Annotated in this window: 100 protein-coding genes, 3 tRNA genes, 1 pseudogene and 2 riboswitches (2 of these 106 running past the window's edge); of the genes and pseudogenes, 58 read left to right on the plus strand and 46 right to left on the minus strand. The window is 60.3% G+C overall.

All coding sequences use genetic code 11. The annotated features are described in order from the left end of the window. The 8 genes from pnuC to HDC30_RS01015 form a co-directional block, all read left to right on the plus strand. Nucleotides 1-44: the 3' portion of a nicotinamide riboside transporter PnuC gene (gene pnuC / locus HDC30_RS00980; RefSeq protein WP_027612705.1), read on the plus strand. The gene continues 520 nt to the left of window position 1, outside the view; only the last 44 of its 564 coding nucleotides appear in the window; its start codon lies off the left edge, out of view; it ends in the stop codon at nt 42-44. Then, the gene (locus tag HDC30_RS00985) at nt 41-565 is read left to right on the plus strand and encodes an AAA family ATPase (RefSeq protein WP_183780040.1); all 525 of its coding nucleotides are present in this window, start codon (nt 41-43) and stop codon (nt 563-565) included. Before pnuC ends, HDC30_RS00985 begins: the two co-directional genes overlap by 4 nt. A 335-nt stretch (nt 566-900) precedes the next feature. After that, nucleotides 901-1,350 carry a hypothetical protein gene (locus HDC30_RS00990; RefSeq protein ID WP_027612703.1) on the plus strand — a complete coding sequence of 150 codons (450 nt, stop codon included), beginning with the start codon at nt 901-903 and terminating at the stop codon, nt 1,348-1,350. Nucleotide 1,351: 1 nt separating this feature from the next. Next, nucleotides 1,352-1,924, plus strand: a complete 573-nt coding sequence (locus HDC30_RS00995; protein WP_183780043.1) for an adhesin — start codon at nt 1,352-1,354, stop codon at nt 1,922-1,924. Nucleotides 1,925-1,997: 73 nt separating this feature from the next. Further along, entirely contained in the window at nt 1,998-2,999 is a 1,002-nt protein-coding gene (locus HDC30_RS01000; protein ID WP_007964628.1) for a hypothetical protein, read from the plus strand. Nucleotides 3,000-3,062: 63 nt separating this feature from the next. Continuing rightward, nucleotides 3,063-3,743, plus strand: a complete 681-nt coding sequence (locus HDC30_RS01005; RefSeq protein ID WP_007964629.1) for a C39 family peptidase — start codon at nt 3,063-3,065, stop codon at nt 3,741-3,743. Nucleotides 3,744-3,787: 44 nt separating this feature from the next. Further along, nucleotides 3,788-4,534, plus strand: a complete 747-nt coding sequence (locus tag HDC30_RS01010; RefSeq protein ID WP_096796584.1) for a hypothetical protein — start codon at nt 3,788-3,790, stop codon at nt 4,532-4,534. Between the two features lie 45 nt (nt 4,535-4,579). Then, nucleotides 4,580-5,902, plus strand: a complete 1,323-nt coding sequence (locus tag HDC30_RS01015) for a hypothetical protein (protein WP_183780046.1) — start codon at nt 4,580-4,582, stop codon at nt 5,900-5,902. 86 nt (nt 5,903-5,988) lie between these two features. Here HDC30_RS01015 and HDC30_RS01020 read toward each other — a convergent pair whose 3' ends face one another. Then, nucleotides 5,989-7,314: a sigma-54 dependent transcriptional regulator gene (locus tag HDC30_RS01020; RefSeq protein ID WP_027612698.1), complete on the minus strand. Its 1,326-nt coding sequence runs from the start codon at nt 7,312-7,314 to the stop codon at nt 5,989-5,991. 346 nt (nt 7,315-7,660) lie between these two features. Between HDC30_RS01020 and HDC30_RS01025 the strand changes: the two genes are divergently transcribed. The 3 genes from HDC30_RS01025 (at nt 7,661) to nhaB (ending at nt 11,065) form a co-directional block, all read left to right on the plus strand. Next, a complete protein-coding gene (locus tag HDC30_RS01025; RefSeq protein WP_003225374.1) occupies nt 7,661-7,927 on the plus strand; it encodes a hypothetical protein in 267 nt (88 codons plus the stop codon). Nucleotides 7,928-8,205: 278 nt separating this feature from the next. Next, a complete protein-coding gene (locus HDC30_RS01030) occupies nt 8,206-9,495 on the plus strand; it encodes a hypothetical protein (protein WP_027612697.1) in 1,290 nt (429 codons plus the stop codon). A gap of 67 nt (nt 9,496-9,562) precedes the next feature. Further along, the gene (gene nhaB, locus HDC30_RS01035) at nt 9,563-11,065 is read left to right on the plus strand and encodes a sodium/proton antiporter NhaB (RefSeq protein WP_027612696.1); all 1,503 of its coding nucleotides are present in this window, start codon (nt 9,563-9,565) and stop codon (nt 11,063-11,065) included. Nucleotides 11,066-11,385: 320 nt separating this feature from the next. Here nhaB and HDC30_RS01040 read toward each other — a convergent pair whose 3' ends face one another. The 3 genes from HDC30_RS01040 to gnd are packed head-to-tail and all read right to left on the minus strand — an operon-like array spanning nt 11,386 to nt 14,692. Beyond that, the gene (locus tag HDC30_RS01040; protein WP_027612695.1) at nt 11,386-12,195 is read right to left on the minus strand and encodes a Cof-type HAD-IIB family hydrolase; all 810 of its coding nucleotides are present in this window, start codon (nt 12,193-12,195) and stop codon (nt 11,386-11,388) included. Then, a complete protein-coding gene (gene zwf, locus HDC30_RS01045; protein ID WP_047598529.1) occupies nt 12,192-13,715 on the minus strand; it encodes a glucose-6-phosphate dehydrogenase in 1,524 nt (507 codons plus the stop codon). The genes HDC30_RS01040 and zwf overlap by 4 nt, the downstream gene beginning before the upstream one ends. Further along, complete coding sequence (gene gnd, locus HDC30_RS01050; RefSeq protein ID WP_007964647.1) at nt 13,712-14,692, minus strand: phosphogluconate dehydrogenase (NAD(+)-dependent, decarboxylating); 981 nt, start codon at nt 14,690-14,692, stop codon at nt 13,712-13,714. Before gnd ends, zwf begins: the two co-directional genes overlap by 4 nt. A 274-nt stretch (nt 14,693-14,966) precedes the next feature. On the opposite strand from gnd, the gene HDC30_RS01055 reads away from it, so the two are divergent. Together HDC30_RS01055 and HDC30_RS01060 are read left to right on the plus strand one after the other, a co-directional pair. Further along, entirely contained in the window at nt 14,967-15,149 is a 183-nt protein-coding gene (locus HDC30_RS01055) for a DUF6026 family protein (protein ID WP_007964649.1), read from the plus strand. Between the two features lie 199 nt (nt 15,150-15,348). After that, nucleotides 15,349-17,097 carry a phosphoethanolamine transferase CptA gene (locus tag HDC30_RS01060; RefSeq protein WP_183780049.1) on the plus strand — a complete coding sequence of 583 codons (1,749 nt, stop codon included), beginning with the start codon at nt 15,349-15,351 and terminating at the stop codon, nt 17,095-17,097. A gap of 342 nt (nt 17,098-17,439) precedes the next feature. Here the strand turns inward: HDC30_RS01060 and galU are convergent, their stop codons facing one another. Beyond that, nucleotides 17,440-18,279 (minus strand): UTP--glucose-1-phosphate uridylyltransferase GalU, encoded by an 840-nt coding sequence (gene galU / locus HDC30_RS01065; RefSeq protein ID WP_007912230.1) that lies wholly within the window; start codon nt 18,277-18,279, stop codon nt 17,440-17,442. Between the two features lie 258 nt (nt 18,280-18,537). Here galU and HDC30_RS01070 point away from each other — a divergent pair, with 258 nt between their 5' ends. Beyond that, complete coding sequence (locus HDC30_RS01070) at nt 18,538-18,723, plus strand: hypothetical protein (RefSeq protein ID WP_007964653.1); 186 nt, start codon at nt 18,538-18,540, stop codon at nt 18,721-18,723. Nucleotides 18,724-18,874: 151 nt separating this feature from the next. Next, the gene (locus HDC30_RS01075) at nt 18,875-19,162 is read left to right on the plus strand and encodes a hypothetical protein (protein ID WP_115989694.1); all 288 of its coding nucleotides are present in this window, start codon (nt 18,875-18,877) and stop codon (nt 19,160-19,162) included. Nucleotides 19,163-19,165: 3 nt separating this feature from the next. On the opposite strand, the gene HDC30_RS01080 is transcribed toward HDC30_RS01075, so the two are convergent. Together HDC30_RS01080 and HDC30_RS01085 are read right to left on the minus strand one after the other, a co-directional pair. After that, on the minus strand, nt 19,166-19,396 hold the full coding sequence (locus HDC30_RS01080; RefSeq protein WP_027612691.1) for a hypothetical protein: 231 nt from the start codon (nt 19,394-19,396) through the stop codon (nt 19,166-19,168). A gap of 72 nt (nt 19,397-19,468) precedes the next feature. Continuing rightward, nucleotides 19,469-19,825: a hypothetical protein gene (locus HDC30_RS01085; protein ID WP_027612690.1), complete on the minus strand. Its 357-nt coding sequence runs from the start codon at nt 19,823-19,825 to the stop codon at nt 19,469-19,471. 212 nt (nt 19,826-20,037) lie between these two features. Between HDC30_RS01085 and HDC30_RS01090 the strand changes: the two genes are divergently transcribed. From HDC30_RS01090 to ada, 5 genes are all read left to right on the plus strand, one after another. Beyond that, the gene (locus HDC30_RS01090; protein WP_024164475.1) at nt 20,038-20,340 is read left to right on the plus strand and encodes a DUF1883 domain-containing protein; all 303 of its coding nucleotides are present in this window, start codon (nt 20,038-20,040) and stop codon (nt 20,338-20,340) included. A gap of 30 nt (nt 20,341-20,370) precedes the next feature. Then, a complete protein-coding gene (locus tag HDC30_RS01095) occupies nt 20,371-20,541 on the plus strand; it encodes a hypothetical protein (RefSeq protein WP_096796544.1) in 171 nt (56 codons plus the stop codon). Nucleotides 20,542-20,635: 94 nt separating this feature from the next. Further along, a complete protein-coding gene (locus HDC30_RS01100) occupies nt 20,636-21,346 on the plus strand; it encodes a 2OG-Fe(II) oxygenase (protein WP_103366994.1) in 711 nt (236 codons plus the stop codon). A gap of 5 nt (nt 21,347-21,351) precedes the next feature. After that, complete coding sequence (gene alkB, locus HDC30_RS01105) at nt 21,352-22,017, plus strand: DNA oxidative demethylase AlkB (protein WP_103367204.1); 666 nt, start codon at nt 21,352-21,354, stop codon at nt 22,015-22,017. Nucleotides 22,018-22,103: 86 nt separating this feature from the next. Continuing rightward, on the plus strand, nt 22,104-23,171 hold the full coding sequence (gene ada / locus HDC30_RS01110; RefSeq protein WP_183780052.1) for a bifunctional DNA-binding transcriptional regulator/O6-methylguanine-DNA methyltransferase Ada: 1,068 nt from the start codon (nt 22,104-22,106) through the stop codon (nt 23,169-23,171). On the opposite strand, the gene HDC30_RS01115 is transcribed toward ada, so the two are convergent. Both HDC30_RS01115 and HDC30_RS01120 read right to left on the minus strand, forming a co-directional pair. Beyond that, the gene (locus tag HDC30_RS01115) at nt 23,168-23,626 is read right to left on the minus strand and encodes a GyrI-like domain-containing protein (protein ID WP_183780055.1); all 459 of its coding nucleotides are present in this window, start codon (nt 23,624-23,626) and stop codon (nt 23,168-23,170) included. The genes ada and HDC30_RS01115 overlap by 4 nt on opposite strands. A 61-nt stretch (nt 23,627-23,687) precedes the next feature. Beyond that, a complete protein-coding gene (locus HDC30_RS01120; RefSeq protein WP_183780057.1) occupies nt 23,688-24,671 on the minus strand; it encodes an MDR family oxidoreductase in 984 nt (327 codons plus the stop codon). 188 nt (nt 24,672-24,859) lie between these two features. Here HDC30_RS01120 and HDC30_RS01125 point away from each other — a divergent pair, with 188 nt between their 5' ends. The 13 genes and pseudogenes from HDC30_RS01125 (at nt 24,860) to HDC30_RS01180 (ending at nt 36,179) form a co-directional block, all read left to right on the plus strand. Further along, nucleotides 24,860-27,322, plus strand: coding sequence for an autotransporter (locus HDC30_RS01125; RefSeq protein ID WP_183780060.1), 2,463 nt, complete (start codon nt 24,860-24,862; stop codon nt 27,320-27,322). A gap of 101 nt (nt 27,323-27,423) precedes the next feature. Next, the gene (locus tag HDC30_RS01130; RefSeq protein ID WP_183780063.1) at nt 27,424-28,488 is read left to right on the plus strand and encodes a nitronate monooxygenase family protein; all 1,065 of its coding nucleotides are present in this window, start codon (nt 27,424-27,426) and stop codon (nt 28,486-28,488) included. 168 nt (nt 28,489-28,656) lie between these two features. Further along, complete coding sequence (gene modA / locus HDC30_RS01135; RefSeq protein WP_183780066.1) at nt 28,657-29,424, plus strand: molybdate ABC transporter substrate-binding protein; 768 nt, start codon at nt 28,657-28,659, stop codon at nt 29,422-29,424. After that, entirely contained in the window at nt 29,425-30,105 is a 681-nt protein-coding gene (gene modB, locus HDC30_RS01140) for a molybdate ABC transporter permease subunit (RefSeq protein ID WP_003225407.1), read from the plus strand. Between the two features lie 3 nt (nt 30,106-30,108). Beyond that, nucleotides 30,109-31,188: a molybdenum ABC transporter ATP-binding protein gene (modC, locus tag HDC30_RS01145; protein ID WP_183780069.1), complete on the plus strand. Its 1,080-nt coding sequence runs from the start codon at nt 30,109-30,111 to the stop codon at nt 31,186-31,188. Between the two features lie 69 nt (nt 31,189-31,257). Further along, a complete protein-coding gene (locus tag HDC30_RS01150; RefSeq protein ID WP_096796534.1) occupies nt 31,258-32,286 on the plus strand; it encodes a DNA topoisomerase IB in 1,029 nt (342 codons plus the stop codon). 252 nt (nt 32,287-32,538) lie between these two features. Beyond that, nucleotides 32,539-32,898 (plus strand): annotated as a pseudogene (locus HDC30_RS29405) (ATP-binding cassette domain-containing protein); the annotation flags it as partial. 90 nt (nt 32,899-32,988) lie between these two features. Continuing rightward, on the plus strand, nt 32,989-34,056 hold the full coding sequence (locus tag HDC30_RS01155) for an ATP-binding cassette domain-containing protein (protein ID WP_409347899.1): 1,068 nt from the start codon (nt 32,989-32,991) through the stop codon (nt 34,054-34,056). Between the two features lie 70 nt (nt 34,057-34,126). Next, on the plus strand, nt 34,127-34,357 hold the full coding sequence (locus HDC30_RS01160) for a hypothetical protein (RefSeq protein WP_007964938.1): 231 nt from the start codon (nt 34,127-34,129) through the stop codon (nt 34,355-34,357). Between the two features lie 122 nt (nt 34,358-34,479). Next, nucleotides 34,480-34,710 (plus strand): hypothetical protein, encoded by a 231-nt coding sequence (locus tag HDC30_RS01165; RefSeq protein WP_007964939.1) that lies wholly within the window; start codon nt 34,480-34,482, stop codon nt 34,708-34,710. Nucleotides 34,711-34,817: 107 nt separating this feature from the next. Beyond that, entirely contained in the window at nt 34,818-35,102 is a 285-nt protein-coding gene (locus HDC30_RS01170) for a hypothetical protein (protein WP_027612677.1), read from the plus strand. Nucleotides 35,103-35,309: 207 nt separating this feature from the next. Then, nucleotides 35,310-35,816 carry a peptide-methionine (S)-S-oxide reductase MsrA gene (gene msrA, locus HDC30_RS01175; RefSeq protein WP_115989685.1) on the plus strand — a complete coding sequence of 169 codons (507 nt, stop codon included), beginning with the start codon at nt 35,310-35,312 and terminating at the stop codon, nt 35,814-35,816. A gap of 201 nt (nt 35,817-36,017) precedes the next feature. Continuing rightward, nucleotides 36,018-36,179, plus strand: coding sequence for a hypothetical protein (locus HDC30_RS01180; RefSeq protein WP_166495875.1), 162 nt, complete (start codon nt 36,018-36,020; stop codon nt 36,177-36,179). Nucleotides 36,180-36,332: 153 nt separating this feature from the next. Here HDC30_RS01180 and HDC30_RS01185 read toward each other — a convergent pair whose 3' ends face one another. The 9 genes from HDC30_RS01185 to HDC30_RS01225 all read right to left on the minus strand — a co-directional run bounded on the left by HDC30_RS01185 (nt 36,333) and on the right by HDC30_RS01225 (nt 42,031). Continuing rightward, on the minus strand, nt 36,333-36,773 hold the full coding sequence (locus HDC30_RS01185; protein ID WP_183780075.1) for a hypothetical protein: 441 nt from the start codon (nt 36,771-36,773) through the stop codon (nt 36,333-36,335). A 331-nt stretch (nt 36,774-37,104) separates the two neighbouring features. Next, nucleotides 37,105-37,191, minus strand: a tRNA-Leu gene (locus tag HDC30_RS01190). Nucleotides 37,192-37,385: 194 nt separating this feature from the next. Then, nucleotides 37,386-37,459: transfer RNA gene (locus HDC30_RS01195), tRNA-Cys, on the minus strand. A 46-nt stretch (nt 37,460-37,505) separates the two neighbouring features. After that, nucleotides 37,506-37,581, minus strand: a tRNA-Gly gene (locus tag HDC30_RS01200). Nucleotides 37,582-37,641: 60 nt separating this feature from the next. Next, a complete protein-coding gene (gene pgsA, locus HDC30_RS01205) occupies nt 37,642-38,202 on the minus strand; it encodes a CDP-diacylglycerol--glycerol-3-phosphate 3-phosphatidyltransferase (RefSeq protein ID WP_003225417.1) in 561 nt (186 codons plus the stop codon). A 32-nt stretch (nt 38,203-38,234) separates the two neighbouring features. Then, nucleotides 38,235-40,058 (minus strand): excinuclease ABC subunit UvrC, encoded by a 1,824-nt coding sequence (gene uvrC / locus HDC30_RS01210; RefSeq protein WP_027612674.1) that lies wholly within the window; start codon nt 40,056-40,058, stop codon nt 38,235-38,237. Between the two features lie 2 nt (nt 40,059-40,060). Then, entirely contained in the window at nt 40,061-40,702 is a 642-nt protein-coding gene (uvrY, locus tag HDC30_RS01215; RefSeq protein WP_024012761.1) for a UvrY/SirA/GacA family response regulator transcription factor, read from the minus strand. 127 nt (nt 40,703-40,829) lie between these two features. Next, nucleotides 40,830-41,273, minus strand: a complete 444-nt coding sequence (locus HDC30_RS01220) for a GNAT family N-acetyltransferase (RefSeq protein WP_183780078.1) — start codon at nt 41,271-41,273, stop codon at nt 40,830-40,832. Then, nucleotides 41,270-42,031, minus strand: a complete 762-nt coding sequence (locus HDC30_RS01225; RefSeq protein ID WP_183780080.1) for a carbon-nitrogen hydrolase family protein — start codon at nt 42,029-42,031, stop codon at nt 41,270-41,272. The genes HDC30_RS01220 and HDC30_RS01225 overlap by 4 nt, the downstream gene beginning before the upstream one ends. A gap of 615 nt (nt 42,032-42,646) precedes the next feature. Between HDC30_RS01225 and HDC30_RS01230 the strand changes: the two genes are divergently transcribed. Next, complete coding sequence (locus tag HDC30_RS01230) at nt 42,647-43,711, plus strand: 3-deoxy-7-phosphoheptulonate synthase (RefSeq protein ID WP_183780083.1); 1,065 nt, start codon at nt 42,647-42,649, stop codon at nt 43,709-43,711. 73 nt (nt 43,712-43,784) lie between these two features. Here HDC30_RS01230 and HDC30_RS01235 read toward each other — a convergent pair whose 3' ends face one another. Continuing rightward, on the minus strand, nt 43,785-44,963 hold the full coding sequence (locus HDC30_RS01235) for a hypothetical protein (RefSeq protein WP_183781298.1): 1,179 nt from the start codon (nt 44,961-44,963) through the stop codon (nt 43,785-43,787). Nucleotides 44,964-45,300: 337 nt separating this feature from the next. Between HDC30_RS01235 and HDC30_RS01240 the strand changes: the two genes are divergently transcribed. The 10 genes from HDC30_RS01240 to HDC30_RS01285 all read left to right on the plus strand — a co-directional run bounded on the left by HDC30_RS01240 (nt 45,301) and on the right by HDC30_RS01285 (nt 58,324). After that, nucleotides 45,301-46,170 (plus strand): triacylglycerol lipase, encoded by an 870-nt coding sequence (locus HDC30_RS01240; RefSeq protein ID WP_027612669.1) that lies wholly within the window; start codon nt 45,301-45,303, stop codon nt 46,168-46,170. A gap of 96 nt (nt 46,171-46,266) precedes the next feature. Further along, nucleotides 46,267-46,548, plus strand: coding sequence for a peptidylprolyl isomerase (locus tag HDC30_RS01245; RefSeq protein ID WP_007912303.1), 282 nt, complete (start codon nt 46,267-46,269; stop codon nt 46,546-46,548). A 135-nt stretch (nt 46,549-46,683) separates the two neighbouring features. Further along, nucleotides 46,684-48,552, plus strand: a complete 1,869-nt coding sequence (locus HDC30_RS01250) for an extracellular solute-binding protein (RefSeq protein ID WP_183780087.1) — start codon at nt 46,684-46,686, stop codon at nt 48,550-48,552. Next, entirely contained in the window at nt 48,552-49,613 is a 1,062-nt protein-coding gene (locus HDC30_RS01255) for a microcin C ABC transporter permease YejB (RefSeq protein ID WP_027612667.1), read from the plus strand. The genes HDC30_RS01250 and HDC30_RS01255 overlap by 1 nt, the downstream gene beginning before the upstream one ends. Beyond that, nucleotides 49,613-50,635: an ABC transporter permease gene (locus HDC30_RS01260; protein ID WP_115989681.1), complete on the plus strand. Its 1,023-nt coding sequence runs from the start codon at nt 49,613-49,615 to the stop codon at nt 50,633-50,635. Before HDC30_RS01255 ends, HDC30_RS01260 begins: the two co-directional genes overlap by 1 nt. A gap of 9 nt (nt 50,636-50,644) precedes the next feature. Then, a complete protein-coding gene (locus HDC30_RS01265) occupies nt 50,645-52,219 on the plus strand; it encodes an ABC transporter ATP-binding protein (RefSeq protein ID WP_183780090.1) in 1,575 nt (524 codons plus the stop codon). Between the two features lie 144 nt (nt 52,220-52,363). Next, the gene (locus HDC30_RS01270) at nt 52,364-53,779 is read left to right on the plus strand and encodes a sigma-54-dependent Fis family transcriptional regulator (protein WP_183780092.1); all 1,416 of its coding nucleotides are present in this window, start codon (nt 52,364-52,366) and stop codon (nt 53,777-53,779) included. Between the two features lie 277 nt (nt 53,780-54,056). Then, nucleotides 54,057-55,448, plus strand: a complete 1,392-nt coding sequence (locus tag HDC30_RS01275; RefSeq protein WP_095136155.1) for a GntP family permease — start codon at nt 54,057-54,059, stop codon at nt 55,446-55,448. Between the two features lie 7 nt (nt 55,449-55,455). Further along, nucleotides 55,456-56,229, plus strand: a complete 774-nt coding sequence (gene hbdH / locus HDC30_RS01280; RefSeq protein WP_027612662.1) for a 3-hydroxybutyrate dehydrogenase — start codon at nt 55,456-55,458, stop codon at nt 56,227-56,229. A gap of 139 nt (nt 56,230-56,368) precedes the next feature. Then, a complete protein-coding gene (locus tag HDC30_RS01285; RefSeq protein ID WP_183780096.1) occupies nt 56,369-58,324 on the plus strand; it encodes an acetoacetate--CoA ligase in 1,956 nt (651 codons plus the stop codon). A 108-nt stretch (nt 58,325-58,432) separates the two neighbouring features. On the opposite strand, the gene HDC30_RS01290 is transcribed toward HDC30_RS01285, so the two are convergent. Then, entirely contained in the window at nt 58,433-59,545 is a 1,113-nt protein-coding gene (locus HDC30_RS01290; protein WP_183780099.1) for a PilT/PilU family type 4a pilus ATPase, read from the minus strand. A gap of 133 nt (nt 59,546-59,678) precedes the next feature. On the opposite strand from HDC30_RS01290, the gene HDC30_RS01295 reads away from it, so the two are divergent. Then, the gene (locus HDC30_RS01295) at nt 59,679-62,228 is read left to right on the plus strand and encodes a PAS domain-containing sensor histidine kinase (RefSeq protein ID WP_183780103.1); all 2,550 of its coding nucleotides are present in this window, start codon (nt 59,679-59,681) and stop codon (nt 62,226-62,228) included. 39 nt (nt 62,229-62,267) lie between these two features. After that, entirely contained in the window at nt 62,268-62,543 is a 276-nt protein-coding gene (locus HDC30_RS01300; RefSeq protein ID WP_003225447.1) for a peptidylprolyl isomerase, read from the plus strand. Between the two features lie 116 nt (nt 62,544-62,659). Here the strand turns inward: HDC30_RS01300 and HDC30_RS01305 are convergent, their stop codons facing one another. From HDC30_RS01305 to HDC30_RS01350, 10 genes are all read right to left on the minus strand, one after another. Continuing rightward, on the minus strand, nt 62,660-63,592 hold the full coding sequence (locus HDC30_RS01305) for a sugar kinase (RefSeq protein WP_135295909.1): 933 nt from the start codon (nt 63,590-63,592) through the stop codon (nt 62,660-62,662). A 130-nt stretch (nt 63,593-63,722) separates the two neighbouring features. Beyond that, nucleotides 63,723-64,937, minus strand: coding sequence for an amino acid deaminase (locus tag HDC30_RS01310; protein WP_183780106.1), 1,215 nt, complete (start codon nt 64,935-64,937; stop codon nt 63,723-63,725). Nucleotides 64,938-64,976: 39 nt separating this feature from the next. Further along, the gene (locus HDC30_RS01315; RefSeq protein WP_096797668.1) at nt 64,977-65,741 is read right to left on the minus strand and encodes an IclR family transcriptional regulator; all 765 of its coding nucleotides are present in this window, start codon (nt 65,739-65,741) and stop codon (nt 64,977-64,979) included. A gap of 146 nt (nt 65,742-65,887) precedes the next feature. Continuing rightward, the gene (locus HDC30_RS01320) at nt 65,888-66,277 is read right to left on the minus strand and encodes a RidA family protein (protein ID WP_003225452.1); all 390 of its coding nucleotides are present in this window, start codon (nt 66,275-66,277) and stop codon (nt 65,888-65,890) included. Nucleotides 66,278-66,306: 29 nt separating this feature from the next. Continuing rightward, nucleotides 66,307-67,104 carry an amino acid ABC transporter ATP-binding protein gene (locus HDC30_RS01325; protein ID WP_007965123.1) on the minus strand — a complete coding sequence of 266 codons (798 nt, stop codon included), beginning with the start codon at nt 67,102-67,104 and terminating at the stop codon, nt 66,307-66,309. Beyond that, on the minus strand, nt 67,101-67,763 hold the full coding sequence (locus tag HDC30_RS01330; RefSeq protein WP_183780109.1) for an amino acid ABC transporter permease: 663 nt from the start codon (nt 67,761-67,763) through the stop codon (nt 67,101-67,103). The genes HDC30_RS01325 and HDC30_RS01330 overlap by 4 nt, the downstream gene beginning before the upstream one ends. 9 nt (nt 67,764-67,772) lie before the next feature. Beyond that, nucleotides 67,773-68,435, minus strand: coding sequence for an amino acid ABC transporter permease (locus tag HDC30_RS01335; RefSeq protein WP_003225455.1), 663 nt, complete (start codon nt 68,433-68,435; stop codon nt 67,773-67,775). Nucleotides 68,436-68,486: 51 nt separating this feature from the next. Further along, entirely contained in the window at nt 68,487-69,335 is an 849-nt protein-coding gene (locus HDC30_RS01340; protein ID WP_183780113.1) for a transporter substrate-binding domain-containing protein, read from the minus strand. Nucleotides 69,336-69,621: 286 nt separating this feature from the next. Beyond that, entirely contained in the window at nt 69,622-69,903 is a 282-nt protein-coding gene (locus HDC30_RS01345; RefSeq protein ID WP_183780116.1) for a type II toxin-antitoxin system RelE/ParE family toxin, read from the minus strand. Beyond that, entirely contained in the window at nt 69,893-70,141 is a 249-nt protein-coding gene (locus tag HDC30_RS01350) for a type II toxin-antitoxin system Phd/YefM family antitoxin (RefSeq protein ID WP_003225462.1), read from the minus strand. Before HDC30_RS01350 ends, HDC30_RS01345 begins: the two co-directional genes overlap by 11 nt. A gap of 276 nt (nt 70,142-70,417) precedes the next feature. On the opposite strand from HDC30_RS01350, the gene HDC30_RS01355 reads away from it, so the two are divergent. Next, entirely contained in the window at nt 70,418-70,846 is a 429-nt protein-coding gene (locus HDC30_RS01355) for a thioredoxin domain-containing protein (RefSeq protein ID WP_183780119.1), read from the plus strand. Between the two features lie 166 nt (nt 70,847-71,012). On the opposite strand, the gene HDC30_RS01360 is transcribed toward HDC30_RS01355, so the two are convergent. The 6 genes from HDC30_RS01360 to cobW all read right to left on the minus strand — a co-directional run bounded on the left by HDC30_RS01360 (nt 71,013) and on the right by cobW (nt 81,537). Beyond that, complete coding sequence (locus HDC30_RS01360) at nt 71,013-72,572, minus strand: TerC family protein (RefSeq protein WP_103366945.1); 1,560 nt, start codon at nt 72,570-72,572, stop codon at nt 71,013-71,015. Nucleotides 72,573-72,986: 414 nt separating this feature from the next. Continuing rightward, nucleotides 72,987-74,633: a phospholipase D-like domain-containing protein gene (locus tag HDC30_RS01365; RefSeq protein ID WP_183780122.1), complete on the minus strand. Its 1,647-nt coding sequence runs from the start codon at nt 74,631-74,633 to the stop codon at nt 72,987-72,989. A gap of 171 nt (nt 74,634-74,804) precedes the next feature. After that, nucleotides 74,805-75,536, minus strand: a complete 732-nt coding sequence (locus HDC30_RS01370; protein ID WP_183780125.1) for a VWA domain-containing protein — start codon at nt 75,534-75,536, stop codon at nt 74,805-74,807. Continuing rightward, on the minus strand, nt 75,464-76,462 hold the full coding sequence (locus tag HDC30_RS01375; protein ID WP_183780128.1) for an ATP-binding protein: 999 nt from the start codon (nt 76,460-76,462) through the stop codon (nt 75,464-75,466). The genes HDC30_RS01370 and HDC30_RS01375 overlap by 73 nt, the downstream gene beginning before the upstream one ends. A gap of 143 nt (nt 76,463-76,605) precedes the next feature. Then, the gene (cobN, locus tag HDC30_RS01380) at nt 76,606-80,454 is read right to left on the minus strand and encodes a cobaltochelatase subunit CobN (protein ID WP_183780131.1); all 3,849 of its coding nucleotides are present in this window, start codon (nt 80,452-80,454) and stop codon (nt 76,606-76,608) included. A gap of 3 nt (nt 80,455-80,457) precedes the next feature. Beyond that, nucleotides 80,458-81,537 carry a cobalamin biosynthesis protein CobW gene (gene cobW, locus HDC30_RS01385; protein ID WP_183780133.1) on the minus strand — a complete coding sequence of 360 codons (1,080 nt, stop codon included), beginning with the start codon at nt 81,535-81,537 and terminating at the stop codon, nt 80,458-80,460. A 97-nt stretch (nt 81,538-81,634) separates the two neighbouring features. Continuing rightward, nucleotides 81,635-81,848: riboswitch (cobalamin riboswitch) on the minus strand. A gap of 1,029 nt (nt 81,849-82,877) precedes the next feature. After that, nucleotides 82,878-83,100: riboswitch (cobalamin riboswitch) on the plus strand. Nucleotides 83,101-83,222: 122 nt separating this feature from the next. On the opposite strand from cobW, the gene HDC30_RS01390 reads away from it, so the two are divergent. The 4 genes from HDC30_RS01390 (at nt 83,223) to cobM (ending at nt 85,368) form a co-directional block, all read left to right on the plus strand. Next, nucleotides 83,223-83,420 carry a CbtB domain-containing protein gene (locus HDC30_RS01390; protein ID WP_183780136.1) on the plus strand — a complete coding sequence of 66 codons (198 nt, stop codon included), beginning with the start codon at nt 83,223-83,225 and terminating at the stop codon, nt 83,418-83,420. 11 nt (nt 83,421-83,431) lie between these two features. Next, nucleotides 83,432-84,130: a CbtA family protein gene (locus HDC30_RS01395; protein WP_027613714.1), complete on the plus strand. Its 699-nt coding sequence runs from the start codon at nt 83,432-83,434 to the stop codon at nt 84,128-84,130. Continuing rightward, nucleotides 84,127-84,540, plus strand: coding sequence for a cobalamin biosynthesis protein (locus HDC30_RS01400; protein ID WP_098964192.1), 414 nt, complete (start codon nt 84,127-84,129; stop codon nt 84,538-84,540). Before HDC30_RS01395 ends, HDC30_RS01400 begins: the two co-directional genes overlap by 4 nt. An 81-nt stretch (nt 84,541-84,621) precedes the next feature. Then, complete coding sequence (gene cobM, locus HDC30_RS01405) at nt 84,622-85,368, plus strand: precorrin-4 C(11)-methyltransferase (RefSeq protein ID WP_183780139.1); 747 nt, start codon at nt 84,622-84,624, stop codon at nt 85,366-85,368. A 201-nt stretch (nt 85,369-85,569) separates the two neighbouring features. On the opposite strand, the gene nfuA is transcribed toward cobM, so the two are convergent. The 3 genes from nfuA to HDC30_RS01420 all read right to left on the minus strand — a co-directional run bounded on the left by nfuA (nt 85,570) and on the right by HDC30_RS01420 (nt 89,716). Beyond that, nucleotides 85,570-86,154, minus strand: a complete 585-nt coding sequence (gene nfuA, locus HDC30_RS01410) for a Fe-S biogenesis protein NfuA (protein ID WP_003225494.1) — start codon at nt 86,152-86,154, stop codon at nt 85,570-85,572. A 57-nt stretch (nt 86,155-86,211) separates the two neighbouring features. Continuing rightward, nucleotides 86,212-87,237 carry an acyltransferase gene (locus tag HDC30_RS01415; protein WP_183780142.1) on the minus strand — a complete coding sequence of 342 codons (1,026 nt, stop codon included), beginning with the start codon at nt 87,235-87,237 and terminating at the stop codon, nt 86,212-86,214. A gap of 184 nt (nt 87,238-87,421) precedes the next feature. Beyond that, nucleotides 87,422-89,716, minus strand: a complete 2,295-nt coding sequence (locus HDC30_RS01420) for a fatty acid cis/trans isomerase (protein ID WP_183780145.1) — start codon at nt 89,714-89,716, stop codon at nt 87,422-87,424. Here HDC30_RS01420 and HDC30_RS01425 point away from each other — a divergent pair. Beyond that, a complete protein-coding gene (locus tag HDC30_RS01425) occupies nt 89,616-89,867 on the plus strand; it encodes a hypothetical protein (protein WP_177325655.1) in 252 nt (83 codons plus the stop codon). The genes HDC30_RS01420 and HDC30_RS01425 overlap by 101 nt on opposite strands. Nucleotides 89,868-89,872: 5 nt before the next feature. Then, entirely contained in the window at nt 89,873-93,583 is a 3,711-nt protein-coding gene (metH, locus tag HDC30_RS01430) for a methionine synthase (RefSeq protein WP_183780162.1), read from the plus strand. Between the two features lie 50 nt (nt 93,584-93,633). Here the strand turns inward: metH and HDC30_RS01435 are convergent, their stop codons facing one another. Beyond that, nucleotides 93,634-100,650 carry an NEL-type E3 ubiquitin ligase domain-containing protein gene (locus tag HDC30_RS01435; RefSeq protein ID WP_183780165.1) on the minus strand — a complete coding sequence of 2,339 codons (7,017 nt, stop codon included), beginning with the start codon at nt 100,648-100,650 and terminating at the stop codon, nt 93,634-93,636. A 177-nt stretch (nt 100,651-100,827) separates the two neighbouring features. Here HDC30_RS01435 and HDC30_RS01440 point away from each other — a divergent pair, with 177 nt between their 5' ends. After that, nucleotides 100,828-101,046 carry a DUF2970 domain-containing protein gene (locus HDC30_RS01440; protein WP_025112547.1) on the plus strand — a complete coding sequence of 73 codons (219 nt, stop codon included), beginning with the start codon at nt 100,828-100,830 and terminating at the stop codon, nt 101,044-101,046. 6 nt (nt 101,047-101,052) lie between these two features. Here the strand turns inward: HDC30_RS01440 and HDC30_RS01445 are convergent, their stop codons facing one another. Continuing rightward, complete coding sequence (locus tag HDC30_RS01445; RefSeq protein ID WP_183780168.1) at nt 101,053-102,126, minus strand: ABC transporter substrate-binding protein; 1,074 nt, start codon at nt 102,124-102,126, stop codon at nt 101,053-101,055. 524 nt (nt 102,127-102,650) lie between these two features. Between HDC30_RS01445 and HDC30_RS01450 the strand changes: the two genes are divergently transcribed. Beyond that, entirely contained in the window at nt 102,651-104,309 is a 1,659-nt protein-coding gene (locus HDC30_RS01450; RefSeq protein WP_183780171.1) for a nitrite/sulfite reductase, read from the plus strand. Further along, complete coding sequence (locus HDC30_RS01455; RefSeq protein WP_098964198.1) at nt 104,293-104,787, plus strand: DUF934 domain-containing protein; 495 nt, start codon at nt 104,293-104,295, stop codon at nt 104,785-104,787. Before HDC30_RS01450 ends, HDC30_RS01455 begins: the two co-directional genes overlap by 17 nt. 24 nt (nt 104,788-104,811) lie before the next feature. Here the strand turns inward: HDC30_RS01455 and HDC30_RS01460 are convergent, their stop codons facing one another. Together HDC30_RS01460 and sohB are read right to left on the minus strand one after the other, a co-directional pair. Further along, a complete protein-coding gene (locus HDC30_RS01460; protein WP_183780174.1) occupies nt 104,812-109,542 on the minus strand; it encodes a dermonecrotic toxin domain-containing protein in 4,731 nt (1,576 codons plus the stop codon). Between the two features lie 187 nt (nt 109,543-109,729). Beyond that, a complete protein-coding gene (gene sohB, locus HDC30_RS01465; RefSeq protein WP_027613703.1) occupies nt 109,730-110,761 on the minus strand; it encodes a protease SohB in 1,032 nt (343 codons plus the stop codon). 204 nt (nt 110,762-110,965) lie between these two features. Here sohB and HDC30_RS01470 point away from each other — a divergent pair, with 204 nt between their 5' ends. Together HDC30_RS01470 and HDC30_RS01475 are read left to right on the plus strand one after the other, a co-directional pair. Continuing rightward, the gene (locus HDC30_RS01470) at nt 110,966-111,676 is read left to right on the plus strand and encodes a histidine phosphatase family protein (protein ID WP_183780177.1); all 711 of its coding nucleotides are present in this window, start codon (nt 110,966-110,968) and stop codon (nt 111,674-111,676) included. 62 nt (nt 111,677-111,738) lie between these two features. Next, nucleotides 111,739-112,056 (plus strand): SCP2 sterol-binding domain-containing protein, encoded by a 318-nt coding sequence (locus tag HDC30_RS01475; RefSeq protein WP_027613701.1) that lies wholly within the window; start codon nt 111,739-111,741, stop codon nt 112,054-112,056. Between the two features lie 233 nt (nt 112,057-112,289). Here HDC30_RS01475 and HDC30_RS01480 read toward each other — a convergent pair whose 3' ends face one another. The 3 genes in view from HDC30_RS01480 to HDC30_RS01490 are tightly spaced (at most 1 nt apart) and all read right to left on the minus strand, a layout consistent with a single transcriptional unit that may run on beyond the window. Then, a complete protein-coding gene (locus HDC30_RS01480) occupies nt 112,290-113,864 on the minus strand; it encodes an ABC transporter ATP-binding protein (protein ID WP_183780180.1) in 1,575 nt (524 codons plus the stop codon). Between the two features lies 1 nt (nt 113,865). Continuing rightward, entirely contained in the window at nt 113,866-114,888 is a 1,023-nt protein-coding gene (locus tag HDC30_RS01485; protein WP_183780183.1) for an ABC transporter permease, read from the minus strand. Then, a protein-coding gene (locus tag HDC30_RS01490) for a microcin C ABC transporter permease YejB (protein WP_027613698.1) crosses the window boundary here: on the minus strand, nt 114,888-115,343 show its end. The gene runs 609 nt beyond the window's last position; 456 of the gene's 1,065 nt are visible here — the last part of the coding sequence; the start codon falls outside the window, past its right edge; its stop codon occupies nt 114,888-114,890. Before HDC30_RS01490 ends, HDC30_RS01485 begins: the two co-directional genes overlap by 1 nt.

Consider the following 115,343-nt stretch of genomic DNA (forward strand, 5'->3'; position numbering starts at 1 on the left):
AAGGCTGGCGCGAATGGCGCGCCGATCCGGCGTTGCAGCGATGAAGGTAGTTGTCCTCACCGGCCCGGAATCCACCGGCAAGAGCTGGCTGGCCGCTGGCCTTCAGGCGCGCTTCGGCGGCCTGCGGGTGGACGAATACGTGCGCTGGTTCATCGAGCAGAATCCACGCGATACCTGCCTCAACGACATCCCCAACATCGCCCGTGGGCAGCTGCAATGGGAAGATCAGGCGCGGGCGCAGCAACCGCAATTGCTGATTCTCGATACCCATTTGCTGAGCAACATCCTCTGGAGCCAGACCCTGTTTGGCGCCTGCCCGGCGTGGCTGGAACCCGAGCTGCTGGCCCGGCATTACGACCTGCATCTGCTGTTGTCGCCGGAGCAGATCGACTGGACTGACGACGGCCAACGCTGCCAGCCGCAGTTCAGCGAACGCATGGCGTTCTTTCAGGCCACCCGCGACTGGCTGGAACAGCACGGACAACCGCTGCAGATCATTCAGGGCAACTGGGATGAACGGCGGTTTCAGGCTTTCGAAGCAGTGGCGCGCTTGATGGCTGATTGACCTGGCAAACAGCTCCTTTCGGAGCCCAAGTGTCCATTCCTGAAACACCCGACCCCGCGCAAAGCAGCCGTTTAAATGGCCTTCATCATTCTGAAAGGGCAACTGTTACGCCAGTGAAACAGTCCCCGGCAAACCCTTGTTCCAGAGCTTTGCACCGCCCCTGCCCCCGCCGCTGTCGACATGGCTGTTTCAGCGCTGAAACAGGTTATGTATCAACGTTGCGTGCCTCAGCGCCAACCCGTTGAAAACAATAGACAACTCAAAAGCGGCACAGCTTTCGCTCTCTCCTTCCCAACGCTGACAAGAGCCAGCCCACTGAAGAAGGAATTGCCGCCGTGGGGAATATCAATAAAGGCCTGACCTGCCTTCTGCTGATTGGATCAGCCGCCAGCACATTCATCAGTTTCAACGTTCAGGCCGAAGGCAATGGCGTGATCGTTCTCAACCGCGACGTTCAGCCCATTCCTATCGGGCGCAGCGGTGGCAAAGACCCCTACCCAACCACGGTCAACGCCAACCCTTCGGCTCGCATCAATCAGGCGATGACCAGCACCGAGCTCAATGACGGTGAATTTGCCAGTGTAGCCAGTGGCGCTTCGATTCGCGGCAATATCACCACGCCCACCGCCAACATGCCTGGCATGAACACCCTGACCAATCCCAACGGCCTGCCCGGCATGGGCGGCGGTCACGGCGGTGGCGCGGGCGGCTCGATCTCCAACACCGTCAACCGTGCGATGAGTTCAGGTCTTGCTCCGCTGACCCGCATGGCCGGAGGGCAATGAGATGAATCGTTCTCTTCTTTTACTTGCCCTTTTCGGCTGCGTCCAGGCGCTGGCCGCCCCCGACTCGGTCAATAACGCGAACATTCAGGAGACCGGCGTCCAGTACCGCGGCAACTACAACGTCAACCAGGCTGCTGGCGACCAGATGCAACAAACCAATACCAAAGCCATCGCCATTGGTACCTCGGCCAGTGCTACCACCAACGTCCGGCAGCACATCGATACACCGGCCAACCCTTCAACGAACGCCAGCGCCACCATTGGCGGCAACTCTTTCAGTAATGGCAACGGAATCCTGGGCGTGAACCAGGGCGCCGGGGCCAACAACCAGATGGCCAACGTGACGCGCGTCAGCATCAGTGCTGCCCCGCAAAGCGTTGACGACAGCGCCCTGTCGCAACAGAACGTGGCGCTTTTACCGAGCTCAGGAGCAACTGGCACCTCACCCGGCAGTCGCCAGGTCACGACAAGTGATCAGGCCTTCACCGGCAGCCGAGGGGTGATTCAGGTGAACCAGAGTGCCGGGGTGGGGAACCGTATGGCTAACACCCTGAGCATCCGGGTCGCTGACTGACCCAAACAACAAAAGCAGTGCAATTAGAAAGTACCAACACTTAACCAACTAATAAGCACGATGGAGAAACACCATGAAACCTACAATGGCTCTCAAACCACTGGTTTTCGCACTTGCAGCAGTAATGGCAATGGCGGCTCAGGCAGGCGGCAATGATCATGGTAACGGGCACGGCAATGGCCATGGCAACCATGAACCCAAAGGCCCTACCCTAGAACAACTTCTGCAAATCGGAGCCGGCGCCGGGGCTGCCGTACTCGACACGCAGAACAGCGATGGCAACCTGGTGGGCAACCAAGGCACCAAAAACGATGCCAACGTCAATAACTCGGCCAATGGCACCAACGGCAACGTCGGCATGAACAACACCGCCGGCGATGGCAACCAGCAAGACAACGCTGCTGCACTGGCGACTGCCGACGAAAGCTTTATCTTCGGCAGCGCGGTATCTGTCTCCAGCGCCACTCAGGTCAACAACAACAACGCGGTTGCCAACTACTCGACAACCAACAACGCCAACCTCAACAACGTGGGTAACGGCGGTTCCGGCAACATTGGCGTGAACAACAGTGCCGGCAACTTCAACCAACAGAAAAACAACCTGGCTATTGCTGTATCGGGTGGTCGTGTAGCTAACGCTGCTGCTGCTGCGAACCAAAGCTCCACTGGCCTGACTGTGTCCAATAACGGCACTCAAACCTACAAAAAAGATACCCTCACCGGCACCGTGGCCGCCGTCGGCGCGTTCGCTGCCGTTGGCAAGGCTACCATCGAAGGTGATAAAGGCCACGGCGGTGGCGGCTATGGCGACAACGATCGCGGCCATGGCGGTAACGGCGGCAGCAAAGATCAGAAAGCCACCTTCGAAGCTGTCGGTGTCTTCGGCCTGGCTGGCGTCACCACTCAACAAGTGCTGACCCCTGATGGCTGGAAAAACCCTGTGACCAACAACGCGAACATCTCGAACGTTGGTAACAACTTCTCCGGTAACGCTGGTTACAACAACGCCGCCGGTGTTGGCAACCAACAAAGCAACTCGCTGTCCATCGCTGCAGGTTGCAAAGCCTGCATGTAATCGCGATCGAAACGAAAGCCCCGGAAACGGGGCTTTTCCTCAGTCCGCAAAGGCGTATCGATCATGCGTAAGACTGCCTTTATCGCCCTGCTTTGCCTGTCCGGCCTGACCCAGGCTGCCCAGATGCCCGTCGCTGCCCTGCCCGGCGGCGTACTCGTCTACAAGAACGTGCAAAGCATTCGTGAACGCAAGTTTGCCGACATCGTCGAACAAAAAACCGATTTCAGCTGCGGCGCCGCCGCACTGGCCACGGTACTGCGCCAGGCTTATTGGCTCGACGTCGATGAAGAGCACATCATCAAAGGCATGCTGGTCAACGCTGACCAGGACCTTGTGCGTACTCAAGGTTTCTCCATGCTGGACATGAAACGCTACATAGAAAGCATCGGCATGCGCGCCAGGGGCTACAAGATTCCACCGGAAAAACTCGACGACGTAACAATCCCGGTGGTGGTACTGATGGAAATTCGCGGCTACAAGCATTTCGTGGTGCTGCAGCGTTCGGACAAGGATTGGGTTTATATCGGAGATCCCGTCTTAGGCCATAAACGCTACGCCCATGATGACTTTGTCAAAGGTTGGAACGGCATCGTCTTCGCCATCGTCGGCCCCGGTTATGACAAAACCAATGCATTGCGCATGCCGCCGACCCCGCTGACCGCGAAGAACAAGCTGGATAACTTCAACCCTGTCAGAGATGCCGAATTGATGGACTTCGGGTTCATACAGAGCGACTTCTTTTAATCGCCGATTATAAAGAATGGGGCTGGATGTCCCGGGAGCAGCAGATGAAAACCTCATACTGGCTGGCCGCCGCCTGCCTGGCAGCGAGCGCGTCAGGCTATGCCAATGCAGGATTCAAACCCATCGAAGTTCAGGATCAGGAGCTGTCCCAGCTTCGTGGTCGTTACGTCATGCCGGGGCGGATCATCAGCTTCGGCATTGTCATGAGCAGTACCTGGCGCAACGCCAGCGGTGATCTGATCGGCGCTGCGACGTCGATGCAAATCCAGGCCGCCACGATCAAACCGGAATTCTATGTCTCGACCATCAAGGAACAGGGCAACGGCAGCACCCCGACGCCGGGCACTGGCAATGTCATTGGTGGCGCGGTACTCAACAGCAGCCAGGGCGTGACCCAAAGCGTACGCGCCGCCGGCGACGGCAACACCGCCAGCAACAACGTGGCCATCAATGTAAAAGAAGCCAATACCCCTCCTCCGCTGGCACCCGCACAAGGCCAGGCGCTGATGGCCGGGCAGACCATCGGGGCCAGCAATGCCGCCGGCAGTGTCGCCGTTTCGGCCACCAACAGTGGTGTGCAAATGGCCATTCAGGCCTCGGGCAATCAAGGCACCGCCCTGCAACAAGTGGCCCAGGGTGGCCTGCTGCAGAACACCCGCCTGCTCGGCAGCGCCAACGTGGTCAACAACATGACCCAACTCAATGTTGTGCTTAACAATAACGGCATCAGCCCCGGCGCACTGGACTGCAACCTGACTCAACTCAGGGCACTACGCAATATCGGATATTGAACTACGCTGAGTCTCGATCATTGGGCTTAAAGGGACGGCTTATTCATGTATCGATCAGTATCACTGCGTGCCGCTGTATGTCTGAGTACTCTTCTACCCGCGGCGATGCTGCAAGCAGCACCCGACGCAGATGTGGAGACCCTGAAACAGGAACTTCTGGAGCTGAAGCAACGATACGAAGTGCAACAAAAGGCCCTGGCGGTGCTCGAACAACGGGTCCGTCAGGTCGAAGATCAACCGGCAGCCCCGCAACCCAAACGGCTGGCCAAGTCGCCGTCTGACATGAAAGGCAATCCAAAAGTCGCGACCGGTACCGGGGCTCCCGGCGTTGGCGCGGCAGCAGCGTCGGGGGGCGCCGCCGGGGGCAGCGGCGCTTCTTACGGCCAGTCGCTGGCCGACGATTCGCAACCGGCACAGAGTGTGTCCAACCTCTACGACGAAGCCAGCGGCTTCTTCGGCGGCGGTAAATTCAGCTTTGAAACCGGCGTGACCTACTCGCGTTACGACACCCGGCAGTTGATCCTCAACGGTTTCCTCGCGCTGGACTCGATCTTTCTGGGCAACATCAACCTCGACCGGATCAAGGCCGACACCTGGACGCTGGACCTGACCGGGCGCTACAACTTCGACAACCGTTGGCAGTTTGACGTGAACGTGCCGGTGGTTTACCGCGAATCGACCTACCAGTCCGGTGGCGGCAACGGTGGTGCGTCCAACGTCACGACGGAACAGGATGTTTCGCGCGACCCGACCATCGGCGACGTCAACTTCGGTATTGCCTACAAGTTCCTCGACGAGTCGGTCAACACGCCGGACGCCGTGGTCACCCTGCGGGTCAAGGCGCCAACCGGCAAGGATCCGTTCGGCATCAAACTGCGCCAGACCGACGCCAACTCCAACCTGTTCGTGCCTGACACGCTGCCAACCGGTAACGGTGTCTGGTCGATCACACCCGGGGTTTCGCTGGTCAAGACGTTCGACCCGGCGGTGCTGTTCGGCAGCCTGTCCTACACCCACAACCTGGAGGAGTCGTTCGACGACATCAGCTCGACCGTCAACCAGAAAACCCCGGGCAAGGTAAAGATTGGCGACAGCTTCCAGATCGGCGCCGGTATTGCGTTCGCTCTGAACGAAAAGATGAGTATGTCGTTCTCGGTGTCTGACCTGGTGCAACGCAAGAGCAAGCTGAAACAGGATGGCGGTGATTGGCAATCGGTGGTCTCCAGTGACGCCAACGCCGGTTATTTCAACGTCGGCATGACCATTGCCGCCACGGATAACCTGACCATCGTGCCCAACCTGTCGATCGGCATGACCGACGATGCCCCGGACTTCTCCTTCAGCCTGAAATTCCCGTACTACTTCTAAAGCACAAGATCGCAGCCTGCGGCAGCTCCTACAGAGGTAATCCCTGTAGAAGCTGCCGCAGGCTGCGATCTTTTGAGCTTTGTTCTCTAGCGAATCTGATGCTTGTGCAGCAGGCGATAAAACGTCGGCCGCGACACCCCCAGCACTTTCGCCGCCACACTGAGGTTGTCGCTGTGACGGTTCAACACATCGCACAGCGCCTGGCGTTCAGCGCGCGTCTTGTAGTCTTCCAGCGTACCCATCGGCGTCGAAATCGTGTGCTGGCTGAGCAATCCCAGATCCCGGGCTTCGATCTGTCGGCCTTCCGCCAGAACCAGACCCCGTCGCACGCGGTTGGCCAGTTCTCGAACGTTGCCTGGCCAGTCGTGCTTGCCCATGGCGATCAACGCATCCTCACTGAAGCTGCGCGGGCGGCGGCCGGTTTCGTGGCTGTAAAAATGCGAGAAATGGTTGGCCAGCATCGACAGATCACCGTGGCGCTCGCGCAATGGCGCGGTCACCACTTGCAGCACATTGAGGCGGTAATACAGGTCTTCGCGAAAACGCTTTTTCTCGATCGCCGCTTCGAGGTCGACGTGGGTGGCCGCCAGCACGCGAACATCCACCGGGATCGGCTGGCTGCCACCCACGCGCTCGATGTGTTTCTCCTGCAGAAAACGCAGCAGATTGGCCTGCAATTCCAGCGGCAGATCGCCGATTTCATCGAGAAACAGCGTGCCGCCATTGGCGGCCTCAATGCGCCCGACCTTGCGCTGATGCGCACCGGTGAAAGCGCCTTTTTCGTGACCGAACAGTTCGGATTGAATCAAGTGTTCGGGAATCGCCCCGCAGTTGATCGCCACGAACGGCTTGCTGTGGCGCTGGGACTGGCGATGCAGCGTGCGCGCCACCAGTTCTTTACCGGTGCCGCTTTCACCGCGGATCAGTACCGGGGATTCGGTCGGTGCCAGTTTGCTCAATAATTTGCGCAGTTCGCGGATCGGCTTGCTGTCGCCGAGTAACTCGTGTTCAGGCTGGTCGACGTGAATCGTGCCTTGCCCGCGCAAACGCGCCATGCCGAACGCGCGGCCCAGGGTCACCTGGACCCGCGAGACATCGAACGGCAAGGTGTGGAAATCGAAAAACCATTCGCAGACGAAGTCACCGACGTTCTGCAACCGCAGGACTTCCTGGTTCAACACCGCGATCCACTCGGTGCCGCTACGGCTGATCAGTTCCTTGACCGCTTCGGGACGTTCAAGGTGAAAAGGTTGCAGTCGCAGCAGCCCGACATCGCATGTCCGATCGGCGGCATTTTCCAGGCTACAACTGTCGACATCCCATCCCACCGAGCGCAAACCAGGTAATAACCGGTGACAGTCGTCGCACGGGTCGACCACCAATAAACGTCGTAACGCAGGCGCTTCGATCATGACTGTTCCTTGGCGCCAAATTTAAGGAAATTATTGTAAAAACAGTCATTTGGCAGACCCGACTGTAACATTAGCAAGAAATTGACAGGGCCTTGTATCGATTGCTTATAGGTGTACAAGCTAACGAGTTATAAGAAGCAAGTTTATTAGTCAGCTATCGAGTTGCTATCTTTCACCAGGCTTTCAAAAACGTTCGGAATGTTGAGCCTGAGCAATTAAGTTGAAATTTCTTTGTTTCGTGTGTGACCTGCCACGGGGTTGCGTGCATCAGTACAAGTAACCAGCCGAACGGTAAGCCCAACCGACGGCACATCACTTGATTGGGCACGACAGAGAGAAGACCCCAATGACCGCCCCGCTCCGTATCAACGAAGCTCTTTTGATTGCCAACCACGCGTTCAAACCCTTTCAGTGCGTGGCCTGGGCCCCACAAGACGGCAATGGCGAACTGAACCTGACCGTCATCGACCGTACCAACTCGCACATCGGTCGCCAGCAGATTCCAAGCAGCGCCTACTCCGATCCGGCGCAACTGGAACTGCTGTTGCAACAGGCCCGCGCCGAATTGAGCAAAGAAGGTTACCTGCTGCAATCGTGGTCGATGCCACATTGATCAGAGGCTAATGCGGATGACTTTCACGTCATCCGCTCTGTTCTTTGTTAGTTATCCGCTGCTGTTTATCTTCAATGCTTCTGTACAACTTTCTTCAAGCTGCCAGGCGCCACTGCTTGGCAGGCTTTCGTTTGGTTCAAAAAGACACTGTTATGGCACAGTGCGACCCTCCACCTGTTAGTTCTGTCAGTTGAACTTGCGTGTATTCAGGGATTGAATGTTCCGCTCATGCAGTTACCGCCCATTCGGGCCTGGTCAACTTGCAAGGAGAGGCATGCATGTCACCCGAGAACGCCTTTGCGCGCCCGGCACTACTCAACAGTTCCGGGCAACTCGACAAACAATTTGCCAGCACTGGCGTTGCCCAGGTGTATTTCGCCGGCAGTGTTTCCAGCATGACCCAGGGTATTGCGCTGGATCGACAGGGGCGCGTGCTGGTCGCCGCCAAAGTCGGCACTGCGCAAGGCAGTCGGTTTGGTCTGGCACGCCTCTTCGCAGACGGTTCGGCCGACCTCGCTTTCGGCCAGCAAGGCAGCGTGATTGGCGAGTTCGAATGCGGTTTTGAGGCCACCGGTGGCAAGGTTCAGGTGTTGCCCGACGGACGAATCCTGCTGGCCGGGCTGCATTATCAAAACACCCATCGCACCCTGCCTGCGCTGGCCCTGTTCAGCGCTGACGGAACCCCCGACCCGGACTTTGGTAAAAATGGCTGCAAAGTGGTGCGCCTGCCCGGCGACCTGTCCGTCGGCTCCCGCGATTGCTGGCTGCCACCCGGCGTACCGGGGGCTGAAGCCTGTGACATCGCCGTGCAGGATGACGGGCATATTCTGCTGATCGCCAATCACCACTTCGAACTCGCCGACCATGCCGGAATGCTGATCCGCCTGACGCCAGACGGGACGCTCGATGCAAGCTTCAATGGGCGCGGTTTCGTGATGATTCGACATTTGCTGCTCAACACGTGGCTCAGCAGCCTCGTATTGCAGGAGGACGGGCGGATCCTTGTCGCCGGCTCAATTGATTTCCCCCAGGAGGGCCTGGTGGCGCGCTACCTGCCTGACGGGCGTCTTGATGAGCGCTTCGCGGTGGATGGCTTCCTGGCTTTCAAAGCCAACGGCAAAAGTGCGATGGTCTGTCAGGTCATCGAGTCAAAGGAACATCTGCACTGTTTTGGCAGCAGTCGCGATCCGATCCGCTGCCTGGCGCTGAGCCTGCACCCTAACGGCCGCCCGGACTGGCGCAACGACACTGGTCACCCGCATCTGCTGGAAATCGGCCCCAGTGGTTGCCAGTGGAGCGCCGCGCAACGCATGGCGGATGGTCGGATCATGGCGGTGGGTGCAACGATCGGCGGCGTCGAGGCCGACTTCATCGTTGCTCGCTATAAAGCTGATGGCCATCTCGACCGGAGCTTCGGCAACGGCCACGGCTGGTTGCGCACGCGCCTGGGCCGCAGCCTGGATACCGCCAATTCTCTCGCGATCCAGCCAGACCGGAAAATTCTTGTCGGCGGCTACTCGCTCGACGGCAACTACCGCGCCATGGTCGCGCGCTATCTGAATCAATAACTTCCCGGACTTGAACTTGCCAGACACATGCGGCAACTTGCGCGCTTCTTAATACAAGGAGCAACCGATGTCCGGTTCACTGGCCCAGGCGTTCGCGCATAATTTTCTCGGGCACTCGCCCCGCTGGTACAAGGCGTGCATCGTAGGGTTCCTGATCCTCAACGCCGTGGTGCTGTTCACTGTCGGCCCGGTCGCCGCCGGCTGGCTGCTGGTGATCGAATTCATTTTCACCCTGGCCATGGCGCTCAAGTGCTATCCATTGATGCCCGGTGGCTTGTTGCTGATCGAAGCCCTGCTGCTGAAGATGACCTCACCACAGGCCCTGTACGATGAACTGGTGCACAACTTCCCGGTGATCCTGCTGCTGATGTTCATGGTCGCGGGCATCTACTTCATGAAGGATCTGCTGCTGTTTCTGTTCTCACGGTTGCTGCTGGGCGTGCGCTCCAAGGCGCTGCTGGCGCTGATGTTCTGCTTTCTCTCAGCTTTTTTGTCGGCGTTTCTCGATGCCTTGACCGTAACCGCGGTGATCATCAGCGCGGCGGTCGGCTTCTATTCGGTCTACCACCGCGTGGCCTCGGGCAATGATCCGCGTCAGGACAGCGAATTCAGCGACGACCGCCATCTGCCGGCCCTGCACCATGAAGACCTGGAGCAATTCCGCGCATTCCTGCGCAGCCTGCTGATGCACGGCGCGGTCGGCACCGCACTCGGCGGGGTCTGCACCCTGGTGGGTGAGCCGCAGAATCTGCTGATCGGTCATGAAATGGGCTGGCACTTCGCAGAGTTCTTCCAGAAAGTCGCGCCGGTTTCGTTGCCGGTGCTGGCGGCGGGTCTGGTGACCTGCGTGCTGCTGGAAAAACTGCGCTGGTTTGGCTACGGCACCCTGCTGCCGGACAACGTCCGCGCCGTGCTGGCCAATTACGCCGCCGAAGACAACGCCGAACGCACCCCGCGTCAGCGTGCCGCCCTGCTGGTGCAAGGCACTGCTGCGTTGATCCTGATTGGTTGTCTGGCGTTTCACGTCGCGGAGGTCGGGCTGATCGGCCTGATGGTGATCGTGCTGATCACCGCGTTCACCGGCATCACCGACGAGCATCGTCTGGGCAGCGCGTTCAAGGACGCCATGCCGTTCACCGCATTGCTGGTGGTGTTCTTTGCCGTGGTCGCGGTGATTCACGATCAGCAGCTGTTCGCCCCGTTGATCCAGTGGGTGCTGGCGCTGCCGGCGGAACAACAGCCGGGCATGCTGTTCATCGCCAACGGCCTGCTCTCGGCGATCAGCGATAACGTGTTCGTCGCCACGATCTACATCACCGAAGTGAAACAGGCTTTCCTGTCCGGGCACATGAGCCGCGAGCATTTCGAGACCCTGGCGATCGCGATCAACACTGGCACCAACCTGCCAAGCGTGGCGACGCCGAACGGTCAGGCGGCATTCCTGTTCCTGCTGACCTCGGCGATTGCACCGCTGGTGCGCCTGTCGTACGGGCGGATGGTGTGGATGGCGTTGCCGTACACCGTAGTGATGGGGTTGCTGGGCTGGTATGCGGTGAGTTACTGGCTCTGACTTAAAACTGTGGGAGCGGGGCTTGCTCGCGAAGACGGAGTGTCAGGCACTTGATGTGCTGACTGAAGCACCGCATTCGCGAGCAAGCCCGCTCCCACATTGTCAGGGTGGTCAGCCAATGGCGCTGGCAACTCTCGATCAACCGGTATGAGCAGGCTCACTCCTACATTGGCAGGCGCTCAGCCAATGGCTCTGGCAACACGCGATTAAAACTGTGGGAGCGGGCTTGCTCGCGAAGACGGAGTGTCAGGCACTTGATGTGTTGACTGACACACCGCATTCGCGAGCAAGCCCGCTCCCACAGTTTGTTTCCGGGTGAATCAGCGACCGAGGATGTACTTCTCGATCGCCTGCGCCACGCCGTCTTCGGTGTTGGGGGCTGTAACGACATCAGCCTGGCGCTTCACCGCCTCTTCCGCCTGCCCCATGGCAATCGACAATCCCGCGCAATGGAACATCGCCGGGTCGTTGCCGCCATCGCCAATCGCGGCGGTCTGCGCCAGCGGGATATCGAGGTGCGCGGCAATGGTTGCCAGTGCGGTGCCCTTGTTGGCCTCCAGCGCCGTCACGTCCAGGTACACCGGTTGCGAACGCGAAACCTGAGCCATGCCGCTGACCTTGGCTAACAGGCGCGCCTCAAGCTCGATCAGCAGATCGGTGTTGTTACTGGTGGCGACGATCTTGTCGATGCGCTCCAGGTACGGCTCGAAACTCTCGACCACCACCGGCGGATAACCGAGGCCGTGCTGTTCGCGCGGCACCATCGGTCCGTGCGGATCCTTGAGCAACCAGTCGCCACCGCTGAACACCCAGATCTCCACATCCGGTTGGTCAGCGAACAACGCCAGAGCAATCAGCGCGGTCGGCACCGGCAGGTAATGCGCCACCAACAGACTGCCATCCGGATTGACGATGGTGCCGCCATTGAAGGCGGCGGTCGGCAGATCGACACCCAAGGCTTCGATCTGCTGCAACATGGCTTTGGGTGGGCGCCCGGTGGCCAGGCTGAACAACACGCCGGCCTCGCGCAGCGAACGAACGGCGTCGATGGTGCGCTGGCTCAGGCTGTGATCGGGCAGCAACAGCGTGCCGTCCATGTCACTCAATAAAAAGCGGATCGATTCACTCATCCCAGACCGTGCCAGACGCGACCATCGCGAGTCAGCAGATCATTGGCGGCTTGCGGGCCGTCTTCCCCGGCGGCGTAGGTCTGCACGCTCGCATCCTGTTGCCAGGCATCGAGGAAGGGCTGCACCGCGCGCCAGCCGTTCTCGATGTTGTCGGCGCGCTGGAACAGCGTCTGGTCGCCGGTCAGGCAGTCGTAGATCAGCGTTTCGTAGCCGGTGGACGGCTGCATCTCGAAGAAATCCTTGTAGGCAAAACCCAGCTCGATGTTGGCCATGTTCAACGCCGGCCCCGGCCGTTTGGCCAGCAGGTCGAACCACATGCCTTCGTTGGGCTGGATCTGAATACGCAGATAGGTCGGCTGCAACTCGTCGACCTCGGTATCCCGGAACTGCGCATAGGGCGCCGGTTTGAAGCAGATGACGATCTCGGTGTCGCGCACGCTCATGCGCTTGCCGGTGCGCAGGTAGAACGGCACGCCGACCCAGCGCCAGTTGTCGATCATGACTTTCAGCGCGACGTAGGTTTCGGTGTTGCTGTCAGGCGCCACGTTGGCTTCCTGGCGATAGCCATTCAACGCTTTGCCATCGACCTCGCCGGCGCGGTATTGACCGCGTACCGAGTTGGCTCGCGCCTCTTCAACGCTCCACGGGCGGATCGCGCCGACCACTTTGGCCTTCTCGCCGCGCACGGCGTCAGCGCCGAACGCGGCCGGCGGTTCCATGGCGACCATCGCCAGCAACTGGAACAGGTGATTGGGCACCATGTCACGCAGCGCACCGGTGTGCTCGTAAAAACTGCCACGGGTTTCGACGCCGACGGTTTCTGCCGCGGTGATTTGCACGTGGTCGATGTAATGGTTGTTCCAGAAGGCCTCGAACAGGCTGTTGGAGAACCGGCTGACCAGAATGTTCTGCACGGTTTCCTTGCCCAGGTAATGGTCGATCCGATAGATCTGTTTTTCGGACATGACCTTGAGCAGGCAGGCGTTCAACGCTTCGGCAGTTTGCAGATCGGAGCCGAACGGCTTCTCGATCACCACCCTTCTGAACGCTTCGGGGGTTTCCTCCAGCAACTTGGCCGCGCCGAGACGGCGTACCACTTCACTGAAAAAACGTGGCGCGGTGGCCAGGTAGAACACCGCATTGCCAGTGCCGCTGTCGGCAATTTTTGCCGCCAGCGCGGAATAAGTGCTGTCGTCCAGGAAGTCGCCCTGGACGTAGCTGATACCTTTGGCGAGCTTGGCCCACAAGGCCGGATCAAGCATCTGATCGCCCTTGCCGACTTTCGCCGCCACTTCGGTACGGATGAAGTCTTCGAGTTTTTGCGCGAAGGCTTCATCGGTAATGGCGTTGTGATCAACGCCGACGATCCGCAGATTCTCGTCAAGCAAGCCGTCGCGACTGAGGTTGTACAGCGCCGGCATCAGCAAGCGCTTGACCAGGTCGCCGTGGGCACCGAACAGAAACAGCGTGGTCGGTGGTGCGGGTTCTGCCTTGGATTTTCTGCGGATCGTATGGGTCATTTCTTCGGTGTCTCCACGTGGCCGCCGAAGCCGAAGCGCTGGGCCGAAAGAATCTTGTCGCCAAAAGTGCCCTGGCCGCGCGAGCGGTAGCGCGAGAACAGCGAGTTGGACAGCACCGGAACCGGCACCGCCTGCTCCATGGCCGCTTCGATGGTCCATTGACCTTCGCCGCTGTCAGCCACCGAACCGGAGAAGCCGTCGAGTTTCGGATCGCTGGCCAGTGCGTCGGCGGTCAGGTCGAGCAGCCAGGACGAGACCACGCTGCCACGACGCCAGACTTCGGCGATGTCGGCCACGTTCAGGTCGAAACGCTGATCTTCCGGCAGACGCTCGCTGGACTTGGTCTTGAGGATGTCGAAGCCTTCGGCGAACGCGGCCATCATGCCGTACTCGATGCCGTTGTGAATCATCTTCACGAAGTGCCCGGCACCGGCAGGACCGGCGTGAATGTAGCCGTGCTCGGCGCGGTGATCCTCGGACTTGCGATCCTTGGTGCGCGGAATGTTGCCCATACCCGGCGCCAGCGCTGCGAACAGTGGGTCCAGACGGTTCACGGTCTCGGCGTCGCCGCCGATCATCATGCAGTAGCCGCGCTCCAGGCCCCAGACGCCGCCGGAGGTACCGACGTCGATGTAGTGCAGGCCCTTCTCGGCCAGGGTTTTCGCCCGGCGAATGTCATCCTTATAGTTGGTGTTGCCGCCGTCGATGATGGTGTCACCGGCTTCCAGCAAGTCGCTCAGAGTGTTGATGGTGTCTTCGGTCGGCGCGCCGGCCGGCAGCATGACCCATACGGCACGTGGCTTGGCCAGGCCTGCCACCAGAGCGGGCAGGTCGGCAACGCCGGTGGAGCCCTCGGCGACCAGGTTATCGATGAAAGCGGTATTGCGGTCGTAAACAACGGTGGTGTGACCGTTGAGCATCAGACGTCGCGCAATATTGCCGCCCATGCGGCCCAGTCCAATAATCCCGAGTTGCATGTGCTGATGCTCCTTACTACAAATAAATGTGTGTCATTGGTTATAGCCCAACGCGACTGATGGAGGTTAGTCCAGAGCGTTGCGATGAAGTTTCCGGGCATTGTGCCCGATCCAGACTGATAACGCCCCGAATCCTGCCGAAGACACACCGACCATGAAAAATAAAAAAGTTCCATTCACGGGCAAAAGAAATCAAAATTGGCGCCGATAGCAAGTCAGTAGCCCCGATGCGGGGACGATTTGCAGTTGAGACACGCCATTTGCGAGGTGAGCAATGGGCACAGTACACACAGCAATGCCGCCACAAACCCTGTACGTCACGATCCGTCGCGATGAATTGCGCCAGTTGAAAGACGAGCGCGACCAGTTGAAGCAGGAGCTGGCGCAGCTGCGCTCGCTGACCCAGGGCGCTCAGCCCAAACCTCTGCCGGTGGTCCAGCGCCATCCGCACGCCTGACCTGCCCCGCCAGCTTCGGGAACGGCGCCTGTCGTTCCCGACATGATGCTCCCCTGCCCCTGATCAGCAACTAACGAAGTTTTCACACTGCCTTGGTGATACTCCGGCCCATTCTGGCCGTGCGTTTGCGCGCGGCTTCCGTTCGTCGGTTTGATGTAGCGCTCCGACGGTGGTTAGTGACGATGAGCTGGAGTGCTGAATGGCATTGTTCAAACGCAGCAAAACGACTGCGACAGGTTTCGACTGGGCCGGGGTTCTCTGGCTGTTCGCTTTCTTCTGGTATTTCTCGGGCATCACCCAACTGTTGATTCAGCTGACCGGCACCTCCGGTTTCAGCGGTTTCCGTCAGGCCTTCGTGATGAGCGCGCTGTGGCTCGCCCCGATGCTGGCGTTTCCCAAACGCACCAAACTGCTGGCCGCGCTGATCGGTATCGTCCTGTGGGCCTGCTCGATGGCCAGCCTGGGTTATTTCTTCATCTATCAGCAGGAATTCTCGCAAAGCGTCATCTTCATCATGTTCGAGTCGAACATCTCTGAAGCCGGCGAATACATGACCCAGTACTTCGCCTGGTGGATGATCCCGGCATTCCTCGCCCATACCGCTTTCGCCTACTTCCTGTGGACCCGCCTGCGCCCGGTGTACATGCCCCGAGGCCGCGCGTTCGTGGCTGCGATCGCGATCGTCTTCGCCGTAGTCGGCTACCCGCTGATCAAACAGACCCAGCGTACCGGCAGTTTCGCCGGCGGTTTCGAGAAGTTCGAAGACCGCATCGAGCCAGCCGTGCCTTGGCAGATGGTGGTGGCTTACCACCGTTACCTCGACACCCTGGCCGGCATGCAAGACATGCTGCACAGCGCGAGCAAGGTTCCGCCGCTGCATAACCTGAAAGTTGCCGACGCCGATAAACCGTCGACCCTGGTGCTGGTGATCGGCGAGTCGACCAACCGTCAGCGCATGAGCCTGTACGGTTATGGACGCAAGACCACCCCGGAACTGGACAAGCTCAAGGATCAGCTCGCGGTATTCGACAACGTCATCACCCCGCGCCCTTACACCATTGAAGCGCTGCAGCAGGTCCTGACCTTCGCCGACGAAGAGAACCCTGATCTGTACCTGTCCACGCCGTCGCTGGTCAGCATGATGAAACAGGCCGGTTACAAGACCTTCTGGATCACCAACCAGCAGACCATGACCAAACGCAACACCATGCTCACGACCTTCTCCGAGCAGGCCGACGAGCAGGTGTACCTGAATAACAACCGCAACCAGAACGCCGCGCAGTACGACGGTGACGTGATCGAGCCGTTCAACAAAGCGCTGACCGACCCGGCGCAGCGTAAGCTGATCGTCGTGCACTTGCTCGGCACTCACATGAGCTACCAGTACCGCTATCCGCCGACCTTCGACAAGTTCCAGGACCGTACCGGCGTGCCGGCCGGCGTACGTGACGATCAGGTGCCGACCTACAACAGCTACGACAACGCCGTGCTGTACAACGATTTCGTGGTGTCGAGCCTGATCAAGGACTACGCCAAGTCCGATCCGAACGGCTTCCTGCTGTACCTCTCCGACCACGGTGAAGACGTGTTCGACTCCGCCGGCCACAACACCCTCGGCCGTAACGAGAACAAACCGACCGCGCCGATGTACACCATTCCGTTCATGGCCTGGGCGTCGCCGAAATGGCGCGAGAACCACGACTGGAACTTCGCCGCCGACCTCGGCCGGCCGTACAGCAGCTCGCATCTGATCCACACCTGGGCGGACATGGCCGGTTTGAGTTTCGATGAACTGGACCGCAGCAAGAGTCTGGTCAGCGACAGCTTCAAACCGCGTCCGCTGATGATCGGCAACCCGTACGAACGCGAGCAGCGCGCCTTGATCGACTTCAGCCTGATGAAGCCAAAAAAGGTCGACCCTGCCGCAGCGAATGTCGTGCAGCAGTAACCGCTCGGAAGGCATCGGTTTCGAGAGATCGCAACCGGTGTAACGCATAAAGAAAAAGCTCCGTATCGCAAGATACGGAGCTTTTTTCGTTTTGGGCGGTCAGGTAGCCCGCTTTATGGGGCTCTACTGTACCGCCTGAGGGAAATCGGAGCAGCCAGCATGCTCGCACGTACCCTCCTCCCTGAAAGAGCAGCCAGCGCGCTCAGAGGGCGCCAGTAAATTGCACCACCAGGATCAAGGATTGTTCCAGCACAAAAACAAACGCCCCGAACAAGTCGGGGCGTTTGTGGGGGCATTCGCTTCGGGTGCTTTCACACCCTTCGCGATGCAGGTCCGGCGCTATCAGTAAGCCTTGCCGGTCTTGTAGAAGTTCTCGAAGCAGAAGTTGGTCGCTTCGATGTAGCCTTCAGCGCCACCGCAGTCAAAACGCTTGCCCTTGAACTTGTAGGCCATGACGCAGCCGTTCTGGGCCTGCTTCATCAGGGCATCGGTGATCTGGATTTCACCGCCCTTGCCTGGCTCGGTCTGCTCGATCAGATCGAAGATGTCCGGGGTCAGGATGTAACGACCAATGATCGCCAGGTTCGATGGAGCGTCTTCCGGCTTTGGCTTCTCGACCATGCTGTGTACGCGGTAGATGTCGTCGCGGATCATCTCGCCGGCGATCACGCCGTACTTGCTGGTTTCCTGCGGATCGACTTCCTGAATGGCGATGATCGAGCAGCGGAACTGCTTGTACAGCTTGACCATCTGGGTCAGTACGCCGTCGCCTTCGAGATTGACGCACAAGTCGTCCGCCAGCACCACGGCGAACGGCTCGTCACCGATCAGCGGGCGACCGGTGAGGATCGCGTGGCCCAGACCTTTCATTTCGGTCTGACGGGTGTAGGAGAACGAGCACTCGTCGAGCAGCTTGCGGATGCCGACCAGGTATTTCTCCTTGTCGGTGCCTTTGATCTGGTTTTCCAGCTCATAGCTGATGTCGAAGTGGTCTTCCAGAGCGCGCTTGCCACGACCGGTCACGATCGAGATTTCAGTCAGGCCAGCGTCCAGAGCTTCTTCAACGCCGTACTGGATCAGTGGCTTGTTTACCACCGGCAGCATTTCTTTGGGCATGGCTTTAGTCGCTGGCAGGAAGCGAGTACCGTAACCGGCTGCTGGGAACAAGCATTTCTTGATCATATAAGTCCTTGAAAGGGCTGTGTGTACGAGTTTCGGCGCAGTCTAATCAGGCGGCGTGCACCTTACAATGCCCCGCACTGGCTAACCGATGCCAACATAGAGAAATATTCTCGCCGATAGTTCCGTTGGCGACTTCGACCCGCGAAAACAGAGTAGCTCAAACACGCAAATGCGCTGCATCACCATACGCTCATCATCCCCCAATGTGAGGATTTGTCGGTATCATGGCGCCTTTGAACCAGCGAACGAGACAGATAGATGGCCGCGGTAAAAATCATCAACGGGTATGTGATCGACAAGAAAGACGGCAAGTGGAACCTGACCACGACCAATGGCGAACACATCGCTGGTCCTTTCGACAGCGAGCAGCTGGCGACTGATGTAGCGTCGGTATTCACCGACACCCCTGCGTCGTCCAAACGCCGTGGCAAAGATCAGGACTGATCTGTTGCGACACGCGCCGAGCCCTGCCCTTGTGCAGGGCTTTTTTGTGGCCGCTCGCAGCATGATGAAAACAAGTGGCCAATCGCTATAACCTTTTCATGCTGGCGCTGTCAGAGCGTTTAGCCCCTCCCTCGCTGAAGACGACACACTTATGAACATGAACAAAATGCTGCCGCTGATCGCGGTATTGGCCCTCGGTGGCTGTGCCACCTCGGAAACCACCTACCTGAACAACGGCGAACAGGGCTTAAGCATCGACTGCTCCGGGGAAGCCAACTCCTGGGCCACCTGCTACGAGAAGGCTGACGCCTCCTGCGCCGGCACCGGCTATCGCATCGTCGGTACCGACGGCACGCCGGCGCCCAAGGAGAGTGACAAAACCCTGGGGGTCGACGTCGGCAACTACAAGAACCGCAGTGTGGTGGTGGTCTGCAAATAGACCCTACATGTGGATCTCGGCGAACTTGATCCCGAGCCCGCGCACGATCTCGATCAGGTCGTCGAGCCGGGCGAAGGATTCGACTTCGTCGTTATCGTCCACCAGAAAATAGCTGCGACCGGCGCTCTTCTTGAAAAACACGATCCACTCGCCCGAGTTCGCCGGATTTTGAATCACATGCGTGGCAGAGATAAGGCCCTCTGCATGCCGTTCCCGTACTTGCTCTCGCTTCATGCGCGACTCCAGAAATGAAAATGCCGCCACAGCAAGACTGTGACGGCATCGGTGCTGATGGTCGCTATTCTATCAGCCGGAAATACAGGCATTGGCGGCGTTTTGCACGTCACGTGGACGAACCGGCACATTGGACATCCGCTCATGCAGCTTGATGCTGCTGCCGCCGGAACGGTCTTCGATATCAAACACCGCAGCCGCGCCGGTGGAAAATTTCCCGGGAACGATCACTCGCACGCCATCCTTGTGCGGCTGCATCTGCAGCGCGCCGCGGCTGTTGGCAAGCTTGTCGGCCAGGCACTGAGCATACTCATGGGGTTTCTTGCCGGAAATCACGCTCATGGTGGGCAAGGTTTCGTTGATTTCGGAAACACTCGCGCAACCACCCACGACCAACATCAACGGCAGACACACCACACCCCACTTCATACAAATACCTCCCATAAAGACCCTCGGACAGCAGTAATACCATTTTTCTCCGAGGCTTAGTCCATTAAACCCGCATGGAATCGCGAATAACTGTTTTTAATTGTCAAAGCAGCGCTCGACGGCGGGATAATAACCCGTTCGGGCTGATAAACTGCGCCAATCGCACATGCTATCGTTTTGATTTAGTAGAAAAAGCCCTTCTGGAGGCGCCCATGAAATTCATTCACCAGCGCGAGCACCTCAACGAAGACGACATCGTCGTCATCCAATGCTCGCAAACCTGCAACATCCGCTTGATGAACGACGCCAACTTCCGCGCGTTCAAGAACGGCGGCCGCCACACCTACCACGGCGGCGCTTTCGACACGTTTCCTGCGCGCATCACCGCGCCGAGCACCGGTTTCTGGAACATCACCATCGACACCGTCAACCGTCGCGCCATCAGCGTCACGCGCAAGCCGACCCTGACCCACTCGATCAAGATCATCCGCCGCTCCAGCTCCAAACTGAGCTGAGTCGCCCCTGACACAAAGGTAAGCACGACCGTGGCCCAAACGACCAAATACGTCATCAAATACAAGCTCAACGGTGAACGCCGTTTCGAGTTCGCGCAACTGGAAAACGGCACCGTCGAAGAGGCCAAGGCCGCACTGGACGCCATCCATGGCACCACCGAAGACGTGATCAGCGACATCGCCGTGAGCAAAGCCCTGTAACGCAACACTCGGGATTCGACCGCAAGCGGCGGAGTGTTCTGCCGCCGGTATTTGCCCAGACTGACAGCCTCGACCAAAGGGTTCAGGAGTCAGCATGTCAATGTCCCCGTCTCGGCTGGATGCGCTCGATTGGGCAAGCCTCGAACAGCATCTGGATCAATATGGCTATGCCATCGTCCGCTCGTTGCTGTCGGCGCAAACCTGTGAACGCTTGAGCGCCCTGTATTCGCAGACCGAACCGTTTCGTTCGCAGGTCATCATGGCCCGCCACGGTTTCGGTCGCGGGGAATACAAGTACTTCAGCTATCCCCTGCCGACAGCCATCGAACGTCTGCGCACTGCGTTTTACCCGCGCCTGGTGCCACTGGCCAACCGCTGGTACGAACGCATGAATGTGCCTGTACGCTTTCCCGCAACCCATTCCGAGTTTGTGCAGCGCTGTCAGGCTGCCGGCCAACTGCGGCCGACACCCTTGCTGTTGCAATACGGCCCGCAGGACTACAACTGCCTGCATCAGGATCTGTACGGAGAACTGGTTTTCCCACTGCAAGTGGCGATTCTTCTGTCGCAGCCCGGAGAGGATTTTACCGGTGGTGAGTTCGTTCTGACCGAGCAGCGTCCACGCATGCAGTCGCGCCCTCACGTCGTGGATCTGCACAAGGGTGACGCGGTTATATTCGCGGTCAACCAGCGCCCGGTCAGCGGCACACGCGGCGATTATCGAGTGACCATGCGTCACGGCGTCAGTCGCCTGCACAGCGGAAATCGGCATACTCTGGGCATTATCTTCCACGACGCATCATGAACGCCATGCACCCGACCACCTTCGACCTGTTCGCCGACCACGAACCCGAGCAACAACCCCGCGCCGAGCAGATCGGCGAACAATCGTGGGTGTTGCGCGGCTTCGCTTTGCCGGTGATCGATCAACTATTGCCAGCGCTGGAAGCCATTCTCGCCGTAGCACCGTTGCGCCACATGATGACCCCGGGCGGTTTCAGCATGTCGGTGGGCACCAGCAGTTGCGGAACCCTGGGCTGGATCACCGACCGTAGCGGTTATCGCTACAGCACCGTCGACCCGCTGAGTGGCCAGCCCTGGCCGGCGATGCCAGAAGTGTTGTCGGAACTGGCGCGCAAAGCAGCACAGCGCGCTGAATTTGCCGACTTTCATCCAGACTCCTGCCTGATCAACCAATATGTCCCCGGCGCGAAAATGTCTTTGCATCAGGACAAAGACGAAAATGCCTACGCGGCGCCGATCGTTTCGCTGTCATTGGGGTTGCCGGCGATGTTCCTGTTCGGTGGTTTTGCCCGTAGCGACAAAAGCCAGCGCATTCCTCTGCTGCATGGCGATATGGTGGTCTGGGGCGGGGTTGATCGCTTGCGCTTTCACGGCGTGCTGCCGATCAAACCCGGGCGGCATCCACAGTTGGGCGAACGCCGGATCAACCTGACCTTGCGTGTCGCCGGGTGATCTGAAAAGTTTGACCGCAAGGCCCGGAGTGTTACCAACATTGCCGCTGGTTAACCTGAATCAAACAGGTCAACGGACTACTCGCCATGAAAAAGCTTTCACCCCTCATCAACGTTGAAACCGATCCACGCTGGGCCGCCGTCGTTGCACGGGACCCACAGGCCGACGGGCAGTTTGTCTATGCGGTGAAAACCACCGGCATCTACTGCCGCCCCAGCAGCCTTTCACGTTTGCCCAAGCCGCAGAACGTCGAGTTCTTCGAAAGTGCTCAAGCTGCCGAGGCGGCGGGTTACCGCCCAAGCAAGCGCACCAGCAAGGATCAGACTGAAGTCGCCAGCCAGCACGCCGCGACCGTGGCGATGGCCTGTCGGCAGATCGAGTCGAGTGAAACAGTGCCCGCGCTCAATGAACTCGCCGAAACCGCCGGCCTCAGCCCTTTCCATTTTCATCGGGTGTTCAAGGCCTTAACCGGCCTGACACCAAAGGGTTACGCGGCGGCGCATCGTTCGCGCCGGGTGCGTGAACGGCTCGCGGATGGCGGCACGGTGACCGATGCGCTGTACGACGCGGGATTCAATTCCAACAGCCGCTTTTATGAGGCAGCCGACAAGGTGCTGGGCATGAAACCCGGCGACTACCGCGCGGCTGGACGCAACAACGACATTCATTTTGCCGTTGGCCAATGTTCGCTCGGGGCGATTCTGGTGGCGCAGAGTGAGCGCGGCGTGTGCGCGATTCTGTTGGGCGACGATCCGCATCAACTGGTGTGCGATCTGCAGGATCAATTCCGCAACGCAAACCTGATTGGCGCCGATGCCGGCTTCGAGCAGTTGATTGCCAAAGTGGTGGGTTTCATCGAGGCGCCAGCGCTGGGCCTCGACTTGCCACTGGATGTGCGTGGCACAGCGTTTCAGGAACGGGTGTGGCAGGCGTTGCGGGAAATCCCGGTGGGTCGCACCGCCAGTTACGCCGAAATCGCCCAACGCATCGGCGCGCCGACCTCCATGCGCGCCGTGGCGCAGGCCTGCGGCGCCAACCGTCTGGCCGTGGCAATCCCCTGCCATCGCGTGGTGCGCAGCGATGGCAATCTGTCGGGGTATCGCTGGGGCGTAGAGCGTAAGCGCCAGTTGCTGGAACGCGAAACCCAGTCTTAGCGCACGCCGATGTAGACCGACACGGACTCGGGGCCGGTGTAGGCCTCGAAGTCGGTAGCGTAACGGCGCTGAATCTGCGGATTGGCTGCAAAGAAGTCCCAGATCTTTCCCCAAATCGAGATGACCGCATCAGGCAACGGCCCCTGCGCTTCGAACACCAGATACTCGCCCGCTTCGATCCGCACGGACTCAAAGTCTTTGACTGAAGCATTCACGGCAACGCCAGCGGTAACGTCAAACGCACCCGAAGCATCCGACTCGTAAGCCGAATACACGCCATAAATCGGCGAATTGGCTGACTTGCCGGGAATGGATTCGGCCAACTCCTCGCCGAAAAACCGGCCCCACATCGGGCCGATTTTCGCGGTTTCGGGTTGGTGCTCTGCGGCGTTGGTGGTGCGAACCTGCAGGCCAGCAACGGTGAAGGCGTCGATTTGCTGTCGTTTCAAATCCATCGAAATTGCGGCTCCCTGTATAGAAGTGCGGCCACACAGGGCCGCAATGACGCCTACTCTGTCAGCGATTGACGTCGACCACAACCCTGCCGCGAAGCTGTCCGGCAAGCAGCTCAGGTGCCGCGTCGATGGCTTCGCTGAGGGCGATTTCATGGCTGATCAAAGGCAACAGGGCGAAGTCCAGATCCTTGGCCAGGCGCGCCCAGGCCTCGATCCGCCGTGCCTTGGGCTGGGTCACGCTGTTGATTCCGGCCAGGGTCACACCGCGCAGAATGAACGGCGCCACCGACGCCGGAAAATCCATGCCTTGAGCCAAGCCGCAGGCCGCCACCGTGCCTTCGGCGCGGGTGCTTGCACAGGCGTTGGCCAAGGTGTGACTGCCGACCGAATCGATCACTGCGGCCCAGCGTTCCTTAGCCAAGGGCTTGCCCGGCTCAGACAAAGTTGCGCGTTCGATGATCTCGCCGGCGCCCAGTCGCTTCAGGTACTCATGCTCGGACACCCGGCCCGTGGACGCCACCACGCGATAACCGAGTTTGCTGAGCAAGGCGATGGCGAAACTGCCCACTCCGCCATTGGCGCCAGTCACCAGCACTTCGCCCTGATCCGGGGACACGCCGTTACGCTCCAGCGCCAGAATGCACAGCATCGCCGTGTAGCCGGCGGTACCGATGGCCATGGCTTGCGCCGCGGTAAAGCCTTTGGGCAACGGAATCAGCCAGTCACCATTGAGCCGCGCCTTTTGCGCCAGCCCGCCCCAGTGACTCTCGCCCACGCCCCAGCCGTTGAGCAGCACCTGATCACCGACCTGGTAATCGGGATGCGAACTGACCTCGACCGTGCCCGCCAAGTCGATCCCCGGCACCATCGGAAACTTGCGCACCACCGGGCTGCTGCCAGTAATCGCCAGTCCGTCCTTGAAGTTCAGCGTGCTGTAGGCGACCTTCACCGTCACGTCGCCTTCAGGCAACTGCGCTTCGCTGATCTGCTGCAGGCTGGCGTGATAACCGCTGTCGTCTTTGTCGATCAAAATGCCGTTGAACATGGCTGCCTCTCAATCAATGGATTCAAATCCTCGTGCCCTGAAATAACACAAAGCAACACATTGCCCCACCCGACTTTGCGCCAATTCGCGAATCCGCCCGGTAATTGTGAAGCGGGCGGCTATGCTTTTTCGACGGTCGTGCTTTCGCTGCCATCCTGCTGAAAGCGGCCCTGTCGATGGAGCTGACAATGTCTTACCCGCGCTCGTTGCTTGCAATACTGATGCTGTGCCTGCTGACGGTTGGCAACACTTGGGCGGCCCCGGCTACCGCCAGCAAACCTGCTGCTGCCGACGCTGCCCCGAGCGCGCCGACGTGGCCGCAAGTGATCACCAGCGGCAAGGCCAAACTGACCGTGTACCAGCCGCAACTCGACAGCTGGGATGGCTACACCCTCAATGCCCGGGCTGCCGTCGAAGCCACCGGCGCCGACGGCAAACCCACCTTCGGCATCGTCCAGTTCAGCGCGCACACGCTGGTCGACAAGGCCACGCGCTGGGTCGCACTGGATCAATACAAGATCATCAAGGCCGACTTCCCTGCCGACGCCAGTCAGGCCGACGTCTGGCTCGGCGCGCTGCAGAAAGATGCCGAAAGTCGCAAGAAAACCATCTCCCTCGATCAACTTGAAGCCGCCGTCGGCGTGCTGTCGGCCGAGCAGAAAGCCGACAGCGCGCCGCTGGAAAACACCCCGCCGACGATCATCAGTTCCGACGTCCCGGCGCTGCTCGTCTACATCGATGGCGACGCCGTGTACCGGGCGGTCGATGGCACCGCGCTGCAACGGGTGATCAACACCCGCCCGCTATTGCTCAAGGACGCTGAGGGCAAGCACTACCTGCACGTGTTCGATGGCTGGATGGTCGCTGACAGCCTCAGCGGCGAATATACCCGTCTGACCACACCGCCAGCCGATCTGGAGAAGGCCAAACAGGCGGCGATCCAGAGCCGTCAGGTCGATCTGCTGACCGGGCAGAGTGATCCGAAAGACAAGGTGCCAAATCTGGCCAGACCGCCGCAGCCGAAAATCTTCATCGCCACCACGCCCACCGAGCTGATCGTCACCGACGGCGCGCCGCAGTGGCTACCGATTCAGGGCACCAGCCTGCTCTACGTGAGCAACACCACCGGGCACATCTTCAAGGAAATCGGTGACCAGAACAGTTACGTGCTGATCTCCGGGCGCTGGTTTCGCGCTGCCGACATGCGCGGCCCATGGACGTTTACCCCAGCGGACAAACTACCGGCAGATTTCGCCAACATCCCGGATGACAGCCCGAAAGAGAACGTCAAGGCTTCGGTCGCCGGCACACCGCAGGCCAAGGAAGCCGCGATCGCGGCGACCATCCCGCAAACCTCGGCGATCAAGAAGAGCGCTGTGAAAATGACCGCGCCGCAGTTCGATGGCGAGCCACAGTTGAAGGCAATCAACAGCACGCCGCTGCAATACGTGGTCAACAGCGCGACGCCGATTATTCGTGTCGACAACGACAACTGGTATGCGGTGGAAAACGGTATCTGGTTCAGCGCCACCTCGGTAAACGGACCATGGAGCGTCGCCAGTTCGGTGCCGGCGGTGATCTATTCGATCCCGCCGAGTTCGCCGATGCATTACCTCACCTACGTCAAAGTCTATGAGTCCAGCGGCGACACCGTGGTGGTCGGCTATACCCCGGGTTATCAAGGGTCGAATCTGGATCCGGCCACCGGCGTGGTGGTCTACGGCACCGGTTATCCATACACGCCGTGGGTCGGCAGCGTCTGGTACGGGCCACCGGTGACCTACGGTTTCGGCGTCGCCATGCGCTATACGCCGTGGACAGGCTGGACCTTCGGTTTCGGCTTCGGCTGGAGCTGGGGCGGCAACACCGTGGCGATGGGTTGGGGCTGGGGCGCTTATCCATGGTGGGGCAATTATGGCTGGGGTTACGCCTGGGGCCCGCGCCTGTACCCCGCGCCACTGGCCTGGGGCGGCGCCGCTTATGGCTATCGTGGCGGTGCTGTGGCCTGGGGGCCCGGTGGCTGGGCAGGCACCACCGGCAACATTTATCGTCAGTGGGGGGATCGCGCGACGGTGAGTCGCTATGGCGCCGGATACAACGCCTGGACCGGCAATCGCTGGGCCGGTCAGGTTGGCTCGTCCTATAACTCGCGCACCGGCATTGCGGCGGCAGGCCAACGCGGCGCGGTGCACAACGCCTACACCGGCAACTACGCGGCTGGACGCAGCGGTGAAGTGGTCGGGCCGAATGGTGGCGCCATCGCCGGTGGCCGGGTCACCGCAGGTAATGCTCGCACCGGCGCCCAGGTCACCGCCAATCGTGGCGCGGTGTACAACCCCAACACCGACAAGACCACGCAGTATGCCGGCGTGAAAGGCCGCAACGGCGGCGCCGCACGGGTTGGCGACAACGTCTATGCCGGGCGCGACGGCAACGTCTACAAGAAAACCGACAACGGCTGGCAATCGATGGTCAAGGGCAGCCCGGCCCGCACGGCGCCGGTCAACAACAATGCGCAACTGCAGAACCTCAATCGCGAGTCTGCTGCGCGCAACTTCGGCAACCAGCGCACCAACAACTTTCACAACTCCTCGCAAGTCATGAACCGCTCATTTGGGGGCGGCGGGGGCGGCGGTTTTCATCGCCGCTGATGGCTGCATTGAAAATTCAGACTGGCCCCGAGTCCGGTTTTGCTGTTAAAAAACCGGCTCTGCCGTCCCTGCCCCGTTTCATCGTTCGGAGAACCGCTTTCATGAGCCAATGGCCTGACACTCGCATTCTTGACCTGCTCGGCATCGAGCTGCCGATCATTCAGGCCCCGATGGCCGGCGCCACGACTTCGGCAATGGTGATCGCCGTGTGCAACGCCGGCGGCTTGGGTTCGATGCCTGCCGCAATGCTGAGCATCGAGCAGTTGCGCGAAGAGCTGAAGACCATTCGCGAGCACACCCGCAAACCGTTCAACGTCAATTTCTTCTGCCACCAGCCACCGGCCGCCGATGAACAGCGCGCGCAAGACTGGAAGAACCTGCTGGAACCTTACTACCGCGAATTGGGCGTCGATTTCGACGCACCGACACCGGTTTCCAACCGCGCGCCATTCGATGCGGCAGCGTGCGCCGTGCTCGAAGAGTTTCGTCCTGAGGTGGTGAGCTTTCACTTTGGTCTGCCGGAAAAATCCCTGCTGGATCGGGTCAAGGCCACTGGCGCGAAAATCCTCTCGTCCGCCACCACTGTCGATGAAGCGATATGGCTTGAGCAAAACGGTTGCGACGCGATCATCGCCATGGGTTACGAGGCTGGCGGGCATCGCGGGATGTTTCTCAGCGATGACTTGAGCAGTCAGGTCGGCACCTTTGCGCTGGTGCCGCAGATCGTCGATGCGGTGAAGGTGCCGGTGATCGCTGCCGGTGCCATTGCCGATGCCCGCGGGGTGGCGGCGGCGTTGATGCTGGGTGCATCGGCGGTGCAGGTCGGCACCGCGTATTTGTTCACCCCGGAAGCGAAAGTCAGCGCCTCACATCACCAGGCGCTGCGCAGCGCCAAGGAAAGCGAAACCGCGATTACCAACCTGTTCACCGGGCGCCCGGCTCGCGGCATTCTCAATCGGGTGATGCGCGAAATCGGCCCGATGTCACCGAAAGCTCCAGCCTTCCCGCTGGCCGGCGGGGCGCTGATACCGTTGCGTGCCAAAAGTGAAGCGCAGTTCAGCAACCTCTGGGCCGGTCAGGCGTTCCCATTGGGCGAAGAGCTGAACAGCGCTGATCTGACCCGGCAACTGGCGGATGGCGCTCTGGCAAAACTGCTTCGCCGCTGATCCGGCGCAGGGTGAGACATGGCACCACCTCACCCTGTGTTCACCAGCACTTCCTGTTTAGCGGCATTTCGCTATATATTTCGCTATATAGCGTTCCACCCTTCGCATCGGTGCAGTCCACCTCCAACAATAACTGCCCTCTGCACTCGCCCATAACGGAGCTGTTACATGACCATTCGTGCCCCACGTTTTGCCCCAACCTGCCTGGCCACCCTGCTTTCGGTATTCGCCTTCGGTACCGCTCAGGCTGATGAAGTGCAGGTGGCCGTTGCCGCCAACTTCACCGCGCCGATCCAGACAATTGCTGCCGATTTCGAAAAAGACACCGGGCACAAACTGGTCGCCGCCTACGGTGCCACCGGTCAGTTCTATACCCAGATCAAAAACGGCGCGCCGTTCGAAGTGTTCCTCTCGGCGGACGACACCACGCCGGAAAAACTGGAAAAAGAAGGCGACACCGTCAAGGGTTCGCGCTTCACCTACGCCATCGGCACCCTGGCCCTGTGGTCGGCGAAAGATGGTTATGTCGACGCCAAAGGTGAAGTCCTGAAGAAGAATGAATACCAGCACCTGTCCATCGCCAATCCGAAAGCCGCGCCATACGGTCTGGCCGCCACTCAAGTGCTGGAAAAACTCAAGCTGACTGAAGCGACCAAGGCGAAGATCGTCGAAGGCCAGAACATCACTCAGGCCTACCAGTTCGTGTCTACCGGCAACGCCGAACTGGGCTTCGTCGCGCTGTCGCAGATCTTCAAGGACGGCAAGGTCACCAGCGGTTCGGCGTGGATCGTTCCAGCGAGCATGCACGACCCCATCAAACAGGACGCGGTGATTCTGAACAAAGGCAAGGACAGCGCCGCCGCCAAAGCGCTGGTTGAATACCTCAAAGGCCCGAAAGCCGCTGCGGTGATCAAGTCCTACGGTTACCAGCTCTAAATGTCGCTGACGAGTGCCGACTTCGCGGCGATCTGGCTGACCCTGAAACTGGCGTCCCTGACCACCGCTATCCTGCTGGTCGTCGGCACGCCGATTGCCCTGTGGTTGTCGCGCAGCCGATCCTGGCTGCGCGGCCCCATCGGCGCAATCGTCGCCCTGCCCCTCGTACTGCCGCCGACCGTGATCGGCTTTTATCTGCTGCTGGCGATGGGGCCCAATGGCTTTCTCGGCCACTTCACGCAATGGCTGGGTCTGGGCACTCTGACCTTCAGTTTTACCGGGCTGGTGATCGGTTCGGTGATCTATTCCATGCCGTTTGTGGTGCAACCGTTGCAGAACGCGTTCTCTGCCATCGGCACCCGCCCACTGGAAGTGGCCGCAACCTTGCGCGCCAATCCCTGGGACACTTTTTTCAGCGTGATCCTGCCGTTGGCCCGCCCCGGTTTTGTGACGGCGGCGATCCTCGGTTTCGCGCATACCGTTGGTGAATTCGGCGTGGTGCTGATGATCGGCGGCAACATTCCCGACAAGACCCGCGTGGTCTCGGTGCAGATCTACGACCATGTCGAGGCGATGGAATATGCCCAGGCCCATTGGCTGGCCGGGGCGATGCTGGTGTTTTCGTTTCTGGTGTTGCTGGCGCTCTACTCCAGCCGCAAGACCCGCGCGGGTTGGAGCTGATCGATGATTGATGCACGTCTGAAAATCACTTATCCGGGTTTCAGCCTGGATGTCGATCTGCATTTGCCGGGGCGTGGCGTGACTGCGCTGTATGGTCATTCCGGGTCGGGCAAAACCACTTGCCTGCGCTGTATCGCCGGGCTTGAGCGAGCCGAGCAGGGTTTCATTCAGATCAACGACGAAGTCTGGCACGACAGCGAACGGCGGATTTTTGTCCCGCCGCACAAACGTGCAATCGGTTACGTGTTCCAGGAAGCCAGTTTGTTTCCGCACCTGTCAGTGCTGGCCAACCTGCAATTTGGCCTTAAACGCATCGCCAAGGCCCAGCGTCGGGTCGACATGGCGCAAGCCACCGAGCTGCTGGGCATCGGTCATTTGCTGGAGCGTCATCCGCAGCATCTGTCCGGCGGCGAACGCCAACGTGTCGGCATCGCCCGCGCGTTGCTGACCAGCCCGAAACTGTTGCTGATGGATGAGCCGCTGGCCGCCCTCGACAGTCAGCGTAAAAATGAAATCCTGCCATACCTGCAACGTCTGCACGACGAGCTGGACATCCCGGTGCTGTACGTCAGCCATGCGCAGGATGAGGTCGCCCGCCTGGCCGATCATCTGGTGCTGCTCAGCGACGGCAAGGCCCTGGCCAGCGGCCCGATTGGCGAAACCCTCGCGCGCCTTGACCTGCCAATGGCGTTGGGCGATGACGCTGGTGTAATCATCGAAGGCCAGGTCAGCGCCTACGATGCCGAGTACCAGTTGCTGAGTCTGCAATTGCCGGCGACTGCCATGAACATCCGGGTGACTCACGCGCCGATGGCGGTCGGTCAGGCCCTGCGCTGCAAGGTGCACGCCCGCGACATCAGTCTGGCCCTGCACAACAGCGAGGCCAGCAGCATCCTCAATCGCTTGCCGGTGACCGTGGTCAGCGAGCTGGCGGCGGACAACGCCGCGCATGTGCTGATTCGTCTGGATGCCGGCGGCACACCGTTGCTAGCGCGGATCACGCGGTTTTCCCGGGATCAGCTCGGCATCCACCCGGGCCAGCATTTATGGGCGCAGATCAAGGCCGTCGCCGTGCTGGCCTGAATTGGTTGGCACGACGGCCATGGCGCGCGGTCAATCGCTGTAACAGAGCGATTCGCCAAGGACACCGCCATGCCCGACACCGCACTAGCCGACGTCTTACCGCCCGACCTGCATTACGTCGACGATACCCAACCCGGCCTCACCCGTAAAAAGCTGCGTGGCAAGTTCGCCTATTTCGATCCGGCCGGGCAGCGCATTACCGACCCTGATGAGATCAAACGGATCAATTCGCTGGCAGTGCCGCCGGCCTACACCGATGTCTGGATCTGCGCCGATCCGCGTGGCCATTTGCAGGCCACCGGACGCGATGCCCGGGGCCGCAAGCAGTATCGCTATCACCCGCGCTGGCGCGAGGTGCGCGATGCCGACAAGTACTCGCGCTTGCGTGAGTTCGGCATGGCATTGCCGAAGTTGCGCAAACAGCTTGAAACCCTGCTGGACGCACCCGGCTTCAGCCGCGACAAAGTCATGGCCACGGTCATCACGCTGCTCGACGCCACATTGATTCGTGTCGGCAATACCCAATACGCGCGGGACAACCGCTCCTATGGCCTGACCACCCTGCGCAGCCGACATGTCGAGGTCAACGGCAGCGCGATCCTGTTCCAGTTTCGCGGCAAAAGCGGCATCGAACACCAGATCACCGTCAAGGATCGTCGCCTGGCGCGCATCATCAAGCGCTGCCTGGAAATCCCCGGACAGAATCTGTTTCAGTATCTGGACGAAAACGGCGAGCGGCACACCGTCAGTTCCCATGACGTCAACAGCTACCTGCAAACCCTCACCGGTGCCGACTTCACCGCCAAGGATTACCGCACCTGGGCCGGCAGCGCACTGGCTCTGGCGGTGTTGCGCGAACTGCAATGGGAGTCGGAAGCCGAGGCGAAACGGCACGTGGTGGAGATGGTCAAGAGCGTGTCCAAACAGCTGGGCAACACCCCGGCGGTGTGCCGCAAGTGCTACATCCATCCAGCCGTGGTCGAGCGCTTCCTGCTCGGTGCGCTGGCCGAACTGCCACGCCCGAGGGTGCGCAAGGGCTTGCGCTCCGAGGAAGTGGCGCTGGCGATGTTTCTCGAGCAAATGATGGACGCGTCTTGATCGCGGCGGATGGGTGATCTAGGCTAGCCACCTTTCCCCTTCAGGACGACCGCAGACAGTGAACAATCAAGCCTTCTGAAAATGTAATCGCGATAAGCGCTGAATAGCGCCTGTCAGTCTTCACGACATTTTTCGGAGGTGCCGATGACTCACGTCTCGCGTACGCCTGCCCTCGTCTCCCTGAATCAAACCAGTTTTCAGTTCGCTAATGGCGAGACGATTTTCAACGACCTGAATCTGCAATTCGATCACACCCACACCGCCATCGTCGGGCGCAACGGCGTCGGTAAAAGCGTGCTGGCCAAGCTGATCGCCGGGCACTTGCAACCAACTGCCGGCAGCGTCACCTGCTCGGTGCCATTGGCCTATGTGGCGCAAACATTCACCGCCGATGCGCGGCAGACCGTGGCCGACGCCACCGGCACCGCCGCCGCCCTTCGCGCATTGCAACGGCTGCAGTCTGGCGAGGCGGCAGCAGAAGATTTCGACATCCTCGGCGAGCGCTGGGATCTGCCCGAACGTCTGCGCCAATCGCTGGATGACGCCGGTCTGCCGGACATTGCTCCCACCGATCTGACCCAACCGCTGAGCGGCGGCCAGCAAGCGCGGCTGGCGTTGATCGGGGCGCTTCTGAATCCGGCGCATCTGTTGGTGCTGGATGAACCGACCAACCATCTCGACGGCCCCGGCCGCGACTGGTTGATGAGCGAACTGGAACGCTGGCGCGGCGGATTGATCGTCATCAGCCACGACCGGCAATTGCTTGAACGCATGCAGCGTATCGTCGAGCTGACGCCGCTGGGTGTCACGGTTTACGGCGGCAATTTTTCCGCTTACCAGCAGCAACGACAGATCCATCAGGCGGCGGCGCAAGCCACGCTGGATCAAAGCCGAACCGAGCGCCGGCGCGAGCAGCAGCGCTTGCAAAACGAGCACGACACCATCCAGCGGCATGCCGCCCGCTCACTGCGCAATGCCAAAACCGCCAACGTCTCGGGCTTCGAACGCGCCGGCCTCAAAGGTGCGGCGAGGCAGATCATGGGCCAGGTGCGTCATGGTCATCAGCAGCGCAAATCGGAGCTTGATGCACGGGTGCGCGATGCCTACGCCAAAGTGCTCGCGGATGATGCGGTGCTGATGAACCTGCCCGGCAGCGCAGTGCCTGCTGCGCGCAGAGTCTGTACGCTGATTGATGCGTGCGTGCCATGGTTGCCGGCGCAACCGCTCAATGTCACGCTGAGCGGGCCCGTGCGCGTCGCCGTCAATGGTCCGAATGGCTGCGGCAAATCGACGTTGCTCAGGTTGCTCGCGGGTCAACTGCATCCCGCCAGCGGCGAATGCATCACCCATGTTCCTGCGGCTTATCTGGACCAGCATCTGAAGCTGCTGGATGACCGTCTCAGCGTCATCGAGCAACTGCTCGCGCTGCAGAGTCCGTTGAGTGAGAGCGAATTGCGCAGCCATCTGGCGCATCTGCAACTGGACGCGCAACGGGTCACTCGAGCGAGCGCTTCACTGAGCGGTGGAGAACGTTTGAAAGCCGCGCTGGCGGTGGCCTTGTGGGGCAAGACGCCTGCGCAACTGTTGCTGCTCGATGAGCCGAGCAATCACCTGGACCTGGCATCGGTTCAGGCTTTCGAGCAGGCATTGCAGACGTTTCCCGGCGCAATTGTTGCGGTTTCCCACGACACTGAGTTTCTACAGGCGTTGAAACCGACGCATCGTCTGGATTGGCATGCCACAGAATGGCGGCTGCAACCGACGAACTGACTGGCTATTTTTTGCACGATTGGCCAAGGCTTCTATAGTTGATCTGACACCTATTTGCTGTGGTGACGCCATGGAAGACATCTTTGTCGTAAAACGCTGCAACAAGATCATCATTCACGGCCGCCGCGCCGGGGAAAGCCAACATGAACCCGCTGAGGCCAGCAGTTGGTTTCGGATCAACGACACCCGCACCGGCGGCTTCATCGGCGACGGCTACGATCTTGAGGAAGATGCCCGACGCGAATGCCGACGGCTCAATGCGGCCAGCTCGCCGCTGCCGGCGCGACAATCGGCCGGCTGATGCAATTGACAGGCGGGGTCTATACTCAAAGCAGCTGACGGACCAGCGCCCCAACGGCAGAGAGCTCGCAGCTCGCGGGCTTTTTGCTGCCTCTCAACGGTTTGTCTGAACGGAGGTGTTCCATGTCCGAAAAAGAGTCCATCACCACCCTCCTCACCTTGCTCGACTCTCGTCAGGCGCGACTTGCCGCGGCCTGCAAGGAAATCGCCGATTGGGTCGATCATCAAGGCGGCCATCCGACCGCCCTGCGCATCCGCGACCGACTGAACGACATCGAAAAAGACACACCGCTGATCCGCAGCACCCTGTCGTCGCTACAACCGGTCGAACGGCCACTGCCACGTTTCAGATGACTGCACCGCGATAAACGACAGCCAACCGGCGTACCGTCTGGCTGGTGTACCGAACGCCCCGAGGTGTGGGCGGTCAAAACCTGTACACGTCACCCAGGAGACGGTTCATGGTTATCCACTTCAAAACAGACGGACATCTGGCTTGTGGTCACAAGGGCGACAACCTTGCCTCAAGCCTGGAACTCAATCGCGTCAAATGCCGCAGCTGCCGCAACACAGACGCCTACAAAGAAGCACGCAAGACCCAGCGCAATGCCGCACGCCGCGCAGCGCGCCACACCAAAGCTGATCATGGTGCGTCGAACTGGCGTTCGGAGTGGATCGAACGCCTGACCGCGCTGGCCGGGCCGCAGCGCCTGCCAAGGGGCTTTTTCGGGCAAGCGTTCGTATAACCGATTGATGTCGTTTTTTTAGTCCATCACTCGACGTGAATTGCCACGAATTCACCGCTCGAACCCATCAATGCCCTGGCCTTATCGTCAGGGCTTTTTGTTGAAAACTCCGGTTCGAGCAGCCCGTAGCCCTGAGGCAAGCTTGCAAATAGCCAACGCGCCCTCATAACCAGAACCGTATCCACAGTCAGCGAGAGGCAAAAAATCATGACCGGACAAACCGAAACCGCGATTCTCGCCGGGGGCTGCTTCTGGGGCATGCAGGACCTGCTGCGGCGTTATCCCGGCGTATTGCAGACGCGAGTCGGCTACAGCGGCGGCGATGTACCGAACGCCACCTACCGCAACCACGGCAACCACGCTGAAGCCATTGAAATCATCTTCGACCCGGCGGTGATCAGCTACCGGCAGATCCTCGAGTTCTTCTTCCAGATCCACGATCCGAGTACGCCCAACCGTCAAGGCAACGATCTTGGCCCCAGCTATCGTTCGGCGATTTATTATCTCAGCGAAGAGCAACGCGACATCGCCGAGGATACCGCCGCCGATGTTGACGCTTCCGGTCTCTGGCCGGGCCGAGTAGTCACCGAAATCGAACCGGCGGGACAGTTCTGGGAAGCGGAACCTGAGCACCAGGACTACCTGGAGCGGATACCGAATGGCTACACCTGCCACTTCATCCGTCCGAACTGGAAGTTGCCCAAGCGCAGCTAATAACACACCTGCGTAATCACCCCACGCACGGCGCTGGCCTCAACTGAAGGCCGGCACTTGCGCACCTCTGGAATCGATCATTTTGGTGAGCCCTCCGTAGCACAGTTCAAGCGCCCGAGGATGAACATACGTTCATCGCAAGCATGGCTCAATGCGTCTAGCCTGCAGGTTCCAACATAGTGCCTACAGGAGTACCCCACCATGTTCTCGCACGAAAGCCTCCCGCTGATTGCCATTTTCACCATCATGCTACTGTGCGTACTGGCTGCGTTTTTACACCCGGTACATGCATTCTTCAGCTGGCTGCGCAGGCGCAAGGAACGATCAAACGCCCAGGCTGCAAAAGAGGTTGATTCGCGCTGAATGTGTTCCCTCAACTGGCCCGGGTATGCCTGGGCTTTTTGTTTTCTGGCCGAACAGCAGATACAAAAAAGCCCAGCGCGGGGCTGGGCCTGATTTTTCGTCAAGGTTAAAAACATCCGGGCTTTTTAGCCGCGAGAGTGGAACTCAAGTGACTTACGCCAGGCTCCTCTCGTGCTCGCTTTCATGGACATAAACCCATGAAATTCCAGATGGCGAGGCCTGATCGACGCGCATCAGCGCCGAATCGACTTTCTTCTTGGTAATGCCGTCTTTGACAAGGTCGAAGACGGCCAGGAAACAGTCCCCGGGAAGCGCTGTGATCGAGAGGTTGGTGATGTGTGATTCAGGGCTTCCAGCACGCTTGCCATACAAGCCCCAAAGTCGCTCCCAATAGTCCGCCCGACACATGATCTCTCCATCGGTGAGTACCACACGGAAGTCATTCGCCAACGCATCGTACAGAGGCTTGATGGCGCCCTCCGACCGGGAAGACATACCGCGCGACCACGGAAAGAAGAGATTGTACCAACGGTACACCTCGGCTTCGACGAGAGCGGTTTTATCGGTTGCTGCGTGCACTTGATTGATTGCCATCGGTGTTCTCCTTAACACGTCAAAAATGGCGGGTCTGGCGTAACAGACAGGCCGTCTGAATGCCCATCGCCTGAGCGATGCACCGCGCCATGATCAAGATCCATCCTGATATCAACGCCACCGGGTCAAGCTAAAATGTTCACTCAATGACTTTTGATATCTTCGACCAAGCCACAAACGTAGACGCTTGCAGGATTGGTTGCATCGAGAAGTGACCAACGGTCTCTGCGCGCAGAAACACAAGGAATTGACGAGGAGCCAGTTAAAAATGGCAATCCGAAAACAAACAAGGGTTTGCCTCAGCTTTCGCCCGCAAACCCTTGATTTTAGATGGTGCCCGAAGCCGGAATCGAACCGGCACGCCCTTACGAGCGGGGGATTTTAAGTCCCATGCGTCTACCAGTTTCGCCATTCGGGCGGTAGCGCTGTTGTAGTGCTCAAATCAGTCGACCAGAGAATCTGTCTGTGTTGAGCCTTTGAAGCAGAGCGGGAAATATATACATCACGTCCCGGTGAAGCAAGTTCACAGTGGCTGATTTCAAGACTAAATCTTGCAGCGCACTGAAAATAAAAAAGCTCCGTAAATCATGGATCTACGGAGCTTGTTTATAGTGGAGGCCGAGGTCGGAATCGAACCGGCGTAGGCGGATTTGCAATCCGCTGCATAACCATTTTGCTACTCGGCCTCAAACGATCGCTGTTTAGTAGCACAACAACAACCGCGTCCAAACTTGGAGCGGGAAACGAGACTCGAACTCGCGACCCCGACCTTGGCAAGGTCGTGCTCTACCAACTGAGCTATTCCCGCTTGGTGTGGCGCATTCTATAGATTTCAGATGCCCCGTCAACCCTTTGATTCAAAAAAGTTTTATTTCTTTTCAACGTCGGTTTTCAGATGCGGCCAGGCGGCCCGCAGGTATTGAACCATCGACCACAACGTCAGGCCCGCCGAGATCATCAGCAAGGCGTAACCCAGCAGCACCCAGAAGCTGAAATCGCGGGGATTGGCCAGCAGGATCACCAGCGCCAGCATCTGCGCCGCGGTTTTCCACTTGCCGAGATTGGACACTGCTACATGAGCGCGGGCACCGAGTTCGGCCATCCATTCACGCAAGGCCGATACGACAATCTCGCGGCCGATGATGACGGCTGCGGGAAGTGTCAGCCACAAATTGCCGTGTTCCTGAACCAGCAGTACCAAAGCGACTGCCACCATCAGCTTGTCGGCAACCGGATCGAGAAACGCGCCGAACGGCGTGCTTTGTTCAAGGCGGCGGGCCAGATAGCCATCCAGCCAGTCAGTTGCCGCCGCAAAGGCGAATACCGAAGCGGAGGCCATATAGCTCCACTGGTAAGGCAGGTAAAACAGCAAAATGAAGATCGGGATGAGCAGGACGCGGAGAACGGTAATCAGATTAGGGATATTCATCGGCACAACTGGCTACGAGGTGAGTTGGCATTCTACTCGCTATGCAGGTTTGCATAAATCGACTCTGCGAGCTTTTTACTGATCCCCGGTGCTTTGGCGATCTCTTCGATGCTTGCACGAGACAGCTCCTGCAATCCACCAAAATGTTTCAACAAGTCCCGACGTCGGGTCGGCCCGACACCCGCAACGCCTTCCAGCGTCGAGGTACGGCGGGTCTTGCCGCGCCGCGCACGGTGGCCGGTGATTGCGAAGCGATGCGCCTCGTCACGAATCTGCTGGATCAGGTGCAACGCCGGGGAATCGCCACGCAGCGTGAACTCATGCGCGGCATCATTGAGATACAAAGTTTCGAAGCCTGCCTTGCGTGTTGCACCCTTCGCCACACCCAGCAGAATGAGATCCGGCACTGCCAGTTCGTTGAGTACGTCGCGTGCCATCGACAACTGCCCCTTGCCACCGTCCACCAACAGAATGTCCGGCAGCTTGCCCTCCCCGTCCTTCAGTTTGCTGAAGCGCCGGGTCAACGCCTGGTGCATGGCTGCATAGTCATCACCCGCCGTGACGCCTTCAATGTTGTAACGACGATAGTCGGATTTGATCGCGCCTTCCGGGCCGAACACGACACAGGAAGCGACGGTGGCCTCACCACTGGAGTGACTGATGTCATAGCACTCAAGACGCTGCGGCGGCTCATCCAGGTTCAGCACTTCTGCCAGCGCATCGAAGCGCGCAGCCGTGTGTTGCCGGTTGGCCAGGCGTGCACCCAGCGCTTGCTCGGCATTGGTGACCGCCAACTGCTGCCATCGAGCCCGCGTGCCGCGTACCCGGTGGCTGATGCTCAGCTCCCGACCGCGCAGCTCGTGGATGGCGTCGATCAGAGCCGTGGCGTCTTCGGGAACCACGTTGACGATCAGTTCGCCTGGCAGGTCGCGCTCCGGACTGCTGATGTAGTACTGACCGAGGAACGCCGCCATGACTTCAGCGACCTCCTCCTCGATACCCACCTGCGGAAAGAAGTTCTTGCTGCCCAACACCCGACCGCCGCGGACACTGATCAAGTGAACGCAAGCGCCGCCCGGGTTGACGAAAGCTGCGATAACATCGATGTCGCCCGTTCCACCTTCCATGCTTTGCTGATCCTGAACACGGCGCAGCAAGGCAATCTGGTCACGCAACTCGGCGGCGCGCTCGAATTCGAGATTGATTGCCGCCTCTTCCATTGCCGTGGACAGCTCATTGGTCAGGGCATGACTGCGCCCCTCGAGAAACATCACCGAATGGCGTACATCCTCGGCGTAGACCTCAGGTTCGACCAGACCGACACAAGGCGCCTTGCAACGCTTGATCTGATATTGAAGACACGGGCGCGTGCGATTTTTGTAATAGCTGTCTTCGCACTGACGGACGAAAAAGGTCTTTTGCAAGAGGCTGAGGCTTTCGCGAATCGCCCCGGCGCTCGGGTACGGGCCGAAATACTTGCCCTTGGCCTTCTTCGCGCCACGGTGGATGCTCAGACGTGGGAATTGGCCGTCAGACAGAAAGACATAGGGATAGGACTTATCGTCGCGCAGCAGAATGTTGTACGGCGGCCGCCACTCCTTGATCAGCGTCTGCTCAAGCAGCAACGCCTCGGTTTCGTTGGCGGTAATGGTCGTTTCGACCTGCGCGATACGCCCGACCAGCGCAGCGGTTTTTGGCGCCAGCCCGGTCTTGCGAAAATAGCTGGCAAGGCGCTTCTTGAGGTTCTTGGCCTTGCCGACATACAGCAGGCGCGCATCGCTGTCGAACATGCGATAGACGCCGGGGCGCCCACTGACAGTCGCCAGGAAGGCGCCGGAATCGAATACTTCAGTCATGATCAGGCGCTGGCATCCACCATGCCGTGGCGCACAGCCAGCAACGTCAGCTCGACGTCACTGCTGATCGACAGCTTTTCGAAAATCCGGTAGCGATATGTGTTCACCGTTTTCGGCGACAAGCAGAGTTTGTCGGAGATGATCTGCACCTTCTGGCAGCCGACAATCATCAACGCGATCTGGATTTCCCGCTCGGACAAGGCGTCGAAAGGGGAATCGTTGGTTGGCTGGAACGATTTGATCGCCAGTTGCTGGGCAATCTGCGGGCTGATGTATCGCTGCCCGGCAAACACCAGACGGATCGCCTGAACCATTTCCGGCAAACCAGCGCCCTTGGTCAGGTAGCCGGCGGCACCAGCCTGTAACAGGCGCGTAGGAAATGGATCTTCCTCGCACACGGTCACCGCGACGACCTTGATGTCCGGGTGGCTGCGCAACAGCTTGCGCGTGGCCTCGAGGCCACCAATACCGGGCATCTTTACGTCCATCAGGACCACATCGGGTTTCAACTCACGGGCCTTGATCAGGGATTCTTCCCCGGACTCGGCCTGTCCAACCACCTGCAAGCCATCGATATCGGCCAGCATACGTGTAATGCCTGTACGAACGAGATCATGGTCGTCGACCACTAGCACCCTAATCAAGCAGACACCTCGCGATATGGTCTTATTGGGATGCCGGACACCTTAGCAAAAAGTGCCAGACAGACCTAGCGGCAAGCATCATTTAAAAAGTTTCAATTCATCATCGAAGGCTTGCCGGCCGTGGGTTTCAGAGCACAAGTGTACCGAAATCGAGCTCCATCCTCAGGAAACACTCGTCCTCACCGCACACCTTGAAGCCTTTTCTCTTATACAGACTTTGCGCCGGATTATTTTTGAATACTGTCAAACGCAGTGCTGACAGGTTTTCGCCGCGAGCCAAGGCGACAACCTGATCGATCGTCCAGGATCCTGCGCCTTGCCTGCGAGAGGCCTCGGCTATTTGCAGCTCGCGGATGTACAAGGCCCGGCGATCATGACTGAGACTGAAAAATCCCACAGGAACTTCACCAAGAAGGATCAGCCAGTTGTCCCGCCCATCCCAAGCGACGTCGAACGCTTTGTCCTGCCACAGCAGATCGTGGTCAATGTAATAGCGCAGCATATTCTGGCACGTCAGCTCTCGGGCAAACGCCCGATCTGCCGATTCGGCACGACGCAATGCCCAGGTCACAGGTCTACCGCCACGGGTACTACCCGCCCCTGCCATGCGCCGGCATCACGCCGGGCAATAACCAACACTTCACCCGGCCCTCGCGCCGCCACCACCAGCGTCCCGCTTTCAGACCAGAACGCGCTGCGACCCGCCGATTGCCATCCACCCGTGAGCCCGGCGTGATTGGCCATCAGCACCGCCATTGAGTGGTTTTGGGCATAGCCCTGCAATATCGCGCTATCCACGTCATAGCCTTTCTCGCCAATCAGCACGCCTGCTGCGTACAGGTCGGCACCAAAATCGGCGGCCGCTGCCGCGTGACTGGCATGGGAAAAATCAGCGCATACCGCCAGCGCTATGGTATCGCCGCCTATGCTCAAGGACGAACCACCAGCACCTGGGGCATAGAAAAGCTCTTCGCCAATGTGCAGATGTTGTTTACTGTAAACCTCAAGAGAACCATCCCCTCCTAATGTCAGCGCGCCGATCAATACCTTCGAACTGTCCCTATCGCGAATCGGCATACCGACGACAGCGGTGAGGCCCAGCTCGCGAGCGCAATCGCGCAAGGGTTGCAGCACAGCATCCTGCGGATCGATTGCCAAGTCTGCGGCCATCTGGCCTTCGTAGCCTGTCAGCGACAGCTCCGGGAACACCAGCAGCTCGACGCCCTGCTCCGCCGCCACGGCCATGAAGCGCAAATGACGGGCGAGGTTCGCCGCCAGATCACCGGCAATGGAGAGAGACTGGGCTGCAGCGACCGTGAACATCGACATGAATCATCCTTGGTGTTTGTGCAAAGCAACCAGTGTGTCACAACGCCTGCAGCACTCAAGCGATAGGTAACCTCCGCAATGGCGATAGCAATTTCTGATTGCTCAGCCGTACGGGCCTCTAGTAAGCTCGGCGCATTCATCGGAGACAAACCATGTTCAACGCCCTCTCACAGCTTCGTTCCGCCAGCGCCCTGCGCTCGGTTGCGGCTGCCCGGGCGAATGACGTTTGCGCTCCTGTCAGCTTTTATTTTGGGTATTGGTTTAGCCACTGGCGCGCCTGATACCCACCGGCGCCCACAAAAACGGGTCGCCTACCAGAGAATTCTCAACCCCCGGTCGGCCTCCCGACCGGGGGTTTTGTTTTTTCAGGCCCCAAATTTTTCAGCAACACACCAGAACTTTGAGGAATCACGACATGAACTACGCCACTTATTACCGTTACGACACTTTTACCGCCTGGCGATTTAGCAACCTCCGCTCGGGACAGCCTGCCGCCTCCGATCGGTCACCCACAGGTGGCAAGCACACACACGCAGCCAATCCGGCCAATTGTCGAACACCCCAGTAGGGCCGAGTGAGCGGGAAACACCCGCCGCCAGCCCAGGAATCCCGAATATGAACTCGTCTGTTTCTGCTCTGCCACTGACCACCCTTGATTCTGCCAACGAAGCACTGACCCTGCGTCTGCCCAGCGCATTGCAGCTCAAACAGCAATTGCCCCTGAGCAATGCCCTCGCCCAGCAAGTCGCAGCCCACCGCCAGGCTGTCCGCGCGATCCTCAATGGCGAAGACCATCGCCTGCTGGTCGTCGTCGGCCCTTGCTCGATTCATGACCCGCGCTCCGCACTCGAATACGCCGAAAAACTTTCCCGCCTGGCCCATGAAGTCAGAGACGAGATGCTGTTGGTGATGCGCGCCTACATCGAAAAACCACGCACCACCGTCGGCTGGAAAGGTCTGGCTTACGACCCGCACCTGGATGGCAGCGACGACATGGCTGGCGGCCTGACCCTGTCGCGTGAATTGATGCTTGAGATGATCCGCCTGGGCCTGCCCATCGCTACTGAGTTGCTGCAACCAATGGCGGCCGGCTACTTCGACGACCTGCTCAGTTGGGTTGCTATCGGTGCACGCACCACCGAATCGCAGATTCACCGGGAAATGGCCAGCGGCCTGAACATGCCCGTAGGTTTCAAGAACGGCACCGACGGTGGCGTAGGTGTAGCCGTCGACGCCATGCGTTCAGCAGCACATCCGCACCGACACTTCGGCGTCGACAGCCAAGGACACCCGGCGATCATCCAGACCCCGGGCAACCCCGACACTCATATAGTGCTGCGCGGCGGTCATCACGGTCCTAACTACGATCGCGAAAGCGTCGCCCGGGTACATGCCGACCTGAGCCGACTGAAAATTCCGAGCCGGATCATGGTCGACTGCAGCCACGCCAACAGCGGCAAGGATCCATTGCGCCAGCCCGACGTGTTCAACGCGGTTCTCGAACAACGCCTGCTGGGCGATCGTTCCTTGATCGGCATGATGATTGAATCCCACCTGTTCGAAGGCTGCCAGCCCTTGAGCCCCACACTGCGTTACGGGGTGTCGGTTACCGATGGTTGCCTTGGGTTCAGTGCGACGGAACAGTTGCTGTCGAGCGCTGCCGAACGTCTTCGAGACTGATGATCCGAGCAGCCTTTGCGGGCTTATCAAAATCCCGCAAAGGCTGAGTCATCGCTCAGACTTCACCACCGGGTTATGCCCGCACCCGGATGCGTGTTATCTCGGAAGCCTGGCTGACATCATCCAGCCGCTCCACTGAATACGACACCTGCACCACAGTTTCCCGATGCTCTCGCCAGAAACGATAAGGCACGATGAATACCAAAGGCTCGCCTGCAGTTTCCCGGGTGATGTCCCGATCATCGCGGTGACTGAAATACTCACCATCGCATTTCAAGTAAACCAGCTCCCCCTCCTCGGCCTGGGCATTGCCGATCACCACGGTAATGCCATCCTCGGCATCTACTGCCTCCAGTTCGCCATCTTGCGCTTCCAGTACCTGCGGAGCTGCGAGCTCGCCTCGCATCAATGGCGCGATCAGAATTCGCGAGGTTGCAGAGTTCCTCACCTGCTCCGCCCCTGACTCCACCCGGTAGCTGACGCTCACCTCCTGCATACGATGAGGGGCAATAGAATCTGCGGGTATCCAGAAAGACAGCGCTTCGCCGACAGCAAACGGCTCCACGAGCAACACATCACTGATCACCGGCAGTCCTTCGACACCTTGCCACGACAGGATGACCCGGTCCCCGACAGCCATGCGGGCGTAAGGTCGCACGATAACGCTAGTGCCCTGCGGAATACGGGCCGGATCGAGCGTCCCGCCCACCGTTTCTTCAAGGATCGGAGCCAGCAAATCGGGTTCCGGATCACCCACATTCAGCTGCAAACGCCTGGATGACACGGGCTTCTGCAGCGCAACGCTGTACAGCGTCCAGTAAACCTCCAGCGAGCCGCGCTCCAGCGCTGCGATGTGCAAACCCTTTATGACAAAGACGAGTTCCTGACCCACCTGACTTTCACTGACCGCACGAGTGGTTTCGTGAATATAGGGCAATCCTTCGTCATCCAGTCCTTGCCAGCTCAGCACAAGTTTGTCGCCGCACAACATGTTCGGGTAAGGCGCCACCCTGACGAATGCATGGTCCAGTGAAGGATCAAGCATTCCGCCCTCCATAACCTCAAGCATCGGTGCAGGCAGCCACGAGCCTGGAGAGTCTGCCGCTGCAGACGCGTGTCGATAGCAGAATTCGAAGTGGTCGCCGTCCACCTTCAAACTCAGAAGACGGTGTTCACCGGATTCATCCGCTACAGGGGACATATTTGACGCTGGTACCACAGAAGAATCGCCGGTGGCTTCGTATATAGACATTCGTAGCTCCATTCCTTGGATAAAACGCCGCCGTGAAGGCCGCGTCGAACGAAATCCATTGAACACCATCCAGCGACCGGCGGAAGTCAGCACAACGCCTTCCGTCGGCAGGGTAAATACACCGCATGACGTAGGCTTACGAAGCAGAATCCAGCGATACCGGGCAAAAGATTGCCAAATGTTCCGACTACCCTCTCAAGCAGAAGCGAAAATTCGTACCGCTTTTAGTCCAATTTCCTTTCAGTACAGAGGATTTTTCAGACATCGCCGACCCGCAGGCCTGTTTTACAGTGGCACGCACCAACCACTGACAAGCATCTGCAAAAGAGGCAGGAACATGCAACGGAATGCGACAACCCGCTACCCCATCCTTTTGGTCCATGGCCTGTTCGGGTTTGACCGTATCGGCCATTTCGAGCTTTTTCATGATGTCAAGCAAGCGCTGAGAGAGGCAGGCGGGCAAGTGTTTGTGCCGCAGCTGTCCGCAACCCATGACAACGAAGTTCGCGGCCAGCAATTGATGTTCCAGATCGAGCGCGTTCTGCGAGGCACCGGCGCCGGTAAAGTCAACCTGATCGGACATAGCCAGGGCGCGCTGGCATGCCGTTATGCCGCTGCGCTCGCGCCGGAGAAAGTCGCCTCGGTGACATCGGTCAGCGGCCCCAATCACGGCTCGGAACTGGCTGACGCCTTACGCCTGGCGCTAGTTCCGGGAGGCCTGCCGGAGCAGGTGGCGGAGCACGCTGCGACACAGTTTGCGCGATTCCTCTCGCTGCTCAGCGGTCAACCGGGTCTGCCGCAGGCCGCCGTAGCCGCACTCAATGCCCTGACGACTGCGGACGTCGGGCAATTCAACAAAAAATACCCTCAAGGCCTGCCTTCGACGTGGGGCGGCCAGGGGGCGGAACGGGTCAATGACGTCCACTACTACTCCTGGAGCGGCACGCTGCAGGACAATTTGTTGCAGGCTCTGGATCCAGTGCATTCCGTCTGCCACGCATTATCCAGCCATTTCGTCACGGAGGCCGGACAGAACGATGGTTTCGTGGGCCGTTACAGTTCTCACCTGGGCCGGGTCATCCGCTCCGACTATCCCCTCAATCACCTTGGCAGCTTGCGTCATCCGGGCGGGTTGCGAATACCCGGCGCGGATCCCGTCGACCTCTATGTCGAACACGCGATGCGCCTGAAAGCCGCGCAACTGTAGATGGGCGTCAATGTACCGAGTGGAACTTTGCCGAGAAATCGCTTACTGATTCCGGTAGGCTCCACACTTTACTGAAATAGATTGGAGAATTTCCCCATGGCTAAAGCCACTGCCCGCCACATCCTGGTTTCCAGCGAAGACAAGTGCAACGAACTCAAGGCCCAGATCGAAGGCGGTGCTGATTTCGCCGAAGTCGCCAAGGCCAACTCCACCTGCCCGTCCAGCCGTCAGGGCGGCGACCTGGGTTCGTTCGGTCCTGGCCAGATGGTCAAGGAATTCGACACCGTGGTCTTCAGCGCACCGATCAACGTCGTGCAAGGCCCGGTGAAGACCCAGTTCGGTTATCACCTGCTCGAAGTCACCAGCCGCCAGGACTGATCCGTCGCCTGATTGCTGCCCCAACGGCCCGCCTTTTGGTGGGCCGTTGTGTTTTGGTTACAGGATACGGCTGGCGACTGACGCGCCGCTCGCGTACAAATTGCGCTTATCGATCACCCGGCTTTAAGGCTGACAATGCGACTGGCTTTCCCGACTTTACTGTTCACTGCCGTGGCCCTGCTATTGGGCGCCGCCGGTGTGAACGCCACCCCGCAACATGCGTTGACCGTCTATGGCGAACCTGCCAAATACCCGGCCGGTTTCAGCCATTTCGACTACACCAATCCGCGGGCGCCCAAGGGCGGCAACATGCGCCGCTCGGCGATAGAGATCGGGCATTTCGATCACATCCTGCCTTATATAGATAAAGGCATCGGCGTCACCCAGATCGACGGCATGCTCTATTCGCCGCTGGCCCAGCGCTCGATGGACGAGCCCTACACGGTCTATGGCCTGGTGGCGCAAAAGATGGAGCACTCGGAGGATGGTCTGTCGCTGCGCTTCTTCATCGATCCCAAGGCGCGTTTTGCCGACGGCAAGCCGATCACTGCCGAAGACGTGCGCTACACCTATGACCTGTTGATGACCCAGGGCAGCCTGCGCTATCGCACGCAGTTCGCCGACGTCAAAGGCGTGGAAGTGGAAGCGCCGCTGACCGTGCGCTTCGATTTCAAGAGCAACGAGAACCGCACCCTGCCACTGGACATCGCCACCCTGCCGGTGTTTCCCGAGCACTGGTGGAAAACCCGCGACTTCGCCGGTGGCGGTGGCTATGAACCACCACTGGGCAGCGGCCCGTATCGGGTCGGCAAGGTCGACTCCGGGCGCAGCATCACCTTTGAACGCAACCCCGACTGGTGGGGCAAGGACCTGCCGGCCAGTCGCGGCCTGTATAACTTCGATCACTTCAGCATCGAATATTTCGGCGACACCGATGTCGCCCGCCAGGTATTGCGCGGCGGTGCCTATGACTACAACCGCGAATTTTCCGCCACCGGCTATTCGATCGGTTACGACAGCCCTGCGCTGAGTGACGGCCGCTTGCAGAAAGCCCACCTGGCCACCGAGGCCCCGCAATCGGCGCAGGGGTTCGTGTTCAACCTGCAGAAACCGATGTTCCAGGATCGTCGGGTGCGCCAGGCGCTGGCGATGCTCTGGGATTTCGAGTGGAGCAACCGGCAGATGATGCGCAACATGTACATCCGCCAGCAGAGCTATTTCTCCAATACCGCACTGGCAGCCCGCGAGCTGCCGGACGCCGCCGAACTGAAAATCCTTGAGCCGTTGCGCGGGCAGGTTCCCGACGAAGTGTTCACCCAGGTCTTCGAGGCGCCGAAAACCGATGGCAGCGGGCTGATCCGCGACAAGCAACTGCAAGCCCTGGAACTGCTCGAACAGGCTGGCTGGAAACCCGAGGGCGACCAACTGGTCAACGCCGAAGGCGAACCTTTGAGTTTCACCTTTCTGGTCAGCCAGAACGGTATGGATCGCCTGCTTCTGCCTTTCAAGCGCACGCTGAAGCAGATCGGCATCGAGCTGAATATCCGTCGCATCGACTCCTCGCAATACGTCAATCGCCTGATGAGCCGCGACTACGACATGATCGTCACCGGCTACCCGGTCAGCACGTCTCCGGGTGGCGAGCTGCTCAACTACTTCGGCTCGATATCGGCCAACGACCCCGGCGCCAACAACTACATGGTGCTGAAAAATCCGGCGGTCGACACCCTTATCAACGGCCTGATCCGCGCCTCGACCCAAAGCGACATGTTGCACTATGCCCACGCCCTGGACCGGGTGCTGCAATGGAACTACTACTGGATTCCCAACTATTACCCGCCGGGCACCTCCACCGTCTGGTGGAACCGCTTCGGCATGCCGGCGATCCAGGCCAGCAATGACGAAGCCATCGAGAGCTGGTGGGAAATCAGCAGCACGCCGTTGACCAACCAACAGATGACCGCCGAAAAAATCGGGCGTGGCAGACCCGGAGGACCGCACTGATGTGGGCATACATTCTGCGGCGCCTGCTGCTGATCATTCCGACGCTGGTGATCATCCTGCTGGTCAATTTCGTGATCATTCAGGCCGCACCCGGCGGCCCGGTCGAACAGGCCATCGCCCATCTGCAAGGGATCGGCGGTGCGAGTGTCGGCGGCAGTTCCAGCGAAACCATGAGCAACACTTCGCGCGCCAGCCGTGGCCTCGATCCGCAACTGATCAAGGACATCGAAAAGCAGTACGGTTTTGATAAACCGGCGCATGAGCGGCTGTGGCTGATGCTCAAGAACTACGCGCAGCTGGACTTCGGCAAAAGCTTTTTCCGCGGTGCGACGGTCACCGATCTGATTCTGGAAAAAATGCCGGTGACCATTTCCCTCGGCTTGTGGGCGACGCTGATCACCTATCTGGTGTCGATCCCGCTGGGCATCCGCAAAGCGGTGCATCACGGCAGCCATTTCGACATCTGGAGCAGCACCGCGATCATCATCGGCTACGCGATGCCGGCGTTTCTGTTCGCAATGTTTCTGATCGTGGTGTTTGCCGGCGGCACCTCATTGAACTGGTTTCCGGTGCGCGGTCTGGTCTCGGACAACTTCGAATCGCTGTCGACCCTGGGCAAGATTGCCGATTACTTCTGGCACCTGGTGTTGCCGGTGACGGCGCTGGTGATTGGCGGCTTCGCCACGCTGACGATCCTCACCAAGAACTCGTTCCTCAATGAAATCACCCGCCAGTACGTCGTCACCGCCCGCGCCAAAGGCCTGAGCGAACGCCGCGTGCTTTACGGCCATGTGTTCCGCAACGCGATGCTGCTGGTGGTCTCGGGGATTCCGCAGGCGTTCATCAGTGTGTTCTTTGCCGGCTCACTGTTGATCGAAGTGATCTTCTCCCTCGACGGTCTCGGCCGCATGAGCTACGAAGCGGCGGTTTCCCGGGACTATCCGGTGGTGTTCGGCTCGCTGTTCATCTTCACCCTGTTCGGCCTCCTGATAAAACTGATCGGCGACTTGTGCTACACCCTGGTCGACCCGCGTATCGACTTCGCCGCGAGGAACGCCTGATGTTCAAGCTCTCGCCTCTGGGCCGTCGCCGTTTTGCACGATTCAAGAAAAACCGCCGTGGCTGGTGGTCGTTGTGGCTGTTTATTGGACTGTTTGTGGTGACGTTAGGCGGTGAACTGATCGCCAATGACAAACCACTGGTGGTCAGCTATCAGAACCAGCTCTTCTTCCCGGTCTTCAAGCGCTACACCGAGCAGGAGTTTGGCGGGCAATTGCCGTTCCAGGCCGATTATCGCAGTGACTATGTGCAGAACCTGATCCGCAAGGGCGGTGGCTGGCTGCTGTTCCCGCCAATACCGTTCAGCGACGACACGCCCAACTACGACCTCAATCAGCCAGCACCGAGCCCGCCCTCGAAGGTCAACTGGCTCGGCACCGACGATCAGGCGCGTGATGTGTTAGCGCGGGTGATTTTCGGTGCACGGGTATCGATCCTGTTTGCCCTGATGCTGACTGCCGTCAGCGCGCTGATCGGCATTGCTGCCGGCGCCCTGCAAGGCTATTACGGCGGTTGGGTCGATCTGCTCGGGCAGCGTTTGCTGGAGGTCTGGAGCGGATTGCCGGTGCTGTACCTGCTGATCATTTTGTCCGGCTTTGTCGAGCCGAATTTCTGGTGGCTGCTGGGGATCATGGCGCTGTTTTCATGGCTGGCACTGGTGGATGTGGTGCGCGCCGAGTTCCTGCGCGGGCGTAATCTGGAATACGTCAAAGCGGCGCGCGCGTTGGGCCTGAGCGACCGCAAGGTGATTTTCCGGCACATCCTGCCCAATGCGATGAACGCGACGCTGAGTTACTTGCCGTTCATTCTCACCGGCGCAATTTCCACCCTTACCGCTCTCGACTTCCTCGGTTTCGGCATGCCCGCCGGCAGCGCTTCGCTGGGCGAACTGATTGGTCAGGGCAAGCAGAACCTGCAAGCGCCGTGGCTCGGGCTGACGGCATTCTTCACCCTGGCGCTGATTCTTTCTTTACTGGTGTTCATCGGCGAAGCGTTACGTGACGCGTTCGACCCTCGATCCTGAAGTGTGACCATGACTGATAACCTGATCGAAATCCGAGACCTTAACGTCGCCTTCCATGGCCAGCCGGCGGTGCGCAACCTGTGCCTGGACATCCGTCCCGGCGAGTGCCTGGCGCTGGTCGGCGAGTCGGGCTCGGGCAAATCGGTGACTGCGCATTCGATTCTGCAGTTGCTCCCCGAAGGCGATGCGCAAACCAGCGGCAGCATTCGCTATCGCGGCCAGGAATTGCTCGGCGCCGATCCGAAAGTGCTGCGCGAACTGCGTGGCAACCGGATCGCGATGATCTTCCAGGAGCCGATGACCTCGCTCAATCCGCTGCACACCATCGAAAAGCAGATCGGTGAAACGCTGCTGGTGCATCGCGGTCTGGGCGGTAAAGCGGCGGAACAGCGCATCCTTGAACTGCTGGAACTGGTGGGTATTCAGAAACCCAAAGAGCGCCTCAAGGCCTATCCGCATCAACTTTCCGGCGGCCAGCGGCAACGAGTAATGATTGCCATGGCCCTGGCTTGTGAGCCGGAACTGCTGATCGCTGACGAGCCGACCACCGCGCTTGATGTGACAGTGCAACGCAAGATCCTGCTGCTACTCAAATCCCTGCAACAACGCCTGGGCATGTCGCTGCTGCTGATCAGTCACGACCTCAATCTGGTGCGCAGCATTGCGCAACGGGTGTGCGTGATGAAGGCTGGCGAAATCGTCGAGCAAGCCCCGTGCGAAACCCTGTTTACCGAACCGAAACACCCTTACAGCTGCTTGCTGCTCAACGCCGAGCCGGAAGGCGAAGCCCTGCCCCGGGACGAACGCGAGAACGTGCTGGAAGTGGATGATCTGCGGGTCGAGTTCGTCGTCGGTGGCGGGCTGTTCCAGCGCAAACAGTATTTGCGCGCGGTGGACGGCATCAGCCTGAATATCCAGCGCGGCAAAACCCTGGGCATTGTCGGTGAGTCCGGTTCGGGCAAGTCGACCCTGGGTCAGGCGATTCTGCGGTTGCTCGATTCCGAGGGCAGTATCCGTTTTCAGGGCACCGCCCTCGACGGCCTCGATCAGAAGCAATTGCGACCATGGCGTCGGCAGATGCAGGTGGTGTTTCAGGATCCGTTCGGCAGCCTCAGTCCACGGATGTCGGTGGCGCAGATCATCAGTGAAGGGCTGGAGGTGCATTGTCAGTCCAGCGCCGATGAGTGCGATGCACAGGTGATCCGCGTGCTCAAGGAGGTCGGCCTGGATCCGGAAAGCCGTCATCGCTACCCGCACGAGTTTTCCGGCGGTCAGCGCCAGCGCATCGCCATCGCCAGGGCACTGGTGCTGAAACCGGCGCTGATCCTGCTCGACGAGCCGACCTCGGCCCTTGATCGTACCGTGCAGAAACAAGTGGTCGCCCTGCTCCGCGATCTTCAGGAAAAACACGGCCTGACCTACCTGTTCATCAGCCACGACCTGGCGGTGGTGCGGGCGCTGGCGCATGACATGATCGTGATCAAGGACGGCAAAGTGGTTGAGCGCGGTGCCAGCCATGATGTGTTCGACTCACCGCAGCATCCTTACACCAAAGAGCTGTTGGCGGCGGCGCATCCGGGGTAGGCATAATCGGCGCTTGCCTTGATACCGAGTCGCGACCTTCGCGAGCAGGCTCGCTCCCACAGGGGAACGCATTCCAAAATGTGGGAGCGAGCTTGCTCGCGAAGAGGCCCGAACAGACAACCCAAACTCCGGATCCGCCAACCCATGAACACCACCGAAAGCCTCAAGGACTACCAACGCGTGCGCACGCTGGCGATCCGCTCGCTGTTCGAGATCATCGAGCAGTCCAGCGAAGGCACGGTGATTGTCGATCGTGACGCGAACATCGTCTGGATGAACGAGCGCTATGCGCGGCGTTTTGGTCTTGAGTCGGCGAAAAAAGCCATCGGCAAACCCTGCGAAAGCGTGATCCCCGGCAGCCTGCTGCGTGAAGTGGTGCGCACCGGCCGGCCGATCCTGCTGGACATGCAGGACACGCCGAAAGAGCCGCTGGTGGTGATGCGCCTGCCGATCCACGACGATGCCGGCGCAGTGATCGGCGCCATCGGGTTTGCTCTGTTCGACGAATTGCGCAGCCTGTCACCGATGCTCAAGCGCTACCTGAGCATGCAGGAAGAACTGGCTTCGACCCGCTCGCTGCTGCGGGCGCGGCAGACCAAATACAACTTCGCCCATTTCATCGGCACCAGCAGCGCCAGCCTCGAAGTCAAACGCCGTGCCCGCCGCAGTGCGAGCACCGATTCACCCGTGTTGTTGCTCGGCGAAACCGGCACCGGCAAGGAGTTGCTGGCTCAGGCGATTCACAGCGCTTCGCCACGGGCACATAAAGCCTTCGTCAGCATCAACAGCGCCGCAATCCCGGAGGCGTTGCTCGAAGCGGAATTCTTCGGCACCGCGCCTGGCGCGTTTACCGGCGCCGACCGCAAGGGTCGCACCGGCAAATTGCAGATCGCTCAGGGCGGTACGCTGTTTCTCGATGAGATCGGCGACATGCCGTTGCCGCTGCAGAGCAAACTGCTGCGGGTGCTGCAGGAAAAGGAGTTCGAACCGGTTGGCTCCAACGACGTGATCCAGAGCGATGTACGAGTGATCGCGGCGACTTCGACCGATCTGCAAGCCGCGATCAAACGCGGTGAGTTCCGCGCCGACCTGTATTACCGGCTCAACGTGCTGCCGATCCAGGTTCCGCCGCTGCGCGAGCGTCTCGACGATCTGCCGGCGCTCAGCGAGGCGATTCTTGAAGAACTGCGCAGTCAGCATGAACTGAGTCGCGCAGCGCTGGATCTGCTCGGGCAACATGCGTGGCCGGGCAACATCCGCGAATTGCGCAACGTGCTGGAGCGCGCAGCGCTGCTCAGCGACGACCTGATCCTCACCGAAGAGGATATTCGCGCTGCAATCGGCACCTTCACACCGGTTGAACGCCCGTCTGCAACCACGCTGGACCCGTTGGCGGAAGAAACCTTTGCCGAGGCACGGCAGCGGTTTGACCGGCAGCTGATCCAGTCTGCCCTCGCGCAATGTGCGGGCAAAGTGCCGGAGGCAGCGGCTCGGCTGGGGTTGGGGCGCTCGACGTTGTACAAGAAGATGCTGGCCTTGGGTATCGCCGAGTCTCAATAAAGAGACCCAAGTCTCCAATAAAGGACAACAGCAAAAGCTTCGCGAGCAAGCCCGCTCCCACAGGGGATATGCATTCCAACTGTGGGAGCGGGCTTGCTCGCGAAGGCGTCCGCCCTCTCTACAAAAATCTCAAAAGAGAGACAGCTCTTCAACTCTCAACACGCTTCAACCCATAAAACCCTTATATTTCAATGACTTGAGAATCTGGCACAGATCTCGCTAACACCTCTACTGCATCCGCTTCACCCACAAAAATAACAATCCCTGGAGACACTCCATGAGTGTGATCATTGCCTTGGCAGCCCTCGCGCTGCTGATGCTCGCCGCCTACCGTGGCTACAGCGTCATCCTCTTCGCCCCGATTGCCGCCCTCGGCGCTGTCCTGCTCACTGACCCTTCCGCCGTCGCGCCTGCCTTCACCGGGGTGTTCATGGAGAAAATGGTCGGTTTCATCAAACTGTATTTCCCGGTGTTCCTGCTCGGTGCCGTGTTCGGCAAGTTGATCGAATTGTCGGGGTTCTCCCGTTCGATCGTGGCCGCAGCGATTCGCTTGCTCGGCACGCGTCAGGCGATGCTGGTGATCGTGCTGGTTTGCGCCTTGCTCACTTACGGCGGCGTGTCGTTGTTCGTGGTGGTGTTTGCGGTGTATCCATTTGCCGCGGAAATGTTCCGCCAGAGCAACATTCCCAAGCGCCTGATCCCGGCAACCATTGCCCTCGGCGCATTCTCGTTCACCATGGACGCCCTGCCCGGCACGCCGCAGATTCAGAACATCATTCCCAGCACCTTCTTCAATACCACCGCGTGGGCGGCGCCGTGGCTGGGGGTAATCGGCACGATTTTCGTGTTCTGCGCCGGCATGTTGTTCCTGCAGCGCCAACGCAACAAAGCGCAGCGTGCTGGCGAAGGTTATGGCACCGAGCTGCGTAACGAGCCGGAAACCGCCGAAGACCTGAAACTGCCGAACCCATGGATCGCCCTGTCGCCGCTGCTGGCGGTGGGCATCATGAACCTGCTGTTCACCCAGTGGATTCCGCAGTGGTACGGCAAGACCCACAGCCTCGCGTTGCCGGGGATGGCCACGCCGGTGACCACGGAAATCGCCAAGCTCACCGCAATCTGGGCGGTGCAGGCGGCATTGCTGATCGGCATCCTGATGGTGCTGGTGTTCGGCTTCAAGGCGATCCGCAGCAAACTCGCCGAAGGCAGCAAAAGCGCGGTCAGCGGCGCACTGCTGGCGGCGATGAACACCGCCTCGGAATACGGTTTCGGTGCGGTAATCGCTTCGTTGCCGGGCTTTCTGGTACTGGCCGACTGGCTCAAGCAAATCCCCAATCCGCTGGTCAACGAAGCGATCACCGTGACCCTGCTGGCGGGTATCACCGGCTCGGCATCGGGCGGCATGAGCATCGCGCTGGCGGCGATGTCCGAGCAGTTCATCGCAGCGGCAAACGCCGCGAACATTCCGCTGGAAGTGCTGCACCGCGTGGCTGCGATGGCCAGCGGCGGCATGGACACCCTGCCGCACAACGGCGCGGTGATCACCCTGCTGGCGGTCACTGGCCTGACCCACCGCGAAGCCTATAAAGACATTTTCTGTATTACGCTGATCAAGACCCTGGCGGTCTTCGTAGTGATCGGCACTTTCTACGCCACGGGCATTGTGTGAGGTATTCATGACGACTCTTTCGGGCAAGACCGCACTGGTTACCGGTTCCACCAGCGGCATCGGTCTGGGCATCGCCCTGAGCCTGGCCAAGGCCGGCGCCAACCTGATTCTCAACGGTTTCGGTGATGCGTCGAGCGTGATCGCCGAAGTCGGCCAGTTTGGCGGCAAGGTCGGTCATCATCCGGCGGACGTCAGCGATCCAGCGCAGATTGCCGAGATGATCGCTTACGCCGAACGCGAATTCGGCGGCGTCGACATTCTGGTCAACAACGCCGGGATCCAGCATGTCGCCGCCGTTGAGGAGTTCCCGGTAGAGCGCTGGGACTCGATCATCGCGATCAACCTGTCATCGGTGTTCCACAGCACCCGCCTGAGCCTGCCGGGCATGCGCGCCAAGGGTTGGGGGCGAATCGTCAACATTGCCTCGGTGCATGGTCAGGTGGGATCGACCGGTAAAGCCGCGTATGTCGCGGCCAAGCATGGGGTGATCGGTTTGACCAAAGTGGTTGGCCTGGAAACGGCTACCAGTAATGTGACCTGCAACGCGATCTGTCCGGGCTGGGTATTGACGCCGTTGGTGCAGAAACAGATCGATGATCGGGCCGCCAAAGGCGTCGATCCGCAGCAGGCGCAGCATGATTTGCTGGCGGAGAAGCAGCCGTCGCTGGAGTTCGTCACACCGCAGCATCTTGGGGAATTGGTGTTGTTTCTGTGCAGCGAGGCTGGCAGCCAGGTGCGGGGAGCTGCGTGGAATATTGATGGAGGCTGGTTGGCGCAGTAATGCTGCGCCCCTGTAGGAGCGAGCCTGCTCGCGAAAGCGGTGTATCAGCCAACATCAATGTTGAATGTAATTCCGCTATCGCGAGCAGGCTCACTCCTACAAGTGATGTGTCATGAACAACAAAACAAGAGGCAAACCAATGTCCGACCTCCTCTGGCAACCCGACGCCGAGCGTATCGCCCAATCGCGCATGGATCAGTTCCGCCGCGACATCAATCAGCGCCATGGCCTGGCGCTGAACAGCTACACCGACCTGCACCGCTGGAGCGTGGAACAGCGCGAAGCGTTCTGGCAGGCGATCGTCGATTTCTTCGACATCCGCTTTCACACCCAGCCCGACGCCGTCCTGCGTGAAGGCGCGCAGATGCCCAGTGCCGAATGGTTTCCCGGCGCGACCCTGAACTTTGCAGAACACCTGCTGCGCCGTCGTGACGATGCCGTTGCAGTGATCGCCGTGGCGGAAAACGGTCAGCGCGAACAGCTGACCTGGGCCGAACTGGCCGAGCACGTCGCCGGTTTTCAGGCCAGCCTGCAAGCCGCCGGTGTCGGCCTCGGCGACCGCGTGGCCGCGTGCATGCCCAACACCTGGCAGACTCTGGTGGCGATGCTCGCGACCACCAGCCTCGGGGCGATCTGGTCGTGCTCGTCGCCGGACTTCGGCACCCACGGCGTGATCGACCGTTTCGGCCAGATCGAACCCAAAGTGTTGATCACCTGCGCCGGCTACCGTTACGCCGGCAAAGACATCGACCAGACCACCAAGCTCAACGAAATCCTCGCGCAACTGCCATCGCTGCAGCAGTTGATCATCGTGCCCTACGCTCGCGCGCAGGCCCGTACCGAGGATTACCAAACCCACGCCAACGTGACGTTGTGGGACGATTTCTACCAACCCGGCGGCGAACCGCGGTTTGTCCCGGTGCCGTTCAATCACCCGTTGTACGTGTTGTATTCCAGTGGCACCACCGGCGTGCCGAAATGCATCGTGCACAGCACCGGCGGCGTGCTGCTGCAGCATGCCAAGGAGCATGGGCTGCACGTCGATCTCGGCCCCGGTGACCGGTTGTTCTACTACACCACTTGCGGCTGGATGATGTGGAACTGGCTGGTCTCGGCCCTCGCGGTCGGCAGCGCGGTGGTGCTGTATGACGGCTCGCCGTTTCACCCGGGCCATGAGCGCTTGCTCGACCTGATCGACGACGAGCGCATCAGTGTGTTCGGCACTAGCCCCAAGTTTCTCGCGACACTGGAAAGCAGCGGTTTGAAGCCTGCGCACAGCCATGATCTGAGTAGCCTGAAGACCCTGCTCTGCACCGGCTCCGCGCTGTCGCCGCAGAGTTATGACTTCGTCTACCGCGACTTCAAGCGCGATGTGTGCCTGGCGTCGATGTCCGGCGGCACCGATGTGGTGTCGTGCTTCGTCAACGGTAATCCGCTGTCGGCGGTGCGCCGCGGCGAAATCATGGGCAAGAGCCTGGGCATGGCGGTTGAAGTGTGGAACGACGCCGGCGTTGCCGTGATCGGCGAAAAAGGCGAACTGGTCTGCACCCGACACTTCCCGGCGATGCCCGTCGGGCTGTGGCATGACCCTGACGGCGAAAAGCTGCGCAAATCCTATTTCAGCCTGTTCCCCGGTATCTGGGCCCAGGGCGACTACGCCGAGCAACTGCCCCACGGCGGGATGCTGATCCATGGCCGCTCCGACGCCGTGCTCAACCCCGGCGGCGTGCGCATCGGCACGGCGGAAATCTATCGTCAGGTCGAGAAGGTCCCGCAGGTGCTGGACAGCGTGGCGATCGGACAGCAATGGCAAGACGATGTGCGCGTAGTGCTGTTTGTCCGTCTGCAGGATGGCGTGACGCTGGATGACCACCTGCAACAGCAGATCCGCCAGGTGATCCGCGCCAACACCACGCCGCGCCATGTGCCGGCGAAGATCGTCGCGGTGACCGATATTCCGCGCACCATCAGCGGCAAGGTGGTGGAACTCGCGGTGCGCAATGTGGTGCATGGCGAGCCGGTGAAAAATACCGATGCGTTGGCCAATCCCGAGGCCTTGGAGCAGTTCCGCAATCGCCCGGAATTGTCGGACTGATCCCAATCCCTTGTGGGAGCGGGCTTGCTCGCGAAGGCAATCTGTCAGTCGATAACAATGTGACTGACACCGCTTTCGCGAGCAAGCCCGCTCCCACAGGGGTGGGTGTTAATCCATCAGGCCCCAATCGCCTGATGTTGTGGGTGCGGGCGCCGGGCCCGCCTCGGTGTGCAGTTTCAAACGCAGGCGCAGATTGTTCTGCGAATCGGCATGCTTGAGCGCTTCGTCCTCACTGATCACGCCCTCCACCACCAGCCCGTACAGCGCCGCGTCGAAGGTCTGCATGCCGACCTCGCCGGACTTCTCCATGATGCCCTTGAGTTCGCCCAACTCGTTGCGGCGGATCAGGTCGGCGATGGTCGGGGTGCCGAGCATCACTTCGACCGCCGCCCGCCGCTGACCGTCCACAGTGCGCACCAGCCGTTGCGAGACGAACGCCTTGAGATTGTTGCCCAGTGCATGCAGCAACTGCGGGCGGCGCTCTTCGGGGAACAGATTGACGATACGATCCAGCGCCTGATTGGCGTTGTGCGCATGCAGCGTCGACAGCACCAGGTGCCCGGTGTCGGCAAATGTCAGCGCATGCTCCATGGTTTCGCGGTCACGGATCTCGCCGATCAGCACTACGTCCGGGGCCTGGCGCAGGGTGTTTTTCAGCGCCGCATGGAAACTGCGGGTATCGACGCCGACTTCGCGTTGATTGATGATCGAGCGCTGGTGCCGATGGATATACTCCACCGGGTCTTCGATGGTGATGATATGCCCGCTGCTGTGGCGGTTGCGGTGATCGATCAATGCGGCCAGCGAGGTGGATTTGCCTGAGTCGGTGGCACCAACGAACAGGATCAACCCTTGTTTGAGCATTACCGTTTCCTGTAACACCGGCGGCAGCTTAAGGTCTTCGAAACGCGGAATATCGAGTTTGACGTTGCGGATCACGATTGACACGTCATTGCGTTGCTTGAAGACGTTCACCCGAAAACGCCCGATGCCCGTACGGGAAATCGCCAGGTTCATTTCCAGATCCCGATCGAACTCGCGCCGTTGCTCGGCGTCCATCAGGGAGTTGGCGATGGTCTCGACCTCGCCGGGCTTGAACGGCCGCTCGCTGAACGGCGTCAGCACGCCATCGATGCGCGCACTGGGTGGCGCTCCCGTGGACAGGAACAGGTCAGAGCCGTGCTGGCTCGACAGACGGAGCAACAGTGCATCGATTTCCATGGCAATAAGCACCCGCGAAGCATTCAATGAAGAGAAATGACCCGCTGTCGTGACGTCACGGGTCATACAGCGTCTACCGCAAGTGCAAGAATAGTAGATGCCAACGCACTGACCGACGCTCAGGATACATGTGATGAACGCAGCACCCTCCCCCGATGACGCCCAAGCCCTGATCGCCCGTACCGACTGGAGCCGCACGCCGTTGGGCGCTTCTGGCACCTGGCCGCAAAGCCTGCGCACCGCGGTGGACATCGTGATTCACTCGCCGATGCCGATGCTGCTGTTGTGGGGGCCGCAGCTCACGCAGATCTACAACAATGGCTTTGCGATGCTCGCCGGCAGCAAGCATCCACACGCTTTCGGACAGCCGGCGCACCTTATATGGCCGGAACTTCAGGACTTTACCGACCCGATTTATCGAGCCGTCCTACAAGGCCAGGTGCGCACCTACAGCGAACGGCGATTTACCCTGCAACGCGAAGGCGTAGAGTCCGACTTCTGGCTGGACCTGACCTACAGCCCCATCCGCGATGAAAACACCCAGGTGGCCGGGATCCTGGTGACCGCCATCGAAACCAACGAACGCCGGCGCATCGCCCTCGAACTGCAACGCCGTTCCGAAGAAAGTCTCAAGGCTCAGCGCGACACTGAAGAACGCCTGCAACTGGCGCTGGCCGCCACCGATGCGGTTGGCACCTGGGATTGGGATATCGGCGAAGACCGCTTCATCGCCGACGCCCATTTCGCCCAGTTGCACGGCATCGATCCGGCCCACGCCAGCCAGCTACCGATCAGCGACTACCTGCAAGGCGTGCACCCCGAAGACCGCGCCCTGATCGCCCGCAGCATCAAGCATTGCATTACCCACGGCACCGAATACGCCGAGGAATATCGCCTGCTCAAAGCCGACGGCGAGCTGCGTTGGGTGTTTGCCCGGGGCCGCTGTTACAAGGATCACCACGGGCGACCCGTGCGCTTCCTCGGCGCCGCGCTGGACCTGACCGAGCGCAAGCACACCGAGCAGGCGCTGCGCCAGAGCCAGACGGAATTGCAGCTGATCATCAATGCAATGCCGATCCTCATCAGTTACGTCGACCACGACGAGCGCTTCCGCCTGAACAATGCGGCGTATCTGGACTGGTACGGCCTCACGCCGCAGGAGTTGTATGGCCGCACCATCCGCGAAGTGATCGGCGAAGAAGCCTACTTCCTGCGCGCGCCGTATATTGCCGAAGCACTGGCCGGGCGGCCCTGCTCGTTCAGCCTGTACACCCCGCATCGCGACGGCAGCAACCGCCATGCGCTGATGAATTACCTGCCGCGCCACGGCGCCGACGGCTCAGTCAACGGTTTCTATATTTTCGTGATCGACGAATCCGAACGGAAGAAGACCGAAGAAGCCCTGCGCAATCTCAATGAAACCCTGGAGGAACGGGTCAGCGCCCGTACCGAACAACTGGCCCAGGCCAATCAACGTCTGCAGAACGAGATGTTCGAACGCGAGCGCGCCGAAGATGCGTTGCGCCATGCGCAGAAAATGGAAGCGGTCGGCCAGCTCACCGGCGGTATCGCCCACGACTTCAACAACATGCTCACCGGAATTATCGGCAGCCTCGACCTGATGCAACGCTACATCGCGAACGGCCGTGCCGATGAAATCGGCCGTTTCACCGAAGCGGCGGTGTCGTCGGCCAACCGAGCGGCGGCGCTGACCCATCGGCTGCTGGCGTTCTCGCGCCGGCAGTCGCTGGACCGCAAGACCCTCAACGTCAACGAACTGATTCATTCGCTGGAAGATTTGATCCGCCGCACCAAGGGCGACCCGATCGAACTCACGCTGCGCCTGGCCGAAGATGTGTGGCCGATCAGCACCGACGTCAGCCAACTGGAAAATGCCCTGCTCAACCTGGTGATCAACGCCCGCGACGCCATGCCCGATGGCGGCGAGCTGCTGATCGAGACCGCCAACGTTTACCTCGACGGCAACGACATCACCACCCTCGAACCGGTCAAGGCCGGCGACTACCTGATGCTCGCGGTCAGCGACAACGGCACCGGCATGACGCCGTCGGTACGGGCCAAGGCGTTCGATCCGTTCTTCACCACCAAACCGATCGGCCAGGGCACCGGGTTGGGGCTGTCGATGATCTATGGTTTCGCCCAGCAGTCGGGCGGCCATGTCAGCCTCGACAGCCTGCCGAATCAGGGCACCTGCGTGCGCTTGTACTTGCCGCGCCTGAACCTGCTGGAGCCAGAACGGCCAGTCGTGGAAACCCTCGGTGCCGCGCCGACGGCCACCTGCGGCGAAACCGTGGTGGTGGTTGAGGATGACCCGGCAGTGCGCATGCTGGTGCTCGATCTGCTCAAGGAGCTGGGTTACCTCGCCCACGAAGCCGCCGATGCCAGCGCCGCCCTGCCGCTGCTGGAATCGGAGATGCGCGTGGATCTGCTGGTGACCGATGTCGGGCTGCCGGGGATGAATGGCCGGCAACTGGCGGAAATCGCCCGCCAGCATCGTCCGGGCCTGAAGGTGCTGTTCATGACCGGTTATGCGCAGAAAGCCGCCGAGCGTCAGGGCTTTCTCGAGGATGGCATGGACATGGTGGCCAAGCCGTTTTCAATTGAAGTGCTGGCCAACAAGATCCGCGAGATGATCAACCAAACGCCGTCACTTGAGGCATAATCCCGCGCCCCGCCGTCACCCCGTTACAGGTATCGCACGATGAAAGCCCAAGCCCGCCACATTCTGGTGAAAACCGCCGAAGAGGCCGAACAGCTCAAGCAACGCATTGCCAAGGGCGAAGCGTTCGATGTGCTGGCGAAGAAATACTCGACCTGCCCGTCCGGCAAACGCGGCGGTGATCTGGGTGAAGTGCGGCCGGGACAGATGGTCGGTGCGATTGATGCGGTGATTTTCAAGAAGCCGCTGCGCACGGTGCACGGGCCGATCAAGAGCAAGTTCGGCTATCACCTGGTGCAGGTGTTTTTCCGCGATTAAGTGGTTTGCTTTCAGGCCTCTTCGCGAGCAAGCTCGCTCCCACAGTCTGGAATGCGGTCCCCTGTGGGAGCGGGCTTGCCCGCGAACCGATTGCGCAGCAAGCGGCCATCCACCGCTTACCTGGGAATCAACGCCCCCGGCACCTGAATCACACGACTCGCCAGCCAATGCCCCGCCTGCGCCGCCTCGACCGGACTGCCACCCAGCAAACGCCTGGCCAGATACGCCGCGCTGAACGAATCCCCCGCCGCCGTCGTATCCACCACCTTCTCGACCTGCTGCGCCGGCACTTCGAACGCCTCGCCATCACAACGAATCAGACACGCCTCGGCGCCACGCTTGAGCACCACTTCCGGCGTGCCGATCTGCGCGTACGCCTCGAACACTGCGTCGCAATCGGCAAAATGGAACAGCGCCTGTTCGTCATCCACGGTCAGCAACGCCAGATCGACATGCGGCAACACGCTGCGATAGGCCGCCCGCGCCTCTTCCTGTGAGGCCCACAAGCGTGGCCGATAATTGTTGTCGAAGACGATCCGCGCATCGCGCTGGCGGGCTTCGATCAGGGTCTGGATCAAGCGCTCGCGCCCCTTCGCACCTAACACTGCGAGGGTGATGCCGCTGAAATACAGCACATCGTAGTCCGGCAGCGCTGCCAGAATCGGCTCCGCCGCTGGGGTGGTGAAGCAATCGCGCACCGCCGCTTCATTGCGCCAGTAGAGGAAACGCCGCTCGCCGTTGGCGTCGGTCTGAATGCAGTACAGGCCCGGCAAACGACCGGGCAGACGCTGCACGAGATCCAGGCCAATGCCTTCGTCAGCCCAACTCTGGCACATGGCATCGCTGAAGCTGTCGTCGCCGAGCGCGGTGACGTAATCGACCTGGGCTTTGTCGCCGAGGGCGCGGGACAGGTACACCGCGGTGTTCAAGGTATCGCCGCCGAAGCTTTGCTGCAGGCTGCCATCGGCGCGGTGCTGGAGTTCGATCATGCATTCGCCGATCAGGGCGATGCGCGGGGTGTTCGGGCCCAGGGGGCTGAGGCTGGTCATTGGGAGGTGTCTCTGGATAATCATCGGTGTTTGGGCGGCCCTCATCGCGAGCAGGCTCACTCCTACAATTGGAATGCGTTCCCCTGTAGGAGTGAGCCTGCTCGCGATGGGCGCGACTCGGTCTGAAACCTTAGAAGCAGGTCTCCATGCTCTCGACCACCGCCAACTGCTCATCCACCAGCAACCCCACCCGCCACTTGTCGAACGTCAGGCACGGGTGCGAGGTGCCGAAGGAAATGATGTCGCCCACCCGCAGCTCAACCCCAGGCGCCACACTCATGAACGCGTGCTGATCCATCACTGCCGTCACCTTGCAGGCGCCGACATCGTCACCCACCGCCGGCAACACACCGGCCTTGTAGCGCAGCAGCGGCACCGGCAGGCCGGCATCGAATGCCACATCGCGCTTGCCGAGGGCGATCACCGCAAATCCCGGCTCCGGCAGCGATTGCACATGCGCCCAGACTTCCAGCGCCGGACGCAATCCTTCGTGCAGGTCACTGCGACGATCCAGCACGCAGCACTGCGCTTCCTTGTAGATGCCATGATCATGCGCCACGTAACTGCCCGGGCGCAGCACGCTAAGGAAGCGTCCGCTGGCGTTCTGCGCTTCGAACGACTCGGCGATCAGGTCGTACCACGCCGAACCCGACGCGGTGATGATCGGCTTGGCAATGGCAAACGCGTCGCTGTCCTGCAACTGCACCGCCAGGCGCACCAGCGACGCGGCGAATTCGCGAATGCCGCTAACCGCGTGATCGCCATGGATCACCCCTTCGTAACCCTCGATACCGGTCAGAGCCAGCGCCGGTTGCGCGTTGATCGCCTGGGCCAGCGCGATGACTTCCTGCTCGCTGCGGCAACCGCAACGGCCACCGACCACGCCGTACTCGATCATCACATTCAACTTCACTCCGCGCGAGGCGAAGTAGGCGCCGAGATCGGCGACGTTGTCCGGGTGATCGACCATGCAGTAGAAATCGAAATCCGGGTCTGCCAACAGATCGGCGATCAGCGCCATGTTCGGCGTGCCGACCAGTTGGTTGGCCATCAACACCCGGCGTACACCGTGGGCGTATGCGGCGCGAGTCTGGGTGGCGCTGGCGAGGGTGATGCCCCACGCGCCAGCGTCGAGCTGACGCTGGAACAGCGCCGGGGTCATGCTGGTCTTGCCGTGGGGCGCGAGCTCGGCGCCGCTGTCGCTGACGAACTTCTGCATCCAGCGAATGTTGTGCTCCAGCGCCTCGCGGTGCAGCACCAGCGCTGGCAGGCTGACGTCGCGCACAAGGTGCGCACCAACGGCAGCGTCGCCCTTTTCCACAGCGGTATTGATGGCAGTCGTCATGCTTGAACTCCTCACTGTCGCGGCCGCAGGCAGCCGCGGTTATTCGTTGATGCGCCGGGCGAGGCTGTTGGCGCTCTCGATCAGCACCCGGCGATAGTCGTCGTAATTGTTTTTCGCATCGGCCCGTGGGGCGACGATGCACAGGGTGCAAATGGCCACGCCGCTGGGGTCTTTGACCGGCGCGGCGAAGCAATGGGTGAAGGTGTCGGCCACGCTGTCGAAGGAGAAGAAACCGTCGATGCCAGCCTGGCGGATCTCCGCCAGAAAGCGTTCCAACGGCAGGCGCTCGCCGTCGGGCAGGATGTAGTCGTCTTCGTCGATCAGGTCGATGATCTGCTGATCACTCAGGTGCGCCAGCAGCAGGCGTCCGGACGCAGTCCACGGGATCGGCGCGTTTTCGCCGATGTCGGACGAAATGCGGAAATGCCGCTCGCCCTCCTTCATCAGCGCCACCGTGTATTTGCGCCCGTTGAGCAGGCACATCTGCGCGGTTTCCCGGGTCTGGCTGACGATCTCCTGCAAGGCGTGATCGGCCTCGCGGCTGAGGTCGAAATGGCGCAGATGCGCCTGCCCGAGGAAATACAACTGACGTCCGAGATAGACGTGACCGTCCTTGCCCACCGGCTCCAGAATCCGTCGTTCCAGCAGCGACGCCACCAGTTCGTAGACCGTGGATTTCGGGCTGCCGATGCCATTGGCGATGTCGTTCGGACGCAACGGCTGGCCGATCTCCTTGAGGAAGTCGAGGATATCGAACGCCCTGTCCAGACCACGGGCCCGGCGTTTGATGATGTCTTCGGTCATGTTTTCAGTTCCCAATGAAAGTGCCGGGAGTTTACCGAGACTACTGCGGCGCTTGGTAGGTCGCTTTCGCGAGCAGGCTCGCTCCCACAGGGGATTGCATTTCAAATGTGGGAGCGAGCCTGCTCGCGAAGAAGTCAGCACAGATTTCAGGGTTTCTTCTTGTACGCGATGCAATCGATCTCGACCTTGCAATCAACCATCATGCTCGCCTGCACACAGGCCCGTGCCGGAGCGTGTTCCGGTTTGAAGTACTCGCCGAAAACCTTGTTGAAACTGCTGAAATCCCGCGGATCGTCCAGCCATACGCCAGCCCGCACCACGTCCTCCAGGCCATAACCGGCCTCTTCGAGAATCGCGATCAGGTTTTTCATGGTCTGGTGGGTCTGCTCGACGATACCACCAACGATGATCTCGCCATCCACCGCCGGCACCTGGCCGGACACGTGCAGCCAGCCATCCGCTTCAACCGCGCGCGCGAAGGGACGTGGCTGACCGCCAGCGGCGGTGCTGCCGGTGCCGTATCGAGTAATGCTCATGGGTACTTCTCCTGATTACAAAGCAAAAATTAGAACCGCGTGCTCTTGAGAAACTCTGCCAGACGCGGCGATTGCGGGCGTTCGAACAGTTCCTTGGGCGGCCCCTGCTCTTCGATTCGCCCCTGATTCATGAACACGATCTTGTCCGAGACCTCGAAGGCGAAACGCATTTCGTGGGTCACCAGCAACATGGTCATGCCGTCTTCGGCCAGGCCCTTGATCACGTTAAGCACTTCACCGACCAGCTCCGGATCGAGGGCTGAGGTGACTTCGTCGAACAGCATCAGGCTGGGGTTCATCGCAATCGCCCGGGCAATCGCCACACGCTGTTGCTGACCACCGGACAACTGCCCGGGAAAATGATTGCGCCGCTCCAGCAGGCCGACCCGCTCCAGCCATTTTTCGGCCAGCACCACGGCTTGGTCCTTGTGCATTTTCTTAACCTTGAGCAGACCGAGGGTGACGTTCTGCAAGGCAGTCAGATGCGGGAACAGGTTGAATTGCTGGAAGGCCATGCCGGTCATGGCGCGATGGCGGGCGATGACTTTTTCGGCGTGACGCACACGTTTACCGCCGACCTCGTCATAGCCGATGGACTCGCCGTCGAGCAGGATCTGTCCGCCCTGGAACTCTTCGAGCATGTTCACGCAGCGCAGCAAGGTGGTCTTGCCCGAACCGCTGGAGCCGATCAGCGTCACGACGTTGCCGCGCTGCATGCTCAGGTCGACGCCCTTGAGCACTTCGACTGCGCCGTACTGCTTGTGCAGGCCACGGATGTCCAGCAGCGGCTGACCGTTCTGAACGTTGGAAACTTGAGCTTGAGTCATGGCAGGGCCACCCGCTTTTCAATTTGCCGGCCGAGTAATTCGATGCCGTAGTTGATGACGAAGAACAGAAAACCGGCGAACAGATAAAACTCCAGGGTCATGAAAGTCCGGGCGATGATCTGTTGGGTGCTGAGCAGTAGTTCGGCAACGCCGATCACCGAGAGCAAGGTCGAAGCCTTGACGATTTCGGTGGACGAGTTGACCCAGGTCGGCAGGATTTGCCGCAACGCCTGGGGCAACAGCACGTAACCGAGGGATTGATAAAACGTCAGGCCGATCGCCTTGCTCGCTTCCATCTGCCCGAGTGGCAATGCCTGCAAGGCACCGCGCACGATCTCGGCGACGTGCGAGCCGCAAAACAGCGTCAGACCCAGCGCACCGGCCTGAAACGCGCTGATCTGCCAGCCCAGCGCCGGCGCCATGTAGAAGCAGGCCAGCACCAATACAAACACCGGCGTGCCGCGAATAATGTCGACATAAAAGCGGAACGGCGCGCGCATCCAGAACTTGCCGTAAGTCAGCACCAGACCGGTGACAACCCCGAGCAGCGTGCCGAACAGAATCGCCAATGCCGACACCTGCACACTGGTCAGGAACCCTTGCAGCAACGTCTCGCGTGCCACCCACAATTCATGCAACCAACTGGGAGATTCGTACATCGCAGCCTCCTATCGGCGGATCGCCAGACGCTGCTCGAGGTAACGCAGCAGCATGGCAATGAGGTAACAGGCCGCGACATACAACGCCGTGGTCACCAGCCAGGTTTCGATCACCCGGTAGCTCTCGACGTTGATCTTGCGCGCGTAATAGGTCAGCTCCGGCACCGCAATCGCGGCGGCCAGCGAGGTGTCCTTGAACAGCGAGATAAAGTTGTTCGACAGCGCCGGCAACACATTGCGCAGCATCACCGGCACAGTGACGTAGGCCTTGACTTGCCATTCACCGAGACCGATCGCCAGCCCCGCTTCGCGTTGGCCTTTGGGGATGCTCAGCAAGCCGCCACGGAACACTTCGGTCAGATAGGCACCGGCATACAGCGACAGCGTGATGATGAACGAGGGAATCTTGTCCAGACGGATCCCCAGGCTCGGCAAGGCAAAGTAGATCAACAGAATCAACACCAGAATCGGCGTGTTACGCACCACCGTGACGTACACCGAGGCCAGCACCCGCAAGGCGCGATGCTTCGAGAGCAAGGCAAACGCCATCAGCAGGCCGATCACGCAGCCGATGGCGATCGACACCAGCGCCAGTTCAAGACCCAGACCGAGCCCCGCCAGCAAGGTGTCGAAATCGCGCCACACGGCAGCAAAGTTCAACTGATAGTTCATGGTCAGCAGTACCTTGAGCGGGGCGCGTGCAGGCGCCCCACTCTCACGGGATCATTTGAATTCGACAGGGAAACCGATCGCCGGCGACGGCAGGTCAACCCCGAACCATTGCTTGAAGGACGCTGCGTAAGTCGGAAACTCAACGCCGGTCATGGCTTCATGCAGGGCGGTGTTGACGAAGTTCAGCCAGTCCTGATCGCCGCGTTTGACTGCGCAGGCGTAAGTCTGTGGGCTCCACGCGTAGGTCGGGCTGCGGTAGCGGCCAGGGTTCTGCACCATCAGGTACTTGACCGACGACTGATCGGTAGCAGCGGCATCGGCGCGACCGGAGTTCACCGCCTGATACATCAGATCGACACTGTCGTACTGATCGACCTTGGCCTTGGGCAGCGCCTGATGCACCAGTTCTTCGGCGTAGACGTTTTGCAGCACGGCCACGGTAACGCTGTCACCGGCCGCCTGCAGGTCTTCGATTTCCTTGTACTTGCTGTTGACCGGCAGCAGCAGGCCGACGCCTTCGCGGTAGTACGGCAGCGTGAACGCCACTTGCTGCGCACGGCTGGCGGTAACGGTGATGAACTGGCAACTCATGTCGACCTTGTCGGTCAGCAGATTGGGAATTCGTGCGTCGGACGACTGCACGACGAACTCGACCTTGTTCGGGTCATTGAACAGCCCTTTGGCCACCATCCTGGCGATGTCGATATCAAAGCCCTGCAACTTGCCGTCCGCCCCCTGAAAGTGCCACGGCGCATTGGTGCTGCCGGTGCCGACAATCAGCTTGCCCCGGGCCAGAACACTGTCGAGCTTGCTATCGGCTGCCTGGGCCATGCCCATCACAGCGGACGAAGCCGCAAGAACGAAAACACACGCTTTGAACAACGAAGGACGGCGATGCATGGCAAGCACTCCAGGATGATGTTTATTCCGCTATACCGGAACATGGTTTGTTACTACGGAATAGACAGCAGAAAGTGTGCCACAGGAATCACAGGGAATCTGTAGAGGGGTTAAATGTTTTTGGAATCAACGGGATGCAGGAAATGCGAAAAATGGAGTCAGGTGCGGGTACTGATGGGCTGCGCTACCTTAGGCTACAAATAACGAGTAGCAGGTTCCCAGATGGAGCACGAAGGGCTACTTCGGTGCAATGTGGTTAGCGATTGAAGGGGCCAGCTCTCCATATCTATCGGCAAGCGGCTTGGTCGTAGACGTCTCCCCGCTCTCTTCTCCCTACCGCAATCACGGTAACAACCAAAACCTCGTTCTTTACGCGATAGACCAGCCTGTATCCAGCACTGCGAAGCTTGATTTTGTAGGCGTTTCCCAACCCTCGGAGTCGATCGGCAGGAACGTGAGGATTGACCAGACGTGTAGAGAGCTTTTTCTTGAACTGATCCTGAAGTGCTGAATCAAGCTTTCTCCATTCCCTCCAGGCTTTCTCGGAAAACTCCAGCTCATAGGTCATCTATAGAGACCTTGATGGTGGGATCGTTTTCTCGCTCCTTGCACAGTGCGATCAGTTCCAGATCCTCAAGGCGATTCATCATCGCCTCATACTCCTTTGCGGGAACACAATAAAACGCTGGCTCATTTCGATTGAGGATTGCAACAGATTGGCCGCCACCGGCGGCCACGGTACCCATGGGGTTTCTTTTCAATTCAGAAATACTCGCAACGATATTAGAAAGGACTACGTGAGTCATGATGGTGCTCCCTGGAGTGCTGTTAATGGTGCTTAAAATAGCACTCCAAGACGGCTTCGACGCCTATCACTTATTACCGCCTTCTCTTTTATTGAGTGAAAAAAGGTATCACGTCCCGACATTCCACATTTCCGGGCTTCGTGTCGGGCTGGTCCTTCATAAAAGTGGGAAAAATCTCGCGAATCCACAGGCCACCTGTAATTTCTGACAGTAGACCTGTTCTTCAACCTTCTTTAACGTCATCGAACCTTCGAGGTCGTTGAAAAGGAGTTCTCAATGAGCGCTGCCAATACCATTTCCAATCTGGCCCCGGTTTACCGCAAAGCCCTGAAAACCTGGCGCCCGGTGATCCTGTATTTCGCCAATGAACACTGCCCCGCCTGCGAATGGGCCGGGCCGATTTTTCGTCAGATTGCCGAGCCGTACCGTCATCGCGCCAATATCTACATGCTTAACACCCGTGAGTCGCCGCGCCATCCGTTGGTCACCGGCACGCCGACGGTGCTGTTCTACAAGAACGGCAAGTTGCTGAAGAAGCTCAAGGGCATCGGCACAGAGGAAACACTAGCGGCGGACTTTGCCCGGCACATTGGCAGGACCAGGGCACCGGTGGTGCAGCAGAAACCACGACATGACCTGCCGTGGTTGCGCCGCACATTGAGCAGGCTCTGCACAATCACGCGTGCGCATCGGCGGGTGATTTGAGGCAGTGCATTTCCCGTAATCGTTGCGGCGTCTGACGCATCGCTTTCGCGGGCAAGCCCGCTACCACAGGGGTCAACGTTGTTCACACATTTCGTGTACGACGCGTGCACTGTAGGAGCGGGCTTGCCCGCGAAGGGGCCGGCACCGTCAGCGCAAGGCTGCTGCCTTACGCAGAATCGCGCACCAGCAACACCTGCGTCACCCGTCGTTCCTCAACGGCTTTGACGGTCATTTGCCAGCCTGCGTACTGCAGCCGATCGCCGATCATCGGCAAGCGATCCAGCAGGCTCATCACCAGTCCGGCCAGGGTCTGATAGTCCTCGGTCGGTTCGGCGCCGAACCCGGTGCGCTGGCGAACACGGGTCAGGTTCAACGCGCCGTTGACGACAAAACCGCCCTGCTCCTCGATCACGTCCGGGCCTTCGATTTCGCTGGCATCGGGCAGTTCGCCGGCAATCGATTCGAGGATGTCGGTCATGGTCAACACACCGACGAAGTCACCGAATTCGTTGACCACGAAGGCGATGTGAGTCGACGCCGCGCGCATTTGCTCCAGCGCATTGAGGATCGAATAGCTGTCGAGCAGGTTGATGGTCTTGCGCGCCAGGTGCTCCAGATTCGGCTCGGTACCGGACAGGTATTCCTTGAGCAATTCCTTTTTGTGCACGAAGCCCAACGGTTCATCCACCGCGCCGTGGCGAATCAGCGGCAGACGCGAATACGAAGAGTGCATCAATTTTGTGCGAATCGTTTCGGCGTCGTCGGCCAGATCGATGGTGTCGACGTCCGCGCGTACGGTCATCAGATTACGAATCGGCCGCTCGGCCAGTTGCAGCACGCCACTGATCATCACCCGCTCGCGGCGGTCGAACAGCTCCGCACTCGGGGCTTCGCCGTCATCCAGCAGGTCAGAGATTTCCTCGCCGACCTCCTCCGCCTCCAGCTTACGCCCGCCCAGCAGACGCATTACCGCGTGGGCCGTGCGCTCACGTATGGGGCGCAGGCCTTGCATCGAACGCTTGCGTCGGGCCCGGGCGATCTGGTTGAACACCTCGATCAGGATCGAGAAACCAATCGCCGCGTACAGATAGCCTTTCGGGATGTGGAAACCCAGGCCTTCGGCCGTCAGGGCGAAACCGATCATCATCAGGAAGCCCAGACACAGCATGATCACCGTCGGGTGCGCATTGACGAAGCGGGTCAGCGGCTTGCTGGCGACGATCATCAGGCCGATGGAAATGATCACCGCGATCATCATCACCGCCAGTTCATCGACCATGCCGACGGCGGTGATTACCGCGTCCAGCGAGAACACCGCGTCGAGTACCACGATCTGCGCCACGATCGGCCAGAACAGCGCGTAAGCGGCGTTGGTCGAGCGCTGGCCGACGTGGCCTTCGAGTCGTTCGTGCAGCTCCATCGTCGCCTTGAACAACAGGAACACACCACCGAACAGCATGATCAGGTCACGGCCGGAGAAGCTCTTGTCGAATACCTCGAACAATGGCTGCGTAAGAGTGACCAGCCAGGAAATACTCGCCAACAGGCCCAGGCGCATGATCAACGCCAGCGACAGGCCGATGATTCGCGCACGGTCGCGCTGATGCGGCGGCAGTTTGTCCGCCAGGATCGCGATGAACACCAGGTTGTCGATACCCAGCACCAGTTCCAGCACGATCAGAGTCAACAAGCCCAACCAGGCCGTGGGATCCGCTAACCATTCCATAAAATGTCTCGATCTCTCTTCAGTGAATTCAGGCTGCCGGGCACGGCAAAGTGCGACGCGAAAGCTCTGAAGCCGCGTTGTCAACGATAGACGGGTGTCGGAAAACCGGATGCTGCGAGTGCGTCAAGACCGCGCCATGGCGCAAGGAGAAGGTACGACTGGGAGGCTCCAAGAGGGTGTTCATGCAAATCCTGAATGAAAAATGGCCTTGGAGCGTACAGGCTCAAGGCACATTTTCTACAGCGGCAAATCATTTCAAAATCTGTAAGAGCACAGGAAATGTGATTTCCTGCAGGCCCTTTCGCGAGCAAGCACGCTCCCACAGGGGTTATTCGTCGGACGCAGGTTCTGAGTTCAAAGAAAGTCCAATGTGGGAGCGGGCTTGCTCGCGAAGGGGTCATCAAACACACCACATCATCGCCCGGCAAAGCGCAACCGCGACAACTGGCGCAAATCCCCCTCTACGTAATAATCGTTGGTCCAGCTGTCATCCACCGCCAGCGGACTCACCTGCTTGAGCTCGAGTTTTTTCGCGAAATAGCGAAAGCGGTAATGCTCATAAAACCGCAGCAACTCCAGGCCATAGCGATCAGCCAGATCGGTGTCGCCACGAATGATCAGGAAGTTCTCGTCATTGCCGTTACTGGCTGACGTACTGAGGTTGTGACTGCCGCTGATGATGGTCGGCGCATCGGTGGTGAAGTCGGTGATCACGGCTTTGGTGTGCACCAGCAGGTTGCCCTTCTGGCCTTTCATGTTTTCTTTCAGCCAGCCTTCCAGCCCGGTGTTGAGCAAAGCTGTGGCAGCGAATTCGGCGGTGCGGTCGGCATGAAATCCGGTGATGCTGCTCGCGGTATTTTGCAGGCCGTAACGCAGGATGTCGTCATGCGGTTTGCCGAGCAGCGCGTTGAGAATCGCGTCCGGCAGGCTGAAAGCGGTGACGAACAACACGTCCTTTTTCGCCGCCTCGATGATCTCGACAAACTCACGCAAATCGCCACCACCGCTGCGTGGCGAGAACCCGGCGAACAGCGGCTGCGTAGGGTTCATCGGGTTGTGCTCGGTGATCCAGCTGCGCGTCGCAGCGACGTCGGCGGGGTTGGCCCAGACCTCTTCGAACACTTGCAAATAACGCGTGGCAATCGTCACGTCGTCGAGCGTATGCACCACGTTGGCCTGGCGATAAACACCGTTGGCGGTGAAATTGGTGCTGCCGCACAGCACCGCCTGCGGTTGCCGCTGACCCGCGCCATCGACGCTGCTGAGAACAATGAATTTGTCGTGAAAGATGTTATGGGTGACCCGGCCGCGCTTGTTCGCCATCGGCAATTTGGCAAGGTTCTTTTCGTTCAGGGTCGTATCGGGATCATCAGGTTGCGCGTGATACAGCACGCGCACCTGAACCCCTCGGGCAAATGCCGCATTCACTGCGTCGACGATCGCCTGCAACTGATACTCGTAGATCGCGATGTCCAGCCCCCACTGCGCGTCCACCGCACGTTCGATAAAGCCCAGCAATCGCTCCAGGAGTCCGTTCTCCAGCCACAGCCGCGCCGCGTCGGGCCAGGCCTCGATGGGGAAGTTCTTGTTGGCGCTGATCTGCGCGTCGAGGTCGGGAAATTTGCGCTGGAAGGCCTGACTGGCGGCCACGGCACGGTTGAATATCACGCTCTGGTTGGCCGGATGACCGTCGTCACTGGTGATGCTCAGCTCCAGTGATTCTCCCAATAGCGGCGCATCCGCCGTGCCATAGGCCAGATGCACGCGATAGTGCATCGTCGTGCCCGGATTGACCGCGTAATCGGCCCAGCGGAATTTCTGTAGCGGCGCTTTATCGCTGGGCGTGGCGTGATACTGCGGGAACGTGTGCGCCTTGCCGGGAAATGTCAGGCTGTTGAACAGGAACAACCACGGTTTGCCGCCCTGCTGCTTTTCGATGGCAAACCCGAGCAGGCCTTTGCGCCGGGGTTCGGCAAGATCCATCGCCAGCAGCACGCCGTTGGTGCCGGCGTAGGCTTTGACGCGAAAATCGTCCTGAGGATTGGCGACCAGTACCCGCATGATTCACTCCTTGTGATTGGGCTGGGGTGGAGCATAGAGCAGCGCTGCGGTTTTTGGTGATCCTGCATGATCCGAGGCGATGCCTTCGCGAGCAGGCTCGCTCCCACAGAGCAAGCGGTGTTCACCAACATTGTGGGAGCGAGCCTGCTCGCGAAGAGGCCTGTTCAGACTTCACATATCATCGATATGCCGATAATCCGCATTCAGCGCTGCCGCCAACTCCCGCGCCCGAGCCAGGCGGATCGGCCCACGCTCAATGTCGATCAACAATCCCGGACACTCCAGCGGCAACATCGGCGGCAAGGTTTTCAAGCGGCCATCCGTCACCACCAGCAAGCGCTGCTGCTCGGCCGGGAAGCGCTTTTGTCGCTGCACCAGCCATTGCTGTGCCTGCTTCAATGCCGCCACCAACGGCGTGCCGCCGCCCGCCCCCAACGCCTCCAGCCAGGTGCGCAAACCACTCGATGCCTTCAGACCTTGCACCTGCCATTTCGGCGCGCTGCCGCTGGCGGTCAGCAAGGCCAGTCGCGCGCGCTGCCGATAAGCATCATCGAACAATTGCGCGAGCAGGCCCTTGGCATCGCTCAGCGCCTGATGCCGACGCGTTGAAGCCGAGGCATCAACGATCACCAGCCACAGCTCATGGGGAGTTCGAGTACGCAACTGGAACTGCAGATCTTCGCGAGTCTGCGGCCGACCGTTGAGCAGCGTGCCCGGCCAGTTCACCAGGCCGCTGCGCGCGGCGTGGCGCTGGCCCTGGCGTCCGTGGTCGAGGCGTCCGGCGCGGGGTCTGGCATTCGCCCCCGCGTCGGATCGGGGACGAATGCCGGTTACTTTTTTGGCCAGCTCGGCACTTCGCGACGGGCACCCGTGGCCAGTGCCGGGGCGGGCATATCGCCCCACTGGCCCTGCCCTTCGCTCGGTTCGGCCTGGCTACTGGCCGGGTTCTGTGCGGGTGGCTGAGGGCTGGAAGAAGAGGATTCGCGACGTCGGTGCCGTAGGGCAAATTCCGCCACGGCGTCGATGTCCTGCTCGGCAATCACTGCAGCGCCGCGCCAGGCCGCGTGCGCACGGGCCGCACGCAGCCAGACCAGATCAGCACGCAAGCCATCGACGCCAGCAGCGAAGCAACGCTGGGTGATGCTCGCCAACGCGTCGTCATCCAGCGGGATGTTCGCCAAGGCGATGCGCGCCTGTTCGCAGCGCTCACGCAGCGCTTGCTGCTGGGCTTCCCACTGCACGCAGAACGCCTGTGGATCGCTGTCGAAATCCAGTCGGCGCCGGATGATCTGCCCGCGTTCAGTCGGCGCGGTGTGGCCGCTGAGGGCGACGTTCAGGCCGAAACGGTCAAGCAGCTGTGGCCGTAATTCACCCTCTTCCGGGTTCATCGTGCCGATCAATACAAATCGCGCCGAATGCCGATGGGAGATGCCGTCGCGCTCGATCAGGTTGGTACCACTGGCAGCCACATCGAGCAGCAGGTCGACCAGATGATCGGGCAGCAGGTTTACTTCATCGACGTACAGCACACCGCCGTCAGCCTTGGCCAAAACCCCGGGAGAAAACTGCGCACGCCCGTCACTCAGCGCCGTGTCGAGATCGAGGGTGCCGACCAGACGTTCTTCGGTGGCGCCCAGCGGCAAGGTGACGAACTGCCCGCTCGCCAGCAGATCGGCGAGGCCACGGGCCAGGGTCGATTTAGCCATGCCGCGCGGGCCTTCGATCAGCACGCCACCGATTTTCGGGTCGATGGCGGCAAGGCACAGCGCGAGTTTCAGGTCATCGGCGCCGACCACGGCGGAGAGCGGGAAATGCGGGGTGTCGGTCATCTTCAATACTCGGTCATGGTCGGTGTGAATTCATTTCAATGTAGGAGTGAGCCTGCTCGCGATAGCGGTGGGTCAGCGACAAACAGGTTGGCTGATACACCGCTATCGCGAGCAGGCTCACTCCTACAAAATGTTGCGGTGTGTCAGGTGTCTTCTTCTATATCCAGTAGCAGGTTTTCCAGGGCTTCTTTATACACGCCGGGTTCCTGCCACATCCCGCGCTGCTGTGCTTCGAGCATGCGTTCGGTCATGTCGCGCAGCGCATGCGGATTGTGCTCGCGGACAAAATCGCGGGTCGCAGGATCGAGCAGATAGGCATCGGCCAGCAACGCGTACTGATGATCATCGATCAGTTGCGTGGTGGCGTCGAAAGCGAACAGGTTATCGACTGTCGCCGCCAGTTCGAAGGCGCCTTTATAGCCATGACGCTTGACCCCGTCGATCCATTTCGGATTGGCCGCGCGCGAGCGGATCACCCGGTTCAGTTCTTCTTTCAGGGTACGGATTCTCGGCAGATCCGGCTGGCTGTGATCGCCGTGATAACTTGCCGCCGCTTCGCCGCGCAGGGTTTCCACCGCCGCGAGCATGCCGCCCTGAAACTGGTAATAGTCGTTGGAATCGAGCAAGTCGTGCTCGCGATTGTCCTGGTTCTGTAGCACCGCTTGCACCTGACTCAGACGCTGGACGAACTGCTCGCGGGCGGCGGTGCCTTCGTCAGCACCGCCGTAAGCGTAGGCGCCCCAGTTCAGGTAGACCTCGGCCAGATCCTCGCGGGTCTGCCACAGGCGCCCGTCGATCGCGCCTTGCACACCGGCGCCGTAAGCCCCGGGCTTGGCGCCGAAAATACGCCAGCCGGCCTGGCGCCGTGCCGCGTCGGCATCCAGCCCCGATTGCAGCAGCGCTTCACGCTCGGCGCGGACTTTGGCGGCCAGCGGATTGAGGTCATCCGGTTCGTCCAGCGCCGCCACCGCTTGCACGGCGGCGTCGAACAGACGAATCAGGTTGGCAAAAGCATCGCGGAAAAAACCCGAGACCCGCAGCGTGACGTCGACTCGTGGCCGGTCGAGCAGGCTCAGCGGCAGAATCTCGAAATCATCGACGCGCTGACTGCCGGTGGCCCACACCGGGCGCACGCCCATTAGCGCCATGGCCTGAGCGATGTCGTCGCCGCCAGTGCGCATGGTCGCGGTGCCCCACACCGACAGGCCGAGCTGACGCAGGTGATCGCCGTGATCCTGCAAATGCCGCTCGAGAATCAACGTGGCGGACTGGAAGCCGATGCGCCACGCGGTGGTGGTCGGCAGGTTGCGCACGTCCACCGAGTAGAAGTTGCGCCCGGTGGGCAGCACGTCGAGACGACCACGGCTGGGTGCGCCGCTTGGGCCGGTGGGGACGAAGCGGCCGTTCAGGGCGTCGAGTAGACCGCGCATTTCGGCGGGGCCGCAGGCGTCTAGGCGTGGGGCGACGACTTCGCGCAGGTTTTCAATGATTACCCTCACTTCAGCCCCCCTCGGTTCCTGTAGGAGTGAGCCTGCTCGCGATGGCGTCAGGTCAGGCAATTCAGTGTTGAATGACACACCGCTATCGCGAGCAGGCTCACTCCTACAAGGGGCGTGCACTGTTTGGGAGATCAGGTGGGTGGCGAATAGCTCAAGGCGTTCGCGGGTATCGCCGGCAGTGCGCCAGATTTCGTCGCTGACGCTTTGCAGCTCTGGCGGGCGCGGGCCGTTCCACGGGTCGGCAAGTGCGCAATCCAGCGGATCAAACCCCAGCTCGAAGGCCTTGGCCAACGCCCGCAGCAGACTCGACTGTGCGCCTTTGCCGTCGCCACGCGGAATGCGCAGTAACGCCAATAGTGTGTCGATGCGCAAACGTCCGGTCGGCGATTCGCCAAAGATGTGCAGGCCATCGCGAATCTGCGATTCCTTCAGATCACACAGGTAGGTGTCCAGACGCGGCAGCCAGATCGCTGCATCGGCGTCGCTGTCCAGACCGGCGTCGAGTTGCAGTTCGCGGTCGATCTGCGTCTCGCGCACCAGTTGCAAGATGTCACGCTGCAGTTCGCGCGCGCGGCGCGGGTCGAGCAGTTGGGCTTCGTAATATTCGTCGGCCAGTAGCTCCAGGTTGCGCAGCGGGCCGTAGGTTTCGGCGCGGGTCAGCGGCGGCATCAGGTGGTCGATGATCACCGCTTGCGTGCGCCGTTTGGCCTGGGCGCCCTCGCCCGGGTCGTTGACGATAAACGGATAGATGTTCGGCAGCGGCCCGAGCAGTGCGTCCGGCCAGCAATTCTCCGAAAGCCCCACGCCCTTGCCCGGCAACCATTCGAGGTTGCCGTGCTTGCCGACGTGAATCACTGCGTGCGCACCGTAGGTGTTGCGCAGCCAGAAATAGAAAGCCAGATAGCCGTGCGGCGGCACCAGATCCGGATCGTGATACACCGCGCTCGGATCGACCTGATAACCGCGCGCCGGTTGAATGCCGACGAAAGTCAGACCAAAACGCAGCCCGGCGATCATCATCCGTCCGTCGCGGCACATTGGATCATTTTGCGGGGTGCCCCAGCGTTCCAGTACTGCCGCGCGATTGGCTTGCGGCAGCGCATTGAACATCGCCAGATAGGCGTCCATCGCCAGGCTTTGCTGGCATGGACGCAGGTCGATGCTGTCGAGGTCGTTGCTGACGCCGCCGAGCAATTGCTGGATCAGTTCGGTGCCGCTGTCCGGCAACTCCGCCGTCAGCGGGAAGCCTTCCGCCTGCAACGCGCGCAGGATATTCAATGCCGCCGCCGGCGTATCGAGACCGACGCCATTGCCGATCCGGCCGTCGCGAGTCGGGTAGTTGGCGAGGATCAGCGCGATGCGTTTTTCCGCGTTCGGCAGCCGCGCCAGATCGCTCCAGCGCCGCGCCAGTTCAGCGACGAAATCCATGCGTTCGGGTTGCGCCCGGTAGCAGACCACGTCGGACTGGCTGCGCTCGCTGCGCCAGGCCAGGTCCTTGAAGCTGATCGGTCGGCTGATGATGCGCCCGTCGAGTTCCGGCAAGGCAATGTGCATCGCCAGGTCCCGTGGCCCCAGGCCCTGCTCGCTGTCGCGCCAACCGGGCTCGTTGTCCTGAGCGCAGATCGCCTGAATCACCGGAATATTGCGCCGGAACGGGCGCAGATGCGGCGCTTCCGGGCTGGATTGCGCGAAACCGGTGGTGTTGAGAATCACCGCCGCCTCGACCTCGTCCAGCCAGTCCTCGACCACGCTCAGACAGCCGGGTTCTTTCAGGCTGGCGACGGCGATCGGCAACGGATTGAGCCCCGCCGCCTGCAAGCGCTGGCAGAACACGTCAATGAACGCGGTGTTCGCCGCTTGCAAATGCGAGCGATAAAACAACACCGCCGCGACCGGCTGACCGGGCAGCCATTCGGCTTGCCAGTCGCGCAGTGCGGCGGTGTTTTTCTGTGGCTGGTAAATCGCCGTACGCGGCAGCGCTTGCGGCTCGCCCCAGGCGTAGTCGCGCGCCAGCCAGCGGTTGGCCAGGCAATGGAAGAAGTCCAGCGCATTGCCCATGCCACCCTGACGCAAGAACTGCCAGAGACGGTCGCGATCTTCGGCGGGCACGGTGCTCAGGTCGCTGAGTTCCGGGTCGGGACGATCATCGCCCGGCACCAGAATCACCTGCACCCCGCGCTCAGACAACTCCACCAGTCGCTCGACGCCATAACGCCAATAAGCGATGCCGCCGTGCAGCGAAATCAGAATGACCTTGGCGTGCCGCAGCACTTCATCGACATACAGGTCGACCGAGGCGTGATTCTGCACCTGCATCGGATTGGCCAGACGCAGGCTCGGGTAATCCTCGGGCAATTGCTGCGCGGCTTCGGCGAGCAGCGCCAGGCTGGAGTCGCCGCTGCACAGGATCACCAGCTCGGCGGGGGTTTGTCCAAGGTCGGCAATGTTGTCATCCGACACGAAACCGCCGGGCTGTGTCCTGAGCAGGTGCATGGCTTAAACGCTGAGCGCGGCGCGCAGTTGCGCTTCGAGTTGCGCGGCGTCGAGTGCCTGACCGATCAGCACCAAACGGGTGACGCGCGCTTCGTCAGCGCCCCACTGGCGGTCGAAGTGCTTGTCGAAACGCGTGCCCACGCCCTGAATCAACAGGCGCATCGGCTTGTTCGGAATCGCCGCGAAGCCCTTCACGCGCAGGATGCCGTGCTGCACAACCAGTTGCGTCAGCGCGTCGAGCAGCAGGCTTTCGTCGGCTTGCGGCAGTTCGATAGAGATTGAATCGAAGGCGTCGTGATCGTGGTCATCATGGTCGTCATGGTCGTCATCACCGTCGTGATGGTGATCGTGATGGCTGTGGCGGCTGTCGATATGTTCTTCGGATCCGGCACCGAGGCCGATCAGCACGTCCAGCGGCAGGCGACCGTTGCTGGCTTCGATGATTTTCACCGCTGGCGGCAGTTCTTCGGCGACTTCGGCGCGAACGCGAGCCAGATCTTCGGCGCTGGTCTGGTCGGCCTTGTTGAGGATCACCAGATCGGCGCTGGCCAGTTGGTCGGCGAACAGTTCGTGCAGCGGCGATTCGTGATCGAGGTTCGGATCGAGTTTGCGCTGGGCATCGACCTGATCGGGGAACGCGGCGAAGGTGCCAGCGGCCACGGCCGGGCTGTCGACCACGGTGATCACCGCATCCACCGTGCAGGCACTGCGGATTTCCGGCCACTGGAAGGCTTGTACCAGCGGTTTTGGCAGGGCCAGACCGGACGTCTCGATCAGGATGTGATCGAGGTCACCGCGCCGGGCGACCAGTTCACGCATCACCGGGAAGAACTCTTCCTGCACCGTGCAGCACAGGCAGCCGTTGGCCAGTTCGTAGACGCGGCCAGTGGCTTCTTCTTCGGTGCAGCCGATGGTGCATTGCTTGAGGATTTCACCGTCGATGCCCAGCTCGCCGAACTCGTTGACGATCACCGCGATGCGACGGCCCTGAGCGTTGTCGAGCATGTGTCGCAGCAAGGTGGTTTTGCCCGAGCCGAGGAAACCGGTGACGATGGTGACGGGGAGTTTGGCCAGTGTTTTCATCGGATGCCCTTTGGCAAGGTGGCGGGCATACGGGACGAGATCCGCTGCGAGCGTGCGCGCGGAAGAATTCGCCACCGGATCACCCCGCCCGGTTGTAGTGAGAAATCTGTGACGAGGCAGGTCTCCTGGCTGACGGTGTTCGGGCCTTGGGCCCGGCGTTCGCTGCGCCTTCCCGCGGGCTCAGTGGATTGAGCTGGCAGTGGCGTGGCAACGAACTTCACCGTTCACAGTTGCGGGGGCAGCCGCGGCTTTGACCGCGTTCCCTTCTTAGCTTCGGCGTGGGCCGAAGAACCTCGAAAGCGCAAGGCTACGCATGGCTTGAGGATGGGTCAATGCTTTGGTTTTTTTTGGATTGGGGGCATATCCGTTGCTGCGGGGGTTGCCGCTGGCGGTTTCGCTCTTACAGCGAGTCACTTTTTCCAAACGCCGGGTTTGAGGTTTGGGGTTTGGGGTTTGGGGGGCATATCCGTTTCTTCGGGTGTTGCCTCTGGCGGTTTCGCTCTTACAGCGAGTCACCTTTTCCAAACGCCGAAAAGGTAACCCAAAAGGCTTTGCCCCCGGCGTACGGCACTTCGCTTAGGCTCAGTGTTCCCTCGCTACGGTGTCCATCCGGGGGCATCGCCTCCGGTTTGCTTCGCTGCACCTCCTCTCGATGGATGCGGCTTCGCCGCATGGCGCTGCGCGCCTAACCCCCGGATGAACACCTACGCTCGGCCTGCCGAAGGGGCTGAAGATCAAAAGCCAAATCAAGAGCTAGAGCCAAAGCAAAGCCAAAGCAGATCAAAAGATCACAGCCTTCGGCAGTTCCTACTGGGATTGGGTGCATTCAGTAAGAGATTGGTCGGCTGTCAGGCCGCCTTCGCGAGCAAGCCCGCTCCCACAGTTGGAATGGGTGCATTCAGTTGGAGTTTGGTCGGCTGTCAGGCCGCCATCGCCAGCAGGCTGGCTCCTACAATTCAGAGAGCGTGCAACCCTGCGGCGAAGCCGCCCCACTCAACACAATGAGCGTTAGCTCGAGTACCGCTTTTGATCTCAGGGCCCGTCGGCAGGCTGAGTGGAGGGATTTGTCCGGGGGTGGGAGCGCAGCGACCGTTTGGCGCAGCCAAACACAGCGAGAGGAGGTGCAGCGAAGCAAACCGTAGGCGCTGCCCCCGGATGAATCCCGCAGCGAAGGAACCCGAGCCCAGGCGAGGGCCGAACGTCAGGGCACAGACCTTTTGGTTACTTTTGGGGCGTTTGCCAAAAGTGACCCGCCGTAAGGGCGGAACCCTAAGTGGCCGTTACCGCAGCAACGGATATGCCCCCAATCCCAATTGACTCAAATCCTCCCCTCATGGTCTCCTACACAACTTGTTACGGGTGCCCTTCACAGGGTGAAACGGGAAACCGGTGAATCATGTGCTTTACTCAAAGCCATGTCAGTCCGGTGCTGCCCCCGCAACGGTAAGCGAGCGAAGCGTCAGATCCACTGTGCCAACGCGGCATGGGAAGGTGACGCTTGCAGGTCGGCCAGACGCCAACCCCTCGTGAGCCCGGAGACCGGCCCGCAACACACAGTGCGCAGTTTGCGTCGCTGAACATAACAAACCCGCGGTGGGCGGGCGCTGTTCGAACCTCTGCGTGCCCGACACGCAGGGGTTTTCATGCGCTCTATTTCACCCGCTGACACTCCAGAGGGAAGCGCCATGTCGATCATCAGCAGCACCGGCAGCAACACCGACAAAATCTCCAGCACCAGCACATTGAGCCAACGCCTGACCGCCGCGATCTTCGCGTCGATTCTGGGTGCCAGCCTTGTGTACTTCGCCGGTTTCTCGCACATCGAAGCGGTGCACAACGCCGCTCACGATACCCGCCACAGCGCCGCGTTCCCGTGCCACTGAGACCTGCCGACATGATCAAGCGTATCGCGCAAACCGCAGGCTTCACCGGCCTGCTGGCCGCCCTGCTGCTGACGTTGCTGCAAAGCTTCTGGGTCTCGCCGCTGATTCTGCAGGCCGAAACCTTCGAGAAGTCCGAACCGGTGGCCGTTCACGAACACGCCGCCGGCACGGCCGCACACACCCATGACGCCGAAGCCTGGGAGCCGGAAGACGGCTGGCAACGCGTGGTCTCGACCACCGGCGGCAATCTGGTGGTGGCGGTCGGTTTCGCCCTGATGCTCGCTGGCCTGTACACCCTGCGTGCACCGACCAAAACCTCGCAAGGCCTGCTCTGGGGCCTGGCCGGCTACGCGACCTTCGTCCTTGCGCCGACCCTGGGCCTGCCGCCTGAACTGCCGGGCACCGCTGCAGCCGATCTGGCGTCGCGGCAAACCTGGTGGATCGGCACCGCCGCTTCCACCGCTGTTGGCCTGGCGCTGATTGTGTTCAGCCGCCACTGGCTGATGAAGCTGCTGGGCGTGGCGATCCTCGCCGTGCCGCACGTGATCGGCGCACCGCAACCGGAAGTGCATTCGATGCTCGCCCCGGAGGCGCTGGAAGCCCAGTTCAAAATCGCTTCGCAGTTGACCAACGTGGCGTTCTGGCTGGCCCTGGGCCTGATCAGCGCCTGGTTGTTCCGCCGCAAAAGCGATGGTCAATACCACGCATGACCGATGACCGCGCAGCGCCGACCTTTGTGGTCGGCCTGGGCTGCCAGCGCGGCTGCCCGGTCAGCACGCTGCGCGCGTTACTCGATCAAGCGTTGCAGGCGCATCGTATAGAACTTGAAGCGGTCAAGGCCTTGGCCAGCATCGATCTTAAACGCGATGAACCCGGCCTGCAGGAACTGGCCAGTCAACTGGCGCTGCCGCTGTTGTATTTCAGCAGCGACGAACTGGCCAATTATCAGCAACGCCTGAGCCACCATTCGCAGATCGCCTATGAGCGCACCGGTTGCTACGGCGTGGCGGAAAGTGCCGCTCTGGCCCTTGCCGAGCAGTTGATTCAGGCACCGGCAAAACTGCTGATTTCCCGGCAAAAATACGCTCAGGCAACCTTGGCATTGGCCGGCGCTGCGTAAATTCCCGATAATCCCCCCGTTTGATCATGAGCAATCTTCATCTGAAGCGTTGCCCTGCCCCGTTTTTCACAGGATTTCTTCATGACCGTCTACTTCATCGGCGCCGGCCCCGGCGACCCGGAATTGATCACCGTCAAAGGCCAGCGGTTGATCCGCAGTTGCCCGGTGATCATCTACGCAGGCTCGCTGGTACCGGCCGCTGTGCTGGAGGGGCATCAGGCTGAAACCGTGGTCAACAGCGCCGAATTGCATCTGGAGCAGATCATTGAATTGATCACAACCGCTCATGCCAAGGGCCAGAACGTAGCGCGGGTGCATTCGGGTGATCCGAGCCTGTATGGCGCGATTGGCGAGCAGATTCGTTATCTGCGCGAGCTGCAGATTCCGTTCGAGATCATTCCCGGCGTCACCGCGACCGCAGCGTGTGCAGCCTTGCTAGGCGCGGAACTGACACTGCCGGACGTGTCGCAGAGCGTGATTCTGACCCGCTACGCGGACAAGACCGCAATGCCGGCGGGTGAGGAGTTGAGCAGTCTGGCGCAGCATGGCGCGACCATGGCGATTCATCTGGGGGTCAATCATCTGCAAAAGATCATCGCTGAACTGCTGCCGCATTACGGCGCGGATTGCCCGATTGCGGTGATTCACCGGGCGACGTGGCCGGATCAGGACTGGGTGGTGGGGACGCTGGAGGATATTGCCGAGAAGGTTGCGGCCAAAGGGTTTCGGCGTACAGCGTTGATTCTGGTGGGTCGGGTGCTGGGCAGTGAGGTTTTCAGCGAATCGTCGCTGTATCGCGCGGGGCATGCGCACCTCTACAGACCCTGAATCATATGGGATTGGGTGCCAACCTGTGGCGAGGGGATTTATCCCCGATGAACTGCGCAGCAGTTCCTTTTCTGGGGCTGCTTCGCAACCCATCGGGGATAAATCCCCTCGCCACACAATAAACAGGCACTCATTAATCAAGCGCAAAAAAAAACGGCGCTCACGGGGCGCCGTTTTTCGTGTTCGCAGTGAACACCTTACTCAGTAGTAGGCGTTTTCTTTCTGCGTGTGGTCGGTCACGTCGCGCACACCTTTGAGCTCTGGAATACGTTCGAGCAAGGTGCGCTCGATGCCTTCCTTCAGGGTCACATCGGCCTGGCCGCAGCCTTGGCAACCACCACCGAACTGCAACACGGCGATGCCGTCCTCGACCACATCGATCAGGCTGACCTGACCGCCGTGGCTGGCCAGCCCCGGGTTGATTTCGGTTTGCAGGTAGTAGTTGATGCGCTCGTTGACCGGGCTGTCGGCATTGACCATCGGGACTTTGGCGTTTGGCGCCTTGATGGTCAGTTGGCCGCCCATGCGGTCGGTGGCGTAATCGACGACGGCGTCGTCAAGGAACGCTTCGCTGAACGAATCGATATAGGCGGTGAAGCTTTTCAGCCCCAGCGCGGTATCTTCAGGTTTTTCTTCGCCCGGCTTGCAGTAGGCAATGCAGGTTTCGGCGTACTGGGTGCCAGGCTGGGTGATGAAGACGCGGATGCCGATGCCTGGAGTGTTCTGCTTGGAGAGCAGATCAGCCAGGTAATCGTGGGCGGCGTCGGTAATGGTAATAGCGGTCATGGAAACTCCTCGCAGGCTTGGGCGCAGTTTACGCCAATCATTGCGCCGGACAAAGTCCTAGTATTTTTGTCGGGAAAGATTCTCGACAGGTGCGCGCATCGGTTCGCCATCGATCCGCGCTTTAAGCCACTGATAGCTGCGTTTTTCCACCCATTCGTAGCTCAACCATGACCCCACACCAATCGCCAGAGCGCAGACGATGAACATCAGATACGGGTTGATTCCGTAGCGTCGCGCGATAAAACCACCAACCGACAACACCAACACGTGCATCAGATACACCGAATAGGAACAGTCACCGAGCCATTTCATCACCCGATTGCGCTCGACGTAGCGCTCCAGCGCCATGCAAGCCATCACCAGCACCGCGCTCGGCACGCCCCAGTTCAATAACCTTGGCGCCGGTGCCAAGTGATAGATCGCCATCATCGCAGCGCTCATCGCCAACAGCGGCAGCCACAGGCCGGCGCCAATCCAGCCCCGGCGATAGAGCACGCCAATGCCGATCCCCAGCAGAAACTCGTAGACGATGTCGGAACGGTAAAACTCGTTGAGCCAGCCGAACGCCTGACACACCGAAAACAGCAACGCGGCGACCACCAGCAAGCGCACCTGCCAGCGGAACACCAGCGCGCATGCAAACAACACATAGAAGAGCATTTCGTAGTTGAGCGTCCAGCCGACATTCAGCGTCGGATAAATCCCGTAGCCGCCGGGGTTTTGCGCAGGAATGAATAACAGCGACGCGAGGAAATGCGCCCAGTCCACCGTCTGATCCGGCAACATTGGCCGGGCGAACAGCACCAGCAACGCCATCAACAGCGTGTACAGCCAGTACGCCGGGACGATGCGAAAAAGTCGGTACAGCAGGAAGCGCGCGGGCGGCAGTGCTTTGCTTTCGGTGGAGAGGAAAATCACCAGACCACTGATGACGAAGAAAACATCGACGCCGACTGCGCCTTTGTCGATGAAGAACTGCCCGACCGGGCCGCGCGCCTTGAAGTCGAAGAAAATCTGCATGAAGTGGTGACAGACCACCGTCCACGCGGCAAGCGCCCGCAGGGCCTGCACTGAAATCAACATGATCGGCTCCTGTCCACAACTCTCAAAACCACCACCGACCCCTTGTAGGAGTGAGCCTGCTCGCGATGACGGCATGTCAGGCGACAACCATTCTGAATGGACTGACGCCATCGCGAGCAGGCTCACTCCTACAGGGAATGTGCGGTGTTGCTTGGAATTGGGACAGCAGGTTGGTCTCAAACGATCAAAGATTCTGGTAGCGGTTCATGTCCAGCACGCCCTCTTCCACCGGATCGGTTTCGTGGAGGTATTGGCTCAGGTCGTGGAAATAGAACCAGAATTGCGGATGACTGCGGCGAATCCCCCAGCGTTCGACGATTTTCTCGAAACGATCGGCATCCTTGGCATTCTCCATGGCATCGACAAACTCCGGCACTTGTTCGGCTGGAATGTTGAAGATGAAATTCGGATAGCTGCTCAGTACGCCCGGGTAGATGGTCAAGGTGTCCAGCCCTGGCTGATAGCGCAGCGACTCGCCCAACAGGAACGCCACGTTACTGTGCGCACGGTTGCGCAGCAGGCTGTACATCTCGCGTTTGCCGCTGCGAGATTCGATGCGCAGCATGGTTGCTTCCGGCAATTGGTCGATCACCTTCAAACCGCCGGCCGGACGCGAGGTCAGGCGACTCAGCGCCTGCTCGGCGTTCTGTAGCGCCGGGTCGATATTCGGTCGCGAGCAATAGGCGCCGTCACAGCGATTGATCGGATCCGGCCGCGCATTCAGGTCGCCGTAACGCGCCAGCAACTGCATGGCGAAGTCGTATTTCGGGTCCTTCGGATCGAGTTTCAGCGCGGTCGGTTTGTCGTCGTCGATCGCCTCATAGTCGAGCCACATCTTGAACTGGCCGCTGCTTTGGTACCAATCGTCGAGGTAGTCCTCGCGGGAATCGGCCGGCATCAGGCGCAGGAAGTTCTGCTCGGCGCCGTTGCGGATCAGGTCGAAATACAGACGGGTCTGCGCCTGATGGGAGACGTTGCCGAACACATCGAAGTTGACCGCCAACTGATAATAGGTGCGCTCCAGCAGTGGATAGTCGAACAGCCACAGGGTCTGTGGCACTTCGCCGATCAGGCCTTTGGTCACCGACGCACTGTCGAAGTGGCGGAAAATGCTCAGCAGCGCGTTGTCGTTGCCGGCCCACAGGGTTGACCAGCTCGGAGCCGGCAGTTCGGCGTAACTGTCGCGGCGCAGGGCTTCGTATTCGTTGCGCTTGTTGCGGTAGTTGTGCCACAGGCTCAGCACACTGCCGACGTCGTCGTTCTGCCCGGGCATTGCCAGCAACGGCGTGGCCTGGCCGCGATAGTTGGGGTCGGTGATGTAAAGATCATGTTCCGGCGCCTGGAACAGCGCCCAGAAGTTATCGCGGATCACATCCGTCGCAATCTGCCCACGGCACACCGGCCCGCGAATGAAGGTGCGGACGAAGTATTCAGCGTTATCGAGCATGAACTGATAACGCGCCTGCGCCGGAATCGCCTCGAAGGTGGCGAACGGGTTGGCTCGGCTCTGCGGGCCGTAACCCGGCAGCGCGTTGACCTGCCAGTTGCCGCTGTAGAACAGACTCTTGACCCGCGCCATCTTCGCCGCACTCAGCGGATAGGTGATGTGGGTCTTGTGCACGATCACCCCTTGCACCGGCCACAAGCGGTAATACACCTGAGTGCCCGGATCGTCATTCGGGCGGCGGGTGGCGATCAGGTCGATCGGCTGCCCTGTCGGCGTGCGCGAACGCACCCACTGGAAGTAGTGCCCCGGCTCACCGTCCTTGAAATAGATATGCGCGAGGAACCAGTGTTCGAACAGCCAGCGCCCGACCAGACTCTGCCGCGCGCCCGGCGCATTGAGCAGGTTTTCCCACTGGACGATTTGCAGCGCTTCTTTGGCGCTCGGCGTCAACCCCTGCTCGTCGATCGGCGCACCGGACGCCAGCCAGCGCTGCAGGGTCTGGTATTGCTGATCGGTCAGGCCGGTCACCGCCAGCGGCATGCCTTCTTTCGGGTGGGCGCCGGCATAGCCGTCAAACTCGGCGGGCATCGCGCACATGTTTTCCCGTTGCAGGCCGAGCACGATGTCTTCCGGCAGCTTGGCATTCGGGGTCAGCGGGGTTTTGTGGCCCAGTTCCAGCATCCGCGCCATCAGCGCCGCCTGGCTGCCCTGGGCATCGAGTACTGAATAAAAGCCCTTCTGCTGCCAGGCACGTTTGCCGAAGGCGTCGTAGAACAGCCGCGTGGTCGGCGCCGCCTGAGTGCGTTCGCCGTCGTAGACCGGCATCTTGCTTGCGCCCCGCCCTGCGCCTTCGCCGCTGCCCAGATTGAGCTGGCACGCCGAGTCGTAGCAGGCATGGCAGGCCACACACTTCTCGGTGAAGATTGGCTGGATGTCACGCGTATATGAAATAGAAGGTGAGATCGCGGGTTCCTGCGCAATGGCGCCCCAGCTTAAGAACAGCAAGAAAATGCTGATGACGCGGTACGACATGCCCATGATCCCGATCGTGAAAAAAACGCCCGCGATTCTACAGTATGACGCTCGTACCAACATGAACGATATTCATGCAAAAGCAGCACGTGCTCCAAAAGCGCACAGGTTTGTTATGATCCCGGCCCTTCGTCATGGTCTTTTCGAGTAGTCCCAATGTCCGATCGCAGCGTCCGCCTTCAAGCTCTCAAGCAAGCCCTCAAAGAGCGCATCCTGATTCTCGACGGCGGCATGGGCACGATGATCCAGAGCTACAAGCTCGAAGAGCAGGATTATCGCGGCAAACGCTTCGCTGACTGGCCGAGTGATGTCAAGGGCAACAACGACCTGCTGGTGATTACCCGTCCGGACGTGATCGGCGGCATCGAAAAGGCCTATCTGGATGCCGGCGCCGACATTCTGGAAACCAACACCTTCAACGCCACGCGCATTTCCATGGCCGACTACGGCATGGAAGAGCTGGCGTACGAATTAAACGTAGAAGGCGCGCGACTGGCGCGCAAGGTGGCCGACGCCAAGACCGCCGAGAACCCGGACAAGCCGCGCTTCGTCGCCGGCGTACTCGGCCCGACCAGCCGCACCTGCTCGCTGTCGCCTGACGTGAACAACCCCGGCTACCGCAACGTCACTTTCGATGAACTGGTGGAGAACTACACCGAGGCCACCAAAGGCCTGATCGAAGGCGGCGTCGATCTGATCCTGATCGAAACCATCTTCGACACGCTCAACGCCAAAGCCGCAATCTTCGCCGTGCAAGGGGTGTTCGAAGAGCTGCACATCGAACTGCCGATCATGATTTCCGGGACCATCACCGATGCGTCCGGCCGTACCCTGTCGGGCCAGACCACCGAAGCATTCTGGAACTCGGTGGCCCACGCCAAGCCAATCTCGGTCGGCCTCAACTGCGCGCTCGGCGCCAGTGAGCTGCGCCCCTACCTGGAAGAGCTGTCGAACAAGGCCAGCACTCACGTTTCCGCGCACCCGAACGCCGGTTTGCCGAACGAGTTCGGCGAGTACGACGAGTTGCCGGTGGACACCGCCAAGGTCATCGAAGAATTTGCCCAGAGCGGTTTCCTCAACATCGTCGGCGGTTGCTGCGGCACCACCCCGGGCCATATCGAAGCCATCGCCAAAGCCGTCGCCGGTTACGCGCCGCGACAGATTCCGGACATTCCCAAGGCTTGCCGCCTGTCCGGTCTGGAACCGTTCACCATCGATCGCAGCTCGTTGTTCGTCAACGTCGGCGAGCGTACCAACATCACCGGTTCCGCCAAGTTCGCCCGTCTGATCCGTGAAGACAACTACACCGAAGCCCTGGAAGTCGCCCTGCAGCAGGTCGAGGCCGGCGCGCAGGTGATCGACATCAACATGGACGAAGGCATGCTCGATTCGAAGAAGGCCATGGTGACCTTCCTCAATCTGATCGCCGGTGAGCCGGACATCTCCCGCGTGCCGATCATGATCGACTCCTCGAAATGGGAAGTGATCGAAGCCGGTCTGAAGTGCATTCAGGGCAAGGGCATCGTCAACTCAATCAGCATGAAAGAAGGCGTCGAGCAGTTCATCCATCACGCCAAACTGTGCAAACGCTACGGCGCTGCGGTGGTGGTGATGGCGTTCGACGAAGCCGGCCAGGCCGACACCGAAGCGCGCAAGAAAGAAATCTGCAAACGCTCCTACGACATTCTGGTCAACGAAGTCGGCTTCCCGCCGGAAGACATCATCTTCGACCCGAACATCTTCGCCGTGGCCACCGGCATCGAAGAACACAACAACTACGCTGTGGACTTCATCAACGCCTGTGCCTACATCCGCGACGAGCTGCCGTATGCGCTGAGTTCCGGCGGCGTGTCCAACGTGTCGTTCTCGTTCCGTGGCAACAACCCGGTGCGTGAAGCGATTCACTCGGTGTTCCTGCTGTACGCGATCCGCGCCGGCCTGACCATGGGTATCGTCAACGCCGGTCAGCTGGAAATCTACGACCAGATCCCGCAGGAGCTGCGCGACGCCGTCGAAGACGTGATCCTCAACCGCACACCGGAAGGCACCGACGCCCTCCTCGCCATCGCCGACAAGTACAAGGGCGACGGCAGCGTCAAGGAAGCCGAGACCGAAGAGTGGCGCAGCTGGGACGTCAACAAGCGTCTGGAGCACGCGCTGGTCAAGGGCATCACCACCCACATCGTCGAAGACACCGAAGAGTCGCGCCAGTCGTTCGCCCGCCCGATCGAAGTCATCGAAGGCCCGCTGATGTCCGGCATGAACATCGTCGGCGACCTGTTCGGCGCCGGCAAAATGTTCCTGCCGCAGGTGGTGAAATCCGCCCGCGTAATGAAGCAGGCCGTGGCGCATCTGATCCCGTTCATCGAACTGGAAAAAGGCGACAAGCCGGAAGCCAAGGGCAAGATTCTGATGGCCACGGTAAAGGGCGACGTGCACGACATCGGCAAGAACATCGTCGGTGTGGTGCTGGGTTGCAACGGCTACGACATCGTCGACCTCGGCGTGATGGTCCCGGCGGAGAAAATCCTCCAGGTCGCCAAGGAAGAGAAGTGCGACATCATTGGCCTGTCCGGGCTGATCACTCCGTCGCTGGACGAGATGGTCCACGTGGCCCGCGAAATGCAGCGTCAGGATTTCCATTTGCCGCTGATGATCGGCGGCGCGACCACGTCCAAGGCGCACACCGCCGTGAAGATCGAGCCGAAGTACAGCAACGATGCGGTGGTCTACGTGACCGACGCCTCGCGTGCGGTCGGTGTCGCGACGCAGTTGCTGTCCAAGGAACTCAAGGCCGGTTTCGTCGAGAAGACCCGTCTGGAATACGTCGATGTACGTGAGCGCACCGCCAACCGCAGCGCCCGTACCGAGCGCCTGAGCTACGCGGCGGCGATTGCCAAGAAGCCACAGTTCGACTGGGCCAGCTACACGCCGGTCAAACCGACCTTCACCGGCACCCGCGTGCTGGACAACATCGACCTCAACGTTCTGGCCGAGTACATCGACTGGACGCCGTTCTTCATCTCCTGGGACCTGGCCGGCAAATTCCCGCGCATCCTCGAAGACGAAGTGGTCGGTGAAGCGGCCACCGCGCTGTACAAGGACGCGCGCGAGATGCTCACCAAGCTGATCGACGAGAAGCTGATCAGCGCCCGGGCGGTGTTCGGTTTCTGGCCGGCCAACCAGGTGCATGACGACGACATCGAACTGTACGGCGATGACGGCAAGCCTATGGCGCGCCTGCATCACCTGCGCCAGCAGACCATCAAGACCGACGGCAAGCCGAATTTCTCGCTGGCCGACTTCGTTGCACCGAAAGACAGCGAAGTGACCGACTACGTCGGTGGTTTCATCACCACCGCCGGCATCGGCGCCGAAGAAGTCGCCAAGGCCTATCAGGACGCTGGCGACGATTACAACTCGATCATGGTCAAGGCACTGGCCGACCGTCTGGCCGAGGCCTGCGCGGAATGGTTGCACCAGCAAGTGCGCAAAGAGCACTGGGGTTACGCCAAGGATGAGGTGCTGGACAACGACGCGCTGATCAAAGAGCAGTATTCCGGTATCCGTCCGGCACCGGGATACCCGGCCTGCCCGGATCACACCGAGAAAGCCACGCTGTTCACCCTGCTCGATCCTGAAGCCAGCGAAATGCGCGCGGGCCGCAGCGGCGTGTTCCTTACCGAGCATTACGCGATGTTCCCGGCGGCAGCGGTCAGCGGCTGGTACTTCGCTCATCCGCAGGCGCAGTACTTTGCCGTGGGCAAGGTCGACAAGGATCAGGTGCAGAGCTACACCTCGCGCAAAGGTCAGGAGCTGAGCGTGACCGAGCGCTGGCTGGCGCCGAACCTCGGTTACGACGAATAAGCGCAACGCTCAGTCCCCGGACCCGCCAGGGACTGACCGTTCAGCGGGTTTTACCCGCCTGACAATGGCCCGGATGTACCGGGCCGTTGTGCGTTGCCGGCAGACAAACCGATCCGTTCAATCTCCTCTCGCGACAATTCGATGAGCCTGGCATTTCGCGCGGCCGCCTGGTCGAACAACCTGCTCAGATACAGCGGATCGTCAGCACTCAGACCTTCGTCCTCGCCCTCCTCCATCAACTGCAGTTCATCCATTTGCCTGAACGCTTCGGGCTGCTGCTCCTTGAGATAGTCCAGCCAGTAATCGCGCTGGATCAGGTCCTCCAGAAATCTCTCGGAGCGTTCCGCGCTGACCACCTCGGCCCGCGCATTGACCAACTGCTGCGGGGTGACACCGGAGGCAAATTTCATGTTTTTCGGCTGCCCGGGCAACTCCAGTCCATCGTCCCAGCCCCCGGTCAGACCGATCCGGTAACCGAGGCGTACTTCGGCCTCGTCGAAGCCACTGCGAGCAGCCGCCGCTTTTGCCAGCTCATCGACCTTGTCCAGCCGAAACAGCTGCCGCGACAGCGACAACAAGGCCTCGCCGCGGATTCCCGGGCGGCCCGCCGGCAAATCGAGCAAGGCGTTGTAGGTGAAGACCTTACTCTCCAGACCACTGAACGTAAGGATGCGCCCGTCCACGCAAGTCCCGTGTGTGGACGAACCGGCGAAAATCACCTCGCGCAGCTCACTGTTGGCCGCCGCCGCTTCCATGACCATCCACACCCGTCGGGTCAGATCGGCGTTGGCCACGCGAAACTCTTGGGTGTCCTGCAATCGATCAAGCAAATGGAAGAATGCCGCGCTATCCGGTTCGGCAGCGAGTTGATCCCAGAGCTTGTCGCGTGCCAACGCCTGATCCGCCGGCAGATTCGCCAGCCACGGCGCTTTCTGTTGCGCATGGGCCTGTTCGCCCGGGAGGGTTTCGTCGGACTCGATGCTGTCGGTGGTTTCACTCAGCCCGCCGGCAACGTCGTCAGCCATTTCCTCCAGATCGGAACTGGAAAAACCAAGCACTCGCGGGCGGTTACCCGCAGCTTGATAGGTTCTGAGCCTTTCAAGCGACTCCTCCGACAGGTTGTAGTTGTCAGTCAGGTCGGTGCCGTCCATCAGCTCATCGTGCTGACCGTCCAGCGCCTGTTCGGGGATGGCGGTGATGTCGTTGCGACTGAGGTTGAGTGTCCGCAGGTGCTGCGCATCCAGCGTCCCGGCCGGCCATTCGGCCAGGTTGTTGTTGCGCAGATCCAGACTTTGCAAATGCTCGAAGTAACTGACGTCGAACGCATCGAGAGGGTTGTAGCTCAGGTCCAGTGCCTGCAGATGCTGCAGACCGGACAGCGCGGCATACAGCTGCTCGGTGTCACTGAAGTTGTTGCTGGCCAGCTCGAGTCGCTCAAGCTCCGGCATTTGCCCGACGACATCAGGCAGCGCTGCGAGCTCATTGCCACTGAGGGTCAGACTGCGCAGGCGGGTGAAAGCCTTGAGAAAGCCGTTGCTGCCCTCGGCCGTCACTCGTGTGCCTGTCAGGTTCAAACTGCCGACATGCCCAAAGTCCTCAGGCAGCGGCGGCAGATCGCCCAATTGCAGGCCGTTGAGATCCAGAACCGCATCGACCCCGGCAACCGATAACCGTGCGCGCCAGCAGGTGAGGATGCGCCACGCCGCCAGACTGCGTGATTGCGAGGAGATGACCCAATCGACGCCACGGGTTTCCCGGGTATACAGCCAGCCATTGAGTTGGCGAACGAGGGTTTCAAAGGTCTGACTCCAACCGGTGATCCGCTCGCTGATCTGCACTTCGGTCGCACCCTCATTGCGCAGCGCCTCGATCAATTGCGTGGTTTGTTCATCGGTAAGGGCCGGCTGCACTCGCTGCAGGTTCTGGCGCATCCGTGTCAGCCCGGTACTGACAGGTGCCTGCGTCAGCGGCAGCAACTGGCGGGCCACTGACAAACCGTTCTCCGCCGGCGGAAAAGTCGCCGGCACCGGCTGCCGGGCAAACGCATCCAGCGCGCCGGCAGGCAGGCCGAGGGTGTGCTCGAGCCGCAGTTGCGCCAGACGCAGTTCAGCCGACGCCGCTGCGGTCAGCGGCGCACCGGTCAGGTTGATATTGAGCAGTGCGGTGCTCTCGAGTACGGCAGGCGGCAGCGTGCTGATACGGGTGTCGCGCAGATCCAGCCACGCCAGTTGCGGCAGACCTTCGGCCCCTGTCGGCCACTGTTGCAGGTGCGTTGCCTGCAGGTCGAGGGCCTTCAAACGCTGCTGGCTGCCAACGTTCAGTTCGCTTAGCGGATTGTTCCGCAGATTCAACTGTTCGAGCGCAGGCAATTCACTCAATCCGCGCTCCAGGCCTGAAGCGTCGGTCAACTGGTTGTCGGCCAGATCCAGGTGCACCAGGCGAGAAAGGCTTTGCGACTCGATCGGCCATTCGTGCAAGGCATTGTCACTCAGATCAAGGGTTCGTACTTCGCTGAACGCACTGAGGAAACCGCGCATCTGCACGGCTGCAACGCGCTGGCCACTGAGCAGCAGCGTGCGTACATGCGCAAATGCGTCAGCGGGTAATGCCGGCAGTTCGCTGAGCATCAGCCCCGACAAGTCCAGGGTCGAAGCACTGATGGTCGCGTCGTAGCGTTTGAACATGCCCTTGCGCCAACTGGTTTTGAGGACATGGGCCAGGTTTGATCGCGCGACAAGTTCGCGCAGCGATTCTGCCGACACCACCACGCGCTGCTGCCACTGATTGAGCTGGCTATCCAGCGCAGCATATTGATCGCTCAAGGCATTGATCGCGGTGAAACGCTGCTGCTCGTCCGGCCATTGCTCGAAGAAACGATTGAACACCCCCTCGGGTGACTGATTCACGCCCTCGCCCAGGCGCCGCAACTCGCCGCGGCAATAATCCCTGACCATCGTCTCTCGATCGATCAGGTGTTCTGGATGGGTCTTGACGTATTCGTACACGCCCGTGAAGTTTTCCCGGGAGAATCTTGACCAGTCCAGCGACAGCCCCGACCAGAGTTTTCCATGCCCCTGCAACAGTGTTGCCGGCACGGTGCTGATTCCGGTGTCCCTGAGGTTCAGACGCTCCAGGGCCGGTAACTCCAGCGCACCCGCAGGCCAGTCGAACAATGAATAGGCGACGATTTCCAGTGTGCGCAGGTTACGCATGCCGCTGACGTCGAAGGCCAGCGGCTGATAGCTCGAGGTGCTGACACTCAAAGCTTCCAGCCGGGTCAATTGAGCCAGGCGTACCGGCATATCGGCGGCATAGGGCATTGCGCTGTAAAGCGTCAGGTCAGTGAATTCCGGCAAGGTCTGCAACACCACCGGCACGTTAGTGAACGCTTCTGCGGTGGCGTTGATGCGCAGCGCCTTGAGCCTGGGGAAATTGCCCAACAGTTCATCGACGTTGGCATCGGTGATGCACCGCCCCCTGACTCGCAGATCGCGCACATGCGAAAAATCCGCGGCCAGCACCGGCAACGGGTCGTCGCAGGTCAGATCGAGTCGTGCGGCACTCACGCGGCTATCGGCCAGCGGCGAATTGCGCCAGCTCTGCTTGAGGCTGCGCACCACGCTGGATCGGCCGCCGATCATCGACTCCAGCGTCGGCTCCGGGGCCGGCACACCTTCCCATTGCGCCAGCGTCGATTCGAGTTCCTGCCATTCACGCAGGCGCCTTTGCAACAGCTCGTAGATCTGCGCGTCAGTCCGCCCGGCGGCCAGTTGTTTGAGAATGAACCCGCCCGCCTGCTGATCCGTTAGCGCCGGATACACATCCTGCACGCGCGTCACCAGCAACGGATTGACGCCTTCGCCGCGACCGCTGGCGTAATAACCCAACCCGTGCTGGCGTACCCGCACCGGCGCCTTGAAGCGCTTCTTGTGGCCATGGCGTCTGCTCGCCAGTCGCGCCAGTTCGGCACGGTGTCGGGCCACATACCCGATCAGTGCCCGACGCAGTCCGGCGCTGCGCGTAACCTGGACAAAACCCAGGGCCTGTCGCGACTGATCGGGCAACGCATGGAGGATTGACGCAAAAAAGTTGTCGCCGTGACGCGGAACACTGTTGAGCGCTTCGCCGCGCTCGTTGTACGCCTGATAGACCGGCCCGCGCTTGACCAGATACTTGGTTTCGCCGGCACTTTCGCTGCCGACGCTGTCAATCAACGGCCCGTCGAGGCTACCTTCGCGCACCTCGAGACGCACCTCGTCCGACCAGCCCGGCAGTCGTTCCAAGGCGCGCAAGGCCAGCCATTGGCTTTCGCTGCCGCCGGTATTCTCCATGTGCAGGCCGGCGACCGCGTGGTTGAAGCGGCGCTGCCGGGCAAACTCACGGGAGATCTCCAGCAGGCGCAACGGCACCCGCTTGCCGCTTTGCAGGCGCGCCAGCTCCTCGGCGTTCGCCTCCAGCAGCACGCGGATTGCCGCCGAACTGCCCAACCCCGGTGTCGCGGCTTGCAGCCTGGCGATTCGCCGGTCGTTCAACGCGGGCTCGTCATAGAGCCTGTCGAACATCGCCGGTTGCCGGGTGCGCAGGTAATCGGCGATCTGTTTGCGCAGTTCCAGCGGCCGGGATTCGACCACACGCGCCGGCTCGGCGCCCAGCAGCCAACGTGTTTGCGGCTCATCCAGCGCGGCCAGAATACGCTCAGGCAATTGGCCGTCGAGCACTTCGGCGCGGGTCACCTGGATCGGTGTATGCGTCTGGCCCTCGATTGAGCCCGATTCCGCGCCGAACAGCCGGCTGGGACCCGACAACTGCGCTCCGCCGAAGACTTGCAGAATCTTTCCGCTCGGCCAGCGCGGCATCTGTGTGAGCATCGGCAGCGTCAGCAGATACGAATCATCCAGTCTGGTTCCTCGTTCGACCTGATCAATCAGCCGCCCGACCTGCTGCTCCGTCTCATACAAACGCAACGTGTCGGCCAGGGCCAGTGGCGCTGGCTGATGATCGAGGTGCATCTGACGCAGCGCCTCATCACTGACACCACTGACATCGGCGATTTCGAGCAGTTGCGCATCCGAAAACGCCTCAGTCGAATGCCCGATGCGCCGCAGCAGGGTCAGTCGATCCCAGCTCAGCGGTCGCTCCAGGCTGTGGCGCCAGGCCCCCAGTCGATTGTGCTCAAGGATCGGTTGATACGCGGCAGGATCATGCGGGTGGCGGATGCGCCAGCTTTTCAGGGTCTCGTCGTAGTGCGTCTGGTAGACCTTGCCCTGCTGGCGAATGAAGGTCTTGCCGTCGAATCGATACACGCCCTGCGCATCGGGCGCGGCACTCGCCGGCAGAACACTGTCACTGACGTAAGCATCGAGGTCAGGCTTCCACAGGCGGACCGAACCATCAGGTCGCTCGACCGGGTGCAAGTGCTCGATCACGGGCTCGGCGGAGGCCGCCTGGATTCGGCCAGCACCCTTGCCGATCGCGCCCATCAAGCCAATCAGCGCCAGGTTCTGCGCCACATCGACCAGATGCGCCTTGGCGGCCTGGCGATCACCTTCCGACCATTCGATGGCACCTTCGAATGATTCATAGAGCAGTTGCCCGGCCATCACGGTCATCATGATTTCGCCCAGTACCGGGACGAACATCGACACCATATTCAACGCCATCATGCCGAGTTCGAGCAGATGACTGAGTTTTTCTGCGCGTACCCGGGCGTCGACGTCTGCTGTGGGGACGGCGTGGGCCTTCGCATCGGCGATGAATTTAGCCTGGTGCTGCTCATAGAGGTACTGCCACAGATCAGTGTTGTCGGCCCAGATCCCGGCCGCGCCTTTGCGCGTGGTTGGCAACGGGTCGAGAAACGGGTCAGGCTGCGGCTCGCGCTTGCCGGGGGCTTCGGGTGGCAGCTCCTTGATCCGCGCGATGGTCGACAATGGCGGTATCAGCTGCGCGACCTTGACCCAGATCGAATGCAACGGATCACTCGGGGAGTCCACAGCCTTTTGGGTGAACTGACTGAAATAGTAAGGGCGGTCGGCATAAGCCACGAACTGACTGAAAAACTGCTGGTAAGCGGTCGGGCCTGGCGCGGAAGCCGTAGGGTCAGCAGCGGTGAACTTGCGTTTGAACACCTCACGCATCTGCGCCATGGTGTAGCGCTTGAGCGGGTGTTGTGGGTCATGGGGAATGTAGACGATGAACTCGTTGGTGTAGCGGTAGCGCTCGCTGATGCTGAAGACCACGCAACCGGTCATCCGCCGCTTCATCAGGCTCAGGTCGCGAAACCACACGGCCTTGCCGCCGAGCTGCGGATGGATCTGGCCGTCCACCACCGACAGAATCATCCGGTAGTCGGCGGGCTCGATGTCCTGTTTCAGCAGCGCCCATTCAGCGGCGGCACGCAACGCGGTTTTCTGGCTGGCAATGAAGTGCCGGCGCAAGGTGTCGGTTTTCTCGAAAAACGCTTTGATCCTTGCCTGATAACGGGCACCGACGTCCAGCGAACGACACAGCGTCAGAAACTGCCTGACCGTGATGCCGATGTCTACTGCCTGAAACTCGCCCGGGGTTGCCGTCTCGACCACGAAACCGGATCTGGCGTGATAGGCACCGGCTTCACATTCCGAAGCCTCGAAGTTGTGCAATGCCGCTTGCAGCAAGGGCAGCTTCAACACTTCGAACGTGGAAACTTCCACTTCCAGCACCCCGAGTTCGAGGGGCCGTCTGAGACACAGCAAGGTCTTGCCGAGATCGACCGTGACGTTGAACTGGTCCTTGAGTGCCTTGCCGAGCAGCGCCTGGGCAAATGCATCGACGCTTTCAAGGCCGGCCATGGTTCTGTCGAGTCGGCTCTGGGCGACAAAGGCCGCCGTGACCCGCTCTTTCAAGGCTTGTTGCTGATCATTCGGGAAAGGGTGATAGCCGTGCGCTGGCCGGGTACTGGCTGCTTTCATCGCGGCTCGCCGTGCGGGCGAAGCGGCAATCAGCCAATCGGGGATCAGCTGCTCCAGCCGCTTGCCGTGAAGGCTGGCGCTGACCGGCGTGCGGGGCAATGTCGGGGGATGAGTGGACATCCTGTCTCTCCTGAAAAATGGGAGGACAGGACACCATGTCCGCCACGGTGATCTGCGGTACATAGTTATCGTATTGGCGTGGACGTGTTACCGGACAAGTCATGAGCCCGCGTGCGACCACGGCACAACCCGCTGGATTGACTATGCTGTCGGGACAGCCTTTCGGACGGGGGATTTATGGACGATCCAGTCGACAACAAGCCACCGAGCTTCTGGCAGATGCTGCACAGCGTGATGGCTGCGGCATTCGGCGTGCAAAGCGGGAAGAACCGGGCAAGGGACTTCACCCATGGCAAGCCCAGCCATTTTGTGATCCTGGGGATCGGTTTCACCGCCGTGTTCGCCTTGACGCTGTTTGCCATCGTCAAACTGGTGCTGCATTTCGCCGGGGTCTGACAGGGTTCAGTGCATCAGGATCTGCAGGCTGAACGGGTAGCGATAGGACGCGGGACGCTCCTTGGCCGACAACTTGCGAAAACTCACGCCGTAATCCGGCGCGGCGCCCATGGCCAGCATTTGCTGTGCCTGATGCTTGTCGATCAGTTGCAGCAGCGACAGTTGCCGGTCACGTCCGCCATACCGGTCCAGATCGACGCCCTGATCGTAATCATGCAATTCCACCAGCGCCCAGCCACCCAGCGTGAAGTGACCGCCCACCAGCGCGCTCAAGCGTCCATCGACCACCGCCTGCAACGCCTCGGGTGAGGTATTGACCGCGCTGAACAGCACATCCTTGCCAGGGACTTTGCCGGCTTCGGCAAACGCATGCATCGCACCGAAGGCCATTTCATCATTGGCTGCCCACACCAGCGACACCTTCGGATAACGGCTGACCAGTTGCCGCGCCTGCTCGTAGGCACGTTGCCGGGTCCAGCCGCTGTACACTAGTTGCCGCAGTCGTACCTGCGGATACTCGGCCAAGGCGCGTTGCATGCCCTGCTCGCGCAATTGCGCTGACGGGGTGATCTTCAGGCCGGAAAACGCCAGTACTTCAATCTGTTCGCCCCGCGCCACCGGCGGATGCAGGCGAATCAGCTCCTTCATCATCAGGTAGCCGCCCTCCTCGTCATTCGGCACCAGGCTGCCGATGCGATCGGCACGCTCGCCGATCAGCGCCTGCTGATCGGGGGTGAGCACCGCGTTGACCATGAACAGCTTGACCCCGCTGCCCTCCGCCATACGCAGGATCTGCGGCGCCACGTACTGCTCGTTGACGAATACCAGATAGTCGGGACGATTCGGTCCCTGCAGGGCAACTCTGGCCTGAGCCAGGGTGAATTCCGGCTGGCGCTGGGAATAGAGAATCTGCAAATCGACGCCCAGGTCGCGGGCGGCCGCCTGCATGAATTGCGAATAGCTGACCCAGAAGGCTTCCTGAGTTGACCCAGGATTGAGGAACAGCACCGACTCGGCCCGGGCCGCAGAGCCGAAAACCGCACCGAACAGCAGAAGGCTGAGGTGGAAAAACTTCAACATGAATGATCCGGGCCCAAGGAAAAATGGCCGCGCATTATAGCCCCCTAATCAGCGGCTATTGACGCCTGATCCCGTTTTTTGTCCGACAATCGTCGGAAGCGGACCCGGATCGGTCGTTTACTGATGACTGACCCAGAATACCGCCGTCCCTACTACCAGAATAATCAGGAACAGAATGGCCCATGCATCGACACTGCTATCGCTTTTTCTTGCCTTGGTCGGATTGCTCATTGCATCGCCTCTTGTCGGTTTTATCGGTGATTGCAGAAAGACTCGATCACAGTTAAGACGATGATTGTCCCCGCGACAAATGTGGGTTAATCAACAACTATTCTCGTTAGGCGATTTGGTTCTTTACATATACTCAAACATCACTTTTGCGCATAACTGCAAACGGGTATATTGCCCCGGCTCCGTTAGGGAGTGCGCGGCCGTGCGCGCGTAATTGCCGAGGCACCATCGGACTCCAGCAAGCGAAAACGCAGCGTTTTCCGAGTAGCCCAAAGCCTGAGAACAGGACTTATATGTACGTATACGACGAGTACGATCAGCGGATCATCGAGGACCGCGTCAAGCAGTTCCGTGATCAGACCCGACGCTATCTGGCAGGCGAGCTGAGCGAAGAAGAATTCCGCCCCCTGCGCCTGCAAAATGGCCTCTACATCCAGCGTTTTGCGCCGATGTTGCGCGTGGCGGTGCCTTACGGCCAACTGACTTCCCGTCAGGTGCGCATGATGGCCAAGATTGCCCGTGACTACGACAAGGGCTACGCCCACATCAGTACCCGGCAGAACGTGCAGTTCAACTGGCCGGCGGTGGAAGACATCCCGGACATCCTCGCGGAACTGGCCACCGTGCAGATGCACGCGATCCAGACCAGCGGCAACTGCCTGCGCAACGTCACCACCGACCAGTTCGCCGGTGTCGCTGCCGATGAACTGATCGACCCACGCCCATGGTGCGAAATCGTCCGTCAGTGGACTACATTCCACCCGGAATTCGCCTACCTGCCGCGCAAGTTCAAGATCGCCGTCAACGGTTCGACCGCTGACCGTGCGGCCATCGAAGTCCACGACATCGGCCTGGAGCCGGTTCACAACGCCGCCGGCGAGCTGGGCTTCCGTGTGCTGGTCGGCGGTGGCCTGGGCCGTACCCCGGTGGTCGGCGCCTTCATCAACGAATTCCTGCCATGGCAGGACCTGTTGAGCTACCTCGACGCCATCCTGCGGGTGTACAACCGTTATGGCCGTCGCGACAACAAATACAAGGCGCGGATCAAGATCCTCGTCAAGGCGCTGACCCCTGAAGTGTTCGCGCAGAAAGTCGATGCCGAGATGGAACACCTGCGCGGTGGCCAGACCACACTGACCGAAGCCGAACTGCATCGCGTCGCCAAACACTTCGTTGATCCGGACTACAAGGCGCTGGAGAACCAGACTGCCGCCCTGGCCGAACTCGACAAAGAGCATCCGGGTTTCGCCCGCTGGCGTTCGCGCAACACCCTGGCGCACAAGAAGCCGGGCTATGTGGCTGTGACCCTGTCGCTGAAGCCGACCGGCGTTGCGCCGGGCGACATCACCGACAAGCAGCTCGATGCCGTCGCCGATCTGGCCGAGCGCTACAGCTTCGGTCAACTGCGCACGTCCCACGAGCAGAACATCATTCTCGCCGACGTCGAGCAGAGCCAGTTGTTCACCCTCTGGGGCGAGCTGCGTGAAGGTGGTTTCGCCACGCCGAACATCGGCCTGCTGACCGACATCATCTGCTGCCCGGGCGGTGATTTCTGCTCCCTGGCCAACGCCAAGTCGATCCCGATCGCCGAATCGATCCAGCGCCGTTTCGACGACCTGGACTATCTGTTCGACATCGGTGAGCTGGACCTGAACATCTCCGGTTGCATGAACGCCTGTGGTCACCACCACGTCGGCCACATCGGCATCCTTGGGGTGGACAAGAAAGGTGAAGAGTTCTACCAGGTGTCCCTCGGTGGCAGCGCCAGCCGTGACGCCAGCCTGGGCAAGATCCTCGGCCCGTCCTTCGCCCAGGACGACATGCCGGACGTGATCTCGAAGCTGATCGACGTGTACGTTGAACAACGTACCGAAGACGAGCGCTTCATCGACACCTACCAGCGTATTGGCATCGACCTCTTCAAGGAACGCGTCTATGCAGCGGATCATTAAGAACAACGAGGTGGTCGACGAAACCTGGCACTTGCTGCCCAAGGACGCGACCCTCGACGGCATCTCCAACTGCGACGACCTGATCGTGCCGCTGGCCCTGTGGCGCGATCATGCTCACGCGCTCAAGGCCCGCGACGGCGGGCTGGGTGTGTGGCTGGACGCCGACGAAGAAGCCGAGGAAATCGGTGACGACGTCGCGCAGTTCCAGGTGATCGCGCTGAATTTCCCGGCTTTCACCGACGGCCGCAACTACTCCAACGCACGCCTGCTGCGCGACCGCTATGGTTTCAAAGGTGAACTGCGGGCGATAGGCGATGTGCTGCGCGATCAGCTGTTCTACATGCACCGTTGCGGTTTCGATGCGTTCGCCCTGCGCGCCGACAAGGACCCGTACGAGGCACTGGAAAGCCTGAAAGACTTCTCGGTGACCTACCAGGCCGCCACTGACGAACCGCTGCCGCTGTTCCGTCGCCGCTGACTCGAATACGCCTTGAGCACCTGCTCAAGGCGTACTTCCCTCCTCTTCTGTATCCGAACTGGCCAGCTCATTGGCCGGATGGCGCGCGAGTGCCTGATCGGTGAGTTGGCGAATCAGCGCCTGACGTTCATTTCTGAAATTGTCGTGAATCGCGTTCATCTGCACCGCTGCCTGGTCGCGCGCGAGTTCGGTCTGCCCGTCAAGACGCGCCAGTGCCCGTGCGGTCCGATCATTGATGACGGCGAAAGCATCAGGGTGGACTGATTCGAGAAATTCGACCCAGAATCGCTGACTGGCGCACCAGTCAGGAAACGCTGAAGAGCTTTCTATACGCATGACGGCCTGATAGGCCTGATCCAGGTTTTCCTGCGATACCTCGACGTTCAAAGGGCTGCTTATCGCCCTTGGCTGTCCCGGCAGATCGAGCCGTCCAGCCAGTCCCACCCGATAGGCCAGACTGAATTCGAGTGCGTGCTCGTAGACCCTCGGTTGGGCGCTGGCATTGATATCCGCCACGACCTGCTGCTCCAAAGCCTGCAAGCGGAACAGGCCTCTGAGCAACCCGGTCAATTGCCGTTCGAGCGATGCGCCGCCGACTCCGGACGCGACCATGGCCCGATAGCACAACACCTGAACTTCCATTTCGCTGAACACCGCCGAGTAGCCATCGACGCTGGTGGTGCCGACACGGGCCGTGCTGAACAACCGGCCGCGCAGCCCTGTATCTTCAGCCGCTGCCTCGATGACATTCCACACGCGCTCACTGAAATACGGGTACAACCTGGTGTAATCAGCCGTATGGATCAATTGCGAAAGTACGACAAAGAAATCCCGCGAGCCAGGCGCGGCCCTCACGGCCTCCCACATCACGCTGCGCGGCGTCGCTACGGCGGCAGGCTGGTCGGTCAACCAGCGGGCACTCTGGCCCTCAGGCTGCACACCAGGTCTTGGCTGATGACGATAGGCCCGGCCGATCACTCCTAAACTGGCACCGTTCGCCTGCTGGTACGCAACAATCTTCAGCAAGGCGTCAGGCGCCAAGGGATTGCCGATGAGCCGGATGGCGCGGTTCAACGCCGGCGGCCCCATGAGCACCGCCTGCGGTATGGTGGTTATCTGGTTATCGCGCAAATCGAGCAATTGCGGTCGGTTCAAACCGACAATCCCTTCAGGCCAGCGATCAAGGGCGCAACCACGCAAGCGCAGGATTTCCAGGTTCGGCAGCAGACTGACATCCGGGGCATGTACAAGATCCGGATTGAAATCCAGATCCAGTACCCGCAGGTGGGTCAACTGCACCAACAATGGCGCCGATGCAGACGGCAGCCGAATCCGATTGTCACTCAGATCCAGATGCGTCAACCAGGGCAAACGCTCCAGCGCCAACGGTAGCCGGGTCAGTTGATTTCCCCTCAGGGAGAGACTTCGCAGGTTGCTGAAATTATGCAGAAACGCCGTCAGCCCCAATGTCGGATTAATGCCGCCCATCACCAGATGCGTGACATGGCGGAAGTCGCCGACCACCAATGGCAACTCGCCCAAAGGCTCCGGGGCCAAGCTCAAGGTATCGGGCAAGGCATCGTCAAAAGACCCTGGCTCTCTGCGCCAACAGCGGATGATCGCGCGCATCGCACGAACTTTCGCCGCCCGTGGTACTTCACGCCATGAACCATCAACGCCATTGCACCAGGTGTCCCGTGTCACCCAACGGTTCAAGGCTTCGCGGATACCGAGAAATTCCCGTCGCAGCATCTCCAGCTTCATCAACACCGATATCTCATTTCTGCCCAGGGCGTTCAGTAGCGCATGGATCTGCGCGGGGGAATGTGCCGGATAGAGTTCCTGGGCACGGCGTATCATCACCGAAATATCGGTACCGGAATGTGTCCCTGCCCCTGACCGTGGACGGTGTGCCCGCCTCAGGGGCGAAACAGCGCCGGGGCGCTCCCCAATCGTCCTGGCGAACGTCGCTCGACGTTCGTAGGCAAGCTGAGTGATTTTCTCCCGCAGTGCTTGCGAAGTTGTATCGCCCGAGAGGCCCAGCGCGGATCGGTGATGCGTCGACAACCCCTGCCATAGCGCCTGAAAATAAGGCTTGCCTGATCCAGTTGCCGCACGCTCGTCGTGACTGACCGCTGCGTCCTGTATCTGCGACGATGACGTTCCCGACCCACCCGGCAAGTGCTCAAGGGCATCGAGCACCACGCGGTGGGTGTCTTGACCACCGCCGCTATCCAGGTGCAACCCTTCATAGGCCCGACAGACAGCGATCGCCTGCCGATATCGACGGACTTCTTGCGCCAGTCGCAACGGTACGCGACCCGCATCCAGCTCTTGCGCCTCGCCACTCAACGCACCCTCAACCAATTCTTCGGCAACACTGGCGGGCAGATCGGCGAAGGAGTGCTGTAGGAACGACACCCTGCCATTACCCGCCACTTCGGTGCGCCTGTAGATTCGCTGGAACAGCTGCACCCGATGACCTTGCGCCTGTGCATCGACGATTTGCTGTAGCCTGCGGGCCTGAACGGCCGGGTCCAGGGAGGTCAGTCCGAGCAGGCTCTCGCGCTGCCGGTTACCGAGGGCCGCCAGCAGGGACCGGTAGAGTTTCCCTCCGCTCAAGTCCTGCTGGCTGATGGTCAGGGTCGTGGTCGCGGTTGGCGCGCCATAACGGCTCAGTTCCGTGCCCGCGGCCTCGAGGACACTGACCACAGTGTCGGCCGGCCAGGCAGTCGATGTGGTCAACAAGTGCAATTGCAGGTCAGGGTCTGCCAAGGGCGCCGACAGCGGAATCTGCAGTTGATCGATGAAATCCGTCACCACTGCATCGGCGCGAAACCGCCGGAGCGTGTCGACCAACAACGCCGGCGGATGGCCACGATCCACATGAACCTGGCGCATCACGCTGTCCTCGATGCCACTGACGTCCAGGATCTGCAGCGCGACGGCGTCCGACACGTCCTCGCGCGCGTAGCCGAAGCGGCGAAACAGTCTTAATCGATCCCAGTCCTGAACTCGTTCTGAATCATGCCGCCAGGCCCCCCGGTCGTTGGTTTCGAGAAGCGGCGAATAGCGGATCGTAGACGCCGGTGGCGCCATCACCTCCCACAATCCGGTCTGCGGTTCGGGCCGCACCGCATAATGGTGTGTATCGAGCGTCAGAAACGCCTGGCCATCGACCCAGCGCAAGCCTCGCTCATCGGGTCGCACTCCGGCAGGCGGTGCTCGACGCAGCCGATAGGGGCGCAGGTCGGGCTTCCAGAGGCGAGGCTGCCCTGAAGCCAGGTTGACGAGGCGCAAGCGCTCAATGAACGCCGATGACCGGACGACTTTGAACGCGCTGCTCACCGCTCGCGTACCGGCGGCGAAAGCCGCCATCAGAATCAGGTTTTCGACGACATCGAAAAAATAATCCGTTGCCTGTTCCTGCTCGCCTCTGGACCAGCTGGCGATCCCTTCGTAAACCTGCGAGAGCAATTGCACCGCCGTGACCGCCAGCAATAACTCACCGGCAACGGGGATGAACGATGCGGCCACCAGTAAAAGATCCAGGCCGATCGCCTTGTAGGTGTCCAGTCGGGCAAGTCGGCTTTTTTCGTCCTCATCGTCCGTGGGAACCACAATGAGCCGCGCGTCCGCCATGGTTTGTTCGGCGTGTTGGCGATACATCAGATTGAACGGATCACCCGCGAAATCGACACCGGACAATGTCACATACAAAACCGTAGGAGGCAGCATCGAGTGACTGCGTGGATACAGGCGCTGTTCGAGGTCCGTCACCCACGCGGCGCGTTCGCCGATCTTGATATAGCGCATGAAGAACTGGCGAAATCCACTGTCTTTCAATCGCTCGCTCAACTCTTTCTCGAAATTGCTGAAGGATGAGTACTCCTTGAGCGGGTGCAGAGGATCACCTGGCAGGTAAACAACGCAACGGTAGTCGTTGTCGGCGTGCTCGCTGACCGGGCCGATAAACAGCGCACCGTTGAGTGTGGCGCCAAGCATCCGCAAGGCCTGATAACCCAGGGTGTTGGTTCCCAGCCTGATCCGGCCCGCGCGCTCCTTTACTCCCTGTAACATCCGATGAACTTCGACACTGATATGGTTCTTCATTACTGCTATATGCCGATCCACCTCGAAGCGACACTGCAAGTTCGCAACAAACTTGCTGCGTAATGGATGTTCATCGGCGCTGATATTGAACACCGCACGAAGATGTTCCTGATACTGTTTTCCCAAATCCAGCGTTCGACACAATCGCGCAAATTCATGGGGTTGTATCGGCAATATACGAGCTTCCCGACCAGTGACTTTTTCGGGGATATAGATCAATGAAGTGTCGTTGTAATTGGTCGCCTGTGTCTCGCTGATTTCAAAATTCTCACAGGCGGCCATCAGCAGATCCCGATCGATTGGCAATACCAGCTTCCTGCGCAAGCCCAACAGACTGGAAGTGGAGCGCACGTGCTGAAAAATCACTCCGCTGATATCCAGCGATCTGCCGAGCTTTTGCGACATGGCGCTGGTCAGTAACGGCGCGCAAAATGCTTCGGGCGACTTGAGCGTCTTCAGAAACGGGTCCATTTCACTCTGGGCGCGATGGCTGGCCATCATGCTTTGATAAAGTGTTTGACGCAGTTCATCCGATGCCGACAGCAGCCAGCCGGGAGCATTGTTCTTGATTAACTCAAAGAACATGCCTTTTTGTTCGGGTGTTAATACAGGCGCGACAGCCTGTACAGGTAAGGAAGACATACTGAATATCTCGAAAACTGAAAGTAGCAACAGCTTATCGAGCAGGCCTTTTTATAAAAGCGCGAATTGCCGATGAAAAACTTCAAGTTCGAATCAACTATTCAAACTCAAACTATACATATATACCGCCACCACAAAAAAAACCCTTTCACCGTTACAGTGAAAGGGGTTTTTCGTTGGCCTTTTCTTACCAGAAGCGTTGCTGGGTCAAACGGCTCCACCAGCTCAGCAGCACGCGATCCACTGAACCGCTGGCGGCCATGCCGATGCGCTCCTGCAGGCTTTTGCGCTCGGCGTAATGCAGGTGATAAACCTCGGCTTTCTTCGCCCGGTCGGCCAGGTATTCATCGCTGGTCTTGAGCTCGTCGACCAGTTGTTTGTCCAGCGCTGCAACACCAAGCCAGACCTCACCGGTAGCCACTTCATCAATCGCCAGTTGCGGGCGATAGCGCGAAACGAAGTTCTTGAACAGCTGATGGGTGATGTCCAGGTCTTCCTGGAACTTCTCCCGACCTTTCTCGGTGTTTTCGCCGAACACGGTCAGGGTGCGCTTGTACTCACCGGCGGTCAGCACTTCAAAATCGATGTCGTGCTTTTTCAGCAGACGGTTGACGTTGGGCAACTGCGCCACCACACCAATCGAGCCGAGAATCGCGAACGGCGCGCTGATGATCTTCTCGCCAATGCACGCCATCATGTAACCGCCGCTGGCCGCGACCTTGTCGATACACACGGTCAACGGCACGCCGGCTTCGCGAATACGTGCCAGTTGCGAAGACGCCAGGCCGTAGCTGTGCACCATGCCGCCGCCGCTTTCCAGACGCAGTACCACTTCGTCCTTTGGCGTGGCGAGGGTCAGCAGTGCGGTGATTTCGTGACGCAGGCTCTCGGTGGCCGAGGCCTTGATGTCACCGTCGAAATCGAGCACGAACACCCGGGATTTGCTCTCGGGTTTGTTCTTCTGCTTCTTCTCGGATTTTTCCGATTTGGCCTGGCCCTTGCGCAACGCCTTGAGCTGATCCTTGTCGAGCAGGGTCTGCTCCAGACGTTCACGCAAGCCTTTATAGAAATCGTTGAGCTTGCTGACCTGCAACTGCCCCGCCGACTTGCGCCGGCCCTTGCTGCGCAATGCAGCAAAACTGGCGAGCACCACCAGGATGGCGACCACCAGCGTTACGGTCTTGGCCAGGAAGCTGGCGTATTCGGTGAAAAACTCCACAGAGACTCCTTAAAACAATGCGCGGATGCAAAACACGCGCGGGATGGTTCCAGCATACCCATGCGCCGCCTCGTCGGCCAGCCGTGAAACCTCTGGCAACAGGCCTGTAACGAGCATTTCAAACAAGCGTATGTTTTTTCATTGACAGCACTCTTTCATCCTCATAACCTCGCCAAACCTTCAACGTACCGGGATGACGCGGACGTGGGCAGCATCTATCTGATTCGACATGGCCAGGCCTCCTTTGGTGCAGACGACTATGACGTCCTGTCGCCCATCGGTGTGCGCCAGGCAGAAGTCCTCGGCCAGCACCTCGCCGAGCTGGGAATCCGCTTTGATCGCTGCCTGGCCGGCGACCTGCGTCGTCAGCAGCACACGGCCATCAGTGCGCTGGAGCAATTCAGCGCCAAGGGCCTGTCGGTACCGACGCTGGAGACCGACTCCGCGTTCAACGAGTTCGATGCCGACGCGATCATCCGCGCCCTGATCCCGGCCATGCTCGAGGACGAGCCGGAAGCCATCGACATCCTGCGCAACGCGGCGCAGAACAGCGCCGAATTCCAGCGTATCTTCGCCCTGGTCATCGAGCGCTGGCTGGCAGGCACCTACGACACCCCCGGGCTGGAAAGCTGGCTGGGTTTCGTCGAGCGGGTACAGGCCGGACTGCACCGGATCCTCGAACAGGCCGACGGCAACCAGAAAATCGCCGTGTTCACCTCCGGCGGCACCATCACCGCCCTGCTCCACCTGATTACCCAGATGCCTGCCCGGCAGGCCTTTGAACTGAATTGGCAAATCGTCAACACCTCGCTCAACCAGCTGAAGTTCCGCGGTCGCGAGGTGGCTTTGGCCTCCTTCAACAGTCACGCACACCTGCAACTGCTGAAGGCTCCGGAACTCATCACTTTCCGCTGAGTCCGGATAATTGTGACCCTTGCTGTAATCAACCAGCGCCTAACCCAAGAAAGGATCGAACCATGACCTCCGTAGCTGATGCCGTAAAAGCGATGCAAGCCAAGTTCAACCCAGCCGCTGCTGCCGGTCTGGATCTGGTTTTCGGTTTCAACATCACCGACGAAGACAAGCACTACGCGCTGATCGTCAAAGACGGTACTTGCGACATCCAGGAAGGTGAAAACCCGGACGCCAACTGCACCCTGGTACTGGACAGTGCAACCCTGAAAGACATCGTCAGCGGTGAAACCGACGGCATGCAAGCGTTCATGGGCGGCAAACTGCGCGTTGAAGGCGACATGATGCTGTCGATGAAGCTGTCCGAGCTGTTCCCGTCGTAAGACTTGGTTCGGTTTGAAGAAAATCCCGCCCCTGTGGCGGGATTTTTGCGTCTGACTCCCAGGTTTCGTCATAAACAGGCCATAGGTGGGAGGGGGCTTGCTCCCGAAGGCGTCGGATCAGCCACAACGTTTGCCGCCTGGCACACCGCTTTCGGGAGCAAGCCCCCTCCCACATAGGTCACGTGGTGCTCCATAAACTGCAGCATGCACCTTCTTCTACGTTGGAACTGTCATCACCCAGCAAATGATGCCGCCAACAGCTCCTGCGTATACGGATGCTGCGCATCGCTGAATAGCGCACTGGTCTCGCCACGCTCCAACACTTCGCCATCCTTCATCACAATCAGGTCATGAGCCAACGCCCGCACCACCGCCAGGTCATGGCTGATGAACAGATAAGTCAGCCCATGCTCTTCCTGCAGCCGCCGCAATAAAGCAACGATCTGCTTCTGCACCGTGCGATCCAGTGCCGAGGTCGGCTCATCGAGCAGAATCAAATCAGGCTTGAGCACCAGCGCCCGAGCGATGGCAATCCGTTGTCGCTGGCCACCGGAGAACTCGTGCGGATAGCGATGTCGGGTCGCCGGATCGAGACCGACTTCGCGCAGCACATCGATCACCGCCTGTTCACGCTCGGCAGCATTCAAGTCGCTGTGTACCTGCAAGCCCTCGGCAATGATCTGCTCCACACACAAGCGCGGGCTGAGACTGCCGAACGGATCCTGAAACACCACTTGCAGGCGTTTGCGCAGTGGCCGCAGCTGCTTGCCGCTCAATTGCTCCAGCGCCTCACCGGCAAAGCGAATGCTGCCCTCGGCGTCGATCAGGCGCAAAATCGCCTGACCCAAGGTCGACTTGCCCGAGCCCGACTCGCCGACAATCCCCAGCGTCTTGCCGCGCTGCAGGTTCAGATCAATGCCCTTGACCGCCTGCAGCCAATTCTTCGGCCGCAGCCAACCGCCGCTCAGGCGAAAACGCACATTCAGATCGCGCACCTGCAACAAGTCCTGCGCGACATCCCGGCACAGCGCTTCGCCCCCGGGCTCGGCGTTGAGCAATTCGATGCTGTAAGGATGCTGCGGCGCGCGAAACAGTTGCCCGCACGACGCCTGTTCGACGATCACACCGCCGCGCATCACCGCCACTCGCTGCGCAATGGTGCGCACCAGATTCAGGTCATGGCTGATGATCAACAGCGCCATGCCCAGGCGCTGTTGCAGCTCTTTAAGCAGCAACAGAACCCTGCGCTGCACCGTCACGTCCAGCGCCGTGGTGGGTTCGTCGGCGATCAACAATTGCGGCTCGCAGGCCAGCGCCATTGCGATCATCACCCGCTGGCGCTGGCCGCCGGAGAGCTGATGCGGATAGGCCTTGAGCCGTTCGCGCGGCTTCTGAATGCCGACCAGCTCCAGCAACTCAAGAATCCGTTCACGGGCTTGCGCGCCCGCCAGGCCTTTGTGCAGCGCAAGGCTCTCGCCAAGTTGCCGCTCGATCGTATGCAGCGGATTCAGCGAACTCATCGGCTCCTGAAAAATCATCGCGATCCGGTTGCCCCGTAACTGGCGCAGATAGCGCTCATGCACACCGAGCAGCTCTTCACCGGCATAACGAATGCTGCCATCGATCCGCGTGATGTTCGGGTCAAGCAATTGCAGGATGCTGTGGGCGGTCACCGATTTGCCGGAGCCAGACTCCCCGACCAGCGCCAGGCATTCGCCCGCACGAATATCGAGGTCGATGCCATGCACCACTGGCTGGCCGTTGAACGCCACACGCAGGTCGCGTATTTCGATCAGGTTATCGTTCATCTCAAGTCCTCGGATCATAAGCATCTCGGCAGGCCTCACCGATGAACACCAATAGAGAAAGAATCAGCGCCAAGGCAAAAAACGCCGTCAGCCCCAACCAAGGCGCTTGCAGATTGCTCTTGCCCTGACCGATCAATTCGCCCAATGAAGCGCTGCCGGCGGGCATGCCGAAACCGAGAAAATCCAGCGCCGACAAGGTCGCGATCGCTCCTGTAAGAATGAACGGCAAATAGGTCAGGGTGGCGCTCATTGCGTTGGGCAGGATGTGCCGACTGATCACCTGCGCGTCGCTGACACCCAGCGCCCGCGCGGCTTTCACGTATTCCAGACCGCGGCTGCGCAGGAACTCGGCGCGCACCACATCGACCAGACTCAGCCAGGAAAACAGCGCCATGATCCCCAGCAACCACCAGAAATTCGGCTCGACGAACCCGGACAGAATAATCAGCAGATACAACACCGGCAGCCCCGACCACACTTCCAGCAATCGCTGCCCGAGCAGATCGACCCAACCGCCGTAATAGCCTTGCAAGGCCCCGGCCGCAATGCCGATCAGCGCACTGGCGGCGGTCAGTGCCAAGGCAAACAGCAGCGACACCCGCGTACCGAAGATCACCCGCGCAAGCACATCCCGCGCCTGATCGTCGGTGCCCAGCCAGTTCTCGGCGCTCGGTGGACTCGGTGCCGGTTCAGTCAGGTCGTAATTCACCGTATCGAAACCGAACGGGATCGGCGCAAACCACATCCGCCCGCCCTGCCCCTCGATCAGTTGCCGCACCTGCGCGCTGCGATAGTCCGGCTGGAACGGCAGTTCGCCGGCGAAATCCTGCTCGGTGTAGCGCTTGAACGCCGGGAAATACCATTGGCCCTGATACTCGACCAGCAGCGGCTTGTCATTGGCGATCAATTCGCCGCCCAGGCTCAGGCCAAACAGCAGCAGAAACAGCCACAGTGACCACCAGCCACGTCGATGGGCCTTGAACCGCGCCCAACGGCGCTGTCCTATGGGAGATAAGGTCAGCATCAGGCAGTCCTCGCGGTGAAGTCGATGCGCGGGTCGACCAGCGTGTAGCACAGGTCGCCGAGGAGTTTTATCAGCAGGCCGAACAGGGTGAAGATGAACAGCGAACCGAACACCACCGGGTAATCGCGGGACACCGCCGCCTCGTAACTGAGACGGCCGAGGCCATCGAGGGAGAAGATCACTTCGATCAGCAACGAGCCGCCGAAAAATACCGTCACCAGTGCCTGCGGTAATCCGGCGACCACCAGCAGCATCGCGTTGCGAAACACATGGCCGTACAGCACCTGACGTTCACTCAGGCCCTTGGCCCGCGCCGTCACCACATACAGCCGCGAGATCTCGTTGAGAAAGCTGTTTTTGGTGAGGATGGTCAGCGTGGCGAATCCACCGATGACCAGCGCGGTGACCGGCAACACCAGATGCCAGAAGTAGTCCGCGACCTTGGCCCACGGCGA

The sequence above is a fragment of the Pseudomonas sp. JAI115 genome (assembly GCF_014200835.1).
Taxonomy (GTDB): domain Bacteria; phylum Pseudomonadota; class Gammaproteobacteria; order Pseudomonadales; family Pseudomonadaceae; genus Aquipseudomonas; species Aquipseudomonas putida_A.

Excerpts from the sequence above, each read along its gene's own strand:
- HDC30_RS00985 (WP_183780040.1), top strand. The coding sequence starts at position 41 with ATGAAGGTAGTTGTCCTCACCGGCCCGGAATCCACCGGCAAGAGCTGG.
- HDC30_RS00995 (WP_183780043.1), top strand. The coding sequence starts at position 1,352 with ATGAATCGTTCTCTTCTTTTACTTGCCCTTTTCGGCTGCGTCCAGGCG.
- HDC30_RS01000 (WP_007964628.1), top strand. The coding sequence starts at position 1,998 with ATGAAACCTACAATGGCTCTCAAACCACTGGTTTTCGCACTTGCAGCA.
- HDC30_RS01005 (WP_007964629.1), top strand. The coding sequence starts at position 3,063 with ATGCGTAAGACTGCCTTTATCGCCCTGCTTTGCCTGTCCGGCCTGACC.
- HDC30_RS01010 (WP_096796584.1), top strand. The coding sequence starts at position 3,788 with ATGAAAACCTCATACTGGCTGGCCGCCGCCTGCCTGGCAGCGAGCGCG.
- HDC30_RS01015 (WP_183780046.1), top strand. The coding sequence starts at position 4,580 with ATGTATCGATCAGTATCACTGCGTGCCGCTGTATGTCTGAGTACTCTT.
- HDC30_RS01020 (WP_027612698.1), bottom strand. The coding sequence starts at position 7,314 with ATGATCGAAGCGCCTGCGTTACGACGTTTATTGGTGGTCGACCCGTGC.
- HDC30_RS01025 (WP_003225374.1), top strand. The coding sequence starts at position 7,661 with ATGACCGCCCCGCTCCGTATCAACGAAGCTCTTTTGATTGCCAACCAC.
- HDC30_RS01030 (WP_027612697.1), top strand. The coding sequence starts at position 8,206 with ATGTCACCCGAGAACGCCTTTGCGCGCCCGGCACTACTCAACAGTTCC.
- nhaB (WP_027612696.1), top strand. The coding sequence starts at position 9,563 with ATGTCCGGTTCACTGGCCCAGGCGTTCGCGCATAATTTTCTCGGGCAC.
- HDC30_RS01040 (WP_027612695.1), bottom strand. The coding sequence starts at position 12,195 with ATGAGTGAATCGATCCGCTTTTTATTGAGTGACATGGACGGCACGCTG.
- zwf (WP_047598529.1), bottom strand. The coding sequence starts at position 13,715 with ATGACCCATACGATCCGCAGAAAATCCAAGGCAGAACCCGCACCACCG.
- gnd (WP_007964647.1), bottom strand. The coding sequence starts at position 14,692 with ATGCAACTCGGGATTATTGGACTGGGCCGCATGGGCGGCAATATTGCG.
- HDC30_RS01055 (WP_007964649.1), top strand. The coding sequence starts at position 14,967 with ATGGGCACAGTACACACAGCAATGCCGCCACAAACCCTGTACGTCACG.
- HDC30_RS01060 (WP_183780049.1), top strand. The coding sequence starts at position 15,349 with ATGGCATTGTTCAAACGCAGCAAAACGACTGCGACAGGTTTCGACTGG.
- galU (WP_007912230.1), bottom strand. The coding sequence starts at position 18,279 with ATGATCAAGAAATGCTTGTTCCCAGCAGCCGGTTACGGTACTCGCTTC.
- HDC30_RS01070 (WP_007964653.1), top strand. The coding sequence starts at position 18,538 with ATGGCCGCGGTAAAAATCATCAACGGGTATGTGATCGACAAGAAAGAC.
- HDC30_RS01075 (WP_115989694.1), top strand. The coding sequence starts at position 18,875 with ATGAACATGAACAAAATGCTGCCGCTGATCGCGGTATTGGCCCTCGGT.
- HDC30_RS01080 (WP_027612691.1), bottom strand. The coding sequence starts at position 19,396 with ATGAAGCGAGAGCAAGTACGGGAACGGCATGCAGAGGGCCTTATCTCT.
- HDC30_RS01085 (WP_027612690.1), bottom strand. The coding sequence starts at position 19,825 with ATGAAGTGGGGTGTGGTGTGTCTGCCGTTGATGTTGGTCGTGGGTGGT.
- HDC30_RS01090 (WP_024164475.1), top strand. The coding sequence starts at position 20,038 with ATGAAATTCATTCACCAGCGCGAGCACCTCAACGAAGACGACATCGTC.
- HDC30_RS01100 (WP_103366994.1), top strand. The coding sequence starts at position 20,636 with ATGTCAATGTCCCCGTCTCGGCTGGATGCGCTCGATTGGGCAAGCCTC.
- alkB (WP_103367204.1), top strand. The coding sequence starts at position 21,352 with ATGCACCCGACCACCTTCGACCTGTTCGCCGACCACGAACCCGAGCAA.
- ada (WP_183780052.1), top strand. The coding sequence starts at position 22,104 with ATGAAAAAGCTTTCACCCCTCATCAACGTTGAAACCGATCCACGCTGG.
- HDC30_RS01115 (WP_183780055.1), bottom strand. The coding sequence starts at position 23,626 with ATGGATTTGAAACGACAGCAAATCGACGCCTTCACCGTTGCTGGCCTG.
- HDC30_RS01120 (WP_183780057.1), bottom strand. The coding sequence starts at position 24,671 with ATGTTCAACGGCATTTTGATCGACAAAGACGACAGCGGTTATCACGCC.
- HDC30_RS01125 (WP_183780060.1), top strand. The coding sequence starts at position 24,860 with ATGTCTTACCCGCGCTCGTTGCTTGCAATACTGATGCTGTGCCTGCTG.
- HDC30_RS01130 (WP_183780063.1), top strand. The coding sequence starts at position 27,424 with ATGAGCCAATGGCCTGACACTCGCATTCTTGACCTGCTCGGCATCGAG.
- modA (WP_183780066.1), top strand. The coding sequence starts at position 28,657 with ATGACCATTCGTGCCCCACGTTTTGCCCCAACCTGCCTGGCCACCCTG.
- modB (WP_003225407.1), top strand. The coding sequence starts at position 29,425 with ATGTCGCTGACGAGTGCCGACTTCGCGGCGATCTGGCTGACCCTGAAA.
- modC (WP_183780069.1), top strand. The coding sequence starts at position 30,109 with ATGATTGATGCACGTCTGAAAATCACTTATCCGGGTTTCAGCCTGGAT.
- HDC30_RS01150 (WP_096796534.1), top strand. The coding sequence starts at position 31,258 with ATGCCCGACACCGCACTAGCCGACGTCTTACCGCCCGACCTGCATTAC.
- HDC30_RS01155 (WP_409347899.1), top strand. The coding sequence starts at position 32,989 with ATGAGCGAACTGGAACGCTGGCGCGGCGGATTGATCGTCATCAGCCAC.
- HDC30_RS01160 (WP_007964938.1), top strand. The coding sequence starts at position 34,127 with ATGGAAGACATCTTTGTCGTAAAACGCTGCAACAAGATCATCATTCAC.
- HDC30_RS01165 (WP_007964939.1), top strand. The coding sequence starts at position 34,480 with ATGTCCGAAAAAGAGTCCATCACCACCCTCCTCACCTTGCTCGACTCT.
- HDC30_RS01170 (WP_027612677.1), top strand. The coding sequence starts at position 34,818 with ATGGTTATCCACTTCAAAACAGACGGACATCTGGCTTGTGGTCACAAG.
- msrA (WP_115989685.1), top strand. The coding sequence starts at position 35,310 with ATGACCGGACAAACCGAAACCGCGATTCTCGCCGGGGGCTGCTTCTGG.
- HDC30_RS01180 (WP_166495875.1), top strand. The coding sequence starts at position 36,018 with ATGTTCTCGCACGAAAGCCTCCCGCTGATTGCCATTTTCACCATCATG.
- HDC30_RS01185 (WP_183780075.1), bottom strand. The coding sequence starts at position 36,773 with ATGGCAATCAATCAAGTGCACGCAGCAACCGATAAAACCGCTCTCGTC.
- pgsA (WP_003225417.1), bottom strand. The coding sequence starts at position 38,202 with ATGAATATCCCTAATCTGATTACCGTTCTCCGCGTCCTGCTCATCCCG.
- uvrC (WP_027612674.1), bottom strand. The coding sequence starts at position 40,058 with ATGACTGAAGTATTCGATTCCGGCGCCTTCCTGGCGACTGTCAGTGGG.
- HDC30_RS01225 (WP_183780080.1), bottom strand. The coding sequence starts at position 42,031 with ATGTCGATGTTCACGGTCGCTGCAGCCCAGTCTCTCTCCATTGCCGGT.
- HDC30_RS01230 (WP_183780083.1), top strand. The coding sequence starts at position 42,647 with ATGAACTCGTCTGTTTCTGCTCTGCCACTGACCACCCTTGATTCTGCC.
- HDC30_RS01235 (WP_183781298.1), bottom strand. The coding sequence starts at position 44,963 with ATGTCTATATACGAAGCCACCGGCGATTCTTCTGTGGTACCAGCGTCA.
- HDC30_RS01240 (WP_027612669.1), top strand. The coding sequence starts at position 45,301 with ATGCAACGGAATGCGACAACCCGCTACCCCATCCTTTTGGTCCATGGC.
- HDC30_RS01245 (WP_007912303.1), top strand. The coding sequence starts at position 46,267 with ATGGCTAAAGCCACTGCCCGCCACATCCTGGTTTCCAGCGAAGACAAG.
- HDC30_RS01250 (WP_183780087.1), top strand. The coding sequence starts at position 46,684 with ATGCGACTGGCTTTCCCGACTTTACTGTTCACTGCCGTGGCCCTGCTA.
- HDC30_RS01255 (WP_027612667.1), top strand. The coding sequence starts at position 48,552 with ATGTGGGCATACATTCTGCGGCGCCTGCTGCTGATCATTCCGACGCTG.
- HDC30_RS01260 (WP_115989681.1), top strand. The coding sequence starts at position 49,613 with ATGTTCAAGCTCTCGCCTCTGGGCCGTCGCCGTTTTGCACGATTCAAG.
- HDC30_RS01265 (WP_183780090.1), top strand. The coding sequence starts at position 50,645 with ATGACTGATAACCTGATCGAAATCCGAGACCTTAACGTCGCCTTCCAT.
- HDC30_RS01270 (WP_183780092.1), top strand. The coding sequence starts at position 52,364 with ATGAACACCACCGAAAGCCTCAAGGACTACCAACGCGTGCGCACGCTG.
- HDC30_RS01275 (WP_095136155.1), top strand. The coding sequence starts at position 54,057 with ATGAGTGTGATCATTGCCTTGGCAGCCCTCGCGCTGCTGATGCTCGCC.
- hbdH (WP_027612662.1), top strand. The coding sequence starts at position 55,456 with ATGACGACTCTTTCGGGCAAGACCGCACTGGTTACCGGTTCCACCAGC.
- HDC30_RS01285 (WP_183780096.1), top strand. The coding sequence starts at position 56,369 with ATGTCCGACCTCCTCTGGCAACCCGACGCCGAGCGTATCGCCCAATCG.
- HDC30_RS01290 (WP_183780099.1), bottom strand. The coding sequence starts at position 59,545 with ATGGAAATCGATGCACTGTTGCTCCGTCTGTCGAGCCAGCACGGCTCT.
- HDC30_RS01295 (WP_183780103.1), top strand. The coding sequence starts at position 59,679 with ATGAACGCAGCACCCTCCCCCGATGACGCCCAAGCCCTGATCGCCCGT.
- HDC30_RS01300 (WP_003225447.1), top strand. The coding sequence starts at position 62,268 with ATGAAAGCCCAAGCCCGCCACATTCTGGTGAAAACCGCCGAAGAGGCC.
- HDC30_RS01305 (WP_135295909.1), bottom strand. The coding sequence starts at position 63,592 with ATGACCAGCCTCAGCCCCCTGGGCCCGAACACCCCGCGCATCGCCCTG.
- HDC30_RS01310 (WP_183780106.1), bottom strand. The coding sequence starts at position 64,937 with ATGACGACTGCCATCAATACCGCTGTGGAAAAGGGCGACGCTGCCGTT.
- HDC30_RS01315 (WP_096797668.1), bottom strand. The coding sequence starts at position 65,741 with ATGACCGAAGACATCATCAAACGCCGGGCCCGTGGTCTGGACAGGGCG.
- HDC30_RS01320 (WP_003225452.1), bottom strand. The coding sequence starts at position 66,277 with ATGAGCATTACTCGATACGGCACCGGCAGCACCGCCGCTGGCGGTCAG.
- HDC30_RS01325 (WP_007965123.1), bottom strand. The coding sequence starts at position 67,104 with ATGACTCAAGCTCAAGTTTCCAACGTTCAGAACGGTCAGCCGCTGCTG.
- HDC30_RS01330 (WP_183780109.1), bottom strand. The coding sequence starts at position 67,763 with ATGTACGAATCTCCCAGTTGGTTGCATGAATTGTGGGTGGCACGCGAG.
- HDC30_RS01335 (WP_003225455.1), bottom strand. The coding sequence starts at position 68,435 with ATGAACTATCAGTTGAACTTTGCTGCCGTGTGGCGCGATTTCGACACC.
- HDC30_RS01340 (WP_183780113.1), bottom strand. The coding sequence starts at position 69,335 with ATGCATCGCCGTCCTTCGTTGTTCAAAGCGTGTGTTTTCGTTCTTGCG.
- HDC30_RS01345 (WP_183780116.1), bottom strand. The coding sequence starts at position 69,903 with ATGACCTATGAGCTGGAGTTTTCCGAGAAAGCCTGGAGGGAATGGAGA.
- HDC30_RS01350 (WP_003225462.1), bottom strand. The coding sequence starts at position 70,141 with ATGACTCACGTAGTCCTTTCTAATATCGTTGCGAGTATTTCTGAATTG.
- HDC30_RS01355 (WP_183780119.1), top strand. The coding sequence starts at position 70,418 with ATGAGCGCTGCCAATACCATTTCCAATCTGGCCCCGGTTTACCGCAAA.
- HDC30_RS01360 (WP_103366945.1), bottom strand. The coding sequence starts at position 72,572 with ATGGAATGGTTAGCGGATCCCACGGCCTGGTTGGGCTTGTTGACTCTG.
- HDC30_RS01365 (WP_183780122.1), bottom strand. The coding sequence starts at position 74,633 with ATGCGGGTACTGGTCGCCAATCCTCAGGACGATTTTCGCGTCAAAGCC.
- HDC30_RS01375 (WP_183780128.1), bottom strand. The coding sequence starts at position 76,462 with ATGACCGACACCCCGCATTTCCCGCTCTCCGCCGTGGTCGGCGCCGAT.
- cobN (WP_183780131.1), bottom strand. The coding sequence starts at position 80,454 with ATGCACCTGCTCAGGACACAGCCCGGCGGTTTCGTGTCGGATGACAAC.
- cobW (WP_183780133.1), bottom strand. The coding sequence starts at position 81,537 with ATGAAAACACTGGCCAAACTCCCCGTCACCATCGTCACCGGTTTCCTC.
- HDC30_RS01390 (WP_183780136.1), top strand. The coding sequence starts at position 83,223 with ATGTCGATCATCAGCAGCACCGGCAGCAACACCGACAAAATCTCCAGC.
- HDC30_RS01395 (WP_027613714.1), top strand. The coding sequence starts at position 83,432 with ATGATCAAGCGTATCGCGCAAACCGCAGGCTTCACCGGCCTGCTGGCC.
- HDC30_RS01400 (WP_098964192.1), top strand. The coding sequence starts at position 84,127 with ATGACCGATGACCGCGCAGCGCCGACCTTTGTGGTCGGCCTGGGCTGC.
- cobM (WP_183780139.1), top strand. The coding sequence starts at position 84,622 with ATGACCGTCTACTTCATCGGCGCCGGCCCCGGCGACCCGGAATTGATC.
- nfuA (WP_003225494.1), bottom strand. The coding sequence starts at position 86,154 with ATGACCGCTATTACCATTACCGACGCCGCCCACGATTACCTGGCTGAT.
- HDC30_RS01415 (WP_183780142.1), bottom strand. The coding sequence starts at position 87,237 with ATGTTGATTTCAGTGCAGGCCCTGCGGGCGCTTGCCGCGTGGACGGTG.
- HDC30_RS01425 (WP_177325655.1), top strand. The coding sequence starts at position 89,616 with ATGTCACGCGTATATGAAATAGAAGGTGAGATCGCGGGTTCCTGCGCA.
- HDC30_RS01420 (WP_183780145.1), bottom strand. The coding sequence starts at position 89,716 with ATGTCGTACCGCGTCATCAGCATTTTCTTGCTGTTCTTAAGCTGGGGC.
- metH (WP_183780162.1), top strand. The coding sequence starts at position 89,873 with ATGTCCGATCGCAGCGTCCGCCTTCAAGCTCTCAAGCAAGCCCTCAAA.
- HDC30_RS01435 (WP_183780165.1), bottom strand. The coding sequence starts at position 100,650 with ATGTCCACTCATCCCCCGACATTGCCCCGCACGCCGGTCAGCGCCAGC.
- HDC30_RS01440 (WP_025112547.1), top strand. The coding sequence starts at position 100,828 with ATGGACGATCCAGTCGACAACAAGCCACCGAGCTTCTGGCAGATGCTG.
- HDC30_RS01445 (WP_183780168.1), bottom strand. The coding sequence starts at position 102,126 with ATGTTGAAGTTTTTCCACCTCAGCCTTCTGCTGTTCGGTGCGGTTTTC.
- HDC30_RS01450 (WP_183780171.1), top strand. The coding sequence starts at position 102,651 with ATGTACGTATACGACGAGTACGATCAGCGGATCATCGAGGACCGCGTC.
- HDC30_RS01455 (WP_098964198.1), top strand. The coding sequence starts at position 104,293 with ATGCAGCGGATCATTAAGAACAACGAGGTGGTCGACGAAACCTGGCAC.
- HDC30_RS01460 (WP_183780174.1), bottom strand. The coding sequence starts at position 109,542 with ATGTCTTCCTTACCTGTACAGGCTGTCGCGCCTGTATTAACACCCGAA.
- HDC30_RS01475 (WP_027613701.1), top strand. The coding sequence starts at position 111,739 with ATGACCTCCGTAGCTGATGCCGTAAAAGCGATGCAAGCCAAGTTCAAC.
- HDC30_RS01480 (WP_183780180.1), bottom strand. The coding sequence starts at position 113,864 with ATGAACGATAACCTGATCGAAATACGCGACCTGCGTGTGGCGTTCAAC.
- HDC30_RS01485 (WP_183780183.1), bottom strand. The coding sequence starts at position 114,888 with ATGCTGACCTTATCTCCCATAGGACAGCGCCGTTGGGCGCGGTTCAAG.